The 115,343-nt window shown below is 45.3% G+C and carries 105 protein-coding genes (2 of these 105 cut by a window edge); 57 read left to right on the forward strand and 48 right to left on the reverse strand.

Features of this window, described 5'->3' with window-relative positions:
- A protein-coding gene (locus AAA942_RS11225) for a M14 family metallopeptidase (RefSeq protein ID WP_338220364.1) crosses the window boundary here: on the reverse strand, positions 1-1,704 show its 5' portion. It extends 849 nt beyond the left edge of the window; 1,704 of the gene's 2,553 nt are visible here — the first part of the coding sequence; the start codon lies at positions 1,702-1,704; its stop codon lies off the left edge, out of view.
- 92 nt (positions 1,705-1,796) lie between these two features.
- Here AAA942_RS11225 and AAA942_RS20325 point away from each other — a divergent pair, with 92 nt between their 5' ends.
- Genes AAA942_RS20325 through AAA942_RS11240 form a run of 4 tightly spaced genes read left to right on the forward strand, consistent with a single transcriptional unit; the run spans position 1,797 to position 2,985 of the window.
- Positions 1,797-2,057, forward strand: coding sequence for a PLDc N-terminal domain-containing protein (locus AAA942_RS20325; RefSeq protein WP_445083338.1), 261 nt, complete (start codon positions 1,797-1,799; stop codon positions 2,055-2,057).
- A gap of 2 nt (positions 2,058-2,059) precedes the next feature.
- Positions 2,060-2,287 carry a PLD nuclease N-terminal domain-containing protein gene (locus tag AAA942_RS11230; RefSeq protein WP_338220365.1) on the forward strand — a complete coding sequence of 76 codons (228 nt, stop codon included), beginning with the start codon at positions 2,060-2,062 and terminating at the stop codon, positions 2,285-2,287.
- A 3-nt stretch (positions 2,288-2,290) separates the two neighbouring features.
- Positions 2,291-2,458, forward strand: coding sequence for a PLDc N-terminal domain-containing protein (locus AAA942_RS11235; protein WP_338220366.1), 168 nt, complete (start codon positions 2,291-2,293; stop codon positions 2,456-2,458).
- Between the two features lie 8 nt (positions 2,459-2,466).
- Positions 2,467-2,985, forward strand: coding sequence for a DUF1648 domain-containing protein (locus AAA942_RS11240; RefSeq protein ID WP_338220367.1), 519 nt, complete (start codon positions 2,467-2,469; stop codon positions 2,983-2,985).
- A 48-nt stretch (positions 2,986-3,033) separates the two neighbouring features.
- Here AAA942_RS11240 and AAA942_RS11245 read toward each other — a convergent pair whose 3' ends face one another.
- Complete coding sequence (locus tag AAA942_RS11245) at positions 3,034-3,924, reverse strand: TIGR01777 family oxidoreductase (RefSeq protein WP_338220368.1); 891 nt, start codon at positions 3,922-3,924, stop codon at positions 3,034-3,036.
- A 164-nt stretch (positions 3,925-4,088) separates the two neighbouring features.
- Between AAA942_RS11245 and AAA942_RS11250 the strand changes: the two genes are divergently transcribed.
- Positions 4,089-5,291: a chloride channel protein gene (locus AAA942_RS11250; protein WP_338220369.1), complete on the forward strand. Its 1,203-nt coding sequence runs from the start codon at positions 4,089-4,091 to the stop codon at positions 5,289-5,291.
- On the opposite strand, the gene AAA942_RS11255 is transcribed toward AAA942_RS11250, so the two are convergent.
- The 4 genes from AAA942_RS11255 to AAA942_RS11270 are packed head-to-tail and all read right to left on the reverse strand — an operon-like array spanning position 5,288 to position 10,430.
- Complete coding sequence (locus AAA942_RS11255) at positions 5,288-6,097, reverse strand: ion transporter (protein ID WP_338220370.1); 810 nt, start codon at positions 6,095-6,097, stop codon at positions 5,288-5,290. The genes AAA942_RS11250 and AAA942_RS11255 overlap by 4 nt on opposite strands.
- Before the next feature lie 23 nt (positions 6,098-6,120).
- A complete protein-coding gene (locus AAA942_RS11260; protein WP_338220371.1) occupies positions 6,121-8,592 on the reverse strand; it encodes a bifunctional UDP-N-acetylmuramoyl-tripeptide:D-alanyl-D-alanine ligase/alanine racemase in 2,472 nt (823 codons plus the stop codon).
- The gene (locus AAA942_RS11265; protein ID WP_338220372.1) at positions 8,593-9,678 is read right to left on the reverse strand and encodes a lysylphosphatidylglycerol synthase transmembrane domain-containing protein; all 1,086 of its coding nucleotides are present in this window, start codon (positions 9,676-9,678) and stop codon (positions 8,593-8,595) included.
- A gap of 2 nt (positions 9,679-9,680) precedes the next feature.
- Positions 9,681-10,430 carry a segregation and condensation protein A gene (locus tag AAA942_RS11270; protein WP_338220373.1) on the reverse strand — a complete coding sequence of 250 codons (750 nt, stop codon included), beginning with the start codon at positions 10,428-10,430 and terminating at the stop codon, positions 9,681-9,683.
- A gap of 180 nt (positions 10,431-10,610) precedes the next feature.
- Between AAA942_RS11270 and dxs the strand changes: the two genes are divergently transcribed.
- Positions 10,611-12,521, forward strand: a complete 1,911-nt coding sequence (gene dxs, locus AAA942_RS11275) for a 1-deoxy-D-xylulose-5-phosphate synthase (protein ID WP_338220374.1) — start codon at positions 10,611-10,613, stop codon at positions 12,519-12,521.
- Positions 12,522-12,533: 12 nt separating this feature from the next.
- Positions 12,534-13,289 (forward strand): alpha/beta fold hydrolase, encoded by a 756-nt coding sequence (locus tag AAA942_RS11280; protein WP_338220375.1) that lies wholly within the window; start codon positions 12,534-12,536, stop codon positions 13,287-13,289.
- Here the strand turns inward: AAA942_RS11280 and AAA942_RS11285 are convergent.
- The 5 genes from AAA942_RS11285 to AAA942_RS11300 all read right to left on the reverse strand — a co-directional run bounded on the left by AAA942_RS11285 (position 13,284) and on the right by AAA942_RS11300 (position 16,200).
- Positions 13,284-13,565, reverse strand: coding sequence for a DUF2442 domain-containing protein (locus tag AAA942_RS11285; RefSeq protein WP_338220376.1), 282 nt, complete (start codon positions 13,563-13,565; stop codon positions 13,284-13,286). The two genes, AAA942_RS11280 and AAA942_RS11285, sit on opposite strands and share 6 nt — an antisense overlap.
- 160 nt (positions 13,566-13,725) lie before the next feature.
- Entirely contained in the window at positions 13,726-13,866 is a 141-nt protein-coding gene (locus tag AAA942_RS20330) for a DUF4160 domain-containing protein (protein WP_445083339.1), read from the reverse strand.
- A 42-nt stretch (positions 13,867-13,908) separates the two neighbouring features.
- Positions 13,909-14,391, reverse strand: a complete 483-nt coding sequence (locus tag AAA942_RS11290; protein WP_338220377.1) for a GAF domain-containing protein — start codon at positions 14,389-14,391, stop codon at positions 13,909-13,911.
- On the reverse strand, positions 14,384-15,403 hold the full coding sequence (gene ribD, locus AAA942_RS11295; protein ID WP_338220378.1) for a bifunctional diaminohydroxyphosphoribosylaminopyrimidine deaminase/5-amino-6-(5-phosphoribosylamino)uracil reductase RibD: 1,020 nt from the start codon (positions 15,401-15,403) through the stop codon (positions 14,384-14,386). The genes AAA942_RS11290 and ribD overlap by 8 nt, the downstream gene beginning before the upstream one ends.
- Before the next feature lie 2 nt (positions 15,404-15,405).
- The gene (locus AAA942_RS11300) at positions 15,406-16,200 is read right to left on the reverse strand and encodes a DUF4382 domain-containing protein (RefSeq protein ID WP_338220379.1); all 795 of its coding nucleotides are present in this window, start codon (positions 16,198-16,200) and stop codon (positions 15,406-15,408) included.
- Between the two features lie 122 nt (positions 16,201-16,322).
- Here AAA942_RS11300 and dgt point away from each other — a divergent pair, with 122 nt between their 5' ends.
- Positions 16,323-17,666, forward strand: coding sequence for a dGTP triphosphohydrolase (dgt, locus tag AAA942_RS11305; RefSeq protein ID WP_338220380.1), 1,344 nt, complete (start codon positions 16,323-16,325; stop codon positions 17,664-17,666).
- 6 nt (positions 17,667-17,672) lie between these two features.
- On the opposite strand, the gene hflX is transcribed toward dgt, so the two are convergent.
- Entirely contained in the window at positions 17,673-18,935 is a 1,263-nt protein-coding gene (gene hflX, locus AAA942_RS11310; protein WP_338220381.1) for a GTPase HflX, read from the reverse strand.
- 184 nt (positions 18,936-19,119) lie between these two features.
- Here hflX and rfbC point away from each other — a divergent pair, with 184 nt between their 5' ends.
- The 8 genes from rfbC (at position 19,120) to purU (ending at position 26,352) form a co-directional block, all read left to right on the forward strand.
- Entirely contained in the window at positions 19,120-19,677 is a 558-nt protein-coding gene (rfbC, locus tag AAA942_RS11315) for a dTDP-4-dehydrorhamnose 3,5-epimerase (protein ID WP_338220382.1), read from the forward strand.
- Complete coding sequence (locus AAA942_RS11320) at positions 19,674-20,423, forward strand: tyrosine-protein phosphatase (RefSeq protein WP_338220383.1); 750 nt, start codon at positions 19,674-19,676, stop codon at positions 20,421-20,423. The genes rfbC and AAA942_RS11320 overlap by 4 nt, the downstream gene beginning before the upstream one ends.
- A 7-nt stretch (positions 20,424-20,430) precedes the next feature.
- A complete protein-coding gene (locus tag AAA942_RS11325) occupies positions 20,431-21,396 on the forward strand; it encodes an NAD-dependent epimerase/dehydratase family protein (protein ID WP_338220384.1) in 966 nt (321 codons plus the stop codon).
- A 153-nt stretch (positions 21,397-21,549) separates the two neighbouring features.
- The gene (locus tag AAA942_RS11330; protein ID WP_338220385.1) at positions 21,550-22,965 is read left to right on the forward strand and encodes a tetratricopeptide repeat protein; all 1,416 of its coding nucleotides are present in this window, start codon (positions 21,550-21,552) and stop codon (positions 22,963-22,965) included.
- Positions 22,966-22,982: 17 nt separating this feature from the next.
- Positions 22,983-23,753, forward strand: a complete 771-nt coding sequence (locus AAA942_RS11335; RefSeq protein WP_338220386.1) for a phosphosulfolactate synthase — start codon at positions 22,983-22,985, stop codon at positions 23,751-23,753.
- Positions 23,754-23,805: 52 nt separating this feature from the next.
- Entirely contained in the window at positions 23,806-24,741 is a 936-nt protein-coding gene (locus tag AAA942_RS11340; RefSeq protein WP_338220387.1) for a DUF368 domain-containing protein, read from the forward strand.
- Positions 24,738-25,475, forward strand: coding sequence for a shikimate dehydrogenase family protein (locus AAA942_RS11345; RefSeq protein WP_338220388.1), 738 nt, complete (start codon positions 24,738-24,740; stop codon positions 25,473-25,475). The genes AAA942_RS11340 and AAA942_RS11345 overlap by 4 nt, the downstream gene beginning before the upstream one ends.
- A 22-nt stretch (positions 25,476-25,497) precedes the next feature.
- Entirely contained in the window at positions 25,498-26,352 is an 855-nt protein-coding gene (gene purU / locus AAA942_RS11350; protein ID WP_338220389.1) for a formyltetrahydrofolate deformylase, read from the forward strand.
- On the opposite strand, the gene alr is transcribed toward purU, so the two are convergent.
- Complete coding sequence (gene alr, locus AAA942_RS11355; protein WP_338220390.1) at positions 26,349-27,503, reverse strand: alanine racemase; 1,155 nt, start codon at positions 27,501-27,503, stop codon at positions 26,349-26,351. The genes purU and alr overlap by 4 nt on opposite strands.
- An 87-nt stretch (positions 27,504-27,590) precedes the next feature.
- On the opposite strand from alr, the gene AAA942_RS11360 reads away from it, so the two are divergent.
- Positions 27,591-28,169, forward strand: coding sequence for a DNA-3-methyladenine glycosylase I (locus AAA942_RS11360; protein ID WP_338220391.1), 579 nt, complete (start codon positions 27,591-27,593; stop codon positions 28,167-28,169).
- Positions 28,170-28,190: 21 nt separating this feature from the next.
- On the opposite strand, the gene AAA942_RS11365 is transcribed toward AAA942_RS11360, so the two are convergent.
- The 4 genes from AAA942_RS11365 to AAA942_RS11380 all read right to left on the reverse strand — a co-directional run bounded on the left by AAA942_RS11365 (position 28,191) and on the right by AAA942_RS11380 (position 33,031).
- Complete coding sequence (locus AAA942_RS11365; RefSeq protein ID WP_338220392.1) at positions 28,191-28,760, reverse strand: hypothetical protein; 570 nt, start codon at positions 28,758-28,760, stop codon at positions 28,191-28,193.
- 185 nt (positions 28,761-28,945) lie between these two features.
- A complete protein-coding gene (locus AAA942_RS11370) occupies positions 28,946-30,472 on the reverse strand; it encodes a sodium:proton antiporter (RefSeq protein ID WP_338220393.1) in 1,527 nt (508 codons plus the stop codon).
- 183 nt (positions 30,473-30,655) lie between these two features.
- Positions 30,656-31,882: a Glu/Leu/Phe/Val dehydrogenase dimerization domain-containing protein gene (locus AAA942_RS11375; RefSeq protein ID WP_338220394.1), complete on the reverse strand. Its 1,227-nt coding sequence runs from the start codon at positions 31,880-31,882 to the stop codon at positions 30,656-30,658.
- A gap of 75 nt (positions 31,883-31,957) precedes the next feature.
- Entirely contained in the window at positions 31,958-33,031 is a 1,074-nt protein-coding gene (locus tag AAA942_RS11380) for an anhydro-N-acetylmuramic acid kinase (protein WP_338220395.1), read from the reverse strand.
- 98 nt (positions 33,032-33,129) lie between these two features.
- On the opposite strand from AAA942_RS11380, the gene AAA942_RS11385 reads away from it, so the two are divergent.
- The 11 genes from AAA942_RS11385 to AAA942_RS11435 all read left to right on the forward strand — a co-directional run bounded on the left by AAA942_RS11385 (position 33,130) and on the right by AAA942_RS11435 (position 43,050).
- A complete protein-coding gene (locus tag AAA942_RS11385; RefSeq protein WP_338220396.1) occupies positions 33,130-33,846 on the forward strand; it encodes a type III pantothenate kinase in 717 nt (238 codons plus the stop codon).
- Positions 33,836-35,119, forward strand: coding sequence for a hypothetical protein (locus tag AAA942_RS11390; protein ID WP_338220397.1), 1,284 nt, complete (start codon positions 33,836-33,838; stop codon positions 35,117-35,119). The genes AAA942_RS11385 and AAA942_RS11390 overlap by 11 nt, the downstream gene beginning before the upstream one ends.
- Positions 35,120-35,190: 71 nt before the next feature.
- Positions 35,191-36,492, forward strand: a complete 1,302-nt coding sequence (locus AAA942_RS11395; protein WP_338220398.1) for a tetratricopeptide repeat protein — start codon at positions 35,191-35,193, stop codon at positions 36,490-36,492.
- An 86-nt stretch (positions 36,493-36,578) separates the two neighbouring features.
- Complete coding sequence (lptC, locus tag AAA942_RS11400) at positions 36,579-37,127, forward strand: LPS export ABC transporter periplasmic protein LptC (protein WP_338220399.1); 549 nt, start codon at positions 36,579-36,581, stop codon at positions 37,125-37,127.
- The gene (locus AAA942_RS11405; RefSeq protein ID WP_338220400.1) at positions 37,124-37,333 is read left to right on the forward strand and encodes a hypothetical protein; all 210 of its coding nucleotides are present in this window, start codon (positions 37,124-37,126) and stop codon (positions 37,331-37,333) included. Before lptC ends, AAA942_RS11405 begins: the two co-directional genes overlap by 4 nt.
- A 2-nt stretch (positions 37,334-37,335) precedes the next feature.
- On the forward strand, positions 37,336-38,619 hold the full coding sequence (locus AAA942_RS11410; RefSeq protein WP_338220401.1) for a hemolysin family protein: 1,284 nt from the start codon (positions 37,336-37,338) through the stop codon (positions 38,617-38,619).
- A gap of 85 nt (positions 38,620-38,704) precedes the next feature.
- Positions 38,705-40,813 (forward strand): peptidylprolyl isomerase, encoded by a 2,109-nt coding sequence (locus tag AAA942_RS11415; RefSeq protein ID WP_338220402.1) that lies wholly within the window; start codon positions 38,705-38,707, stop codon positions 40,811-40,813.
- 76 nt (positions 40,814-40,889) lie between these two features.
- Positions 40,890-41,159: a DUF493 domain-containing protein gene (locus tag AAA942_RS11420; RefSeq protein WP_338220403.1), complete on the forward strand. Its 270-nt coding sequence runs from the start codon at positions 40,890-40,892 to the stop codon at positions 41,157-41,159.
- 12 nt (positions 41,160-41,171) lie between these two features.
- The gene (locus tag AAA942_RS11425; protein ID WP_338220404.1) at positions 41,172-41,405 is read left to right on the forward strand and encodes a 4a-hydroxytetrahydrobiopterin dehydratase; all 234 of its coding nucleotides are present in this window, start codon (positions 41,172-41,174) and stop codon (positions 41,403-41,405) included.
- On the forward strand, positions 41,402-42,151 hold the full coding sequence (rsmI, locus tag AAA942_RS11430) for a 16S rRNA (cytidine(1402)-2'-O)-methyltransferase (protein WP_338220405.1): 750 nt from the start codon (positions 41,402-41,404) through the stop codon (positions 42,149-42,151). Before AAA942_RS11425 ends, rsmI begins: the two co-directional genes overlap by 4 nt.
- 89 nt (positions 42,152-42,240) lie before the next feature.
- On the forward strand, positions 42,241-43,050 hold the full coding sequence (locus tag AAA942_RS11435; protein WP_338220406.1) for an inositol monophosphatase family protein: 810 nt from the start codon (positions 42,241-42,243) through the stop codon (positions 43,048-43,050).
- Here AAA942_RS11435 and AAA942_RS11440 read toward each other — a convergent pair.
- Complete coding sequence (locus tag AAA942_RS11440) at positions 43,047-43,955, reverse strand: AEC family transporter (protein WP_338220407.1); 909 nt, start codon at positions 43,953-43,955, stop codon at positions 43,047-43,049. The genes AAA942_RS11435 and AAA942_RS11440 overlap by 4 nt on opposite strands.
- A gap of 106 nt (positions 43,956-44,061) precedes the next feature.
- On the opposite strand from AAA942_RS11440, the gene AAA942_RS11445 reads away from it, so the two are divergent.
- The gene (locus AAA942_RS11445) at positions 44,062-44,289 is read left to right on the forward strand and encodes a hypothetical protein (protein ID WP_338220408.1); all 228 of its coding nucleotides are present in this window, start codon (positions 44,062-44,064) and stop codon (positions 44,287-44,289) included.
- Here AAA942_RS11445 and AAA942_RS11450 read toward each other — a convergent pair.
- On the reverse strand, positions 44,286-44,660 hold the full coding sequence (locus AAA942_RS11450) for a UDP-glucuronosyltransferase (RefSeq protein ID WP_338220409.1): 375 nt from the start codon (positions 44,658-44,660) through the stop codon (positions 44,286-44,288). The genes AAA942_RS11445 and AAA942_RS11450 overlap by 4 nt on opposite strands.
- Positions 44,661-44,919: 259 nt before the next feature.
- Here AAA942_RS11450 and glyA point away from each other — a divergent pair, with 259 nt between their 5' ends.
- Genes glyA through rpiB form a run of 3 tightly spaced genes read left to right on the forward strand, consistent with a single transcriptional unit; the run spans position 44,920 to position 47,500 of the window.
- Positions 44,920-46,188: a serine hydroxymethyltransferase gene (gene glyA / locus AAA942_RS11455; protein ID WP_338220410.1), complete on the forward strand. Its 1,269-nt coding sequence runs from the start codon at positions 44,920-44,922 to the stop codon at positions 46,186-46,188.
- Between the two features lie 15 nt (positions 46,189-46,203).
- Positions 46,204-47,061, forward strand: coding sequence for a twin-arginine translocase subunit TatC (gene tatC / locus AAA942_RS11460; RefSeq protein ID WP_338220411.1), 858 nt, complete (start codon positions 46,204-46,206; stop codon positions 47,059-47,061).
- A 4-nt stretch (positions 47,062-47,065) separates the two neighbouring features.
- Positions 47,066-47,500 (forward strand): ribose 5-phosphate isomerase B, encoded by a 435-nt coding sequence (rpiB, locus tag AAA942_RS11465; protein ID WP_338220412.1) that lies wholly within the window; start codon positions 47,066-47,068, stop codon positions 47,498-47,500.
- Positions 47,501-47,575: 75 nt separating this feature from the next.
- On the opposite strand, the gene AAA942_RS11470 is transcribed toward rpiB, so the two are convergent.
- The 21 genes from AAA942_RS11470 to AAA942_RS11570 all read right to left on the reverse strand — a co-directional run bounded on the left by AAA942_RS11470 (position 47,576) and on the right by AAA942_RS11570 (position 79,853).
- Entirely contained in the window at positions 47,576-49,195 is a 1,620-nt protein-coding gene (locus AAA942_RS11470; protein WP_338220413.1) for a S8 family peptidase, read from the reverse strand.
- 64 nt (positions 49,196-49,259) lie between these two features.
- Positions 49,260-53,096 (reverse strand): eCIS core domain-containing protein, encoded by a 3,837-nt coding sequence (locus AAA942_RS11475; protein ID WP_338220414.1) that lies wholly within the window; start codon positions 53,094-53,096, stop codon positions 49,260-49,262.
- Between the two features lie 9 nt (positions 53,097-53,105).
- The gene (locus AAA942_RS11480; protein WP_338220415.1) at positions 53,106-53,279 is read right to left on the reverse strand and encodes a hypothetical protein; all 174 of its coding nucleotides are present in this window, start codon (positions 53,277-53,279) and stop codon (positions 53,106-53,108) included.
- A gap of 11 nt (positions 53,280-53,290) precedes the next feature.
- The gene (locus AAA942_RS11485; protein WP_338220416.1) at positions 53,291-54,628 is read right to left on the reverse strand and encodes an ATP-binding protein; all 1,338 of its coding nucleotides are present in this window, start codon (positions 54,626-54,628) and stop codon (positions 53,291-53,293) included.
- 4 nt (positions 54,629-54,632) lie between these two features.
- Positions 54,633-56,186 carry a contractile injection system tape measure protein gene (locus AAA942_RS11490; RefSeq protein WP_338220417.1) on the reverse strand — a complete coding sequence of 518 codons (1,554 nt, stop codon included), beginning with the start codon at positions 56,184-56,186 and terminating at the stop codon, positions 54,633-54,635.
- Positions 56,183-59,524 carry a carboxypeptidase-like regulatory domain-containing protein gene (locus tag AAA942_RS11495; RefSeq protein WP_338220418.1) on the reverse strand — a complete coding sequence of 1,114 codons (3,342 nt, stop codon included), beginning with the start codon at positions 59,522-59,524 and terminating at the stop codon, positions 56,183-56,185. The genes AAA942_RS11490 and AAA942_RS11495 overlap by 4 nt, the downstream gene beginning before the upstream one ends.
- Before the next feature lie 12 nt (positions 59,525-59,536).
- Complete coding sequence (locus AAA942_RS11500; protein WP_338220419.1) at positions 59,537-63,763, reverse strand: hypothetical protein; 4,227 nt, start codon at positions 63,761-63,763, stop codon at positions 59,537-59,539.
- A gap of 11 nt (positions 63,764-63,774) precedes the next feature.
- Positions 63,775-67,173, reverse strand: coding sequence for a baseplate J/gp47 family protein (locus AAA942_RS11505; protein WP_338220420.1), 3,399 nt, complete (start codon positions 67,171-67,173; stop codon positions 63,775-63,777).
- Complete coding sequence (locus tag AAA942_RS11510) at positions 67,170-67,583, reverse strand: GPW/gp25 family protein (protein WP_338220421.1); 414 nt, start codon at positions 67,581-67,583, stop codon at positions 67,170-67,172. The genes AAA942_RS11505 and AAA942_RS11510 overlap by 4 nt, the downstream gene beginning before the upstream one ends.
- 71 nt (positions 67,584-67,654) lie before the next feature.
- Positions 67,655-67,933, reverse strand: a complete 279-nt coding sequence (locus AAA942_RS11515; RefSeq protein ID WP_338220422.1) for a PAAR domain-containing protein — start codon at positions 67,931-67,933, stop codon at positions 67,655-67,657.
- A gap of 3 nt (positions 67,934-67,936) precedes the next feature.
- Positions 67,937-69,688 (reverse strand): type VI secretion system tip protein VgrG, encoded by a 1,752-nt coding sequence (gene vgrG / locus AAA942_RS11520; protein WP_338220423.1) that lies wholly within the window; start codon positions 69,686-69,688, stop codon positions 67,937-67,939.
- Between the two features lie 6 nt (positions 69,689-69,694).
- Positions 69,695-70,483 carry a CIS tube protein gene (locus AAA942_RS11525; protein ID WP_338220424.1) on the reverse strand — a complete coding sequence of 263 codons (789 nt, stop codon included), beginning with the start codon at positions 70,481-70,483 and terminating at the stop codon, positions 69,695-69,697.
- A 9-nt stretch (positions 70,484-70,492) separates the two neighbouring features.
- A complete protein-coding gene (locus AAA942_RS11530) occupies positions 70,493-70,648 on the reverse strand; it encodes a DUF5908 family protein (protein ID WP_338220425.1) in 156 nt (51 codons plus the stop codon).
- 2 nt (positions 70,649-70,650) lie between these two features.
- Entirely contained in the window at positions 70,651-71,124 is a 474-nt protein-coding gene (locus AAA942_RS11535) for a phage tail protein (protein ID WP_338220426.1), read from the reverse strand.
- Between the two features lie 3 nt (positions 71,125-71,127).
- The gene (locus AAA942_RS11540) at positions 71,128-71,562 is read right to left on the reverse strand and encodes a phage tail protein (RefSeq protein WP_338220427.1); all 435 of its coding nucleotides are present in this window, start codon (positions 71,560-71,562) and stop codon (positions 71,128-71,130) included.
- A 32-nt stretch (positions 71,563-71,594) separates the two neighbouring features.
- Positions 71,595-73,037, reverse strand: a complete 1,443-nt coding sequence (locus AAA942_RS11545) for a phage tail sheath family protein (RefSeq protein WP_338220428.1) — start codon at positions 73,035-73,037, stop codon at positions 71,595-71,597.
- Between the two features lie 29 nt (positions 73,038-73,066).
- Entirely contained in the window at positions 73,067-74,788 is a 1,722-nt protein-coding gene (locus AAA942_RS11550; RefSeq protein WP_338220429.1) for a phage tail sheath family protein, read from the reverse strand.
- Between the two features lie 14 nt (positions 74,789-74,802).
- Positions 74,803-75,933, reverse strand: coding sequence for a hypothetical protein (locus tag AAA942_RS11555; RefSeq protein ID WP_338220430.1), 1,131 nt, complete (start codon positions 75,931-75,933; stop codon positions 74,803-74,805).
- Positions 75,930-76,538 (reverse strand): DUF4255 domain-containing protein, encoded by a 609-nt coding sequence (locus tag AAA942_RS11560; protein WP_338220431.1) that lies wholly within the window; start codon positions 76,536-76,538, stop codon positions 75,930-75,932. Before AAA942_RS11560 ends, AAA942_RS11555 begins: the two co-directional genes overlap by 4 nt.
- 466 nt (positions 76,539-77,004) lie before the next feature.
- Entirely contained in the window at positions 77,005-78,375 is a 1,371-nt protein-coding gene (locus AAA942_RS11565; protein ID WP_338220432.1) for a hypothetical protein, read from the reverse strand.
- Positions 78,376-78,458: 83 nt separating this feature from the next.
- Positions 78,459-79,853: a hypothetical protein gene (locus AAA942_RS11570; RefSeq protein ID WP_338220433.1), complete on the reverse strand. Its 1,395-nt coding sequence runs from the start codon at positions 79,851-79,853 to the stop codon at positions 78,459-78,461.
- 86 nt (positions 79,854-79,939) lie between these two features.
- Between AAA942_RS11570 and rbfA the strand changes: the two genes are divergently transcribed.
- Entirely contained in the window at positions 79,940-80,317 is a 378-nt protein-coding gene (gene rbfA / locus AAA942_RS11575; protein ID WP_338220434.1) for a 30S ribosome-binding factor RbfA, read from the forward strand.
- Between the two features lie 11 nt (positions 80,318-80,328).
- Complete coding sequence (locus tag AAA942_RS11580) at positions 80,329-81,555, forward strand: FtsX-like permease family protein (RefSeq protein ID WP_338220435.1); 1,227 nt, start codon at positions 80,329-80,331, stop codon at positions 81,553-81,555.
- Position 81,556: 1 nt separating this feature from the next.
- On the opposite strand, the gene AAA942_RS11585 is transcribed toward AAA942_RS11580, so the two are convergent.
- On the reverse strand, positions 81,557-82,747 hold the full coding sequence (locus tag AAA942_RS11585; protein ID WP_338220436.1) for a tetratricopeptide repeat protein: 1,191 nt from the start codon (positions 82,745-82,747) through the stop codon (positions 81,557-81,559).
- A 69-nt stretch (positions 82,748-82,816) separates the two neighbouring features.
- Complete coding sequence (locus tag AAA942_RS11590; RefSeq protein WP_338220437.1) at positions 82,817-86,290, reverse strand: hypothetical protein; 3,474 nt, start codon at positions 86,288-86,290, stop codon at positions 82,817-82,819.
- Between the two features lie 330 nt (positions 86,291-86,620).
- Between AAA942_RS11590 and AAA942_RS11595 the strand changes: the two genes are divergently transcribed.
- The 3 genes from AAA942_RS11595 to AAA942_RS11605 all read left to right on the forward strand — a co-directional run bounded on the left by AAA942_RS11595 (position 86,621) and on the right by AAA942_RS11605 (position 90,284).
- Complete coding sequence (locus tag AAA942_RS11595; protein WP_338220438.1) at positions 86,621-87,214, forward strand: hypothetical protein; 594 nt, start codon at positions 86,621-86,623, stop codon at positions 87,212-87,214.
- Between the two features lie 74 nt (positions 87,215-87,288).
- Positions 87,289-88,437, forward strand: a complete 1,149-nt coding sequence (gene solA, locus AAA942_RS11600) for an N-methyl-L-tryptophan oxidase (protein ID WP_338220439.1) — start codon at positions 87,289-87,291, stop codon at positions 88,435-88,437.
- 59 nt (positions 88,438-88,496) lie between these two features.
- Entirely contained in the window at positions 88,497-90,284 is a 1,788-nt protein-coding gene (locus AAA942_RS11605; RefSeq protein ID WP_338220440.1) for an ABC transporter ATP-binding protein, read from the forward strand.
- Here AAA942_RS11605 and AAA942_RS11610 read toward each other — a convergent pair.
- On the reverse strand, positions 90,281-90,952 hold the full coding sequence (locus tag AAA942_RS11610; RefSeq protein WP_338220441.1) for a methyltransferase domain-containing protein: 672 nt from the start codon (positions 90,950-90,952) through the stop codon (positions 90,281-90,283). The genes AAA942_RS11605 and AAA942_RS11610 overlap by 4 nt on opposite strands.
- A 149-nt stretch (positions 90,953-91,101) precedes the next feature.
- Between AAA942_RS11610 and AAA942_RS11615 the strand changes: the two genes are divergently transcribed.
- Positions 91,102-92,472, forward strand: coding sequence for an exopolysaccharide biosynthesis polyprenyl glycosylphosphotransferase (locus tag AAA942_RS11615; protein WP_338220442.1), 1,371 nt, complete (start codon positions 91,102-91,104; stop codon positions 92,470-92,472).
- On the forward strand, positions 92,456-93,394 hold the full coding sequence (locus AAA942_RS11620) for a class I SAM-dependent methyltransferase (RefSeq protein ID WP_338220443.1): 939 nt from the start codon (positions 92,456-92,458) through the stop codon (positions 93,392-93,394). The genes AAA942_RS11615 and AAA942_RS11620 overlap by 17 nt, the downstream gene beginning before the upstream one ends.
- Here the strand turns inward: AAA942_RS11620 and AAA942_RS11625 are convergent.
- Complete coding sequence (locus AAA942_RS11625; protein WP_338220444.1) at positions 93,384-94,298, reverse strand: universal stress protein; 915 nt, start codon at positions 94,296-94,298, stop codon at positions 93,384-93,386. The genes AAA942_RS11620 and AAA942_RS11625 overlap by 11 nt on opposite strands.
- Before the next feature lie 111 nt (positions 94,299-94,409).
- Here AAA942_RS11625 and AAA942_RS11630 point away from each other — a divergent pair, with 111 nt between their 5' ends.
- From AAA942_RS11630 to crtD, 3 genes are all read left to right on the forward strand, one after another.
- Positions 94,410-94,988 (forward strand): 2'-5' RNA ligase family protein, encoded by a 579-nt coding sequence (locus AAA942_RS11630; protein WP_338220445.1) that lies wholly within the window; start codon positions 94,410-94,412, stop codon positions 94,986-94,988.
- A complete protein-coding gene (locus tag AAA942_RS11635; protein WP_338220446.1) occupies positions 94,978-95,304 on the forward strand; it encodes a DUF202 domain-containing protein in 327 nt (108 codons plus the stop codon). The genes AAA942_RS11630 and AAA942_RS11635 overlap by 11 nt, the downstream gene beginning before the upstream one ends.
- 134 nt (positions 95,305-95,438) lie before the next feature.
- Positions 95,439-96,920 carry a 1-hydroxycarotenoid 3,4-desaturase CrtD gene (gene crtD, locus AAA942_RS11640; RefSeq protein WP_338220447.1) on the forward strand — a complete coding sequence of 494 codons (1,482 nt, stop codon included), beginning with the start codon at positions 95,439-95,441 and terminating at the stop codon, positions 96,918-96,920.
- 13 nt (positions 96,921-96,933) lie between these two features.
- Here crtD and AAA942_RS11645 read toward each other — a convergent pair whose 3' ends face one another.
- The gene (locus tag AAA942_RS11645; protein ID WP_338220448.1) at positions 96,934-97,434 is read right to left on the reverse strand and encodes a regulatory protein RecX; all 501 of its coding nucleotides are present in this window, start codon (positions 97,432-97,434) and stop codon (positions 96,934-96,936) included.
- 68 nt (positions 97,435-97,502) lie between these two features.
- Here AAA942_RS11645 and tpiA point away from each other — a divergent pair, with 68 nt between their 5' ends.
- From tpiA to AAA942_RS11705, 12 genes are all read left to right on the forward strand, one after another.
- The gene (gene tpiA, locus AAA942_RS11650) at positions 97,503-98,264 is read left to right on the forward strand and encodes a triose-phosphate isomerase (RefSeq protein ID WP_338220449.1); all 762 of its coding nucleotides are present in this window, start codon (positions 97,503-97,505) and stop codon (positions 98,262-98,264) included.
- A gap of 80 nt (positions 98,265-98,344) precedes the next feature.
- Positions 98,345-99,175 (forward strand): 50S ribosomal protein L11 methyltransferase, encoded by an 831-nt coding sequence (prmA, locus tag AAA942_RS11655; RefSeq protein WP_338220896.1) that lies wholly within the window; start codon positions 98,345-98,347, stop codon positions 99,173-99,175.
- A 53-nt stretch (positions 99,176-99,228) separates the two neighbouring features.
- Complete coding sequence (locus AAA942_RS11660) at positions 99,229-99,435, forward strand: hypothetical protein (RefSeq protein WP_338220450.1); 207 nt, start codon at positions 99,229-99,231, stop codon at positions 99,433-99,435.
- 90 nt (positions 99,436-99,525) lie between these two features.
- Positions 99,526-101,250: a single-stranded-DNA-specific exonuclease RecJ gene (recJ, locus tag AAA942_RS11665; RefSeq protein ID WP_338220451.1), complete on the forward strand. Its 1,725-nt coding sequence runs from the start codon at positions 99,526-99,528 to the stop codon at positions 101,248-101,250.
- A 1-nt stretch (position 101,251) separates the two neighbouring features.
- Positions 101,252-101,989, forward strand: coding sequence for an LPS export ABC transporter ATP-binding protein (gene lptB / locus AAA942_RS11670; protein WP_338220452.1), 738 nt, complete (start codon positions 101,252-101,254; stop codon positions 101,987-101,989).
- Entirely contained in the window at positions 101,989-103,512 is a 1,524-nt protein-coding gene (locus AAA942_RS11675) for a GH3 auxin-responsive promoter family protein (protein WP_338220453.1), read from the forward strand. The genes lptB and AAA942_RS11675 overlap by 1 nt, the downstream gene beginning before the upstream one ends.
- Positions 103,513-103,668: 156 nt before the next feature.
- Positions 103,669-104,610 carry a lytic transglycosylase domain-containing protein gene (locus AAA942_RS11680; RefSeq protein WP_338220454.1) on the forward strand — a complete coding sequence of 314 codons (942 nt, stop codon included), beginning with the start codon at positions 103,669-103,671 and terminating at the stop codon, positions 104,608-104,610.
- Positions 104,611-104,641: 31 nt separating this feature from the next.
- Positions 104,642-105,913, forward strand: coding sequence for a M24 family metallopeptidase (locus tag AAA942_RS11685; protein WP_338220455.1), 1,272 nt, complete (start codon positions 104,642-104,644; stop codon positions 105,911-105,913).
- 102 nt (positions 105,914-106,015) lie between these two features.
- Positions 106,016-108,853, forward strand: a complete 2,838-nt coding sequence (gene uvrA / locus AAA942_RS11690) for an excinuclease ABC subunit UvrA (protein WP_338220456.1) — start codon at positions 106,016-106,018, stop codon at positions 108,851-108,853.
- Positions 108,854-108,930: 77 nt separating this feature from the next.
- Positions 108,931-109,983, forward strand: coding sequence for a sensor histidine kinase (locus AAA942_RS11695; protein ID WP_338220457.1), 1,053 nt, complete (start codon positions 108,931-108,933; stop codon positions 109,981-109,983).
- Positions 109,984-109,998: 15 nt separating this feature from the next.
- Complete coding sequence (locus AAA942_RS11700) at positions 109,999-110,733, forward strand: LytR/AlgR family response regulator transcription factor (protein WP_338220458.1); 735 nt, start codon at positions 109,999-110,001, stop codon at positions 110,731-110,733.
- 109 nt (positions 110,734-110,842) lie between these two features.
- Entirely contained in the window at positions 110,843-111,598 is a 756-nt protein-coding gene (locus AAA942_RS11705; RefSeq protein ID WP_338220459.1) for a LytR/AlgR family response regulator transcription factor, read from the forward strand.
- Between the two features lie 135 nt (positions 111,599-111,733).
- Here the strand turns inward: AAA942_RS11705 and AAA942_RS11710 are convergent, their stop codons facing one another.
- On the reverse strand, positions 111,734-111,976 hold the full coding sequence (locus AAA942_RS11710) for a hypothetical protein (RefSeq protein WP_338220460.1): 243 nt from the start codon (positions 111,974-111,976) through the stop codon (positions 111,734-111,736).
- Between the two features lie 306 nt (positions 111,977-112,282).
- Between AAA942_RS11710 and AAA942_RS11715 the strand changes: the two genes are divergently transcribed.
- Genes AAA942_RS11715 through AAA942_RS11725 form a run of 3 tightly spaced genes read left to right on the forward strand, consistent with a single transcriptional unit; the run spans position 112,283 to position 114,458 of the window.
- Positions 112,283-112,909 carry a response regulator transcription factor gene (locus tag AAA942_RS11715; RefSeq protein WP_338220461.1) on the forward strand — a complete coding sequence of 209 codons (627 nt, stop codon included), beginning with the start codon at positions 112,283-112,285 and terminating at the stop codon, positions 112,907-112,909.
- Positions 112,910-112,917: 8 nt separating this feature from the next.
- Positions 112,918-113,964 (forward strand): Gfo/Idh/MocA family oxidoreductase, encoded by a 1,047-nt coding sequence (locus AAA942_RS11720; protein ID WP_338220462.1) that lies wholly within the window; start codon positions 112,918-112,920, stop codon positions 113,962-113,964.
- A 56-nt stretch (positions 113,965-114,020) separates the two neighbouring features.
- The gene (locus AAA942_RS11725) at positions 114,021-114,458 is read left to right on the forward strand and encodes an outer membrane insertion C- signal (RefSeq protein ID WP_338220463.1); all 438 of its coding nucleotides are present in this window, start codon (positions 114,021-114,023) and stop codon (positions 114,456-114,458) included.
- Positions 114,459-114,482: 24 nt separating this feature from the next.
- Here the strand turns inward: AAA942_RS11725 and AAA942_RS11730 are convergent, their stop codons facing one another.
- Together AAA942_RS11730 and AAA942_RS11735 are read right to left on the reverse strand one after the other, a co-directional pair.
- Complete coding sequence (locus tag AAA942_RS11730) at positions 114,483-115,136, reverse strand: hypothetical protein (protein ID WP_338220464.1); 654 nt, start codon at positions 115,134-115,136, stop codon at positions 114,483-114,485.
- On the reverse strand, positions 115,133-115,343 hold the 3' portion of the coding sequence (locus AAA942_RS11735; RefSeq protein WP_338220465.1) for an outer membrane beta-barrel protein. 467 nt of this gene lie beyond the right edge of the window; 211 of the gene's 678 nt are visible here — the last part of the coding sequence; its start codon lies off the right edge, out of view — the gene reads right to left on this strand; the stop codon is at positions 115,133-115,135. Before AAA942_RS11735 ends, AAA942_RS11730 begins: the two co-directional genes overlap by 4 nt.

The raw sequence follows: 115,343 nt of genomic DNA on the forward strand, positions 1-115,343 counted from the left end.
ATCGTCCATTCCTGATTCTCCTTTTCCTATCAAAAGCGTGCCTCTACCAAATGTCTTCCCTTCTGCTGTGGAAAACTCGGTATTGGATACCCGAACGAGAAACTTTGCTTTCATTAACTGATAAGCTGCCTTTGGTGCGTAGTAATCGGTCCACTCCATGGCATACTGATACGCTCCCGGCTGACCGATAACCTGTCCTTCCGGAAGAGTAAATGAGTTTTTGTCTACTGGACTGACACTGGCCAGATTCAGAATCTTGCTGTTTAGCGCCATGTAGTCCAGACCGAAAGCCATGGGATAAGTCCAAGCCGAAATGTCATAGAAAAGGCTGTCCTCGAAGGTAGTGCGGGTCTCAAACATGGCCTTGATCAATCGGTATTGGGGTTGATCGGCAGGGACGATGTAGGAGTTTTCTTTCTTAAACTCCTGCCCATTGATGGTCACGTCTTCATTCAGGGAGAAGACTTCAATATCATGCTGAAGGATCAAATCTGCGAGATGGAAACTTCGCGCATCATCTGACTCGGTTCCGAAAATATAGGCCTTGTTGACATCGGCGGTGGTTTCGTTTTTGATCTCGGTGTAGAAATCCTTCATCCACTGATTGAGCTCCACGCGCATTTCTTTGGCGGCCTGGTAAGAAGAAAGATTGGCAGTAAACTGATTTCTGATGGTGAATGGAAAGCTCAGCAGCCCATTGGCACTTTCCTGTAAATGACCTCTTGAGCTAGCCTGCTCAAACAGGATTCCGATGGAGCCCTGTACATCCGGATAGGTAGAGCCTTTTCCGTAGTAGAAATCATCATAGTTCTCCTGATTGTAGTACAACGACCCGATTTGATCCAAGGCTTTGGCGTGGTAGGTTCCGATTTTCTCAGTCAGTTCAAAATTCTTTTTCGGAGTCAATGGATGGACCCGAGATGGAACACCTGGCTGAAAAAAGAAGGTGCTGTTGGTTCCCATTTCGTGGAAATCCAAGTGAATATTGGGAAGCCAGCTTTGGAATACGCGTACCCGATTTCTGGATTCGGGATGTTGCACAGGTAGCCAGTCCCGGTTGAGGTCAAACCAATAGTGATTGGTCCTGCCTCTTGGCCAAGCCTCGTTGTATTCCCGGCCTGCAGGGTCTCCGTTGAGATGATAGGCCTTATGAGAATTGACCCAAGAGGCAAATCGGTTTAATCCGTCGGGGTTGATGGCCGGATCGAGAAGGAGGACGATGTTTTCCAGTTCGGAGGCGATTTCATTCGCTGCTGCAAAATGATATGCCGCCAATAGTGAGGCATTGGCCCCTGAGGGCTCATTTCCATGGACAGAATATCCCATAAACATGACCACAGGCATATTCTGTATGTCTATCGAGCTTCCGGGTTCTCGAAGCTTTGCCCTTTCGGCTTTGATTTGGTCCAGTTTGGTCAGATTAGAAGGTGAAGAAATAGTCAGGAGTGTCTGCGGTCGTTTTTCGTAAGAGCGACCGGTTTCCTCAAAGATCACCCGATCTGAGGCTTCAGCCACAGCTTTCATGTAGATGACCAGCTGATCATGGGTGACGTGCCATTCCCCTACTTCGTAGCCTAAAACCTGCTTGGGCGTCGGGATGGCGGGATTGTAAGTGTATCCTTTGGGAAGGTAATAACTCAGATCCTGAGCGAATGTGAGCGATGCAATCAGAGCTAAAAGCACCGATAGGGTGAACTTTTTCATGGAGTGAAATTTTATCAATTGACTAAATTCTTAACTAGTTTGATCAAAAAAAGCTATTTTAGACGGGTGGTAAAAATAATAGAACAAACGACATGGATTTGATTGTGCCTTCTCATGGATTGATATTTTGGCAACTTTCTGCTCTAGTTTATCTTGGGTTTTGGGTGTATGCCCTGGTCGACTGTTTGAGAAATGACTTTCGGGGACCCAATCAAAAGTTGATTTGGATTTTGCTGATCCTTTTTGCTCAGATCATCGGGGCATTCCTCTACCTAAGTATGAGTAGAAGTACCAAAGTGAAACGAACATTTAAACCTGATTTTTCAAAAATTTCCAATTCATCAAAAGATTAACCATGGAATTAGCCTTTATACAAAATATGGGAGGATTTTTTTTGATCGGAATTCTCCTGATTTCCCTGATCTACTTTATTCTTTGGGTGTATTGCCTGATTGATGTCATTCGGTCTGATTTTAAAGACCAAAACATGAAATTGATTTGGGTGGTGATCCTTCTTTTTGCCCAAGGCTTTGGCCCGATTGCCTATTTGGTATTGGGTCCGGGAACCAAAAAATTTGCCTAAGCTATGCTAAAAATACTCGGATTTATTGTCTACGCCTTCACCATTTACGATGTGGTGACCAGTCGATTTGCCAATTCAAATGATAAGCTGATTTGGATTTTGATCGTGCTCCTGCTTCCCTTGTTGGGGACCATTGTTTGGTTTGCGATAGGGAGGAATAAGCGGATTTGAGTCAATGCATGGAAAGACCTGTTCTTAAGCTTGAAAAGGGACTCTTGGATTGGATTTTAGAAATCCTCAATCTGTGTGTTTTGGGGTTTCTGTTGATTTACCCCCTGACTTATTTTGCGGAAATTCCGGATACGATTCCCATTCATTTCAATCAAGAGGGGAAACCTGACGGATTTGGCCCAAAAAATAGCATTTGGATCCAGCCCGTAATGGGAATTTTCCTCTATTTGCTTTTGGGTCTTTTCAGAAGTATCCCTCATGTGCTGAATATCCCCGTAGAAATCACTCCTGAAAATGCGGAAGTCCAGTATCGACTAGTCACAAGAATGTTAAGTTGGCTAAGTTTGTTGATCCTATTAATCTTTTCGACCCTGGTATACAAAGTGGTTCAATCTAGTTTTGACAACACAATGACACTAGGCTATTTCTTTTCACCCCTATTTATTGGAGGTATTTTAAGCATTCTGGGAGGCTATATTTTTCTTGCTTATAAGAATAAAAAAGGCAAAGCTCAAATTCCTAAATAAGACGCTGGCCTGAGCCTTAATGCCATGACCTTTTTGAAAATGGGATTTTTACCGGTGAAAAATATCCCTCAAAGCCGCTGAAAGCTCGAAGAACTCAAACTGGAATCCAGCTTTTTGGATTTTCTGAGAAGAAACCCTATTTCCTCCCAAGACCATCGCGGCCATTTCTCCCAAAACCAATTTGAGTGCAAAACCCGGCACCCCGATTCCCAAATAGGGCTTCCCTTTGGCAGAAGCCGCCTCTTGCGTCAGTTGCTGATTGGTTGCCGGATTGGGTCCGACAGCATTGTATACTCCTTGTAGGGTGGTTTTTTCCAAGGCAAAAACAAACATCCTCGCCAAATCCTCAATATGAATCCAACTCATCCACTGATCTCCTGAGCCCAAGGGGGCAGCTACCGGAGGCTTGAGCATTTCACCCAATGCGCCGCCGTCTGCATCAAGTACAATCCCGATTCTAAGAAGCACGGTCCGCAGGTGTAAGGCTTCCATTTTTTTGGCTTCATTTTCCCAGGCAATCACCACTTGGGCCAGGAAGTCATCTCCCGCGGGACTGTTTTCATCTACTAATTTTGTTCCGGTATTGAATCCATAATAGCCCACTGCCGAGGCAGAAATAAAGGTGCTTGGTTTGTTGACAGCCTTTTCAATTGCAGAATAAAGCAGTTTTGTGCTTTGGGTTCTGGATTCTAGAATCAGCTTTTTGCGCTCCGGAGTCCAGCGCTTTTCAGCGACACCTGCACCAGCTAAATGAATCACGGCATCTGCCCATTCCAGGGCTTCCGGATCAATTTTTCCTTTTTCCACATCCCACAAAAAATTCTTTTGCCCTTGGGCAGACCGACTCAGCCAAGCCACTTGATAGCCCTTCTTTTCCAGAAGCCGGGTGATTTGCTGACCGACTAGGCCTGAACCTCCAGTGATGAGAATGTGATCCATACTTGATTTTTTTATTTAACCCAAAATCCAAGGATTGGTTGAAATGTACGGATTTGCAACACTTTCCCGATCAGTTTTGAGCGATTAATAATTGTTATTTAATTCCAAATCTCTGAGTCGATTCTTTTCTTTGTTCTTCTCTAGTTACAATCTGCTTCTTGATTTTGGTTCGATATCTACTCCAATGGTTGGGATTTGGTTTGCTTGTGGGCATTTTGTCCGGTTCAGCTTCGGCCATTTTTTTGGTTTTGCTGGATTGGGCCACTGAAACCCGTGAAGCAAACCTATGGCTTTTGGCTCTTTTGCCTCTGGCTGGATTCGGTATCGGGTATGTTTATTACCATTATGGGGCCAATTCTGTGCAGGGAAATAATCTTCTTTTGGAGGAGCTCTATCAAACCAAAAATCCGATTCCACTCCGAATGACTCCTTTGGTTCTTTTTGGGACTGTTTTTACTCATTTGTTTGGTGGCTCGGCCGGACGGGAAGGGACTTCAGTGCAAATGGGTGGATCCTTGGCCGATCAAATCCAAAAGTGGATTCCATTGGATGCCGAGGATAGGAGAATACTTTTGATTTGTGGAGTGGCAGGAGGTTTTGCGTCCGTATTTGGTACTCCATGGGCTGGTGCTATTTTCTCTTTGGAGTGGATGCTTTCCGGCAGATTCAGGCCGCGATCCATTTTTCCTGCAGTGTGGTCGGCTTGGGTGGCCCACTTCATTTGTGAGTGGGCTTGGGGAGTAGGCCATATTTCGTATTCCATTCCCGAGATAGCTCCGCATACGCTAATCAATCTTTCGTGGATTCTTGTTGCCGGGATCGCCTTTGGGCTTACCGGAAGACTTTTCGCAGAAACGGGGCATTGGATTGGAGCGGCGTTCAATAAGGCCATTTCCTATCCTCCTCTCCGTCCTTTGGTGGGTGGAGTATTGGTGGCAGGCTTGGTATATTTGACTGATGCCTATACCTATATCGGTTTGGGGGTTCCGAGAATTTTAGAAGCATTTGAGACGCCTTTGCCCTGGTATGATTTTTTGGCAAAAATCGGTTTGACCGGCCTGACCTTGGGCTCGGGATTTAAAGGAGGGGAAGTTACTCCCTTGTTTTTCACAGGAGCTACTTTAGGGAATGCCCTTTCTGTCTGGATTCCGCTTCCTTTGGCCTTATTGGCGGGATGTGGCTTTGTGGGAGTCTTTTCCGGAGCTACTAATACCCCAATGGCCTGTACGGTGATGGGCATGGAGCTATTTGGATATGAAGCGGGTATTTTTCTGGGATTGGCTTGTCTGATGGCCTATTTGTGCAGTGGAAAAGGGGGTATTTATTCCGCTCAGGATTTCAGCAAAAAATACTCCCGGAGGATTTAGATTTTCTTTTCCCCGCAGATTCGGCAATAATTATCCTCTGGCTCCAAGGCGTCAAACCCACAGTGTGTACAGGTTTTAAGCTTTTCGTAGTGGCTTTTTCTTTTTCTGCTGGCCATCTCTGAGGTGACAATTCCTGTGGGCACGGCAATAATGGCATAGCCCAGCAACATAATCAAGGAGGCGGCAAACTGGCCCAGAGGAGTAGAAGGCGTAATATCCCCAAACCCAACTGTGGTCAAAGTCACGATGGCCCAATACATGGAAACAGGTATGCTGGTAAATCCATGCTCGGGTCCTTCGATGACAAACATCAAAGTCCCCATAATCAGGACAATGGTCAGCACCGAAAAAAGAAACATCTGGATTTTTGCAGCACTTGCCCGTAGAGCATCCCCGATAAAATCGGCCTCCGCCAGATATCTTCCCAATTTCAAAACCCGGACTATCCTCAATAAGCGAAGCGCCCGTACTACCGACAACAGTTGAGTATTGGCCACAAAAAAGCTGAGGTAAACGGGCAAAATGGCCATCAAATCCACTAAGCCATAAAAGCTCGTGACATATTTGAAAGTCTTGCTCGTCAGCCATACCCGAAGTGCATACTCAATGGTGAAAAGGAATGTAAAGGCCAATTCCAGGACATAAAATAACTCCCCGTATTTGTCGTGTAGTGAACCAACGGAATCCAAAATAGCGACTGTAACCGATCCGAAAATCAGTAATAAAAGCACAATGTCGAAGAGTTTGGATGCCCGGTCATCTGAATCAAAGACGATGTGGGCGAGGCGTTTTTTGTTCAGATACATGAGGGAATTTAGGAAAAAAGATGCTAATCCAAATAGTAAACCCGCTTTACCCTTGAGCTGATATTGGTCAGTAATTCATAAGGAATTGTTCCGATCCGATCAGCCAAATCCCGCAAAGGGATTCCTTCTCCATAGATGATGGCCTGCTCCCCTTCTCTTACTTCAGGGATTTGGGAAATATCCACCATGGTCATATCCATGCACACATTTCCGATCACAGGAGCCTTTTCGCCTTTGATTAATACATAGCCTTTGCCCATGGAGAATCTCCTGTCAAATCCATCTGCATAGCCGATGGCAAGGGTAGCGATGGTGCCTCCATTTGGAAGTTGACCCCTTCTTGAATAACCCACGGTAGAACCCGGAGCAAGCGTTTTAATCTGGGAGATGGTTGTTTTTAGTGTACTGACTGCCTTCAGCTCATGATGGTGCTTTCCGGTGACTTCTACCCCATACAGCCCGATTCCCAGTCTGACCATGTCCATTTGATACTCCGGAAAGCGAATAATCCCGGCAGAATTGAGTGCATGAATCAGTGGTCGATAGGTCAAAATGGATTCAATCTCTTTTTTCATCTTCATAAACTGCTCGAGCTGATCTATGGAAAAGACATGGTGTGCTTCCTCATCCGCTCCGACCAAATGGGTATATAAGCTTGCTATCCGCAGTTCGGGATAGGTACCGATCAGTGTCTTTAGTTCCTGGAGATGCTGGATTTCAAATCCCAATCGATGCATCCCTGTATCCAGGTCCAAATGAATAGGAATCTGGATATTGTGGTTGGAGGCATAAATTCCCAATTTTTTGAAAAAACTGGGGCTGAATACCACGGGCTCCAGCTGATACTCCCGTAGCAGGTCAAAGGACTCTTCCACCGGATTCAAAACCATGATGGGTAGGCGGATACCCTGATTTCTCAGGGTCACGCCCTCATCGGTAAATGCTACCGCAAGGTAATCTGCACCCAGAGTCTGCAGATGATTGGCGATTTCTGTAGCCCCCCCACCATAAGCAAAGGCCTTGACCATGACCATAACTCGGGTTCCTGGCTTTAGCTGTCTTTTGTAGAAATTGAAATTGTGAGTCAGGGCGTTGAGGTTGATTTCCAAAGTTGTCCCATGAATCCGCTGCTGCAGGCGATTGACTATTCTCTCCAAAGCAAAATCCCGTGCGCCGGTTACCAATATCAGGTCATTTTGAAAAGAGGTAAGTGGTAGGGATTCGATCAGTTCTTCAGTACTTTGAAATAATTCGGATTGCTGAGGAAAGAGGTCAGTGAGTCTTTTTATTTCCTGCCCCACCGCCAAAATCCTGTCTATTCGATAAGAGCGGACGAGATCAGTGACTTCTGCATAGATTTTTTCGGGTGAGCCTTGCTGGAGAAGATCGGAAAGAATCAGCACTTTTTGCCTCTTAGGTCGCTGCTGACTCATAAACTCCAAGGCTACTTTGAGCCCTGCCAGATCATTGTTGTACGTATCATCGATCAGAAGGCAATCGTTGATTCCGGGCTTCAGGGTGAGCCTCATATCCACTTGGCGCAGTTGATCCAACCCCTGCTGAATCGATTTGGGGTCTTCTCCTAATGTCAGAGCCGCCACCAAGGCATGAGTGGCATTTTCCAAGGAAGCCTGATCCGAAAAAGGGACCTGGAAGGTATAGGTACTCAGATCTTTTTTTACGAAGACTACACGGGTTCGATGGTCTCCTTTTTTGTATGAAATTCTAAAATCAGCGTCTTTTTCCTGAGACCAGGAGATCAATTTGGAAGGGTCCACGTCTTTTTCGATCTGCATACTCAGAAGCTCTTGGTCCCGGCAGTAGATCAAAAACTTGGAACTCTGAAAGAGGATAAGCTTTTCCCGGATTTTTTCCTTAAGGTTGGAAAATCCCTCTTCATGAGCACTCCCTATATTGGTGAAAATGCCCAAATCCGGACGAATGATTTTCTCCAAAGTGGCCATCTCTCCGACTTTGGATATTCCGGCTTCCAATAGGGCTACTTGGTGGTAAGGATGAATACCGAAAACAGACAAAGGAACCCCCACTTGGGAATTGTAGCTTTTTGGGCTTTTGGCCACGCTGAATTGTTGGCTAAGGAGTTGGCCAAGCCATTCTTTGGTGATGGTTTTTCCATTACTTCCCGTTATGCTCAGCACCGGAGCCGTAAAAAGGGAGCGCTGAAAGGCTGCTAATTGCTGAAGTGCGACTTTGGTATCTTTTACCTGAAGGAAGACTGCATGGGAAAGCATCTCTTCCGAGGGCTCAAAGTCCTCATGAACAAGGAAGTATCTCACTCCCTGCTGGATAAGCGAGGGAATATAATCTGCTCCGTCTGCTTTGGCTCCTCTGAGGGCAATGAAAATTGTATTAGAAGGCTGGAGGATTTGTCTGGAGTCAATGCTGATTTGGCTAAGCGCTGACCCATCTGAGACTCCCAGTAGCTTCCCTCCGGTGATTTTTAGAACTACTTCTGCTTTCAGAGCTTGGATCATCTATTCCTCCTCCTCTTCTTCTTGTTCTTGGACTTTGTTTTTCTTTTTGAAAAAGACTTGTCGTACCCACCTTGGAAGGAAAATGGCTCCCAAAATCAAATATGGGTAATAGGACAAAAGCCTCCATAAGATGCTGGTTACAAAAGTGTAACCCCCCAAAAACTGACTGAAAAACTGACCGAAGAAAAACTCTGCCGTACCGCTGCTGCCCGGTGTCGGAGAAATCATCATGACGATCCACATAATCACCTGCCTCGCAAATACGATCACATGATCCATCAGGTCCAATTCGACAAAAGCTCCAATCAGGGCATTGAGCATCAGATATCGTGAGGACCAGATAAAGATTGTAATCCCTATGATTGGCAGCCAGTATTTATAGGTTTTGCCGGCAAGTTGGCGGGAAGCTTCAATGATCTGATTTCCATACTCCTGAGCATCGTGTTTCCATTTACGGAGAAATTTGATCGAGAAAATCTTGATCAAAACCCACTTAAATACCCGAGGCTTATAAAAAAGGGCAGCGGCCATAATCAGACTGTATCCCGCATAAAGCCCATAGCTCAGCCAGAAAATCGCCTGCAGGCTATCCCCGAGCTGGGTCTCCAGAAGTTTGCTTTCGGGAAAGATATTTCCCTGTGCCAAATACAGGATAATGGGGGCACCGATCACGAAAAACAGGTTGTCCAATATTGCCGTCACCATGACGTAGGCGATAGCTTTTCCCATTTTGATCCCTTCTTTGTTCAGGATAAAAATGGCTACGGCTGTACCACCTACTACCGAAGGAGTGACGGCCGAGGCGAATTCCCAGAGGATGATTACATAGATTGCCCGAGTCCAGGTAAGATGACGGTCAGTGATCTCGCGGATTCGGTACACATAGCCTAAATCCCGAAAAAAGATGACCAGGATGGCCAAGAGGATGTATGGTAAGGAAGCATCAAAAACCGACTTTAGATTGGAAGCGTTGACGCTGGGGTCCATGTAAAACATGGCAAAAACAATCCCAAGTCCGATCAGAACTGGCACCCAAACCTTGTTGGGATTGAGAGTTTGAAAGATTTTTTTGTTGTCCAGCTTCATAATCAGGCTGCAGCGACAGGCTCAGTCTTTTCCACCCAAAAATTATTGTACCCTTCCCCGATGATAATCGTGACCTGGGAAAGCTGAAGAAGCTCAAGAATGGCCAGAAAGGTGTAAATCACAAAAATCTTTTCAGGTTTATACTCAATAAAATCCGTAAAAGGGACTTGTTTTTTAAAGCTGGTTTTTTCCAAAACGAAATTTTTTTGCTGTTCGATGGTGTAGGGATACTGAATGACCGTATGCTTGGTTTCCTCAGTTCTCGTAGCCATCTTGGCCATGCATTTTTGAAATACTTTGAGCAATTTGTAGAGATCCACATGCTGCATTTCCGCATCGACATCCTCTACTTTGCTGAGCGATTGAAGTTCTTTTAAGAGATTCCCTCTTTTTTCTTTGGCCATCCACTCCGATTCCATGTCAGAAAGATCGGCTACTACAGACTTGTACTTTTTATATTCCAAAAGGTTCCTGACCAGTTCCTCTCGGGGGTCGATTTCCTCTCCATGTTCGTTGAGGTCTGGCCGAGGCAGGAGCATCCTGGATTTGATTTTCATCAAGGTAGCTGCAAAGAGGATAAACTCACTGGCCACTTCGATTTCCATTTTTTCAAGATGATGAATGTATTCCAGAAAGTCATTGGTAATCTTCGAGATAGGAATATCATAAATATCCAATTCGTCCCGCTCAATGAAAAAAAGCATGAGGTCGAAGGGGCCTTCGAATAAGGGTAATTTGATCTCGAAACTCACCGGTTATTTAAATATTTGGGTTAATTTTGCCTCCTTGTAGCCAAAGATATTCAATTCAAATAAAATAATTGGAGCTCAGCGGAATAATGCTGTCTGGATAAAATCGAGCCCCTGGCATTACCTTTGAAACAAACTCTTTGTCTTGCAAGTTGTTTCACTCTAAAAGAAACTCACCCGACCATGTCAATATCACCTGGACCCATTCTTTCACAAATCAACTCCCCAGCGGACTTAAAGAAATTTTCGAAAGACAATCTGGTTCAAATTTGCGATGAACTTCGTCAGTTTATTATCGACAATGTATCTGTATATGGAGGTCATTTCGGGGCCAGTTTAGGTGTGGTGGAACTGACTGTGGCATTGCACTATGTGTTGAATACGCCAGAAGATCAGCTGGTGTGGGACGTAGGTCATCAGGCCTATGGTCATAAAATCCTCACCGGAAGAAGGGATCAATTTCATACCAATAGAGTTTATGGAGGCTTATCCGGCTTTCCAAAAAGAAAGGAAAGCGAATTTGACACGTTTGGAGTGGGGCACTCAAGTACCTCCATTTCGGCAGCTTTGGGAATGGCAGTAGCTTCCAAATACAAGCAATCCAACATCCAACATGTAGCAGTCATCGGTGATGGCTCTATGACAGGAGGAATGGCCTTTGAGGCGATGAACCATGCCGGTGTGAGTGACACCAACCTTTTGATTATTCTCAATGACAACTGCATGTCCATCGACCCCAATGTCGGTGCGCTCAAAGATTATTTGACAGATATCACTACTTCTCATACCTATAATAAGGTGAAGGATGAAGTATGGAAAATGCTGGGTAAGCTGAGTAAGTTTGGCAGCAGTGCCCAAGAAGTGATTTCTAAAGTCGAAGGAGCAGTCAAATCTGCCGTACTTAAGCAGAGCAATCTTTTTGAATCCCTCAACCTCCGTTACTTTGGTCCTGTAGATGGACACGATGTGGATCACTTGGTGGAAATTTTAAGAGACCTTAAAGATATTCCAGGCCCAAAGATTCTTCACTGTGTGACGGTGAAAGGCAAAGGCTATGAACCGGCCGAAAAGGGAAATAAAACGACTTGGCATGCTCCAGGGACCTTTGACAAGGTGACCGGAGAGATCTTCAAAAAGGTGCCTAGTTCACCTCAAGCTCCAAAATACCAAGATGTTTTTGGTCATACGATCGTGGAATTAGCCGAAAAGGACTCCCGGATTATGGGTGTAACTCCTGCCATGCCTTCGGGCTCTTCCCTCAACATTATGATGAAGGCAATGCCTGACCGTGCATTTGATGTGGGGATTGCAGAGCAGCATGCAGTAACCTTTTCTGCAGGATTGGCTACGCAGGGTTTAGTGCCATTCTGTAATATCTATTCGTCTTTTATGCAGCGGGCCTATGATCAGGTCATCCATGATGTCTGCTTGCAAAACCTTCCGGTAGTATTCTGTCTTGACAGAGCGGGATTTGCCGGAGCAGATGGACCTACTCACCATGGGGCCTATGATATCGCCTATTTCCGTTGTGTTCCCAATTTGGTGGTTTCGGCCCCAATGAATGAGGAAGAATTGAGAAACTTGATGTACACAGCGACTCAGTTTGGGGGTCCTTTCTCTATACGTTATCCTCGAGGCAACGGAGTCATGCCTGAGTGGAAAACTCCAATGCGCGAAATCCCTGTGGGTCAAGGCCGAATTGTGAAGGAAGGAGAAGACGTGGCAATCCTGTCCATTGGGCACATTGGCAATTATGCTGTGGACGCCTGTCAGACTTTGACTAAAGAAGGGTTGAGCCCTGCGCATTATGATATGCGCTTTGTTAAGCCACTGGATGAAGAGATGCTTCATGAAGTTTTTGGTAGATTCAAGAAGGTAATTACCGTTGAAGACGGAGCCCTGATGGGAGGTTTTGGATCTGCCGTGCTGGAATGGATGATGGACCATGGATACTATGCGCAAGTGAAGCGTCTGGGTATTCCTGATGCTGTCATTGAGCACGGAGAGCAGATTGAGCTTCACCGGGAGTGTGGTTTTGATCCTGAAGGAATTGCTGATGCCGTCCGCAGTTTGGCAGCAGTACAGATTGCCTAATCTAAAATCCTAATGATTAATTTTTTTGAAAAAGGACAGGGTAAACCGGTCGTCCTGATACATGGTTTTTGCGAAACCGGAAAAATGTGGCTTCCATTTGCGGAAGTCCTCTCATCCGATTTTCGGGTGTTTTGCCCTGATTTGCCAGGCTTTGGAGAGTCTCCGATAGCTAGTGACCGAATTACGTTGGAAGAGGTAGCAGTGCAGTTGGAGGAATGGATGGAGGATAATCAAATCCATAACCCTATTGTTATTGGACACTCCTTGGGAGGTTATGTCGCCTTAGCTTTGCTCGAACTGATGGGAAATAAAATCAAAGCTCTGGGATTATTTCACTCCACGGCTTTTGCCGACGATGAGGAGAAAAAGGAGATGAGAAACCGCACGGTCACATTTCTCAAAAAGAACGGAGTGGAAAAATTTGTCACTTCCTTTGTCCCACCCCTTTTTCCGGAAAACAGAAGAGAAGAACTCGCCTCTGAAATCCAAGCTGCAATCGAAGATGCCAAGCGATCCAGTCTGAATGGGTTATTGGCTTACACCCGTGCGATGCGGGATCGAAAGGACCGATTGGACGTCGTAAAAAACTTTTCAGGCCCCAAATTATTGATCGCAGGGACAGAAGACGGAGCGGTAAAAATTGAAGCAAGCAGAAAACTAAAAGAGGCTTTTACCCAGTATGTCGAACTGGAAGGAGTAGGCCATATGGGGATGATTGAAGCAAAGGAAAAGACTCTGAAAGTGGTCAGATCCTTTATAATTTCATAGAATCACTCCTGAATAGAGGTCTTCGATTGGAAAAATCATTTCATAATCATTCCAGATCAAATTTCCATCCTTAATCTTAAATAATTTGAAATAGTCTTGCTTGAGACATTTTCTGATTTCGGGATGAGATGAATTACTAAGAAACTTTTTAAAATCAACCTTATTGGTTTTCCCATCACTAAATTTTATTTCCAATACATAATCAGCAATCCATGTGGCCAGAATTACCTCGATAATGGGATTGTCTTCCTGATATTTATCAACCTGAATTATCACTTTAGTTTTGAATTTATTTTTTCAAACTCGACCCTCTTATGGTATATAAAATAGTCTACCCACTTTTCAACGATTTTTAACCCAAACTTATTCAAAAATTCCTGGAAATGTTTTAAATCATTGTTTTTCAAGGGCCTTTTTCCGAAAACCGAACTAATAGTTATTTTTCAATTTGCCCTTCTATAATCTCGAACTCAGCTTTGGATTCAAATTCTCCTTTTTTAGCATGGACATGAATGGGTTCATGTTCATTAGAGTAAAAGAAAAGTATAATTCCGAAGTATTCGAAAATCTTTGGCATATATGTAATTATATACCAATAAGTTAAGAATTTGTCTCCTGCTTACAAGCTCTTTCCCAAAATCACCATCAATTCTTCCATGTACTTTTGGTCGATCTCGTCAAAGTCTGCCAGTTGATCGCTGTCCACATCCAATACCATTGCTACTTCTTGTTCTTTGAATACGGGAACCACTATTTCTGATTTGGATGCAGAACTGCAGGCAATATGCCCAGGGAAGGCATCCACATCCGGGACCAGTTGGGTTTTCTTTTCTTTCCAGGCTGTTCCGCAAACCCCTTTTCCAAAATTAATTCGGGTACAGGCAATCGGCCCCTGGAAGGGTCCGAGTACGAGCTGCTCATTTTTCACCAAATAAAAACCTACCCAAAAGAAACCAAATGCCTCTCTGAGTGCTGCTGCGATATTGGCCAGATTGGCATAAAGATCAGGCTCACCGGTGATCAATGCTTCAATCTGCGGAATTAGGGATTCGTATTTCTCAGCTTTGGTAGCTGCTTTAGGAAGAAATAGGGATTCAGCCATGGTAATAGATATCAAGTCGGTCTGTGCCGATGAAAAGGGTTTCTGATGAATTTTGGTTCAATTGGGGAGCAGGAATTCCCTCTTCAAATTGGGTAGAAGAGGTAAATACTCTGCATTCATCCCAGAGCTCGGATTGAATGAACTGATTCAGGACTTGACTTCCTCCTTCGACAATCAAGCTTTGAATTTTTCGATGATTTAAAGATTCCAAAATGCTCTTTGGAGTGATTTTTTCCATTTGGATCCACTCCAGATTTTCCTCTTTTTTTTCCAAAACCGTGTTGAAAATCAAGGTTGGGATAGTCCGGTCTAATAGGTTAAGGTCAGAAGATAGCTCCAATTGAGAGTCAATAACGATTCGGACGGGATTTTTGCCCACCCAATCCCGTACATTCAGGGAGGGATTATCATAGCGGGCCGTATTTTTCCCTACCAGAATCGCATCTTCTTCGGCTCTCCATTGATGGACGAGTTGTCTACTTTGAGAATTGCTGATCCACTTGGAATCGAAGTTGGGTCGGGCTACAAAACCGTCATGAGTCTGTGCCCATTTAAGCATCACATAGGGACGGTTTTTCTCGATTTGGGTGAAAAATCGCCGGTTTTGCCATCGGGCCTCTTTTTCCAAAACTCCTGTTTCGACTTCGACTCCTGCATTTTTTAGGATTTCAATTCCTTTGCCACCCACTAAAGGATTGCTGTCTTTGGCAGCGATGATTACTTTTTTCACCCTTTTTTCCACCAAAAGATTGGCACAGGGTGGGGTTTTTCCCCAATGGGCACAAGGTTCCAAAGTGACATAGACCGTACTTTCGGGAAGCAAATCCGGATTTTCTACAGCCTGAATGGCGTTTACTTCGGCATGAGGTCCTCCATACTGCTGATGCCAGCCCTCTCCGATGATTCGACCTTCATGGACAATCACGCAACCTACCTTTGGATTGGGGCTAACTCTCCCCATTCCGTTTTCAGCCAATTCCAAAGCCCGCCGCATGTAGTCTTCTTTTTGCATGCCTATCTCTTGCTGAGTGTGACCCGATCTGCTGTGGTTCGCTGCCCCTCTGTCACTTGTACATTCAATAGAGTGTCGGCCACATAGGCTTCATCCTTAGGATCGATAAATAGTGTATAGGTGCCAGGTTCCAAACGGAATACATATGTTCCACTTGCATTCATATGCGTGCTCAGGGAGTCGCTATCCCGTATGGCATAGATCGCAGGCTGGAGGGTAGTTGGGGAAATGCTGCCTTGGACAGTTCCCAAGCCTATTCCTGAGTAAATATCCAAAGTGGGTTGAAAAGAAAATGCCAAGGGGTCTGTTTGGGTCGTTTTGATGGATTTTTCCAAGTCAAAATCAATAATCACATCGTAGGATATGCCAGGTTCCAGTCGGATCGATAGGTCTCCTGAGAAATCGGTTTGACCATTGGGAAGTCTAAGCGGATATCCCCTTTCTCCCTGATAAAGGAAGTTATTTTCCCCAAGCCTCAAGGTGGCTTTAGTGATATTTCCTATTTGAAACTCCCTTCGGGAAATAGGAAGAATATCACCACCCACCAACAGAGAAACATTGACCTGCTTATTGCCGGGTTCGTATGGAAGAAACATGGATTCTACCTGCCCTTCTCTGCCCGATGGGACAAATTCAATCTCCACTCCCCGCAGTTCTACCACGACCGAATCCCATTGGGCAGGTGCATCCACCAAAAAGATATTGACCAATGCTTTTGGACTTTCGTCTGGGCTTGTGCAACTAAAACCCAGAAGGAGACTGAAAAAAAAGCTGAGAATATTATTGAAGTACTTCACGGAGTAAAGTTAGTCTAATTGATTCATTCCCGAATAGTTTTTGGAGTATGGTCCTTCAAAAGCTCAGTCAATTATCCTTGAAATTGGCTTTTTTTGGATTGGTGTTTCTATTTTTGAGCATGATGAAATGGGAAAGACTTTTGGCAAAAGGGCGATTTGGAGACAGTCCTTTGAAAATCAATACCAATGCCGGCCGGAGTGAATTTGAAATCGACTATGACCGGATTATTTTTTCCGCCCCATTCCGCAATCTTCAGGATAAAACCCAGGTTTTTCCTCTTCCTGATCAGGCTTTTGTCCATACGCGATTGACCCATAGTCTGGAGGTGTCCAGTGTGGGGAGGTCCCTTGGGAAAGGTTCCGGAGAGATCCTGATCAATAAATTTCCAAATCTTCAATCCCTGGGTATTGACTCTTCTGATATAGGAGCCATAGTAGCAGCTGCGGCATTGACTCACGATATAGGAAATCCGCCCTTTGGTCATGCAGGAGAAGAGGCCATTTCGGATTTCTTTCGCCTCCATCCCGAAGGAAAATGCTGGGAGAGGCATGTCCGAATAGATCAATGGGCAGACTTGATCAATTTTGAAGGAAATGCCCAAGGTTTCCGAATGCTGGTATCAAAGGAGTCAGGGTTGAAACTGACCTATGCCACCCTGGCGGCCTTTACCAAATACCCAAGGCCAAGCTTGATAGCCCAACGGGATATCGCCCGAAAAAGTCAAAAGAAGTATGGCTTTTTCATCAATCAGCTGGTTGATTTTGAGCAGATGACCGATGTGTTGGGAATAGAAAAGCTGAGCAGCGATTCTTGGGTGCGGCATCCCTTGGCCTTTTTGGTGGAGGCAGCAGATGATATCTGCTACAGCATTATCGACCTGGAGGATGGGTGCACGATGGGCTTGGTGGATTTTGAAGAAACTGTAGACCTGCTAAAGCCTATCCTAGGAGATCTTTTTGATCCGGAAAAGCTCAAGGATCGCTCAATAAGCCAGAATTTGGGGGCTTTACGGGCATTAGCTATCGGGAAATTGATTCAGGAAACGGTGGAGGTGTTTGCTCAATATGAGGAAAACATGCGCAAAGGCACCTTTGACAAGGCCCTTACAGATATGATTCCCTCGGCCAAGGCTTTGGGTGAAATATCACGAGTATCTGTTCAGAAAATCTACCGATCCAAAGTAGTTCTGGAAAAAGAAGCGGCAGGATTTCAGGTTTTGGAGGGATTGCTTTCGGTATTTTCCAGAGCACTGTATCACCACTTCTACCAGCCGGAAGCCTTCTCCGGTCAAGACAAAAGCATCCTGAGACTCCTTCCGGAGGATTTTCCGATGAAAGGCTGGGGCGCAGAGGTGAATCCTTATCCGCTGCTGAGATCTTTAGTGGATTTCGTGGCAGGAATGACAGATAAGTACGCCCTAAATCTCTTTCGAAGAGTGAATGGCATTTCTATTCCCGGATTTTAAGGAATTCTATTCTTCAGATTTCCCTTTCCAATCTACTACCTCATCTTCCAGATAGTGAGGGTAGATTTTCCTGTGTTGTTTTTTCACCTCTGCGATCAAAGCATCCCTGAATCCATCCACGTTTTCTCCTGTGCCAGCTGCCATAAAAACAGGCTTGATTCCGTTTTTCTTTTCATAAGCATCTGAAAGGGCTTTGAAATCCAGATAACGGGTTTCCTGAAGCTCATGCTCGCTGATATGCATGGATTCCTCTTCGGTGGGCATCTGCTGGACTTGGTCAATTTTATTGAATACCAGCAGGACAGGTTTATCTCCGGCTTTGATTTCTCTCAAAGTCTGAGAAACGACGGCAATATGATCTTCAAAAGCATGATGGGATATGTCCACCACATGAACCAGTAGATCTGCTTCCCTGATTTCATCCAGAGTAGATTTAAATGATTCTATCAGATGAGTGGGGAGCTTGCGGATAAATCCGACGGTGTCTGAGAGGAGAAACGGGACATTATCCAGGACGACTTTCCTTACCGTGGAATCCACCGTGGCAAAAAGCTTGTTTTCTGCGAGGATGTCTGTTTTGGTGATTAGATTCATCAGGGTAGATTTCCCCACGTTGGTATATCCTACCAGGGCTACCCTGACAACACCTTTCCTTCCCTTTCTTTGGGTCACTCCCTGCTTTTCGATTTCACGAAGCTTTTCTTTGAGCAGGGTAATTTTGTTTCGGATGTCCCGCTTATCCGTTTCGATTTCTTTTTCACCGGCACCGCCCCGGGTACCTGTTCCCCCCCTTTGCCGCTCCAAGTGAGTCCACATTCGGGTCAATCTGGGGAGTAAATACTGGAATCGAGCCAGTTCTACCTGAGTTTTGGCCTGAGCGGTCTGGGCTCTTTTCAAGAAAATATCCAAAATAAGCAGAGAACGGTCATAGATTTTAACCTTGAGCTCATTCTCCAAATTTCTCATTTGAGAAGGTGAAAGGTCATCATCAAAAATGACCATGTCTACCCCAAAATGCTCCACATAGGCTTGGATTTCCTCCAGCTTTCCTTTCCCTACGAAAGTCCGGATGTCCGGTTTTTCCATTCTTTGAGTAAATCGATAGAGCGTCTTCACACCCAGAGTTTCAGCCAAAAAGGCCAATTCCTCGAGATGCTCTTCGATTTCCTGGTCACTTTGCTGCTGTCGGATCAGGGTCACCAAAACAGCAGTTTCTACCTTGGGTGCGGTATCGTAGAGGTTTTTTATTTTTCTGGAAAGTTTACTCATGGTATGATATTCGGGGGAAAGCGCTTGCCTTATCCGGCAATTGGCCTGCCTTAGAGGATTTTAAAACTCAACCTTTTTGGTGGAATCTTAGTGCAAATTTGGGGATATTTCCCCACAATAGTTAGGATACTCTCTGGTAGAGTGGTTATTTTGCCCTCCAATAAACCGAAGAAAATATATCCTCATGGCGGAGTTGCGAAAGATACCCAATCTGGATGGCCTGGTGGAAATTTTTCCGCGAGTCTTTCATGATGACCGAGGATATTTCTTGGAGTCATTTCGGGAAGATTGGCTTACCAATTTGGGAATAGAAGAGAGGTGGGTGCAGGACAATCAGTCATTTTCTCAGAAAGGAACGGTCAGAGGACTGCATTTTCAGCATGAGCCTCATGCTCAAGCCAAGCTCGTTCGGGTAGTAAGCGGCAAGGTGCTGGATGTAGTGGTAGATTTGAGGAAAGACTCACCGACTTTCGGGAAGTATTTTTCCACTGTTTTGGATTCAGAGCGATTCAATCTTTTTTATGTTCCCAAGGGATTTGCTCATGGGTTTGCTGTTTTGGAGGATGCTGTATTTGTCTACAAATGTTCTAATTACTACAATCGCGAATCCGAAGGGGGGATTTTGTGGAATGATCCTGCCTTGGCTATAGATTGGGGAGTAAGTGATCCGATTATCTCAGAAAAAGATAAACTTTGGCCTAGCATTCAGGAATTTAAAGAACAAACAGGAGGACTCTCATGAGCTGGTTGGATTTTCTAAAAAGAAAGCAGGAAGTAATTGAGGATTTGGATTTGAGCTGGCTGGGTTCAGACATGCATTCCCATTTGATCCCTGGCATAGATGATGGCTCCAAGTCCATGGAGGAATCTCTGGACTTGCTGAGGTCTCTGGAAGGATATGGACTGAAGAAGGTGATAACCACACCCCATATCATGTCCGAATACTACCGGAATACTCCCGAAATAATCCGGCTGGGACTGGAAGATTTGAAAAAAGCCGCAAAGCAGGCAGGGATCGCACTTGAGATTGATGCAGCCGCGGAGTATTATATGGACGAGATTTTTTTGGATAAAGTCAAAGCAGGAGAAGAGTTGCTCACCTTTGGGGATAAGTATATTTTGGTGGAAACAGGCTTTATCAATAAGCCTCAAATGCTTCTGGATATCATTTTTAATCTCGAAATGGCAGGATATCAGCCAGTACTTGCTCATCCAGAGAGATATCAGTATCTGATTGCTGACAAGAAACTTCAGGAAGAACTAATTGACAGAAAATTGATTTTTCAGGTTAACCTTCTTTCACTTACCGGGTTTTATTCCAAGCAGGTAAAGGACTTTGGAGAAATGCTGATTGAGCGTGGGGTAGTTTCTTTTTTAGGGACGGATTGCCACAACTCCCGCTATGTCGAGATGCTTGGAACTTTGCCGAAGAACCAAAAAGTGTATCAGAAAATCAAAAAAATGGAATGGCTGAATTCCAGGCTTTGATCTTTTTATGAATATCCTAATCACTGGTATTACAGGCCTTTACGGCAGTCTTTTAGCCCAAGAATTTTCCAAATTGGGCAATATTCACGGGCTCAAAAGGAAAGATTCTAAGCTGGATTTGTTGAAGCCCTTGGATTTTGAAGTCCATTGGCATGAGGGGGATATCCGGGATATGGAGTCGATGCTCTCAGCAGTCAAAGGGATGGACTTGGTGGTTCACGCGGCAGGAATGGTGTCCTTTCACCCCGGAGAAAAAGAAGCACTATATGCGATCAACACCCAAGGCACTGCAAATGTGGTCAATGCAATGCTCACAGAAGGTATCGAAAAGCTCCTCTATGTGAGCTCTGTGGCCGCAATAGGTCGATCACAAGAATTGAATCTGGTTGACGAAAATTTCAAATGGATAGAGTCACCACTCAACACAGATTATGCGATCTCAAAATATTGGGGTGAGTTGGAAGTGTGGAGAGGACAGCAGGAAGGACTCCAGGTTTTGGTAATCAATCCGAGCATTTTGATAGGGAAAGTAGCCCATCACCGGAGCAGCACCGCCATCTTGGACTATGTCATCGATGGGAATAAATTTTATCCAAAAGGAGACCTGAACTATATTGATGTAAGGGATGCCGCCCTTTTGGCAAGGCAACTTGTAGAAAAGGAGGCTTGGGGAGAGCGATTTATTCTAAACAAAGAAAGTATTCCCTATCAGGATTTTTTCGGCAAAGTAGCAGATGTATTATCTCTTAAGGCGCCGTTTATTCCCATTTCTAAAAAATGGGTAGGATTAGCCTCATTTATCAATCGGATTTTGAAGGCCCTTGGCTTAAGCAAAAGTCCTCTCAATAGTCAAACGGTACGGATTGCCCAACAAAAGACCTTTTATAGCAATCGAAAAGTTCAAGCCCTACTCGGCTACCGATACCATTCTCTAGAGGATAGTATCCGATGGGCCACAGGAGAGGAGAAATAAACTTATTTGGCCAAAGTGCTGTTCACCTGAACCGTAGCGAAATGCCTGATTGGATTTGGATTAAAAAATTTATTCTTACCAACAAATTTTAACCCCGGGACATTTTTCGTTACTCGATTAATTGGTATCTTATGAAAACCTTAACCTATTCGAATGACTGGAGATCATGATCACGACTGGGAAGAAGATAAAAAGCTCGTCGAGCGCTTTGAAAACTCCCTGAAATCCAACCTGGACCTCTATTTCGAAGAAGAAGAACTGGAAGACATCATCCGCTTTTACTTTGATCAGCAGAAATTCCTGAAAGCCCTCAGAGCCTCGGAATATGCCTTGGAAAAATTCCCCTTTTCGGTAGAAATTCGTCTACTTCAGGCCCAGTGTCTGATCTTCAATGACGAGCTGGATGAGGGACTTTCCATCTTGGAAAACCTCAATAACCTCTCTCCCAACAACGAAGAAATCCTTCTTGCCTTGGCCAATGCCAATATTTTGGCAGGAAACCCGCAAGAAGGCATTGATTTGCTGGAAAACTTCCTGCCTTTGGCTGAAGACAAAGCGGAGGTGTATTATTCTCTGGGGAATTTATATCGTGCCAAAGGAGACAATACCAAAGCCAGCGAGTATTTCAAAGAGGCCGTCAAAAATCGTATCAATCACGAAGATGCGCTTTTCCAATTGGCCATGATTACTGAGGAAGAAGGCTCTTTTGACGAGATTCTGGAGTTTTATCAGGAGTTTATCGATCAGGATCCCTACTCAGCAGGAGCTTGGTATAATCTTGGCGTGGTCTATAACCGTCTGGGAAGATTCGAAGAGGCGATCAGCGCCTACGAATATGCTCTCTTGATTGATGATTCCTTTGCCTCCGCCTATTTCAACATGGGTAATTCGCTGATGAATACCCAACAGTATGAAGCGGCTTTGGAAGCGTATCAGAATACAATCAATTGCGAAGGAGCCAATGCTGAAAATTGCTGCTACATGGGAGCGGCCTACGAGAAACTGGGAAAAATAGACGAGGCGTTCAAGTATTTCAAAAAGTCTGCAAAACTGGACGAAGAATACGACGACGCGTGGTTTGGTTTGGGGATGTGCATGCTCAAAAAGGAAAAGTATTTTGAAGCCATTCATTATTTCAAAAAAGCCCTCAATCTCAATAAAGACAATCCCAATTACTGGGTAGGACTGGCTGATGCTGAGTTCAATTTGGGCAATCTTCAGGCAAGTTCAGAAGCTTATGAAGAGGCTATCAATCTGGAGCCTGGAATCATGGAGACCTATGTCAACCTCTCGGTGATTTATTTTGAGCAAAATCGATTTGAGGAAGCAATTGATGTGGTCAAAGAGGGAATTGACGAAACCCCGGAAGAAGCAGAACTCCACTATCGCATGGTGGTTTACCTGATAAAAATGGGCAAATACAAAGAAGCGTTTTCATATTTGGAAAATGCCTTAACTTTGGACTTTGATAGGCACACCATCTTGTATGACCTTATGCCCGAACTTAAGCAACAAAAGGCTATCTACAAGATCATTGCCCAGTATAGGGACGATCATCCCTCTCTCTAAATATTAAAACCTGGCGAATGAATTACGAATTGAAGAACATCCCTGTACGGACGGATAAGCCACGTACTACGGGATTTACTATGGCTATGGACAAGGGATTGAGCCTCAGAGAGACAGAGGACTTTGTCGATAGCTGTTCCGATTATGTGGACATTGTCAAACTTGGATGGGCGACCTCCTATGTGACCAAAAATCTGGCTGAAAAAATTGCTGTTTACAAGTCCGCAGGTATTCCTGTTTACTTCGGGGGGACACTTTTTGAAGCGTTTATTGTCCGAGGTCAATTTGACGATTACAGAAAAGTTTTGGACAAATACGGATTGGAATTTGCCGAAGTCTCTGACGGGTCGGTATCTCTCAATCACGATAAAAAGTGTGAATTTATCTCTACCCTAGCTCAGCAGGTTACTGTCCTTTCTGAAGTGGGGTCCAAGGATGCCGCCAAAATCATCCCTCCCTACAAGTGGATCGAACAAATGCAAACCGAACTGAATGCAGGTGCTTGGAAAGTAATCGGAGAAGCACGTGAAGGAGGAAATGTTGGTCTTTTCCGTGATTCAGGAGAAGTACGTCAAGGTCTGGTGGAAGAAATTCTTACCCAGGTGCCGGAAGAAAAGATCATCTGGGAAGCACCTCAAAAATCTCAGCAAGTTTGGTTTATCAAGCTTTTGGGTGCTAACGTCAACTTGGGAAATATCAGCCCTTCTGAAGTGATTCCGCTCGAAACGATCCGATTGGGTCTTCGTGGAGATACTTTTGATCACTTTCTGGGAGAAATCAAGCTCTAAATCATTTAACTTCAAATAGGCTGATCGGATTGTCGGTCAGCCTTTCTTTTTTATGAACAGCATCAAAAAATACGGGCTAAACTATCTCAAAGGGATGGCCATGGGAGCAGCAGACATTGTTCCCGGGGTCTCCGGAGGCTCTATTGCCCTGATTGCAGGAATATATCCCCGCCTTTTGGATAGTATTAATTCCTTCAATCTGGCCAATCTCCGTCTGCTCAAGGATTTGGAAGTCAAAAAATTCTACAAGGCTGTAAATGGGACTTTTCTCCTCAGTTTGCTATTGGGAATATTGACAAGCGTGTTTTTGCTTTCCCGCCTCATTACTTACCTGATGGAAGAGCACCCCATTCCCCTGTGGTCTTTTTTCTGCGGATTGATTTTGGTCAGTGCCTTTTTGATTCTGAAAAATATCCAAAGATGGCATCTAGGTGTGATTCTCGCTTTGATTCTAGGAACCGCACTGGCTTGGTGGGTGACTAATCTTCCTCCCACTACCACCCCTGATGCCTATTGGTTTACATTTCTGGCCGGGGCCATTGCCATCTGTGCCATGATTCTACCCGGGATCAGCGGGAGTTTTATCCTTTTGATTTTGGGAAAATACGAGACGATTCTAAAAGCCGTCTCCGAAAGGGACCTGCTCACTTTGGCAATTTTTGCTTCAGGATGTGTGGTTGGGATTTTATCCTTCAGTCGGGTGATTTCTTACCTGCTGAAAAAATATTATTCTGTGACCATTGGCTTACTTTCCGGATTTATGCTGGGGTCAGTTAATGAGCTTTGGCCCTGGAAAATTGTCACTTCCTGGAGAACCTCCTCGAGCGGAGAGCAAAAGCCTTTTTTGACAGAAAATATTCTTCCCACAGAATATCTGGAGAAAGTAGGCGAGCAGCCACTCATTCTTTCCGCTGTTCTAGCTTTCCTCGGAGGAATAGGAATAGTATTGCTGATCGAATGGCTGGCTTCCAAATTGCAAAAAGCATGAGAAAATTCGGGCTGATAGGCTATCCCTTGGGGCACTCTTTTTCCAAGAAATACTTCACCGCGAAGTTTGAACGGGAGAAAATTGCCGATTGTCAATTTGACCTTTACGAAATCCCTCAAATCGGAGATTTTCCGAAGGTAGTACAGCAAAATCCTGAACTGGAAGGGATGGCAGTGACCATTCCTCACAAAGAGCAGGTCATGGCTTACCTTGATGAATTGGACCCGGCATGTCAGGCCATCGGTGCGGTTAATTGCATTCAAATCAGGAAAGGGAAGAAGAAGGGATTTAATACGGATTATATCGGATTTAAGCATTCCCTTCAAGCCTGGTTGGGAGATCAGATTCCTTCAGCGTTGGTTTTGGGTACAGGCGGTGCCTCCAAAGCCGTGAAAAAGGCCTTGGAAGACTTGGGGGTTAATTTTCTCTCTGTTTCCCGAAGTGAAAGCCAAGGTGTAGTTACCTATGAACAGCTTCAATTACAGCCTCAACTGCTTTCTGACTTTCCCCTTCTGATCAATACTACCCCTTTGGGTACTTTTCCCAAGGTAGAAGGAATTCCCGATTTGCAATTGGATCAGTTGACCGCTTCCAATCTGGTTTATGATTTGGTTTACAATCCTCCGGTCACCCGATTGATGAAGGAATGCTTGGACAGTGGAGGGAAAGCCAAAAACGGGCAGGATATGCTGGAACTCCAAGCTGAGGCAGCCTGGAAAATATGGAATTCTTAAGCAGAACAAACTTTCGACAGCTATGAAAAAGGCCATACTTATCATTCAGTGCCCGGACCAAAAGGGAATTGTGGCTGAAGTTTCCCGTTTTCTTTTTACCTATCAGGGCAATATTCTGGAAGTAGACCAGCATGTGGATGAGGAGATGGGGAGATTTTTCATGAGAGCTTCTTGGGAATTGGATTCATTTGCGCTCAGAGAGGATGAGATCAGTCCCCGGTTTGCAGAGGAGGTGGCAAGAAGGTTTGGAATGGAGTTTTCCCTGCATTTCAATTTTCCCAAACCCAGGATGGCCATTTTTGTGAGTAAACTATCCCATTGCCTTTTTGATATCCTGGGAAGGCATCATTCGGGACAGTTGGAGGTGGATATCCCTTTGGTGATTTCTAATCATGCCGATTTGGGAGATGTAGTCAGGGCTTTCGGGATTCCTTTTCACCACATTCCAGTCACAGCCCAAAACAAATCAGATGCTGAAAACCGTCAGCTTGAGCTATTGGAAAAGCATCAAGTGGACTTTGTAGTCTTAGCCAGATACATGCAGATTCTATCCGGAGACTTTATCCGAAGCTTTCCCAATCGGATTATCAATATTCACCATTCTTTCCTACCCGCCTTTGTGGGTGCAAGACCCTATCATGCAGCCTATGAGCGCGGAGTGAAAATCATCGGGGCCACTGCCCACTATGTCACAGAGGAGCTGGACGCAGGACCGATTATCGAGCAGGAAGTAGCCCGGGTACGGCATCACAATACAGTTTCTGAATTGGTGCAAATCGGTCAGGATGTTGAAAAAGTGACGCTTTCCAAGGCGATCAATTACCACCTTGACAGAAAGGTTTTGCCTTTCCGAAACAAGACCATCATTTTTTACTAATCCACAACTTTTCGTGGGATTTCTGAAGGGAGCCGACTGAGCATTTCATAATTGACCAAGTGGGAGGTCTCTGCAAACGAGGCGACTGTGATTTCATTTTCCCCTTGATTTCCGATCAAAATCACTTCCTCCCCTGGAGTATATTCATTTAAGTGGGAGATGTCCACAGCGATCGCATTCATGTTGACCGTCCCGATCACCGGACAAAATTGCCCCTGAATCAGCACCTGTCCCTGATTGCTAAGATTTCTGCCGTATCCATGGGAATAGCCTATGGGGACTATGGCCAAGTTCAAATCTCGGGGAGCGCAAAAGCTCAGGCCATAGCCTACAAACTCACCTTTTGCCACTTTCTTGAAACTCATGATTTCTGACTTCCAAGTCAAAAGGCGCCTCAGGGGGTTTTGATTTTCTTTTTCCAAGGTATGCTTCAGTAAGGAAAAAGTCTCCTGAGTCGGCCAGAATCCATAACTGGCAATGCCGATGCGGACCATATCCGCGTGAGTTTCCGGGAAAAGCAAGGTGGCTGCCGAACAGGCCGTGTGGGTTCTCTCGAAGTAAATTTCTTCTCTCTCCAGGCTATTTTTGAATTCCCTGAATCTTATAATCTGCCCTCGCACCCGCTCGTGATTGACGGAGCTTTCTGCTCCTGCATAGTGGGTACAGATGCCCTTTAGCGCTAGATGGACTTCGTTTTCTTTCAGAATTCGAATCAGTTGGGGTAAATCAGAATTCTCGAAGCCGGTTCGGTGAAAGCCCGTTTCCACTTCCACGTGGATTTTGGCAGGCCTCCCCACCATTTTTGCTGCCTGAATTGCCAGCTCTAGACGACAGAAATCAAAAACATAGAACTGGATATCCTGTACAATCAATTCCGGTAACTCCTCAGGGTATAGCATACCCATGATCATGATTTCGGATTCCTGTTTTTTTGCAGAATTTACTTTTCTAGCCTCATCTGAGCTGAACGTGCTAAAATGCCGGATTCCTGCATTTTCGGCTATTTCTACCATTTGGGTAATTCCGTGACCGTAGGCATTCCCCTTGACCACGGCTGAGATTTGGGTAGTAGGAGGAATCCGAGTCCTTAGGAATTCTATATTTTGAGCGTAAGCCCCGGCACTTACTTCAAGTCGGGAGGTATGATGCATTTTTCCTTTGTATAGGTAAAGCGCAAAAAATAAGGTGCTAAAAAAGGAATTCCCAATTCTTGCCTACTTTTATCCAAATCCTTTTCTATGCCTTCTTCTGAAATCATTCGTTGCCCATGGTGTCTGGGTTTTCCGGAATACATCCACTACCACGATACGGAATGGGGAGTGCCTGTGTATGACGACCGGGTTCAATTCGAGTTTTTGGTTTTGGAATCGGCCCAAGCTGGATTGAGCTGGGCTACCATATTGAAGAAAAGAGAAGGCTATCGAAGGGCATTCGCCGATTTTGATTATCGGATTGTTGCTGATTTTCCGGATAGCTATGTGGAGGAACTGCTTCAAGACAGTGGAATCATCCGTAATCGGCTGAAAATTTTGGCTACGATCAACAATGCACGGAGATTTCTAGAAGTCCAATCCGAATTCGGGACTTTTTCCAAGTACATTTGGAGTTTTGTAGGGGGCAAGCCCATTCAAAATTCACTCAAGCGAGGAGTCCCCTATCCAGTGACTTCTCCCGAATCAGATGCTTTGGCCAAAGACCTGAAAAAAAGAGGGTTTAAATTTCTGGGGTCCACGACCATTTATGCCCACATGCAAGCGACAGGCCTAATCAATGATCACCTGACAGATTGTTTTCGACATCAGGAGCTTAGCTTGTAAATGACTGAAATCAGACCGGATTTACTTTACGGTCAGATTGATTTCATCAAAATATATTTTGCCCAAGGTGAGAGTGGGTACATTTAGACTTACCTCGATCCGTTCTGCATCCTTCGGAAAGTTATCCAAAGTTGCCTTTACCAAAACCCAATCAAAATCGCCTTGCATATCCAATGCGGTAGATTCTCCACTGATTTGATTAATCTGAGGAAATGTCCTTACCATAATATATACCCTTCCCCCTGCGGTGAGGTCTTGGACATTTTCTCCTTTGATAAAGGCTACCAGTTCTACAGTACTTCCCGGTTCAGGCATTGGCCCAGTATAGTTTTGTGACCAAGCGGCGGCAGAAGCCTTTTCCCGGACTGGGTTTTCAACGAACAGGGAACGGTTTCCACTTACAAATACCTCCCGGCTTACTCCCATTTGGATTCCGTCAGGATTGGAAGGTTTCCATGGATCTACCGAGTCGGGGAACTGTGATAAATTGGGATTAAGCATCAATTGAGTTCCACGGGGAAGAAAATCCTCTTCTTGACAGGAAAATAAGATAGCGAGCAGAAACAATATGGAGAGTGTCGGTTTTTTCATTTTGGCAGAAAAATGGGGAAGTCAACTTGTTTGAAGTTACTAATTTGTTAAGACAACCTTGCAGAAAATTTCAAAATCTTTGAAAAAAATATTTTCCATTTTAGAAAATGAGTTTGAGCTTAAATAAAAAAGCCTTCTCAAGAGATTTTAATTCTTGAGAAGGCTCATTGGAGTAAATGGAATAATTAAGCAAATGCAATAAACACCAGCCAAACCAAGAATAGAATCGGCAGCAAAATAGGAATGGAGAATCGGATAATGTAGCCGAAGAAGGATGGCATTTTGATTCCGTTTTGTTCAGCAATGGATTTGACCATGAAGTTGGGCCCGTTTCCGATATAAGTCATAGCCCCAAAGAAGACTGAGGCGATCGAAATTGCCAGCAACTGGAATGTGGTGTCGGAATCATTCATCGTGTTGGCTGCAAATTCCCTTACCTGAGCAATGTTACTAATCTCGGAACCCTCGGAAGCCATAGCCGCTGCCAGGAAGTTGAGGTAGGTGGGCGCATTGTCCAAAACTGCGGAAAGCGTACCTGTACCCCAATACAGGGTATTCGGCGTAATCAAAACAGCTCCTTCGGGAGACTTGGCAAAATTGCCCACCAGTTCCAAGGCAGGCATCATCGTCCCAAATATTCCGATGAAGATAAAAGCTACCTCACGAATAGGTTCAAAGTTGAACTCATTGCCTTTGAGTGCCCGCTGATCAGCAAACTTATAGGAGAAGAAAGCCACAGAGAGCATGATGATTTCTCTTAAGAATGAGAATTTTTGACCGTCATAGACAATTGCAGGCACGCCTTCGATCACATTGGGATCTAGAAATACTGCACAAATGACCACGAGCAACCAACCGAAATTTTTGGTGCCTACCATGGAGAATTTGTTGGAATAGGCCACTTCCTCGGCATATTCTTCGTCCGCAGCTTGGCCAAATTTCTTGTCAACAAAATAGAAAATCAAAGCCAAAAGGGCCAGAGCCATGGCCCAGGCAGGCCAGTTGTGTTCAATGGTCCAGAAGAATGGAACGCCTTTCAAGAAACCCAGGAAAAGAGGCGGATCTCCGATTGGAGTCAGTGAACCACCCACGTTGCTGACCATCAAAATGAAGAATACAATATGATAGGCTTGGATATTTGCTTTGTTGAGTCGGATAAACGGTCGGATCAAAAGCATGGATGCTCCGGTGGTACCTATCAGATTGGAAATCACCGCGCCGATTAGTAGTAGGGCTACATTGGCTGTTGGGGTGGATTTTTTGTCAATCTCAATCAAAATTCCTCCTGATGCTACATAAAGCGAAGCCAAAAGGGCGATAAACTGTACATACTCTGCGAGTGCATGTACGGGACCGTGGACATTGTCAAGTACAAAGAGATAGTATAGGACTACCAAAATGGCGAAACCAACTGCGATTTTGGGATAATTATGATGCCAAAAGTGCTCATAAAACAAAGGCCCTGTCGCAATCATTAGCAGCAAAGTCACAAAAGGAATCACCAACCAAGCAGGAGCAGAATGATGAGCTTCTCCGTGGCCCTCCTCTGCGTGGATTTGCGCAGCATCCCCGGAATGAGTGTCTGTATCTGCATTAGCTTGAATCAATTCAACAGAATCAACCATTCCATTGGCTAAAGTCTCACTGGCTTCTACCAAACCAAAAAATAATATTCCGAAAAGAAGAGCAAAACTTATTAAATATTTCTTCATTGGGTCGATTGACTAGGCTGGGGTTCTCTATTTCGATAAATTATCTAATTTTTTAAAACTTTTTTATCAAAAAGAGCAACTGCTAAACTACAATTTTTGAGGGTAATTGTCCAAACTTCAAGATATACCCCCGAATGATTTCACCAAAAGATAATGCATCCGGGGGATAGGGGTAATCAGTTTTTACACGAGTTGTGCCAAGGCTATTTCAAAGGATTTTTGAGCGATTTTTGTTTTGGCCTGACTTTTTTCGAAAGTTTTGGTTAGTGCTTTTCTGATGGTTTCGGATACATCGGAGAAAATGGCCTGATCGGTGACTTCTGCTTTGTCACTCATGAGGTAGGCAAATACCCTTGCCATTCCACAATTGGCGATAAAGTCAGGAATTACAGCTACTCGATCATCGGTCCATAGGCCAGTCGGTCCGAAGAAGATCTCAGGATCTGCAAATGGCACATTTGCACCACAGGAAATTACTTCCAGTCCTGCGTCGACCATGCGTGCTGCTTGTTCCTGGGTGATCAGTCTCGAGGCAGCTGCAGGGATAAAGATCTCACTTTTCAGATCCCAGATTTTGGCATTAATTTCCTCAAAAGGAATCAGGGAATCATGGGTAAGTTTGTTACCAATTCGGGCAAGAAAGAGCTCGCGTATTTCATCAAGAGAAAATCCTTCCTCCCGAATCAATCCTCCATCCCGATCGATTATGCCTACAATTTTTACTCCTTCTACTGCCAAGAAGCAAGCTGCTGCAGCACCGACGTTTCCCCAGCCCTGAATGACTGCTCGCTTTCCCTCTATTTCTCCCCCCCATATTTTATAATAGTGTCTTACTGCTTCTGAGACTCCATATCCGGTAATCATGTCGGCAACGGTATATTTTTTGGGGCCATTGGGAGTAAACTTGGGATCTTCCAGCACCTTGGAGACTCCTTGTCGGAGTTGACCGATTTTGCGGATTTTCTGAGGTTCATTGGCATGAAAATGCCCATTTACGATCCCTTCCTGTGGATGCCAAAGGCCATAGGACTCCGTGATGGGAATGACTTCGTGGATTTCGTCTACATTGAGATCGCCTCCGGTACCGTAGTAATTTTTGAGCAAAGGCATGACTGCCTTGTACCATCGCTCGAGAACACCTGATTTTCTTGGGTCGGCTGGATCAAAGTTGATTCCTGACTTGGCTCCTCCTATGGCAGGTCCTGAAACTGTAAACTTCACCTCCATGGTTTTGGCAAGAGATTCGACTTCTCGCTTGTCCAGACCTTTTCGCATGCGTGTACCTCCGCCTGCCGCCCCTCCTCTGAGGGAGTTGATGACTACCCAGCCTTCTGCTTCGGTTTCGCTATCGCTCCATTCGAAGACAATTTCCGGCTGTTTATTCTCAAATTTTTTGAGCAGATCCTGCATCTTTCTATTGGGTTTATATTCGGGCCCAAAAATAGAAAAATAAAAACGTCTGCTTCAATGCTTTGGGATGACTGGTCAGGAGTAAATCACCCCTCCGGTAGAGTCTTTTTCTGCTCCGGTGACCGAAGAGAGGGTATTGGTCTCTCCCAGAATTCTCAACAATCCCAAAAATCCGAAAATCAATGCTTCCTTAAATTCAATCAATTCTTTACCGGAAATATATTTTTCCCAAGAGCCTTTCAGGTAATGATTCAGTCTCTCCTCAAAAAAGGAATGGTATGCACCTCCTCCTGTAATCAGGATCAGGGGTCTCTCTTTGGATTTGTTTTCCATAATCACCCTGGCAATCTGAAAAGCGTAATGCTCGGTAAGTGTACGAAGGGTGTCCTTTGGTGAGAGGCCGGATTTTTCAAGAAGAGTTAAAAAAACATGTTCCATATCTTCTCTGCCAAGGGACTTCGCTCCTTTAAGTTGATAATAGTCCAGCGCATTGAGTTCATTAAATAAAGGAAGGTTCAATTCCCCTTTTCTGGCCCATTCTCCTCCCCTGTCAAAAGGTTTTCCCAGCTTTTGGGCTTCGGCATTCAGCAGAAGATTGAAGGGACTGATGTCAAAAGCGACTCTTTTTCCTTCTTTTTCAAAAGAGATATTGGATATCCCTCCCAGATTGAGGCAAAAATCTACCTGAGGGAATAGCAGCTGATCTCCAATAGGCACCAAGGGTGCCCCCTGACCACCCAGCTGAATATCCCGCATTCGGAAATCATTGACTACCTGCTCTCCGGAGGCTTCGCGCAAGGCCCATCCGTTACCAATCTGCAGGCTGAGCCCATGCTGGGGCTGATGAAAGACGGTATGCCCATGGGAGGCGACTGCCAGTGGTTTGAGCTGAAATTCATCGCAAAAATCCCGGACCTGTTCACCCATCCATCTGCCAAATTCCACATCCAAAAGTGCCAAATCCAAAGCTGAAAGAAGGTGAGCTCGGGAAAGCTGTTCTCCCAAGGCTTTTGGAAAGGGAAAAGTTTTGGCCTCTTCGATATCAAACTGCCAAGACTGCTCTTTCTTGAAATGAACAAATGCCACATCCAATCCGTCACCGGAGGTTCCTGACATTAGGCCGATCATGGAATGGTTGCTTTGGGACATGGGGCATCGGGTTAAAGATTGTTAAGTAATCGGGTGTATCAAAGATAATTGGAGGAATGGAAAAGGCCCGTTCTTATTTCTGTCTATTTTCGCCGCTGATGAGCAATCTCGTAGTAGATATCGGCAATACCCGTATCAAATCGGCGGTATTTGAAGGGAAAGAACTCTTCGAGGAACATACTTTCTCCTCGCTGGATTTGGCTGTGGAAAAATGGGCTGAAATCTCTTTCTCTAAAGCATTGGTCAGTTCTGTCAAGTTCGCCGAAGAAGAGCTAAAAGAAAAGCTTCATTTTTCCTTCCATTTTCTGAGTTCTCAAACTCCCTTACCCATTTCCAATGGGTATGCTACTCCACAGACTTTAGGCTTGGATCGTATTGCAGCTGCTGTGGGAGCTTGGTCCCTTGCTGGAAAAGGGCCCGTGGTCGCTGTAGACCTAGGTACCTGTGTGACCTATGATGTGGTGGATGAAAATGGAAGATTCCTAGGCGGGGTGATAAGTCCCGGCTTGGAGATGCGGGCCAAAGCCATGAATTCCTTTACTGCCCGGCTTCCCTTGGTGGAGCTGAAAACCAAGCCGGAATCATTTGTAGGCGATACCACTACAGCCTGTATGCAGTCGGGAGTTTGGTATGGTCTGGAGTACGAGCTATTGGGTCATCTCGAAGCCTTTCGTCTTAAATTTCCTGAAATTCGGGCATTTATCTGCGGGGGAGACGCTCATTCTTTTGTTTCATTGGCAAAAGACCACATATTTGTAGTCCCAAATTTGGTCCTCCACGGATTGAATTGCATTCTAAACCACAATGTTGAGTAAAATAGGGTTGAAATCTCTAGGGCTGTTGTGCGCCCTTTTTGTCATCTTTTCGGGCCATGCCCAAAACAGTTCCTCTGTGTACACTGCAGTGGGTATCGGTGAATTTAACTACTCCGGTCTCACTCATAATCAGGCCATGGGCGGTCTGGGGATCAGTTATGGTACGGGATGGCATGCCAATGTGGTCAATCCGGCGCTTTCCACCAGCAATACCATTTTTAACTTTCAGGTGGCATTCAATTACGACCGTTCCAATGTGGCCAATGGAGAGGAATCTACTCTCGTGGATGGAGGAGGATTATCTTATATCGCAGTGTCTTTGCCCTTTAAGCCCGGAAAATTTACCTCCGGGATTGGTCTCAGCCAGGTGACCAGTGTGAATTATAATCTTCAGGTATCGAGCCAGGTGGACAATTCTGATTTGACTGCCAATAATTTCTTGACGGGAGATGGAGGTATTTCTGAGGCTTATTTAAGTTTTGGCTATTTATTGGCAAAAAATCTTAGCATCGGTTTTCACGGATCCTACCTTTTCGGATCCACCATCAGAAACAATCAACTGTTAGTTTTTAATGAAAATAATTCGGAGGTAGGCAACCCATCAGAATATTATGAAAGATTAACAGTTTCCGATGTGGGCTTCAAAGTGGGTGCCCATTACCAGTTAAAGGTGGCAGATCAAAGAAATCTACACTTTGGTGCCATTTATCAGAGATTAGGTAACGTTAGTGGAACCGGTTTTGCAAAATTGGCAGGAATTGGCCAAGCTAGCGACCCGGATTCAGATGGAGACCTCATCGCCAATGATGTAAAGGGAAGTATTTATATCCCAGAACTTTATGGATTTGGCGTTTCCTACGAAAAAATGAACAAATTCGCCATCGGCTTGGAAGGTCAATATCAGGACTTTTCAGAATTTAGAAACTTTTTCGGAGATCCTCTGAATCTTCAAGCAACCCAAAAAGTGGGGCTTGGTTTTCAGTTTATTCCCGATTACCTGAACTTTGACAATATCTTCAACCGGGCCACTTACCGCTTCGGATTGGAGTATCAGCGTACCCCTTACGTGCTTAATCAGACTGAGGTCACAGATATTGGCATCAACTTTGGAACTTCGATTCCTGTGAATCAACTATCCCTGATCAACTTTGCTTTCAAGGCGGGAAGAAGGGGGACTTTGGAAAACGGACTAATTAGAGAGACGTATGTCAACTTTACATTAGGCCTCTCTCTAAACGATAATAGCTGGTTCTACAAGCGGGTATTTGAATAAAAAAAAGTGAATTTAAACCAAAACAGGAAAAACCAGATTATTAAATAGCAACCGATTAAAACCTTACAGATATGAAACTTAAATCAACCTTTCTTGCCCTAGGAGCAGTGCTGTTGGCTGGCTATGTACAGGCTCAGGACGGCTGGAACTGGCCTGCTGATCCTGCTCAGGAGGCCAAGGCGCGTGAACTGAACGCTGCCTACACCGACTACATGAAATCTGATCAATTCATTGAGGCGACCAAGCCATTGAATTGGCTTTTGGTTAATGTGCCTAACCTTAATGAATCACTATACATCAACGGTGTCAATATCTATAAAGGAGCAGCCGACAAGACTGAAGATGCAGCACAAAAGCTGGTCTATCAGGACAGTGTAATGGCTATTTATGACAAAAGAGAAGAGCTTTTCGACAATGCCCCCAAGTGGATCGAAAACAAGGCGTATTTCGGCTATCAGTTCTTCAAAAATGATAAAGAAAGAGTAGGTGGTGTTATTGAGGATTTCGAAAGAGCAATAGAACTTAATGGTAATATCAATCACCAACTAGTTGCAGCATATTTCAACTTAATCTATTTAAATAATGCTTACAACAAAGCCTACACCGGAGAGCAGGTATTGGCTAAGTATGATATGGCGAGCGAATTGCTCAATAAGTCGGAGGCAGAAGGTAAGGATGTGACCAGCTCAAGAAGCTTGCTCGAGCAGGTATTGATCAACATGGAGCTGATCAACTGCGATTTTATTGAGAATACCATGGGTCCTAAGTTGGCTGCTGATCCTACCAACCTGGAAATTGCTGACCAGATTTTCAAATATTCTGTGCAGTACAAGTGTTTCTCTTCCAGCTCTTTCCTGGCTGCTTTGGAATTGAAAGACTCTACCAATCCAACATTCGCGACTTCTCAAGTAAGAGCGATGCGTTATATGGCAGCGGGTGACTTTGAAAAAGCTCAGCCTGTTTTGGAAAAGGCATTGACCCTAGCCGAGACAGACAAGCAAAAAGGAGAAATTCAGATGGAATTGGCTAAAGTGCACACTCAAGCTGGTAGAAAGTCTGCTGCAAGAACCGCTGCAAGAGACGCTGCGGCTTTGGATCCGGAGTTGAATGCTTCTGCTTACTCTTTGATCGGTGACTTGTACATGTCTTCATTCAATGACTGTCGTGGAGGTGAAAGCCGTGCGAAGGATTACTCTATCTTTATCGCTGCCCATGCGGCCTATCAGCGAGCAGGTAACTCTTCCGGAATGTCTCAAGCTAGATCCCGATTCCCATCCAAGGAGGAATTATTTACCGAAGGCCTACAGCCAGGAGGTTCCATCAGCACCGGATGCTGGGTAGGGGAGACAGTGACTTTGGCTACAAGAGATTAATCTTTATAAAAATCTGAAGGTAGGGCAGTCGAAAGGCTGCCCTTTTTCTTTTAATAAGGAATTCTAAGAAAACCTATCTTTGCCCTATGAATTCGAGTTTTCGCCTGTTTGGGATTGGAGTTTGTATCGTTTTTGGCTTGTTTTCCTGCGGTCAGGAAGTCAATCTAGATGCACTTCAAGTCTATGATGGCCCGATCAATGAAGCCAAGGATGTGCTTTTGATTCACAGTGATTCGGCCGTATTACGATCTGAAATTGAAGCTCCTCTGCAGCTGGAGTTTAAAAACGGAAATCTGGAATTTCCCCAAGGAATTGACATCAAGTTCTACACCGTGGAAGGTGTGCTGGAAACGACCATGCGTGCTGACAGGGGGTATTTTGACAAGCAATCCAATCTCTATCGAGGCGAAGGCAATGTGCAGATCCAGAATCTGATCAAGGACCAAAAGCTGCAGACTGAGGAGATCTTTTGGAATCAGGCGGAGAAAAAAATCTACACGGACAAATTTGTAACCATACAGGAGCGGCAGACCCTTTTCAACGGGACAGGCATGGAGGCTGACGACAGCTTTTCCAACTATCAGTTGAAACAAGTAAGGGACAGCCGTACCCTATTACCGGGAGAAGGAATATGAAACTTGGAGATGTATTGATTTTGTCTTTGGCACTGGCTCTGATTATCATCGGGATTCACCAGGCACTGACCGTGGGAATTACGGGGTCTTATGCTATTTTTATGATGGCTGTGGGGCTTTTGTTTTGGTTTCAGCTTAGAAAAAACAGCAATCCCGTAGATTCCAAGCCTGATTCCCGACTGGAAAAAAAGAAAAAGAAACGCTGAGTATGGAAATTTCCTATTTGATCTATGTATTGATTACCCTTCTTTTTTCGGCGTTTTTTTCCGGAATGGAGATGGCTTTCATCTCGTCCAATAAGCTGCAGATCGAGCTTCAGAGCAAGCAGGGAATATTTTCAGGACAAATCCTGGGCCGCTTTGTCAACAATCCCGGCCAATTTATCGGAACCACCTTGATAGGAAATACCATCATGCTAGTCCTGTATGGTATTTTTATGGCTTTTCTTCTCGAGCCTCCCATTCGCGCTTTACTTCCGCCTTTTTTTAACAACGAGGGTTCTGTGTTGATCATTCAGACTTTGCTTTCCACGTTGGTGGTTCTATTTACGGGGGAATTTCTTCCCAAAAGCCTTTTCATGCTGAATCCCAACAGCATGCTGCGCCTTTTTGCCATTCCATTTTGGGGGATTTACTTAGCCATGTATCCCTTGGTTTGGGCGATTGTACAGATGTCCCGATTTTTCATTACTAAAATCCTGAGGCTGGAATACAACGAGGAAAAGCCCGTTTTTACCGTTACCGACTTAAATTCCTTTATCAAGGAGCATTTTCGTCAGTCCCAAAGTGCTCCGGGAAAAGTGGAGATCGACACGAAGATTTTTGATAATGCGATCGATTTCAAAACTATTCGTATCCGTGAGTGCATGATTCCCCGGACAGATATCGTAGCTGTGGAGGTGGAAGACAGCATTCAGGACTTGAAAAAGGTGTTTGAAGAAAGCGGTCATTCCAAAGTGATCGTTTACCGGGAGACAATCGACGAGGTGATCGGCTATTGCCATCAGCTAGAGCTATTCAAAAAGCCCAAGACCATTGAGGAAATCCTGACTCCGATCATCATCACTCCGGAATCAGGCTTGGCCAACGAGTTGCTGATTCAGTTTATTCAGGAAAGAAAAAGCTTGGCCCTGGTTGTGGATGAATTTGGGGGCACAAGCGGGATCGTTTCCATGGAAGATATTATTGAGGAGATCTTCGGGGAAATCGATGATGAATACGATCAGGATGACTTGGTGGAGCAAAAGATCAACGAGCATGAGTTTTTGCTCAGTGCCCGGCATGAGATAGACTATCTGAATGAAAAATACGGATGGAAACTGCCTTATGGGGACTTTGAGACCCTTTCGGGATTGATTCTTTCTCTTACCGAAAACCTGCCCAACAAAGGAGAAAGTGTGACGATAGGCCGATATACCTTCACCGTCATGTCCAAACAAGCTCACCGAATAGATACGGTCAGGCTGAAAATCAGTGATTCTGACATTTTTTGAGTCTGGACTTTGTTGGGATGGGATTTTGAATTTCGAGGGTAATGCTATTATTTTGCGACACTTCTAAAAAGCGTAGTACAAAATAATGGCGTTAATTAAGCAAATAAGACAGCGGACAGGTCTCGCAATCGGTGTGATCGCCGGCGGGTTGATTTTATTTCTCCTGGGTGGAGATTTATTAAGTCCCAATTCTACCCTGCTCAGCAGCAATCAGAATATTGTCGGAGAAATAGCGGGTGAAGATATCACGCTTGAGGAATACTCTCAGAAAATCGAGGAGTTCAAATTCTCCTTTCAGCAAAGAACAGGGCGTGCCCCGGTAGAGGCTGAAATGGTTTCCGTGAGAGAGCAGGCTTGGCAGGCAATGATCGTGGAGCGGGTTTTCGACGAAGAATATGAAAAGCTAGGCTTGACTGTATCTGATGCAGAACTTGTGGATATGGTGCAGGGCAAAAACATCGTGCCTGAACTCCGTGCCCAGTTGGTGAACCCTCAGACCGGTCAATTCGACAAAAATCAGTTGATTTCCTTCCTTCAGTCTTTGGAGACTGCGGATCCTGCACAGCAAGCCTTTTGGGCACAACAAGAGCAGCTCTTCGCACAGTCAAGGAAGCGGGTGAAATACGACAATCTCCTTGCTACCTCTGAGTATGCAACTACAGCTGAAGCAAAAATGGAATACAAAGCAGCCAATTCCATTGCCGATGCCTCTATTCTTTACATTCCTTACTATGTGATTCCCGATGGCGAAGTGACCATCTCAGACAGCGAGCTTACTGCTTATCTGAACAAGAACAAGGAGAAGTTCCAGGTAGGGAACTCAGCGAATATTGAATATGTATCTTTCAGCATTCTGCCTAGCGGCCAGGATTCTGCTGAGGTGATTTCCAACATTACTCAGTTGACTGAAGAATTGAAAGCTTCTACAGAAGACTCTGCTTTCGTGAGCAGATTCTCTGAAGTGCAGTTCCCTTTCCAAACCTACAGACCCGGTGATCAGCTACCGGCTAGCCTGACCAGCAATGTAGGTGAAATTCAAAAAGGTGAAACTTACGGACCATTCATCACTGCCAATTCTACCTACGTGACCTACAAGGTGACTGACCAGTATTCCGGTACACCTAGAATGAGAGCTTCTCATATCCTATTCAGCACTGAGGGAATGGACGATGCCGGCAAAGCTTCCGTAAAAGATCAAGCTCAAAGTGTGTTGGAAGAGATCAAAGGCGGACTTGCCTTTGCTGTAGCCGCAAGACAATATGGTCAGGACGGAACAGCCCAAAACGGTGGTGATCTCGGTTGGTTTGCCAAAGAAGACTTCGTGGAGCCTTTTGCCAATGCAACCTATGCAGCTCGTGCTACTGGTCTTTTGCCAAGCCTGGTGGAGACTGAATATGGCTACCACATCATTGAAGTCACTGAAATGCCTCAGTCTGATTATACCAAACTTGCTGTTCTGGAACTTGAATTGGTCGCTTCTGATGCCACCAGAGATGAGGCTTACAGAAATGCGGATACGTTTGCTGCGCAAAGCGGAAACAGAAATCAGTTTACCGAAAATGCAACAGACAACAATTACAGAATCATCCAAGCTAACAACGTGGATGCCAACGCAAGAAACCTGAACAACCTGACCAATGCACGTTCAGTAATCATGTGGGCTTTTGGAGATGCATCTATTGGAGAGGTTTCCCCGGTATTTGAGTTGGACAATAGCTATGTGGTTGCATCATTGGTAGCAAAGAAAGAAGAAGGAGATGCCAAATTGGAGGATGTACGCGAGCAAGTGAAGCAGCAGGTGATGAATGAGAAAAAAGCAGCGATGATCAAGGAGAAGATTTCTGGCAAGGCCACTTTGGAAGAAATGAAAGCGGTCTTTGAAGATGCATCTTTGAATAACCTTCCTGATTTGAGATTGAGCACTTCTGTAATTCCTGGCGTAGGTTTTGCCCCTAAGGCAATCGGTGCTTTGTTCTCTCTGAAAGAATCAGGACAGATCACTCAGTCTGTACAGGAAGATATCGGAGTAGTAGTAGCCCGGATGAATACCTTGACTCTTGCCGGAGAAATCGGAGACTACACGGGTTATCAAACTCAGCTCACCCAAAACGCTTCCCAGCGAATGTCCTACCAAATCATGATGGCCCTGCAGGATTTGGCAGATGTAAAAGATTACCGCTACAAATTCTTTTAATTAGCTACAAAGGAACCCATGTTGAAAAACATGGGTTTTTTGTTTGATTTGTGAATCGTGTAGAAGTATTGATCTGATGAAAGAAAGAAAGTTTGACAAAGCCTCTTTTAAGGAAAAATTGGAGGCAGTGGGCCAATTTCCCATGTTGTATATGTTTAAGTTTATTGTGCCCTCAGGTAAAGAAGGGGAAGTAGGCGCTCTTTTCCCGACCCATGAAGTAAGCTTGAAGCCCAGCTCTGGGGGGAAGTACATCAGTACTACCGTACAGATGATGGTCGAAAGTGCCGACCGGGTCATCGAGATTTACGAGCAAGCTTCAGCTATTGAAGGCGTCATTTCACTATAAAAAAGAAGAATTATGTGGAGCGAAGAAAATAACCGATTGAAAAAGACATTCACCTTTGCTGATTTTCAGGAAGCTTTTGCCTTTATGACCCGTGTGGCATTTCTGGCAGAATCTCATCAGCACCATCCCAATTGGAGCAATGTCTACAACAAGGTGATCATAGAACTGACCACACACGATGCGGGCAATGTAGTCACAGAAAAAGACCATAAATTGGCTCAAGCCATCGATCAGCTCTCTTCATGAGTGATACTCCCTCAGTCAGCCTTTACCTAGTCCCTACCCCTATCGGGAATCTAAAGGACATTACCCTCAGGGCTTTGGAGGTTTTACGATCGGTGGATACCATCTTGGCAGAGGATACCCGCACTTCCGGCATTTTGCTCAAGCATCTAGAGATTTCTCGTCCTTTGCAGAGCTATCACATTTTCAATGAGCATAAGGCTGTTGAAAAATTGGTAGAGCGCATGCGAAAGGGAGAAGTATTTGCCTTGGTCAGCGATGCAGGAACTCCCGCCATTTCTGATCCGGGGTTTTTATTGGTCAGAGAAGTACTGGCCAATGAGCTTGAGGTACAGTGTCTGCCTGGGCCCACAGCCTTTGTTCCTGCTTTGGTAAACAGTGGACTGCCAAACGATCGTTTTGTCTTTGAGGGATTTCTTCCACATAAAAAAGGCCGAAAAACCCGCATTGACTCCTTGCTTCAGGAGACCCGCACCATGATATTCTATGAGTCTCCCCATCGCTTGATGAAGACTCTCGAGCAACTTGCGGAGGCTTTTGGTGAGGATCGTCAGGCCGCAGTATCTAGAGAGTTGACCAAGCTGCATGAGGAAAATGTAAGGGGAACCCTCTCTGAGCTCATTTCCTACTACGAAAGCCACCCTCTGAAAGGAGAATTGGTTCTTCTCGTCGCCGGAAAGCCGGAGAAGAAAGAAACCCGGGAGGAAAAGCAAGAGCGAAAGCAAGCTCGTTGGAAATCAGAAGATTGAAAAACTTGAGCGAAAATTAACGTTCAATCTTCAAACCTTTTCCTATTTTCGGGATTAGTCAAGTCAAAAACCAAATACACCCCCCCATCATGCTTACTAAAGAAACCCTTGCCCAACTTTTGGAGGAAACCCAACAGATTGCAAAAGAAGTGGGTTCCTTTATCCGAAAGGAAAGGCAGCATTTTGACGTCGATAAAGTAGAACATAAAGGCTTTAATGATCTCGTTTCCTACGTAGACAAGGAAGCCGAGCGAATGATCGTGGAGCGCTTGTCAGCGATACTTCCCGAAGCAGGCTTTATTACTGAAGAGGGAACGAATGTCACCCGAGGAGAAAAGTACAATTGGGTGATCGACCCCTTGGATGGGACAACCAATTTTATCCATGGTATCCCTGTCTTTTCAGTAAGTATTGCTCTCATGGAGGATAAGGAGGTAATCATGGGCGTGGTCTATGAGGTCAACCGACACGAATGCTTTTATGCGCTCAAAGGCTCCGGGGCATTTTGCAATGACACCCGAATTCATGTCAGCAAAGCCTCCAACTTGGCCGATTCTTTGATTTCCACTGGTTTTCCCTATTATAATTTTGAGCTGATTGACCGATATCTGAACTCCATGAAGTCTCTGATGCAGAAGACGCATGGGTTGAGAAGGCTAGGCTCGGCTGCCGTGGACCTTTGTTATGTAGCTACAGGTCGCACCGAGGGATTTTTTGAGTACAATCTCAACTCCTATGATGTGGCCGCAGGGGTAATCATCGTGCAGGAAGCAGGAGGAAAAGTGACTGATTTTGCAGGAGGCGAAGATTACATTTTTGGGAGAAATATTGTGGCCAGCAACGGGGCTATTCACGCTGAGTTTCTTGGTGTTTTGGATGAATTTTGGGGAAAAGGCTAACCCAAAACCAAATACCAAACAGCCAAAGTGATCGCTGAAATTGGCATTCCCAATCCGGAAAGAAGCGTGGCCAGCTTGGGTTGAAGTCCAAATTGGATGGCGATAATCGATCCTGTAATCATAGGAGCCATGCCGCTTTCCAACACAGTGACTTTGTACTCCAACGATTGGCTGTCCATCCAGTTGGCGTAGATCAAAGCGATCAGCGCCGGAGCCAAAATCAGCCGATAGCCCATGCCATACCAGAAAAACCGGGAAGTGATGGCCTGCATGTCGAGGGAAAACCTCAAGCCTATGACCAAAAGAGCCATAGGAGGCATCGTTTTTCCTATAAAATCTAAAAATAGGAGTAGAAACTCAGGAGTTGGGATTTCCAAAACGCTCATGGCTAAAGTTCCCACCAAAAATCCAAAAGGAGGGAATTTGATAATCCGAAGCGGTACTTTGGCTAGACTTTCATGATGATTGCCATACAGTGAGCCTACCAAAATGGAAATGGAAGAAACCAGCAAAAAGGAACCTCCCTGATCAATCAGCAAGGCGATGGGAAGGCCTTCTTTTCCATATAGCCCTTCAATCACCGGAAATCCTAAAAAAGAAGTATTGGCCAACCCTGCCACGATGATCAGACATCCGGTTACATTTCTACCCCAATTCAGCTTTTTGCCCAGAAAGCCAAAAATCCCCCAAGAAAGTAGGAAAGTAAACCAAGCTGCAGAAATCGGCAGGAGGAGATTCCAGGAAGGGTTGATTTTGGGAATGTACAATAAAGCCAAAGCGGGGAGTACGATGTAGATGAGGTAGGTCTGTACCCAATTCGCAGCTTTTTCGGCTGAAAAGCGTGGGACCTTTTGAAGAATCAGGCCCAAAAACAAACAGGCAAATGCTACTACTGCTCCAGTCATTGCCAAAGATTCTAAAAATTATTTTCGGTTAACATTAATTTAATTTGGTTTTGTTGTATCCCTTTGAAAATCAGCTTAGTTTTGTTTCGAAATAAGCTGTTTTTCTATGACTAAACTTATACCGATTTTTATCAATGGGCAAAAATGGATTCAACTTTCTCAGCTATCGAGGGATGAAATCCGAGCCTTGCGTGCTTGGTTGCCTATGGATTCTTTGAAGAAAATCATTTTTCAGGGAATCGAGCTGAGTGATTGTTTGGATTTTGATACCTACGAATATTGGTTTAGAACCAAAGAAGTATCTGAGCAAAAGCAGGCACTTTTGGACTTTTAATCCAATCCGAAGTTTTTTCTTTTTTCGGCGAAATACCGTTTCATTTCGGGATAGAAGATACTTTCTGCCTCCGGTATTCCATCCAAAACCAGCTGCATGCCGGATTCCTCTTGTTCGGGGTGTAGCTGCATTCCTTCCACTAAATAGACAGCATCATCAAAAGTCAAAGGCTCGAAGCTCGATGAAGGAATAAGCAGGTATTCACTTCCATAAAAATCCACTGCTTCGTAGGTGATTTTTCCTTGACCTTGATGAGCATAAATGCTGATTTGTTCTCCCCAAGTACTTTCAGGAAAGCTGATTCGGATCAAAAGTACGGAAGTGGTTTCCTCAGAAAAGTAAGTTTCAGGCTGGAACTTAAAGTCAAACATCCCCAAAAATACGAATTTGAGGAAGATACCCTGGCTATTTTGGCCAGATCTACGAATTTCGACACGTTCTTTTCTCAGGAAGAAAGGAAAAGATTTTGACTTGGATTTCCTTTTGAAATTCCCCTGATTTTTACCGGATTGAAGTCCCTGTCCACATTGGATAATAGGGACTTTCGGGCTATTTTTGGGACTTGTTAAAGAAAAGGCAGCAATAGAAAAATAATAGCGGCCAAATAATTTGCTTTCAACCCCCCCGATTATGAAAAGAGATTCGTTGGTTTTCAATCTGATTGAACAGGAAGAAAACAGACAAAAGAGAGGAATTGAGCTGATCGCCTCCGAAAATTTCACCTCCAAGCAGGTCATGGAAGCCGCAGGCAGTGTGTTGACCAATAAGTATGCAGAAGGACTTCCTGGCAAGCGATACTATGGCGGATGCGAAGTGGTGGACGAAATCGAACAGATTGCCATCGATCGGGCTAAGCAATTATTTGGTGCCACTTGGGCCAATGTACAGCCCCACTCCGGGGCTCAGGCTAATGCTGCCGTGTTTTTAGCTTGTCTGAAGGCAGGGGATCCGATTCTCGGTTTTGACTTGGCACATGGTGGACACCTCACTCATGGTTCTCCGGTCAATTTTTCCGGCAAATTGTATGAGCCGCATTTCTACGGAGTGGAGGAGAAGACAGGAATGATCGATTACGACAAGGTAGAAGAAAAGGCCCTTGCGGTAAAACCCAAAATGATCATCTGCGGGGCTTCGGCTTATTCCAGAGATTGGGATTATGAGCGTCTGAGAGAGATTGCAGATGAAGTGGGTGCCCTTCTTTTGGCAGATATTTCCCATCCATCCGGGCTGATTGCAAGAGGTTTGCTTAATGATCCGCTTGATCACTGTCATATCGTCACCACCACTACCCACAAGACGCTGAGAGGTCCACGGGGAGGTTTGATTCTGATGAGAGAGGACTTTGACAACCCTTGGGGATTGACCACTCCAAAAGGTGAAATCAGAAAGATGTCTTCTCTACTGGACATGGGCGTCTTCCCGGGGACTCAAGGTGGGCCTTTGGAGCACATCATTGCAGCAAAAGCGGTGGCTTTCGAAGAGGCGCTTTCCGATGAGTACATGCACTATGTCCTTCAAGTAAAGAAAAATGCATCCGTCATGGCCGATGAGTTCGTATCTAGAGGCTATCAAATCATCTCCGGAGGAACGGACAATCACCTAATGCTGATCGACCTGAGAAACAAGAACCTGACCGGCAAACTCGCCGAGGAGACCTTGGGCAAAGTGGACATTACTATCAATAAAAATATGGTGCCCTTTGATACCAAATCACCATTTGTGACTTCAGGGATGCGAGTGGGAACTGCTGCAGTGACTACCCGAGGTCTGAAGGAACAAGACATGATCAAGATCGTGGATTTGATCGACAGAGCTTTGCAGCATCATGCGGATGAAGCAGCCTTAGCCAAAATCAAATCCGAAGTCAACGACTGGATGGTTCAGTTTCCCCTGTATTAATTATTCTCCCCCAAAGTGGCATTAGATCAATATCAAGAGGAAGAAGAAGGAATGTCGTTTTTGGACCATTTGGAGGCCTTGCGTTGGCATCTCCTTCGGTCTGTGGCGGCTATTCTGATCTTTACTGTTTTGGCTTTTTTGGCCAAAAGCATCGTTTTTGGGCAGATTATTTTGGGTCCGTCCAAAATCGATTTCTTCACTTACCGCTTTCTCTGTCAGATTGGAAATTCCTTGGGAATTACCGCGCTTTGTATCGATGAACTTCCTTTTACGATTCAAAGCCGTCAGATGACTGGGCAGTTTTCCATGCACATGACGTCCAGTTTTGTGGTGGGATTTATTGCCGCATTTCCCTACGTTTTCTGGGAAGTATGGAGATTTATCAGTCCAGGACTGTATGATCAGGAAAAGAATGCAGCTAGGGGAGCAGTATTCTTCGTCAGCCTTCTCTTTTTGCTTGGCGCGGCCTTTGGCTATTATGTCCTTTCTCCGCTTTCGATCAACTTCCTCTCCAACTATCAGCTGGATCCGAGCATCACCAATGAGTTTGACATTACATCCTATGTCACTACTTTGACTATGCTGGTATTGGCTTCTGCCATAATGTTCCAGTTGCCCGTAGTGGTTTATTTCCTTTCCATGTCGGGATTGGTTACTTCCAAGATGCTCAAAGCCTATCGGAGGCATTCCATTGTCGTGATTTTGGTGGTGTCGGCCATCATTACTCCTCCGGATGTAATCAGTCAGCTGCTGATTGCCATGCCGATTTTGGTGCTGTATGAAATCGGAATCAGCATAGCCAAGAGACTGGAGAAGAAAAGAGCCCTGAAAGAGGCAGAATATCAAAGAAACCGAGGATCTGAAGACGAATAAAAAGATGAAAAAGATAGCTATTGGCGGAGATCACGCCGGATATGAATACAAGGGTAAGTTGGTAGAGAAGCTGGAGGCCTTAGGTTACGAAGTCAAGGATTTTGGTCCTTTTTCTTCTGCATCTGTTGACTACCCGGATTATGTCCATCCGCTTTGCACGGCTATCGAAAACGGAGAGTTTGACCAAGGAATAGTCATCTGTGGAAGTGGAAATGGAGTGGCGATTACCGCCAATAAGCATCAAGGCATCCGTGCAGCCCTTTGCTGGAATGAAGACCTAGCCGCTTTGGCCCGACAGCACAATAATGCCAATGTATTGGCTATTCCGGCAAGATTCATTTCTTATGAATTGGCTGAAAAACTGGCGGAGATATTCTTATCCACTGATTTTGAAGGAGGAAGACACCAAAATCGGGTCAATAAAATTGCCTGTACCTGATCCTAAAAGTTACCTTTAAAAAAGCCCCCGTTTTTCAAAACTGAACAACAAGGGCTTTTTGCTTTTTATCTCAACTCATTTGCTAAGCTCAGCTGCTCTAATCAGTGCATTATAGAGATTGGCAATTTTTCCGGTTTTGGAGATTTCAGCCAGCTTTTTCTCGTCTCCATCTGCCCCACCAACTGTCACAGGGATGTCGAGATTCAAGCCCGATTCTAAAATAACCTGCTTGACCTGTGCCGCGGTAAGGTTCGGGAAATAGGATCGAATAAGTGCGGCTATACCTGCTACAGCAGGAGCGGCCATGGAAGTACCGCCTTGATATTCATATTCGTCATTGGGCATGGTGGAGTAAATGGCTGCTCCTGGAGCAAAAATATCCACATTGACTTTTCCGTAGTTGGAGAAAGAAGCAACCATATCCGAATCAAAAGAAGAGGTCAAGGCACCCACAGAAAGGTAGTTTTCAACGATCTCCGGACTGTTTTTCATTTGATGGTCATTTGGATAGTTGGGATTGGAAGGGTTATCCAAATCATTTCCATCATTTCCGGCTGCATGGACGAAGAGCACATCTTTCTCTGCTGCATATTTCAATGCATCATATACCCATTCCGAATTGGGTGAAAAGGATTTTCCAAAGCTGGCATTGATCACTTTTGCCCCATTGTCTGCAGCATATCGTATGGCTCGCGCAATGTCCTTATCGTATTCATCTCCATCGGGTACAGCACGGATAGCCATGATTTGGACATTTTTGGCTACTCCGTCTACGCCAAGCTTGTTGCCGCGCTGGGCAGCGATGATTCCGGCCACATGCGTTCCGTGGCTTTCCTTGTCGTCACGGATGTTTGGATTTCCATTGCCATAGTCGATGTCATTTACATCATAGGGATTGTCACCGACCGTCGTTCTACCGTCAAAATCCACATTTAGATTGTAGTCCAATTGGGCAGAATAGTATTCGATACCTTCATTCAGATTGCTCAGGACAGCAGGTATATCCTCTCCCATACCAAAAACTTGCTTCAGAACGCCCACTTGCTGCTCTTCTTGAGGACTTTTCGGTTCGAAGGATTCTAAGTCTGCCAGGGAATAGTTTTCTTTTCCCAAGCCTTTCACCATATTTTGATGGGCCATGCTGACAAACTGCTCAATTTGCTTCAATTGAGGCAGGGTACCTTTGGCTTCAGGAAGTCTTTTTTCCAATTCAGCTTTCGCTTCCTTTTGGAGGGCTTCATCTCCGATTTTTAGCCGAAGGATTCTTGCAAATTCCAGTTGCTCGTGATAGGACTCACCCAAAAAATTAAATCCATGGATGTCGTCAATGTAGCCGTTTCCGTCGTTGTCGATCCCATCTCCGGCTTTTTCTCCCGGATTGGTCCAGAGGACATTTTTGATATCCTCGTGATCCAGATCTATTCCTGAGTCAATGACAGCCACTACCACAGTTTGGCCTTTTTTCTTTTTGAGAAGCTCTGAATAGGCGCGGTCCACACTCATTCCGGGAACGGTATCCCTAACCAAATCCAAGTGTCCCCAACGTTGGGATTCCACTTCGGATAGTTCGGTGATTCTTGGAGAAGTATTTTGGGTGGAAATCGGAGGAGCAGAAAGAAAAGAGGAGCTGCTGCAACCCATGACCAACAAGCCTGCACTTAGGCCTGTCAGCAGTTTTATGGAAGATTTAATCATGGACTAAAGGTAACGATATTGCAGAAAAAGGAAGGGATAAATCGGTGTTAAAAGATTTGAAAAATTAAGTTTCGTAAGCATCCCGATCGATATCGTTGAGTATAGTTGTTCCCTTTGGAATCAAAGGAGAAGTTTCTTCTTTTCCAGTTTTGGAATAAACAGCTGGAGTAATGATCTCAGCTTCACAAACCAGTTTGGTAGGAACCTGTGCTTCTGCAACTTTTATTTTATCCTCCGTCGAGGAAGAAGAGGTTATTTTAATCTTGGGTTTCTTTCGTTTATAAATTACCTCCACGAAATAATTGACCAAAGCTCCTGCAGCAGTTGCCTTTTTCACTCTTTTTTCCGCGATGCGCTCATGGTCTCCATTCGCCCTTCGGTTTAGTGGAGTCAGATTTTCCCATTCCTTTCCAGTCCCTCCCAATTTCTCGTTGAGAAGATGACCTTTTACATAATAGGAACCACTGCCCCTTTTTCTTTGATTGATGGTTTGGTAATTGGTCCCTTCACTGACAGAAGGCGAGGAACCCAGCCCTGCATTGGGAGTACCCAATTTTTCCACTTTCATCCAAGTGCCGTATTCTCCTTTCAGGGTTCCGAATTTTGGGGTTACGACGGTGGCTGAAGAAGCATCAAAGATGGTTTTCAAGGTCAAAGTCAACTCATCCATCAGCTTTCCTATGGCTTTTGCTTTTGCCCTTTCTTCGTCTTTGATCGCATTTTCGTCTGTCGCCGTAATCGGTTTATTGTACTCTGCCTCAATTTTGGCCACGACCCCTTCTGCCTTAGCTTTTGTGGCTGCATCGATCTGAAGATTATCAAGCCAGTCCCGAAGTGGGCTTGCCGGGTCTGGATTAAGCATAAGTTGGGGCTTCCCGTCTTTTTCTTTAAAGAAAAGCCGATGCTTGGATTTGTCCTTGGCTTCAAAACGTTTTTCCAGACCCAAGACCTGTTTGACCCAACCTAATGCGGAACTAGCAGCTTTTTTACCCAGATTTAAAAGAGCTCCGCCAGCCGCCAAAGCCTTATCAATCAACCAGTCGATGGCTCCGTTGATTTTTTCCCGCAGGGCTCCTATCATCTCAGCGATTTTGGTTCCCAAACCTCTTAATCCCACCTGATTGGCCAGGAAGCCAATTGCCACCGGAATAGCTCTTGCCAAGGCTGATTCCAAGAAATTGGCAGCTACTGCAATGGACCCCTTGGCGATATTGGCCACCCCAGCCACGAAAGAATTGACGATTTCCAGCATCTCCCGGAGCTTTTCGATGAAGCTCTGAACAGCTCGGTAAAAAGCGATAAAGCTGTTGATCACGGCCATGATGCCCGTGGGATCCAGCATGGCCAGAAGCTTTCCGACCACCTGCTCCACAATCCGGGTCATGATCCAGCCCTGAATTTGTTCCAAGACCAAATTCCAAAGATTGCTCAGCTGCTCCTGCACATACTCCCAAATAGCGATCGGTCCCCGCTCCCAGACATCCTTGATAAAGGTCCAGATGCCGGAAAGCTGATCTATGGCTCCGCGGATTTGTGCTACCCGCTCTTCCCCGATTTTTAGTGCCAGCCTTTCCCATACATTATCGATGGTCAAGCCGAGTGTATCCAAAACAAAGCCCAAAATGGACTGGAAGCTCAGGTCTGCGGGAGGAGTAATTCCTGCAGAGGCCAATTCCCCAAAAAGCCAATCTCTCAATCCTCCCAAAAGATGGGTGACGATATTGTTGAAAAACTGCACAAAGCCCTGTTTGACAGCTGCAAGTAGATTTTTGAGAAAGCCAATCGGATCCCTTTTGATGTCTTCAAAAGCACTTTGGGCATTGGCGATGATCTGCTGAACCGTTTCTATCGGGAAGTTCATCACCACCAAAAGGACCTCTACTACGATCTGTACAATGGTGACTACAAAGGAAATCAGGCGTTGGATTGGAGCTGCCAAAGTTTGAACAATGCGCACAAACGCATCCAAAGGATGGAAGACATCCTGAATAGTAAAGCTATTCCAGAGCGTAAGGAAAAGCCCGGTGATGTATTCCCAGCTGAAGTTCAGGCTGGCTACAGCAGCATCCACCTTGGCCGTCATTCGGGCAATGGCTCCGGTTTGTTGCATCTGCTGAAACTGTTCCTCTCCACCGGGCAACAGGCCCATAAAGCCCCGGATTAGATTCTCGGTAGATCTTGGGACCTCCTCTCCGGTAAAGGGATCTTTGCCCAATATCACTGTGACCAAATGATATCCCTGTTGCTCTCGGGCATAGGCTGACAATTGGGCCAGAAGGGCGTTTTTGATAAACTCAAGAACCTTCAGGGCCACATTGGCAGCAAAGGTGAATACTCTAGTGGTGAAAGGCTCAAAAATAGCGATGGTCCTTCGGAAGGCGGCCAGAGGGTCTCTTAGATCCTCCAAAGAAAAAGCATTCCAAGCCTGGTCAAACAGGTTTTTGATTTCCTCAAAGCTGAAATTTAAAGCGGCCAGTTCAGCGTCAATCCAATCTGCGGTTTCCTGAAGGGTTCCTTCCGCTTTCATCCGCTCCAGTTCCTGCTCTTTTCCGATCAGAAGGAGAAATGCTTCAATTTTCTCCGCCGTCGTGGAGGAAACTTCCTGTCCAGTGAGGGGGTCTTTGCCCAAAAGCTTGACCAATAAAGGATAACCGGGGAAGGCATCCGCGAGTGCTTTGAGACCGGCCATTAGGGCTTCTTTGACAAGCTCAAAAATCTTGTCCTTCACCCTGCCGGCAAAGGTGACCACGTCCCTATAGAGCTGACCAAAGGTCCTGTCCAAGACGGCCATGTTTTCATCCCAACCTGAGAAAAGACTGGCCTCATCCCAAGCCTGCTCCAGAGTCCGTTCCAGTCGTGCAGTAGTGAGATTGAGGGCTTGCATTTCCGCTTCTACCCAAGCCATGGCGGATTGAGTGATTCCCAACTCCACCAGCTTATTGAAAAGTAAGGTGCCAAAGACAGGAATCAGGCCTAGAAGACCCCCAAGCAGGTTGGTTGCATTTCTTTCTACATTTCTTCCTGCTAAAGGATCGTAGCCGATAATCACGCAAAGCAGGGTATACCCCGGGATATAGCTGGCAAATCGGGAAAGCCCTTCCCTCACTGCATAGGGTAGTCGCTGCACTTGGGGTTTGGTGGAGCTGACTTCAGGTTTCGGGCTTCTTTGTACTGCCGCTCCCTGTTGCACGGTGTGGGTAAGCTCATGCGCCAAAAGGTGCTTGCCTTTTGGTGTATCCGGCTGGTATTTTCCTTCATTGAAAAAGATATCTCCTCCATGTGTAAAGGCCTGTGCCCCCAAGGCTTCACTCATTTGAGCCGCTTTAGGACCTGTGTGGATTTTCACTCCGGAAAAATCTGCTCCGATTTTTGCCCCCATTTCCTTCCGGACCCCGGAAGGGAGAGGACTTCCGCCTGTCGTAGTTTGGATTTGAGCGCCCAATGAAGGAGATACTTCCCGTGGGCCAGCATCTATCTCCTTTAATTGTACCTCCTCTTCCTCTTCGGCCTGCATTTGCACCTCCTCCTCTTCTTCGGATTGAAGAGCAATTCTCGATATTCCTTCAACAATGGGAGACATTTGGATTTCCTCTTCTTCCTCAGTCTGCATTTGGACTTCCTCCTCCTCTTCGGGTTGGAGAGAGATCCTCGAAATTCCTTGGAAAAGGGGGCGCATCTGGATATCTTCCTCTTCCTCTTGCTGGCGCTGGATTTCTGAAGAATACGAAGCCATCAAAGGAGGTGAATCGGCTGTGGGCATCATCATCACCCGGTCAGCGACTGATTCCGCTTCCTTTTCAAACTTGTCGTTAGGTTTACCGACTTTCAGGGCAGGCTGAATCCGGGCTCCTACGTGTAGAGCCGGAGAAGGAGGAAAGAGTTTTTCAGCTACTGCGCCCATATTTCTTGTTTAAAGCGGATTCATCAGCTTTCCGGGCTCGGAAGTCTTCATCTCCGATTTTTCTTTATCCACTGGAGTCATCACTTCTTTTTCCTTTTTGGATAGAATTTCTTCTTTTTCCTCTATCACCTGAGGAATCATTTCCTCCTCAGGCTCAGGCTTTTTTCGGACCTTTTTTCTCATACACAATGGATTTAGATGGTTCTACCCGCTTTTTGATATTCCCTTCGGATCCCTTCCCGGAGATCCTCCAGCCGAACGATCCTTTCTTTGGTTTCCAGTGCCATCAAAAGACTGTGCCTGACTGCATTCAGGATGCTTCCTCCCGTGAGGTCATACTTTTTGGCGATTTCATATAGGTCAATTTCTGGGTCCAAGGTCGCTTTTCTAGGGAAGGCCTTTTTCCACAGCTCTTGACGCTGCTCAAATCCCGGAACGGGGAAGTAGATCACGGACTGGAATCTGCGCATAAAAGCTTCGTCCAGATTGGTCTTGAGATTGGTAGCCAAAATGACCAAGCCGGCAAAGTCCTCAATCCGCTGAAGCAAATAGGAGACTTCCTGATTGGCATAGCGATCATGGGAGTCATTTACGGCGGTTCGTTTGCCGAACAGGGCATCTGCTTCGTCGAAAAATAGAATCCAGTCTTTGCGCTCTGCTCTCTCAAATACCCGGGCCAGATTTTTCTCTGTCTCTCCGATGTACTTGGAGATCATCAGAGAAAGGTCGATTCGATAGACATCCAAACCCATCTTTTTGCCCAAAAGAGCTGCGGTCAATGTCTTTCCCGTGCCGGGAGGGCCATGAAATAGCGCCTTGAATCCCGGTTTGAGGATTCGGTTCATTTCCCATTCCTCCAAGAGATAATCCCTGTGTTTTAGCCAGCTTTCGAGTTCCTTGAGCTGTAGGAGGATGTCCTCTTCCAATACCAAATCCTCCCAATCCATGGAGGTTTTCAGTTGCTGGGCTGGAAAATCGGGACCAAAAGTCGGCTTTTGTGGCTTTCCAGTGGTGATCAGCTCGAGAATCTCGGGGGAAAGGGTAAGGACTCCATTGAGGAAGGACTCTTCAGGGTCTGTACCGGAGATTCGGATAATCCCTTCTCTAAACAGCACACCCTGAGGATCAAAAAGGCTTTGGTAAAAGAAGCGCTTTTCCAGATTTTTCCCTGAAAGTATAAACAGGACCATTTCTCCGGTGGGCAAAATGCCGTGTCCCGTTTTTCCTTTCCTGACTCCAAATTCCGTGTAGATCTGCTGGGTGTGTTGATTTCTGGCGGTAAACATATCCAAGAGCTGTGGCCGGATGTGCGGCACTGCTGCCAAAATGATCAAAAACCGCTCGGCTCGACCCAATTCGTAATTCTGGATCAGAGTGGAATAATCGGACTCAATTCTGCTCAGGTCAGGGGCAGGCAAGTCCAAAAGATCTTCTGGCCCCGATTCCGGGCGGGAATTGATAGCGGAGCGGGTCTTCAGGATCTCATGAAGCCAGTCCAGCTCTAGCTGTATAGCTTTTGCGTTTTGTTTCATAAGCTTACCATTGAGTGAAAAGGGTTTGGCTCATCCAAGGAAGCTTGATGATGCTGATTGTCCATGGCAGGCGGTCTACAAGCAGGTCAATGGAATTGCGCTCTACCTGCAGTTGAAATCCTTGATCCACTTCCCGGACCATTCCTGTGCGAAAGAAAAATCCCTGAGCCATGCTTTTTCCTGAGGTGCTTTTCAGCACGGTCCAGTTTTTGGCCATGGAGTCCAGCAGGTTGAGGATTTCTTCCTGTTCCATTTTAGTAAGGTTCAACTCCAGAGGGATGGGCTGATCCAAAGGGACACCGCAAAGAATTTTATTCAAAACCAGATCTCCTTCTTCCAACCCTGTAGTGCTTCCGAGTAGGGCTTGGGTGAGCAATACCGCCCGATGCTGATGGTCCTCTTGGGTAAATTTCCGGTTTTTGGTCAGCCCCAACCCTTCGAATAAGAAAGGGAAATAAGGCGCGGCCAAAACCAATCCGGCATTGCGGATCTGATAATTTTCCTCCAATGTCGGGCTTGAGTGCGCAAGACGTATTTTTTCCTCAGGGCTTGATATTCTGTCTTTTCCCGTGAGTAGGCTTTGTTTGCTTGATTTCGGGTTTTCCTGTTTTTCAATCGCTTTGAAAAACTTGGCTTTGGCTTGTATTATGTCCTGATTTTCCGGAGCATCTGTCCTCTCTTTTTTCCCAACAAAGACTTCCCTGGCCAAAGCCCAAATCCTTTCTCCTGACTTGGTCCAAGACCTTCTCACCTCAGGAATCTTGACAAAAAGCAAAAGGAAATCGGCCAAGGCCGTAGGGGAATTTGGAACTTCTGGCTTGGGAGAAAATACTTGCTCATCCAGCCACTTTCCCCAGAGACCTGATTCAGTCCGAGGCACAAAGGCCTGCTCAATGGCTTTTTGGAAAAAAGTATGAACTAGCAGATTTTTTCTAAGCAAGGAGATCTTTTCAGATTCTCGAAGAAACCTGAGGATCCGAATCAATCGCTTTTCTGATTCAGGGAAAAGGAAAGAAAGCAGGTCTTGGGAGGCTTTTGGTCCCAGATGGTAATGCAATCGCAAGCTTTGCTTGAGGTCCAAAGGCTTGGATAAGAGCCATTTTTGGAGTGGAATTGGGCTATCTTTTTGGATTTGAAAAATAAGGGTGCCTATGCTTTTCCGCTCGGAAAGGCTCACCCACCAAGGATATTGACCTGTTTGGATTAGGTGGATCAGTTGATCAAAGTCTCCGACTGGGAGAAGCTTTTTTCCACCCAATCCGGTAGAGGATGGGCTATCTTTTGGGCTAAGGCCTATTTTTTCGATTAGCTGATTCCTTATCAGTTGTTTCAGTCGGTCTTGTGGCGGATTTCTACTGATAATCCCTAAATCCAATTCCAGCCTTTCCAATCGGATGGATCTATGCCCGGGGATCAGTTCATCAAAAACCTCCTCCAAGACAGGTAAAATGAATGATTGAAATCGCTCACCCCATTGAGGCAAATCTTTCCTGGCCTGCTCTTCATCGGAGTAGGTCAGTTCGAGAGTTTGCCGGTGGATGAGGTGCCTATTGCTCATCTGCGGATAATTTTGTTGATCATCGAGGTTTTGTTATCCGAAGAAGCGATGCTGATATCCTTGAGCTCAGCAATGGATTTGAGGGAGTCATTTTTCAGTGTAGGCAGCTCTTCTTCTTTGATCAAGAAAGTCGGATTATCGGCCAGGATAACTTCGATCATTTTGTCTTTGGACATTTCATCAATGACTGTTAGGTTTCGGCTTACTGCCAAATCACGGATTACCGAAGGGGGCAAGGTATTAAAGTCGACTGCCACTCCACTGGCCTCTACCCGCTCAAATCGGGTGAGGGGAATATTCACATTTTCTTGGGAGCAGATGAATTCCTCCATGGTCAAGTATCCCTCAGCTTGGACAAGAATCGTCTGTCCAGGAGAAGGAAGGGAAAGTTCGAAGGTTCCCTTATCGGAGGTATTTATACCGATCTGGGTGTTTTTGACTGAGACGAATGCACCCCGAATGGCTTCGCCGGTTCTCAGATCGGTGACAGTTCCTTTGATCTGGGTGGTTTTGCATTCATTTTCCTGTGGGCCACAGTTTTTGGCTTGATAGTCTAAGAGTCTTTGATTCAGGATTTGAGAATCATCTTCCATCGCAGGGAGTCCCAGACAGCTTAGAAGCTTTTGTTTAGACTCGACTCCTTCGAGTACCCCTTGGGTCATTTCTATAAGGGTAAACCCTTTGGTCTCCCGAAGGCTGGCAAGCAGAGCTTGAATGGCCTGCTCTTCGTTCAGATTATCTAGGAATATTTGTCTTCCTCTAAGCGCTTCAGCAATATATTTTTCATCTCTACCCCAGCAGGCCAATATTTCCGCACTATAGCACCCGCTGGCTTCTCCACGAATCTGGACAGTGACTCTTCCCCGGTCGGATTTTTTACTTTCCTTGTCCAGAAGCATGTATTCAAAATGATCAAAACCCGTGAAGTTTTCGGGTGGGGTGTAGACAAAAGCAATATCAGATTTGGCCTGCTCTACTTGCCCACCATTTTTGGTGACAGGATCAAGCAAGGTAGCCGTAAAGGCTCGATCTTGGGGCAAATCATTGAGAGTGACCTCTATCAGGATTTTTCGGTTGACTAGAGTTATGGCATAATCCGGTCTGGCAAATGGAGGCAATAGTCCCCAGTCAAAATCCGCACAGGCGTCCATGCAGGCGCAGTCGCAGGATTTACCTTTCAGGCTAAAGTCTCCGATCACCCGGTCAGATTTGCTGTGGTAGAGCAAGAAAAATGTACCTCCCCGATAGGCGCCTGCCTCATGAGTCAGACCGGGGTTAGCTTTGAGGAAATGAGCAAATTGATTCGAATTGGCCATGAATTTCACCCGATGCAGGTAGCTCAGGTACAGTCTTTTGAGTTTGGTGAAAAACACCAAATCCAACAGCCGATAGAATACCGGAGATGCCCGTTGGAGGATACCATTGTAAAGCGTCAGCAGGGCATCGGGACTGTTGGGGGGGAGTTTAAGTCTGTCTATTAGTTTATTTTGGACCAGAAGGAAATCCAGCAAACCCTGAAGCATGCGCTTGTAAGCAGCCTGAAATGCGGGCCAATCCAAATCGGCAAGGCAGGTGGGCAGCAGTTCCAGCCATTCATCGAGCCACTCTATGGGCTTCATCTCATCTACATTCACTTTGGCCCGGCTCAGATTCTCCTGAAAAGCTTCTTTTCTCACCCGCTGTACAAAATCCGCAATTTCCTTTAAGTCAAGCAGGGTGCCTTGCAGAATCAGCCGATGATGAATATATTCTTCCTGCAAATCATGCCAATGGCAACGATTATCTGTGGCTAGTTCAGCCTTGTCAATATGCAGGGCTTCTACTCCGATATCCAAATTAAACTCACGGATAAGTTTGGCGATGGCCTTCTTTGCGTCCTCAATGGGCTTATCCAAATGTCCCTCAATTCGCAAAAAGGGGTAGGTTTCCAAATCATAGGCTAAAGGGCTTTCGATAAAGCTTCCATCCTTTTTCGGAGTGTCCGGTTGATTGTCATATCCTAAGATTTCAGCCCTTTTTGAAGAGCTCAGGTTTCTTTCTTGAGGATCTGGCCAAGACTGCTCCAGGCTAAACCAGCTTCCGGATTTTCCTTTGGATTTGATCGCATAATAGTAGGGAAGACTTCGCTCGCCCAGTTTTCCGTATTTTTCTCGGCTTGGTGTGATTTTGACCGGAAACTTCTCCGGTTGACTTTTGAGAAGGAGTTGCAACTCGAAAGTTTCGATCATCAGGACCAGTCGGCGATAGCGCTGAACAGTGGTTTCCTTCAGAATTCGCTGATCATTGAAAATGGGAGGCTGAATCCAACCATGCCGAAATCGATAAAACTCCTCGGCAGTTTCATTTACCTGGATAGCCTTTCCTAGCATCAGATGGAGTGGGAAAAAAGAGGGGTCTGTGGGACAGGAGTACCAAAGAGATTCCCCAGCCTGAATGAATTCCTCCCAAGCCAGGCACAGCTCTTTGAAGAAATCATAGAGGTATTGAATGCCTGAGATTTCCTTGGGGTCAGCCTGAAGGGCTTTCATCAAAGCTTGGATTTTATCCTGGATTTCTCCTCCGGAAAAGGGGTTTTTGAAGCCGAAGCTTTTCTCAAGGATAGGCTCGTAGACTTTGTATCCCTTGGCAATGGCTTCCCAAAAATCCTTGTTGATTACCTTCTTGATGGTCTCTTGGTAGTGCTTGATGAAAGCTCCTGGCTCAAGGGATTCGTCCCCATCTGGACGGAATCGGGGCTTGGGAAAGGGAAAAAGAGATAGTCCCGGATCAAGGGATAGGTCATGCTCCACGTTTTGGGAGTATTTCAGGATTTTAATCAAATCTGTCTGAGATACCACCAGCCTGCGAAGGGTAAAGATTCGGTCTATTCCTTTATCATCACAGGCATTTCCCAGGCAGGATTTGAGGTTCCTATCAAATATTTCCAAGAATAACAGGACAAACTTGTTGTTTAGGAAGTTTGCCGGAGAATTCAGTTTTTTTACCGAAGGATCATCGGCAGGCTGTTCGCTGAGCAACTCGAAGAGCTCAACCTTTTCTTCGGTGAGGGGCTTGTAACTGACTCCTTCGGGTAGGGAATAAGGACGATAGTGGGTAGCGTCAAATTGTTTACCAATCTGGATCAAAAATCCCTCAGAAGTTACCCCAAGCCCTTTGGATATACTCAGTCCATTGGAAAGGGGACGGACTTTCAATCCACAGGCTATGCCCATACCGATGAATTTGGATCGGGTGAGCCTGTTTTGTTGGTCTAGGTAGGCTCCCAGCTGATTCAACTGGTCGCTGGTGAGGACTTGGCTTCCTTCAAAAATGGGATAGTTGTTGATGAGCTGACTCATGATCGTGCAGGTTTAAAATTCGCCCAGGGATGAGAAATTGAGAATGATCGACTGGTCCAGGTTGTCATCGACTTCGCAGTCATGAAGTGTACCGGAGGGATAGACATTGCGGACCTTTTCGAGGATTTCGATCAGATTCCCAAGGGCCTGAGAGAGTTGCTTGGGATGTGATGCTTGTTTCAGGTTTTCAAGAAGCCATGTCTTCCAGGCTTTCTCGAGTTGTTCCATGTGCTTGGGATGGATCCAGCAGATCGTCAAAAACACATGGGCCGGTGCTTCCAATTTGAATTTGTTTTCCAGAAATTTTCTTAAATCCCGGTTGGTAAATCTGCCCGCCCAAAACGGCAATATCACATGGGCCATGCAGGTGTAAGGGTCATCCAGGGTGCATTGGCATTCTTCCTGGAAATGGGGGTCCAAAAGTCGGTCTTCCAAGGTCTCGGTGACGGGACTGCCTCCTTCGGAAAAGGTAAATTTTCCATTGTGTTTGGGACGGAGAAGAATGTGTTCGAAAAGGTGTGTGCCTTCATGGCTGAAAAACTGTCCCAAAAAGAATTCTCGGAGTTTTTCTACAGCTTTGAGTTCTTGACCTCCTTGGACTAGGGCCTTTGCCCCGTCCATTTCCAAAACTTCAAACTGCCGGGACAGGCTGATATAACCACCTTGCCAGTTGGTTTTAGGCTCCATAGGGGTCACCACCCGGGTATTTGTTCCGTCAAAGCTTACAGAAAATACAGGAAGGTCCTTGAGGTAGGTTTTTCCGCCTTCTGAATAAATCAGCTTGAGTTCTGAAAAATACCCGATTACCTCACTTAAATCGCCGGATAGGATGATTTCGTGGGATTCTAGGGATACACTTTGGACTAAAACCTCCTGCTCAAAAAGGATGGAATCTCCTTTTTTTGGCAAGGGAGAGCCTTGCAGAATTATTTTTGAGCCCAATGCTTCTGCTTGATTGAGCTCAAATGCTTCAGGGGGATTTCCTTGAGCTAGGAGCCATGCCTCTCCCCAGTTCCCATCCTTCAGGGCCTGAGCAAGGAGCTGATTGAAGTCTGTGGCTGTACTTTCTGCCAAAAGGCCACCTCTCAGCGGGTCTACCACCTGAATGCGGTAAGGGGTTTTCGCATCGGAAGGAAGTTGATAGCCCGACGGTCTCGATGCTGCCGCGACCAGCTGCCATAGGTGATTTTCAAAACTTTCTTCAGCTAAAATTTCAAGGCGTGCTGCATCGGTTTCACCCGGAACTTCCTCATTGATTTTTCCAAACAGGATTTCCTCCCCTTTTCCAAAAGGAGAATCAAACAATTGAAACTCCACTTCATAACTTGGAACTCCAGACCCTAAGGAAGTGCTGATCGTATAGCTGACCCAGTTTTTCAATCCTAAGCTCAGATTTTTCCTGTTGGCCCGAGGATTTTCCAAAAACTCTCCGAGAAGGATTTCATGGACTTGGCCCAGCAATGTATCCGCGTCTCCTCCCTCAGCATCACTCATTAAGTCTTGCCTGAGGCTTGCTCCTAGTGTGACTCCCTGATGCTGGAGCAAAACCTGAATGGATCCCGGATCTCCGGACAAGGTGTAGTTCTCTCTAAGTGCCCCGATGAGAAGAACTTTTTCCAAAGCTTCTGAGGCTTCATTTTTGGAAGAAAAGTCTGCCAAAAGTTTGAATATCGGCTGATCGCTATCGTCCAGGACCTGAACAGACCAGATTCCCTCATTTTCTTCCAACAAAAAATGAGAGCTGAAAAACAGCCAATCTGGGTTTTTCTTTCGGATTCCGTACAGGGCAGCTACCCGGTCTTCCAGACCTGCCAAGTTTTTCTGATGGTAGAATTCATCCGAAATCGAATAGTCGAATCCCAGCCCACGTCCTGAACTGATTTCGGGATAGGTTTGGATTAGTTGTGATTTGTCATCGATCAGCCTCTCCTGAGCCTTGAGAGGGTGGATTCGTTCTGCCAGGAGGGCATAGTCGGTAAGAGACTCGGCAAATCTTCCCAGCAAATGATTAAGAAACTTGTTTCTCCTCTTCAGGAAAGTTTCCCTGCTTTCAGTAATCTCCCCGAGGAGCTCCTTCAAGTCACTCAGGTTTTTCCATAGATCAGCAGAGTCGGGAACCTTGGTGCCTAGTCTACCATCGGATTGGACAATCACATCGGATAAGCTCTGGAAAAAGTAGGTCCGGTCCACCAGTCGATTGCCAAATTGATCCTTTTCATTTTCGTGGGAAAAGAGGTGCTTCAAATTGGCAAGTTGGGAAAGATAGTTGGCGAGGTATTGCTCAAAAACCATCAAATACGCTTTGAGCTGTTTTACCTGATGGGGCTGTGGACGCCCCTCTCCCTGAGGGAGCATGCCTTCTTCTCCAAGCCCGTAGACAAGGGGGAAGTCATTCTGAATGGAGAAATAATTTTCCAAATCCCGATGTTCTCCACTCAGCGGAAGGAAGTTTTTTACAAGTCCGGACTTCTTCTGAGGCCGTTTGCCGGTTTGGATATCTTCGAGGAGGTCCTCCACCTTTTCTCTATTGGCAATGAAGGGTAGGTTTTCTTTGAAAAAAGTCAGTTTGCTCAGGGGTACATTCAGTCGGGGAATGTAGTTTTTCTCCATAGCCAGCCTGAGGCACCATCTTACACTCATTGAGGGGATTGTTTCTTTGGGATCATCTTGAGGTAGATTGGCAATTTGAATGCTCTTTACGGCTTCGACTCCCGGAATGTCCATAATCAAATGGATCAAATCAGACACATGCAGCTGAGACCTTCTTTCGGCCAAGGCAAGCTCTTCATCATCAATAAAGCCATGTTTTAACAAGGGGCCTTCGAAGATTTTTTCAGTAGGAGTCCCTGCTGCATTTTCCCAATCACCCAAAAAAACCTGATCATCCTCCCGAATCAGGGAACTCGAAAAGTTAGGGGAAAGACTAATCTCACAAGCCCCGTCCTGAGCCAATCGAGCGCCTAATACTTCGTAGGTACCTGCATTGTTTCCACTTCCGATGATACTCAGTTGGTCACCGGGTTTTGGGAAATCTTCCTCGGGAAGATCGATAAAGACCTTGGCCGGATTCTGTTGGATTCGGAGGATAGGAAGTCTCTCTTCTTTTCCCCGGTCGATCATTTCCTCCAGACTGTAAAAATTCACCTGAGGTGAAAGAAAGCCCCCGATTGCTGAGAAAATAAGCGCCTCTGTAAGCTCTACATTGGCTTCAGGGCTGAGTTCTATGTCTGCACAGACCAATATTTCCTCCACTTTCAAGGCCTGAAACTCCACAAAGTCTTCGCAGAGGTTGCGATTGGCATGCAGTGTTTGCTTGACCTCGGCAAGAATTTCTCTGATTTTATCGGTCTTTAGCCGGTATTGAACCAAGGCTCCATCCTCATCTTGGTAGACCAGTTGATTGATTTGATTGCTGAGGGGAGTAAGTCCATCCAAAGGCTGAGGTCCGATATTGGTAAGGATCGAGCCCTCTAGTTTTATATTTTTTGAGGGTTGAATTTTAGCGATCAGATCGATTCCGGAAGGCAGGTTTTGAAATTGGATATCAATAGACTGAATGGCTTTTTTGATGGCTTGAGAATCGGTCCAGTCGATGTTTTGATCCCAGCGCGGAAATTCGATCTGTATGTCCATAACCGTCCCTTTCAAATCAGGATGCTCTGTAATCTCGATTTCCATACTGAGCTGGTTTTCATTGAGATCACCCAAAACCGGCACCGTATCAAACTCCAAAAGGACATCGTAAAGAATCCCCATTTTCAAGGCTTTTTCGGAAGATGGGAATGGCTTGTAGGCTAATTTTTTGGCCTTTCGATCCGGATAGACCGGGATTTCATTGCTTTCTCTAAGGGTAATCCATGCATTTTTTACTCCGGCTTTGGGACAGATTGAATCAGGGTCCTCATCTACCACTTCCACATCCATAAGGAGCTTTCTGTAATCAGTCAGGGTAAGCGCTTTGGAAGGAAGTATTTGTGAAGGCTGAAAAAACTGTCCGGACAGCGATCCACTGGGGTCTGCCAACAAATTCTGAATCGGAAACTGAGTCCTGAAGCTGAGATCAGTGATGGCATAACAAAGGATCTCCAAGATGGTCACCCCCGGGTCATGTGCATTGTAGTCGGTCCATATATTTCCCGAAAGCCGCTGAATATAAGCTATGGCTTCCTTGCGCAGCAGCTCGTAGTTCGATGCCGGGCTGGGAAAGTTGTTTTTGGATATGGTGACAGGTTCTTGCATAGACTTGATGATCAATATTTTTCCTCCATATCACTGCTCTCTGAGGAAAGGATGTCTGCTTTTTCAGGCACGACATTGTCCTCACATTTACAGTCGTCTGTTTCCAGAATTTCAATTAGATGATCTCCGTAGTTTCCAAGTGTACCCACAGACCCAAGTAGGGATACGCCTCTGCTTCCTCGGCCTTCTTCTACCCGTGTGCGTGAGATGAGCTGCCCATTGATTGGATTTTTGATCAGATGGTAGAGTTCAAAGCAGGAAAGGAAATCCACGTAGGGAAGCTTTTCTATGAAATGCAGAATGACCGAACTGTGGATCTCTCCCTCAAACTGGAACTGCTCGGTAGGTCCAAAAGCCCAAGGAGAAAGAAAGGCCTTCAGATCATCCTCCAGCTTTTTGGTGTGAATGGACTGATCTACTGCTGGCAGGAAACGGACCTTGGTTTTGATTTGAAGCTCTTCATAGACGGGGTTTATCACATGAAGAAGTACTCCTGGAGAGCATTTTTTTAGCAGCATTTCTTTGATTTTGCTGAGCAGGGAGACGCTGGCTTTGGGTCTGAGTGGGTCCAGGGCGTTTTGGTTTTGGACATTGGCGATGATCACCAAAGTCACGTGGCGAGGGGCCAAGGCGCGGTATTCTTGTAGATTTCCCTCGTAGTAGGTATGATTGAGGGCTTTGACTTGATAGACTTCAGGAAATTCTTCCAGAACCAGATGCTCGTAGTCCCATTTGGTGATGGATCGCTGCTTATGTCTGAGCCGTTCGGATACCCGGGTGTAGAAATTCTCTTCCGCCTCAGCCATTTTTCCTCCAAAGGAGCCGAAGGGCTGATTGATCTTGCTGATTTGATTTTGGCTGAGAACCAATTTGCTGATTGTTCCGGCAGGTAAGGCTTCAGCCAGACGGTTCGGGTCATTTTGTTTGCTGTCAAAAGTGACCTCAATAGCTTGAGCTAAAATTCCGGTCAACTTGGGAAGGGCTTCGGCGTTTTCGGCTACAGAAGCTTTGAGCCAAGTGTGGCCATCAGGCATAATAGTATGAGAAGAATCCGCGGCCTTGGGTAAAGTGAATTGAACCAGCCCAGTCTGAATCATTCCCCGTGTTTGGTCAAGGGCCAAATCCAACTTATCCACAGATTTCCAGATATTTCCGCTCAAGTAGCTCCAAGACACAATTGGTACTGGCTTTTCGGGATTACCGCTACCATCAAGGATATGGAAAAGCAATTGGATGCTTTGTCCTGGGAGATGGTTTTTCAGGCCAATCATCAGTTCTCCCTGAGCGGTAAATTGAGGAATTAGGGGAGGATTTTTCTCCTGAAAAAGCGCTTCTCCAAAAGGTCCGATATGAAAAAAATGGCTCCATTTGCCTGATTCCGTAGTAAAAGTGTCTTCAGCCGTATAAGTCAGACTAACTGATTTCAGCTCGGGGGTATAGGGCTCTTTGGGTAAAGGAAGATCAGGATTATCCAGTTTTTTGAGCACTTCTCCGGCAAAAAGAATAGGATAGTCCTTGTGCCCAAAGTCCGGAGTGATAAGCGACAGGCGTAGGAAGCCTCTTTTTTTATCAGGACTCCAGGTTTCTATCTCCTCCAATTCCGGATCCGAACCCAAAAGCTGAAGCATCTCCCCATCTAGGGTCAGGGTGGTTTCCGATATAGGCGGTGCAGTATCAGAAGGACCAAAAAGGGATAGAAAATAGGAGGCATTTTTGGGGTGCTTGATCCAAGCCCTATCCTTCAGAAGGGTGGGTTCTACCCTGAATTTCAGGTTGGTTCTACTGTCTTTTTCAAGATAACCTTTGTAATGGTCTTGGAAACCATTCCCCGTGCTAGGCAGTCCTGCCCATTCGGCAGTTATGGAAAGGGAATTTAGATCTTTGGAAAATACCTCCCGGCTCCCCACATAAAAATGGGAACCTTGCGTGGGGCGAAATCCAAAAGGATGAATATTTTTTCCAACAGGCAAAACTGTCTGGTCATTTTGGAGGATGAGGTTTTGAACCCCAGACACGTCAACTCCGAGCTTCAAGGATCTCAGCTTGGCATCCTGTAGCATAGGATAGGCGTAACTCTGCGCTGTAGGGGCCAACTCTACTTTCACTACCGGCTGTGTGGTGGAGAACTTCTGAAGAAGAACCTCTCGATCGTACCCGACTATGGCTTCCTGCTCGGGGTTCAAGGAGAAATTGAGAATCAGTTCAATTCCATCTGATCCCCGATTAATGATTTGATGGGTCTGCTTTTGGAAAGAGTAAATCAAGTCATGGTACTTGTCCTCGCCCATGCCCCTTACGTCTTTGACATCCTCCAGATCTCGAAAAACTTTGCCCAAAAGGCTATCTCTGTAAGCCAGGATATTTTTGGCTGTGATTTCCCCTATGTCATATCCCGAAAAAGGGCGGTGGGTACCTATCTCCGGGTCATCGTGGATCGGTCCGGCCTGAGGCTCAATTCCCGCGATATCCTGCCATTTTTTTGCAGAATTGATAAATTTCAGGGCATCGGTTTTGGCCTGTTCCTGAGATTTTTCACCTCCTGTATTTGCCTCTATCCAGTCTTTTTCCCCGCTTAGCCAAAACCGAAAACTGGAATTCAAATTCAGTTTATTCAGGTTTTCAAGTAGCTGTTCGTCTGGAAAAAAAAGAAGGCTCAGGCTGATTTTTCTTTCTCCCTCTGCCAAAAACAGAACCGGTGAGGAAACAGCAAAACCTAAGATGGCGGATAACCTGTCCGACTCAGGATAAAGCGTTTTAGGAATACCAAATGTACTCCAGCCTCCCTCTGATTGAATGATCTCGGCACCATTTCCATCTTCGGAATTGGCAATAGGTGAGGCATAGAATCTTGAAAACTCATCCTTGAACAGGGCTTTCAGGTCCGCCACCTCAGCTTTGTTGACCGCCTGATCGGAAAGCGTGCGAAAAGAAACAGGCAATCCAAGACCATCTTTCCCAGCTTTGAATGAGGTGAGTGAAGGGATCAAGTACTCTCCCACATGCTTGGCAAGCTGGATAATAAGATAGGCTTGATCGGGTTCTGCAGGTTTTTCCCGGATTCTCAACACATCCCTGTAGAAAAAGTCCAAATGTCTTTTTGTAAGTGTATTGAGGTCCTTTTGGAGCAGGGTGTAGTTCTGTAGGAAGGCAAGGAAAAGGGCAAAATGAGGAGCGGTCAGTTGCTCAGGTTGGATATCCTGTGTGAAAAAGTTCTTCCAGTCCTTGCCCGTATCTCCTGCCGATTCGATGAGTTTTAGCTGAAAAGCAAGTTTGCTGGCAAATTGCTTTAATTCATCCAAGCTTCGCTCATCCACTGCCACATAATCGGGCAGCAGGCTCTCCAGCAGGCGATTGGCCTGATGAGTTCCCGGATGGGGGACATGGACGCTATGACAGGAATCGCTGCTCATTGGGTGATATCCGTGGCTTCGATGAATAGGTAAGGATAGACTAGATTTCTTCGGTTGTTTGTAGCGAGAATTAAGTACTCGATAAGCACCTCAATTCTTCCCTCTTGGTAGTCTGGACGCATGTCCACCTGAATCACGCGAATTCGGGGTTCGTGAAAGAGAATCGCGCGTTTGATCCGATTGGTGATCAGGGTAGCGGTGGTGACGTTAAGGGATTCAAAAAGCAAGTCCTCCATATTGGCGCCATACTCAGGGCGCAATACCCGCTCTCCAATGGAGGTATTGAGGAGAATGATGAGACTTTGGCGAATGTCCTCTTCATTTTCCGCCAAATTGACTTGGGCCACTTCCTGCTGAAAGCTAACGGGCCAGGCCCAGCCTCTTCCCAAATAGGTGTTTTTCTCTTTCATTTTTTTCTTGTTCAGAGGATACCAGATATAGCTTCGGTCATTCCCCAGCTTCCATTTTTAAATAATTCCTGCTATCCGATCATGACAGTTGGCGCTCCTACAGCAACCGAAGCTCCGCAAACGCAGGAATCCCCTGCTCTCAGGGCAGGCTTCCCACCGATCATCACGGTGCTACTTCCCAATAGGAAGGCACTGACCGTGGGCTGATGACTGTTGGGAGGCAGGCTGCAGACGTGGTTGTCCCCCATCACGGCTGCAGGCATACCTCCGATAAGCACGGTCGGTACTCCGGGACCAATGACAGTGCCGCCATGATTACTTGTGTCTCCGACTCTTGCTGCGTTTGGCATATTTCAATTGATCTGTACTAATGAACCTTTCACTGTAGTCTGTCCCGAGGAAGAAAACTCGGCCCCCGCCCCTCCCTTGGCGGTGAGCTGGGCAGATGATTCGATGTCTATATTGATTCCTTCGATTTTTACGTCCCCGGTAGCTTTAATTTTGACATCAGCAGAGGATTCCATGGTAATACCCTCGCTGTCAAGAATGACTTTGTTTCCGCTCTCGTCTTCCAAGGAAATGCGCCCATCTTCATCGTTCATTTCCACGATTCTTCCGCCCGGAGTTTCTATTCGGATGGATTTGGTCTCATCATCAAAGTGTAGTTTGAGTTCGGTTTTGCTGGTATATCCTTTTTTGAAATTGTCATCCGTGACTTCAATGGGACTGGCATTGGCCGAGCTAAAAAGCGAACCTAAAATGATGGGTTGGCGTGGGTCTTCATTGATAAAGCCAACGATCACCTCATCTCCGATCTCAGGATAAAAAACAGCCCCTCGGACTCCTTCGCCACCGGCATCCAGAGAAGCCAATCTGGCCCAAGTTCCTTCAGAAGAGGAGTCGATCATAGGGAGGAGAACTTTTACCCGGTTTTCTCCATCTGGATCTTCCAATCCTGTCACTTTTCCTATATGCAAGCCCTTCATGGCAGGAACTAGTCCGGATGCGGGCACATCCACGATATCATCAAAAACTGAGGAGATGAACCGATGGTCGAGACCCAATCCGAGGGTGGTAAACCACTTTTGGCTCGGCGAAACTTCGTGGTAAACCGAGCTCACGAAAGCTTTTCCGTTGAATCGGGATCCAAAACCACTAAGCTCCACCATGTCTCCTGGCTTGATCGTATTGTCCCCAAGTATTTTTAGCTGGCCTTTGATTTTTGAAAGACGGCTTTTCAGCATGTTGGCATCGGCCCAGTTTTGGAGTTCTTCTCCGGAGAATGCACCTCCATGAAGCAAAGTGAAATCCTCTAATCCAATCACCTCGGCGAGGTCCTGCCCGGAAAGATCACCTTGAAAATCAATGCCTGGATCAGGGGATTCCAGCTCCAAAAGTTCTTGATTTGCCATATCCCAGCCCATACTTTTACTTGAGGCATACTGGGTTCGTGCATCCATTTCTGCTTCTATTTCCACCACATTGGTACCAAATTCCAGTTCGAGCTTGGCATCGGCCGTTACTTCGGCGCTTTTCATTTTCACGGTGCCGTTTTCCACGAGGATTAGCTTGCTGTTAAGCTCTGCACGGGTCAGCATGAAGTCCCAATCCGAGCAGTAGAATTGGACCATTTCTTTGTGGGTAGTTGATGTGGCATCCACATCACTGCCAAGACCGTATCCTGATATTAAATCTTCAATGATTTCGGAATCTTTGGAATCAAAGAAGTACTTGTTTTTTCGGCCTATGGTCATTTTCACTGCCGGATCTCTCAGTTCCAAAATCAGCTTGGATGCACCTCCTCTTGCCTCAATTCCATGCCGGATAATTATTCCCTCGAAAATGACTTCTTCGTCATTGTTGTACCCGGCTTTGATGGTGATTTTTTTCCCCGGAATAAAAAAATCTCCACTGCTGACCTCAAAGTCTCTGGATGCTACATCTCCGTCAAAAAGCACGACTCTGGCTGCAGGCAGTTTATTTACCGCTTGTGTCACGGCAATCATGGCCACACCGATTTCAGGGGGTATTTCTGTTCCCTCAGATAGAATCTTAAAGGTGGCAAGATTCGGATTGGTACGTGCTGATACGGGTACTATGGGCATTGTAGGTTATTTGGCTAGTGGGGGAAAGATGAGTTCCTGTCCTTCATGGAGCAGGCGGAAATTGTTGATTTTATTGATTCTGGCGATTTCCAGATAAAAGGAGGAATCACCATAAATCCTGTGGCACATCAGAGGAAGGGTATCGCCCGATTTGACTGTACGGAGATGAGTGAGGTCTGGAGACGTTCGGCCTGTTTCCGCTGCTTGTTCACTTCGGGAGATGGATTGTTTGAATTTGGCAGTGACGGTAGCCCGGATAGGAAGCCCGGCATTGTTGAAGAGTTTGTAGTTGATTGTGGCACTTTCGAGTACCCCTCTGAATTGGAAGGCCCCCCAGTTGATTTGCAAATAGTTGGGCTGATGGGTAGTGGGTTGGATTTTTTGGGTAATGTCCAAAAATCGGGTAATCGCCCGATCCACATGCTTGTCTTCTTTGATGATCTCTATTGCAGAGACTTTTTCTCCACCGATTTTGTCCCGGTCCGGGGCAAGGTCACCCAAATAGGAAAGGTCCAAATTGGCGGGGGAGTCCTTGGAAGGTGGGGAAGCGCTGCTGGCATCAAAAAGAAATTCGAATTGGACGTCTTCGGATTGGTTGGATTTAAACTGGTTTTGTCGGCCATCTGCGAGACCTTCTTCCGCTACCCACTTGTTTTTCACTTCCTGACTGTAGGTCGTGGGATTATACATGACCACGTAATGGGCCGTGGAGGTTTCGTAGTTGTCATCCGAAAAAGCAGTGATTTTCAGCTTTTCGAGACCTCCCATCGGAGTAAAGATGTCCTTTAGTGCCATAGTCGCTGATTATCTTTCGTTTTTCTCTTTGATCAATTTGGCGAGTTCTTCCAGTCCCTGCATTAGCGCATTGGTGCTTGGACTTGGCTTTTGATTGCCTGTGGGTCTTTCGTTTTGCGTATCCACAGTGGTTCGGATGATAAGCTCTTTGATTTCGATAGGCATGGTTAGATGGGGCTTAGGTCGGAAGGTTCTATTCTTCGGAAATACTGATAGGCAAACTCCATCGATTCAATCATGAGACCGCTGTCCATGGCATTGAGCCCTTCGATGTCCCACTTCACTGGCCAGGCATTGAAAAAGTTCCAAGCCTGTAGAGGAAGATGATCCTCGTTGAGCAAAATCACCGTGATGTCCTGTGGCTCAAAGCTGAAATTCTCCACTGCATTTTTAAACCACTTGGCGGCGGGAGAACCACTCATCATCCCCCTTTTCATTGCCAGATTAGGGTAACTCACCGGATTGGGCATACGGTGCTTGAAGCGGTTTTCTCCCCCTTCCGCATACTCTTCCACCCCGATTTCAGCGCTTATTCCGCTTACCTCCTGAAATCCCACATCGGGAATTCCGGGGTATTTGAGAGCTAGCCCTTCAAATCGTACAAGGAAGTGAAAGCCTGTGGGAGGATAGAAAAAAGCCATGGCTTAAGTAGTCTCTATGCTTAGTCCCTCGTGACAAAGCTCGATCGTCTCGATGGCCACTTCGTTTCCGGTTGAGTTGAGCGTAGGACCTTCTACCTTGCAAGGCCAAGCCTCTTTCACCTTCCATACCATGATGGGTTCGTGCTCTTCATTGAGCAAGCTGATCGTGAGGTCCCTTCGGTCGATTTTGTTTTTCTTGACGGTGTTTAGCCATTGGAAAAATTCATTGTCCGCTGCAAAAACTCCCCTCTTGAGGGAAATATTGCTGTATTGGGGAATTCCTGGCATTTTGGTTACATGATATTCAAGGGAATTGCCCTCCCGGTAATCGATGGTTTGCAATTCTATGGAAAGGCCGGAGACCTCGGTAAATCCAATACGGGTACCGCCCCATTCTACCTGAAAATGAAAGACGGAAACAGGATATGCTACTGCCATAATAATTTAGGTTAAAGTGTTTGCTGTTTTGATTAGGCTTCTTGAAGCTTATGAGAGAATTTGAGGATGATAAATTCGGCAGGTCTTACTGCTGCCAGGCCAATTTCTACGTTCATCCGGCCTTCCAGAATGTCCTGTGCGGTCATGGTCACACCCAAACCGACTTTGACAAAAAAGGCATCTTCCGGTTTTGCCCCAGCCAAAGCTCCATCTCTCCAGAGTTTGGCAAGAAAGTTTTCGATCATGGTTTTCACCCGGAGCCAAGTATTGGCGTCATTTGGCTCAAAGACCACGAATTCGGTGGCTTTTTTGACCGATTCTTCAATGAAGATGAAGAGACGCCTTACAGGTACGTACCTCCATTCGTTGTCATTTCCGGCTAGTGTTCTAGCTCCCCAAATCAATGTGCCTTTACCCGTAAAAGTCCGGATGGCGTTTATCGATTTTCCTGAGGAAGCGTCCACGTTTAGAGAGGCCTGCTGCTCGTTGGTGATTTTCACTGCAGGGCCTACCACTCCTCGGATGTCCTCATTGGCTGGAGCTTTCCAAACTCCTCTTTGGCTATCTACTCTGGCATAGACACCTGCTACTGCCGGAGAGGGAGGAAGATCTACTTTGAGCTTGTTGATTTCCGCGAAAATGGCCCGATGAAGGCTAGGGTCTGTTGCTTCAAGAGAAGCAAGAGTTACTCCATTCAGGGTGTTTGAAATTACCGGGTTGGAAGTACCCAAACCCTTGTACTCATGGGTTTGGACAAGATTGATCGCAGAAGGATTGAATCCATAAGAATAGGAAGTCTTAAGATTGGGATAGTAGGCTGCTCCGTATTTTAGATTTCCGGAGCCTATTCCATTATTTCGGAAATTCACCCCGTCCTGGAAAGGATTTGTGGTGTTTTCCTTGACATCCATAATCACAAAGCGATCTTGAAGTTTGTCACATTGAGCCAAGGCATCGGTATAAACAGGCTGAAACGAGGCCATAGTCATGTAATCCGGGAAAACGATCAGGGTAGGTTCATCCACTTTTTCAAGCATAGCCAATCCATGTCTCAGGCTTCCCGCCACAGCGGGGCCATCGCTGCTTGGAAGGCTAGAATATGTATTGACTGAAACGATGTAGCAAGGCCCACCCCCATTGTCAAAATAATGGCGAAGGCTGTGGTACATCTTGAATGGGGAAGGCGCCCCTGAAAGAGAAGCCGTGATTTTTCGGGTTTGAAGGGTGGCCGGCTGTCCATCTAGTCCGGTGTAGGTATCCTGAATACTGACGGACACTCCTTCCAGATTAGGACCTCCGAAGATGGCCTCATACTCCAGCATGGAAGTGATCCGGGTAGGTACACGAAGCGCTCCACCATCGGCTTTTTGTGTGTGGCCAATAAATGCCGGGATCGCCGTCTCCACTGCCGCAATGGAGGCTGGCAGGGTAGAGATTTCCTGAATATAAACACCCGGTGTTGTGAAATTTGACATGGGTTCTGTGGGTTATAGTGAAGTTGAGATTAGGATTCCTGAAGCTTGTGAGAAAACTTCAGGATGATGAACTCTGCAGGCCTTACAGCGGCAAGACCTATTTCTACATTCATTCTGCCTTCGAGAATGTCCAGGGCTGTCATGGTTTTACCGAGGCCAACGTTTACAAAAAATGCCTGTTCGGGTTTTGCTCCGGCTAAGGCTCCCTCCCTCCATATGCTGGAAAGGAAGTTTTCGCACATGGTCTTCACCCTAAGCCAAGTATTGGCATCGTTGGGCTCAAAGACCACGAATTCTGTGGCTTTTTTGATGGATTCCTCCACAAACAGGTAAAGCCTTCTTACCGGGATGTATCTCCACTCGTTGTCATTACCTGCGAGAGTTCGAGCTCCCCAGACCAGATTGCCCCTGCCTTGAAAAAAGCGAATGACATTGATGGATTTTCCTGAGGTGGCATCTACATTCAAAAGACCCTGCTCTTCACTACTTACTGCCAAGGCAGGTCTGCTAATGGATCGGATTTCTTCATTGGCAGGGGCCTTCCATACCCCACGCTGACTGTCTACCCGAGCAAAGACTCCAGCCATAGATGCTGAAGGATAAAGGTCGACCAATCGGGATTTGAGATCGGCCATGATGGCGTTGTATAGAGCTTTATCCGGCGCCACCCAAGTGAGGGTGCCTGAGCCTGATACTGTAGCACCACCTCCTGCATTGTCTGTATAGACTAGGGTTAAATCACCTCCTGCCTCGCCTTCGATTTTGGCGGTGACGGTGATCAGATTGGAGCCTCCTTCTCTAGTGGCTCCGTAGCGTGCTTTGGGAGGAGTATTGATGGCGGTAGTCAGGCTGCCAGCTGTGGTGATGTTGCTCGTATCCTTGTTGAATTCACTTCCTTCCAGATAAGTATCGCCACCTATCTCAAAGCTGTCTCCGTCTATCACATCGAAATCTGTAATTCGAATGGTCCCGGTAGCAAATTTTTGACCTGCTCCGATCTCGGCGAGAGTCAATCCGTGAAAAGGACCCAGACCCGGGCCGGTCCTGTTGTCAATGATCGTCAGCTCATTTTCTTTGAAATTCCTGTAAAGGATAGTTCTCAGTGAAGGAAAATAGGCAGCACCATAGCTTAGATTTGAGCTTCCCACTTCGGCCCGGAACTGATTGCCGTTTTCGGCAACGGAAATTCCCGTATCCAGCAGGGCATCAAAAATTGCAAATCGGTCTTGAAGCTTGGCACAGTGAGCCAGCATCTGATCATGCAGGGATTTTCTGTCAGTAGCTCCCAAAATCACCGATTCAGGGACCAAAAGGAGCGTGGGTTCATCCTCTTCCTCGAGAGCCCGGATTCCTGAGATAAGCTCGTTGACATCAATTGAATTGGAGTCGGGATCAGTGTCATAAGTTCCCGTCGAAACTATCCAGCATGGTCCTCCTCCGTTGTTGAAGTACATGTAGACCTGATAGGTCATCAAGTAGGGAGAGGGATTGCTAAGCGCAGGGATGGAAAAAGTACCATCGGCATTGATCGTGATTTCATATTTTTCGGAAAATGCATCTCCAAAGATTTCCTGAAATTCAAGGTAAGATGAAATCCGGTTTGGCTTGTTGGTAGGAATGGGAATTCCGTTTTTTTCAGCCTTGGCTGTGTAGCCAACAAAGGCTGGAATAGCTGTAGCCACCGGAACCACTGAGGCAGGAAGGGTGGAGATTTCTTTGATATACACTCCGGGAGTTTTGAATTCTGCCATGGGGAAAGAAAGGTTTAGATAAAGACGAAAATTTCACTGAAAGCCTCTCCTCCGTTGATTTTGGCAATTCCATTTCGGAGAGGATTGGGGAGATTGGCATACAATACCCGATTTCCCGGAGTCCTTCGGAGCTCCAGATTCAGTTTTGGGCTTTCGAAGAAGGGAATCGGTACCTGAGACTTGAATATGACTGTCTCTGCATTATTAATTTTGATATCAGGATGGGGTGCTCCTCCTTCCTGCTGAAAGGTGTATATCCCATAGGGCGTGCCCTGAGGGTTTCCTCGGTCTCTGATAGACAGTTGATTGGTTCCTAGGTTGAGTTTTTTGTTTTGGTTGACGATGATGTAAGTCCATCGGGTGGATTTTCTTTTCAGTCGTATGGCGTAATAGTCAATAGTTCCATAGAGTCTTGCCGGACTGCTCACATAGCTGATTTCTATAATTCCAAGTGCGGTATTTCCGATGGCGTCGCCGGAGAAAAAATAAGTCTTGGAAAATAGTGTCTCCGTATCCGCCTGATTTCTCAGTTCCAGGGAGTAAATCCCGTCTTCCTTCCCTTTGAAGTCTACTCTTAGAGAAAAAATCTCCAAATCATCCGGAGACAAGGATAAGTCCAGAGGTAGAGGATTGCCTGCACTGTCTTTTCCTGATGAGACCTGATTTCCAGATTCATCCCGCACCCGGAATATGACAGAAGTGGGAGATGAGGATAATTTTACCTGTTCGAGCAGGGTTTTTGGGCGGAGCCCGTCGAGGATCTGATATTCTAGGTTTTCCAGTGAAGCCGGATTGGCTGAGGAATTGGCAGGATTATTTTTGAAATGGAAAAAAGAGCCTGTTTTGAAGTCCTTTTGAGGGGTATTCCAGTCTGTAATCGTGTGGAGAAATCCCGAATTGGAACTGTTGATGAAAAAGCGGAATTTGCAGGGTACCTGAAGGCGGATTTCCGGATCAGAAAGATTTTCCTCTGCCCGATACAATACAATTAGTCCTTTTGGAATCGATCGTGTGAGCATCCGACCGCTTTTCAGGAGATTTTGGGTCGAAGTATCGGGGCTAAGACCGAGGGTTTGTGCGACTCCATCCGCGAAAAAATCATGGAGAAGCTGTACTTCAAAAAGCCGTGAGTAGAGGATATTCATAGCTTGTGTCTGGATTCGAGGTAGATTTTTTCGATCGGATCTCCGCTTTGCTGGATTGCATTTTCTTGGACACGGATAGTTCTCACTTTGTACAGTACGCTGGGGAGATATTTAGCCCCTACTACCGACCAAAAGTTGTACAGTTGCTCAAAGGAGTAGCTGTAAAGCTCTACGAATATTTTCTTCAATTCCCCGTCAAAACCGGCCAAACTTGGGCTGTTTTCTTGAGTAAACACACTTTTGCTCTGGAAGAAAGCCACTGCATAGCTCAGCTGCTTGAGCCCTTCCACATAGTCATCGGAGGAGTTGTTGGGAAGACGGTTTTGAAAATTGGCCGTAATCAAAACGTATAGATTCAATTGGATATCCGGATTGCGCTTTTCCACTTTGCCCACTGCATTGATGAATCGGTTTTGCTGGTCTTTGCTTGTCCGCTCTTCTTCAATATTGATCAAAGACAAGCCCAAGGATTGGTCAGGTATGGCAATCCCCTGTTCATTGGTCACACTGGATAGGACCACCCGATTGGTGATCGGATCGCCGACTTTGAGCTTGATGAAGGTATTAAGCTCCTGGGTCAAAAATTCCAAGGCTGAATGAATCATTGGTAAAAATTTGGTGCTGGAAAAACTCAAAAAAGCTAGCGAGATCAATAGCCAATTAACAGGAAAAAAAATCTTGTTTTTTACTGTGTTCTTAAAAAATAAAAAATTGTAAAATGCTTTAAATCAATTAATTGACCTTCCGATGTAAATGTTCTTTTGACATTTATTGATTTAAGAAAAAGACAAAAAAATCTTGTCAAACTTCAATAAATGATCTTTTTCCCCTTTTACTTAATTTTTCTTGTTAATTAAGTTAATTGATAGTCTTCCGAAATTAAGGGGATTAACGTCAGCTTTTTTCGAAGTAGGATTTAATCTGTTTTTTTCAGGTCCTACTTCCCTTTTGTAAGCAATTTTCCTGCGGGTTATGAATTAATAGGGTCCGAATCGTCTCTCTTTCCCCATAGAATTCATCTTGGATGGAGTTCCAAAGCTGAAGTTTAAGAAGTCTGAATTCTTTTGGAACTCAGACGAGTCGCTTCTCAATCCAAGCGTCAAATCGGACCAGTTCAAAATCGGTTGGATCCCAAAAATAGCTGCCTCTTGCCTGGACTAGATTGGTCATTTCTTCATTGCCGATTATCTGAATTGCTGAGTCTTCCACGTTTTTTCTCTGGATTTTGGAAAAAAGCTTGAATCCCCCCTCAATTCTGGGATTGATTTTTCCAGTCCATCTGGATATCAGCTTCCGCAGGTTTTCTATCTTATAATCCAGCCAGTCCAGGTCATTTTGATCAAAAAGAATCATCAATTCCAGCATTTTGGATCCCAAGTAAAAATTTGGGGAATACTTGAGTTGAGGCTGGCAATCGTGAATGAGCTTCAGGGCTGATTTGAAAGAATTCATTCGGAAATGCAGACAGGCCTCCCAATATTTCCACTTGGAGTTTAGCTCTGGATTAAACTTACTTAGGGATTTCTTCAAAAGAGCCTGGGCCTCTTCCAGTCTACCTAGATAATAGAGCGCCAACCATTGGTACTGAATGTGTTCCAGTCTGTTTTCGGAGCTTAAAAACCGGGAGGAATCCATCGACTTGTAATGCTGGATGACTTCTTTGAATTTGCCGGTGTGGATAAGGATTTGCTGCTGGATGAGCGTGAGTTCTTGATTGATTTCCTCGGAGGTCTTATTCTTTTCAAAGAGTTCAGCGGATTCTTTTTGCAAGTCCTCAGCTTTATCTAGGTCTTTGTTTGAAAGTGCCTTGCGGATCATGGATAGGTATTCCCATTGTTTTTGCTCAGTAGTCAGGTGTCTGAGGACCAGTCCCAATTCCACATTTTGGCAGGATATGGGCGTGGATTGTTCCAAATGCCGGTTTACCAATATCTGAAGATGACTTTTTACAATCAGTTCCAGTTGGGGCAAGTCTTTGGAATGGATTACTCCCTCCACTCCAAATCTCCTTGCAGTATCAAAAACACATAGAATTAGGTCAGGAAGATCAGCTTCGACAGCGGTTTTTAGGCTTTTTTCGAGGGTTTTCGAACCGGCTTTTTCCAAGCCCCGAGATAGTAAATGCTGGCTTTGAAGAAGGAGACTGGTGCATGTGATTCTATCTTGGACCTCTCCGTTAATTTTCAAACTTGACCCCAAGCAGGGGATCATTTCATAAATATCTTCTTTTACTCGTTTTTTTAGCTGAACAAAAGCAGATTTGGATTCTGTAGAATATAACCTACGACAATAGACTTTGTCCTCCTGGTTTGGGAAATGAATATATTCCTTGAGCAATTGGTATTTTTTCGACTGGGTAGAGTTTTTGACCGCACTGAGCTTGAGCAGTTTGGTCTTTTCTGATGGATCCAATGCATCAATCAAATCAAAAATAGAATTCATAAAAAACAGGTTAAGTTAAAATCCAAGAAGGAGGAAAAGAATCTCCTTGGAATTTACAACTGAAAACCCTGAAAGTCAAAAATTTAAAGCTTGGCTTTTTCGAACACCCCAGGTGATGTCTCCGAATAAAGGGCCATCAATGCCGGAAATTCGGACAAAAGTCTCTTGAATTCTCCCTCTGAATCAAAAATCAATTCTGGCTTTTGAAGGAAGACTTTGCTGTAGAGCCTGGATTTTCCCTCCAAATCTTTCTCTTTTCCTATGTAGGTCTGTGAGAGATGATAGTTTAAAAATGGACCTCCGAGCTGATTATCCAGGTAAAGATCCATTTCTGGACCCAAAACCATGATTTTTTTATTTTGAGTTGAATGATCTGGATTACTGGAAACAAAATAGGCTTCATTGCTTTGAGCCTGGCTTTTCCAAAAGAAAAGTCCGCCCAAGGGTAAACCAAAGACCAATGCCATAAAAGCGATTCCTCCGATCCAGCTCCTTTTGACATAAAGAAAAAACTGGGTAATGAGATATGTGAATCCAGGCAGAAAGATCAAAAGCTCAAATCCCGCCTGCTTTTTGACAAAAAAGAAAACCAATGCTCCAAAAAGCATCCAGGTAATTATAATCTGTCTTTGCTTTTGCTGATTGATTGTGGAACCCCGCTGGAAGGTCCCCATGAAATACCCAAAAAGGGCAAGCAAGATGGGAAAGGCTCCCAAAATCAACCAACTGTAAATGGACTGGTAAGAAAATCCATCATAAGTAAAAACCAAAGGAAGAATCTCCAAGGTATCCTGAAGGCTGTCATTCCAGAAGTAAAACACTAAAATGAGCAGAATAGGTAGAAAAAACCCAACTATAGCCAAGATCAACTGCCGAAACGAAAAACCGGAAATCAATAATCCGGTAAAGATCATGTAGGGCAAAATCAACCCGAAATTCAAATGAAAACCTGTAGCGATACCCCCATAGATCCCAATCAATAGGGTGGACTCGGAAGTTTCTTTTTGTAATACAGTCTGTGAAAAGAGCTGGCTGAGAGCCAAAATCAAAAAAGTACTCCCAAGCAAAGCCGGAGAAAGGGTGAGCATATCAAAGGAAAAGTGAAACAAAGCCGCCATAATTATTGCCGGCAAATAAGTGTTTTCATCAAACACCCGGTAGCGGATCAAGGTAAAATTCCAGTAGGTCAGCTGAATGAGAATCAATACTCTTCCCAGAATCGCATAGGCCAGGGGACTTCTTCCAAAAAGAAAGTCCATTGCCAAAAAAAAGGCAGCGGAGAGAGGTCCAGTATCATCTACCACGTCTTTATAGAGGAAAAAGCCCTCTCCCAGACGCTCACCCAAAACCATCCATTGGAGGAGGGGTTCTGTAATCGGGAAAGGAAACAAAATCAGATAGACGACAGAAAACACCAATAGATACAGGGCTACCCCAATGAGGCGAAATGGATCGTTGACTTTAAAAAATCTAAGCAAGGTATTGGGTTGAGTTGGATTGGGTTTTGCCCCGAAATTAAAGCATGCCCAAGTATTTCGCTAAATTTGTACCATAAATACTTCTGATGGAAAGCCAAAGACAAAAAAAATACGCCAAATTGATCCAAAAGGAATTGGGAGAGATTTTTCAAAAAGAAGCAAGGCACCTAATCGGGCGCACTATGGTGACTGTGACGAGAGTCGAGGTGAGTCCTGACTTGGGCTTTGCCAAGGTCAACCTGAGTTTTTTGCTAGCTGATAAAAATCAAGCCTTCGATTTGATCAATGATCACAAAAAAGAAATCAGGCATCATTTGGGTAAGAGAATCGGAAAATCCGTAAGAATCATCCCAGAACTGGCCTTTTTCCCAGACGATTCTGCCAGCTATGCCCAGCATATGGACAAAATCATCTCAGGACTCAATATTCCTCCTGCACCTGAGGAGGATGAAGAAGAAGATTAATCCCAAGCACCTTGAACACCAGCAGCTTTATTGCTCTCCGGTACTTTCGCAGCAAAAAGAAGCGGAACTTTATCACTGTCCTATCCATCATTTCCATGATCGGGGTGGCTGTGGGAACGATTGCTTTGGTGGTAGTCATGTCGGTGTTCAATGGATTGGAGGATTTGATTCGGAGTCTTTTTGCCAGTTTTGATGCAGAGCTGAAAATCGAGCCTGCCCGGGGCAAAAGCTTTTTGGCAGAGGAAGATTGGTTGGAAAGCATTCAAAATCTGGAAGGAGTAGCAGTGCTAACCGAAGTGATCGAAGACAATGCCCTTGTCGAATACAATCAAAATCAGCTGGTAGCCAGACTGAAGGGAGTTTCCCCGAATTTCCTCGAGCAGGGAAGGTTTTCCAATGGCTACTTTTGGGGTGATACCACTTTGGGTACGGATCTTAGACCAGCCGCCATTTTGGGAAGAGGAGTCGGATTTTTTCTTTCTGTCAATCTGGAGGCTCCTAATTCGATTCTGAAAGTCTACTATCCCAAGGCGCCCCGCTCAGCCGCGAGTATTGACCCTTCCCAATTGTACAACTCTGCCGTATTGGATCCCAAGGCCTTTTTCAGTATTGAGCAGCGTTTTGATGACGAATATGTCATTGCGCCTTTGAATTTTGTCCGGGATTTGCTCAACTATGGGCAAAAGAGAACCTCCTTGGAGATCAAGGTGGCTGAGGGCTATTCCGTCGCCGCTGTTCAAAAAGCGCTTAAGCTCCATCTCGGACCTGATTTTTTGGTCAAGAATACCGATGAGCAGCATGCCACGCTGATCCGTACGGTTAAGCTCGAGAAGCTTTTTGTCTTTCTCACCCTTTCCTTTGTTTTAGCCATTGCTTCCTTTAATATTTTCTTTTCTCTGAGCATGCTTGCCATAGAGAAGAAAAAAGATATAGCGGTGCTTCAGGCTATGGGTGCCTCCGAGAAGCTGATTAAGCGAATTTTCCTCAAACAAGGAGCCTTGATAGCATTAAGCGGGGCTTTATTGGGGTTGGTTTTGGGAATAGGTCTGGTTTGGGCTCAGCAGGAGTTTGGCCTGGTTAGTTTGGGAATTTCATCTGCGGTGGTAGATGCCTATCCGGTGCGGATAGTGGGTACAGATTTGGTGTGGATAGGGCTTACGGTGATTGGCATTACCCTTTTGGCCTCCTGGAGACCGGCTATCTTGGCTTCGAGAGTAAGACCTGCCCAACAGCTCTAGCTTACTGACAGACTTTTTTGATGGCATCCAAAGCAGGCGCTAAGTCCCCATTTGCTGCAATCTTCCATTCCTGACAAGCTTCTTTCGTTTTTCCCAATCTGTGGAGGGCTATTCCTTTGTGGTAGTGGAGATTTGGGTCCTCAGGGTCTAGGCTGCTCGCAAGTGTAAAGTCTGCCAAGGCTTCCTCGGCCTTTCCATTTTGGTATCGTGCCTGACCTCGGGCAAGAAAGTAGCTTGGATTTTGAGGTTCTAGGGCGATGGCTGCCGAGTAGTCTTCCTCAGCCTGGTCGAATTTCTTCAGGTTTTTGTAGGTCCAGGCTCGATAGAAATAGGATTCAGGGTCTTCTGCATTCATTTTTATGGATTCTGAAAAATCCGATAATGCCCCTTCCATATCCTGATGGTTCATCCGGTAGAATCCCCGCTGCTTGTAGGTTTGGTAGTTTGCCGACCCGTTGGTGATCAGTTCGTTAAGCTCTTCGATGAGGACTGAATCCCCTCCGTTTTGGGTTGCGGCGAGACCTTGTCTGGCTATTTTGTGGTTGGGATCAAGGTCCAAGGCCTTTTGATAGGAATCGATGGCTGCCATATTTTCTCCAAGACGGGATAGAGCCCTTCCCTGCTCAGCATAGTAATCCGCCTTCCTGGGGTTTTCTTCTATTGCCAAATCGAGGTAGCTCAATGCCAATTCGTAGTTTTTGAGCTCGATGGCACAAAGCCCCATATGAAAATAAGCCAAATCAGGAGTAAAAGATTGGGCAGTAGTGACCTCAGACACTCCTTGATCTCCCGGGGCGATTTTGAACAAAATCCGGTTGGTCTCCCCGGTGGGATTTAGCAAAAAGTCCTCAAAATCATCAAGAGCTTCGTTATATTGCTTGAGCTGGTAGCGTACGCGTCCTCTGGCGAAATAGGCCTCTGCGTTTTCGGGCTCCAGAATCAAAAGACTGCTGTAGTCAGTCAGCGCCGCTTCCCAATTCCCACCATATTCTTCGGCCTGAGCCTTGAACCAAAAGGCTTGGGAATCATTGGGATTGGTCCTTAGCCATTCGGCAAAGGCTTTGGAGGCCTTTTCCCATTCTTCGTTTTCGAAGGCAAAAATGCCCACATCCAAAGGAGAGGGCTGCTGGGCGATAGCCTGAAATGAAAAAAAGGAACCAAGCAGAATCAGGATAGGAATTGCGGACTTCATTGAAGGAACTTTGCGACTAAACTAATTTTCCGGAGGTCATGGCCCTAGCGATTCATCAAATAATTCAGCTTAAGTTTTGGGTTTCCCCTTCAAAAGCCCTGAGATCCCTTGGTTGAACATGGAGTACAAAGTGCCCAAAATGCCCAATCCTCCGGTGAGATAGGCGTAAGCTTCATTGAAAAATGCACGGTCAAAGATTCCTACCATAGCAATACAGATCAAAACAAAACTGATGGCCGCGGTGCGGACCACCAATACATTTCCGTTTTTCTTTTCGTAGTCTTCGAAAAGCTGAATCTCCTCCTTGCTGGTGTTGGAAAGAATGAACTGCCTGAAAACTGGACTGAATAAGCGCCATTCCCTCCATCCTCCTTCCTGCTTGGATTCAGGGTTATCTTTGATGATGCCCTTTTGAGCTAAGTCCATCAGCGTGTTTTCCGCTGCAGGATTAAAGAAGCCTGCCTCGGCATAATAGAAGCAGACCAACTTCTCCTCTAGGCTCAATTCTGACCAAATATTTGCATAAAAAGCTTTTTTCAGCTTTACCTGGGTTAGACTCTCCTCCTCAGAATAAATGCCAAAGGAATAGGGGTCATGAATTTCCTCCACACCAAAATTGAAATCCGAGAAGGCTTCTGAGAAAATCGTCTTTTCACGGTCTGACTGCAAAGAAGCATAGAGCTGCTTCCACAAGGTGCCAGAGTAAATGGTGACTGAGCCTTCCATTTTCTTGATTTTCCCCAGGATTTTTGCCAATCCCATCAAGTCATCCAGGCAGTGGACATGAAGAAAAAGAAAAGATTCTTTGTTTCCGATTTCTTCCATTTTGGGTAAAGTCTCAAACTGGAGGTCAAACTTCTTTGTATGCGAATTGTAGACCGTATCTGAAATCTGATCTGTATTGATACAGCAGATGTAGTTGAAAGGGCCAGTATGTAGGGGTTTTTGGGAAAAATGTGGATTGAAATCGAAAAAAATGGAGTCTTGAATCCAGCGGATAGTGGTAAAAGTAAGAATCAGAAGTATTCCAAAGAAGAAAAAAGGGATCCAATTGCTGGTAAGGCGGAAAGGCTGACCTTCCCATGCTGCTTTCACCAGCCCTTGGTCGGGAGCGATGAAGTTTTGGATTTTGGGGTCAAAAGGATCAGTCAGGGCCACCATCATGCTTCGGCGTGCTTTTTCATAGATTTCAAATCCTCCTCCATGGTTGACGGGATTGGATCGAGATTGATTGTTCCAGATAATTTGCTCAAATTTTTGGGTTTTGGATTGAATGAGATATCCGGGAAAGAACCCGATCATGAAAAACCAGACCAACAGATACAAGGAGAGTTGATTTTGAGAACCGATTTTTTCGAATTTCAAAAAATCATATTTGATCGTTTTGAATCCAAGGATCGAGAAGACCAAGCCATAAATAGCAAGGATTCCCATGGCTCGGCCGCTTTCCGGGTTGATCCAATAGGAAAAAATCAAGAGGGTAATTCCCAGCAGGAAAATGGCAGTCATTTCTCTGGGAATGGCCTTTTTCCGGACATTTTCCAGCTTTGCCATGAGCAGGTTGGCAAAGGATATCTGTAGGGTAGAGAAGATAAGAAGGAAAAGTGTCTGGAGATGATTGAGATCATTGACTACAAGGATTCCCTGAATGACCAGAAATTGCCCAAAATAAAAAATCATCAGGAAAAACAGTTTTCCTTGCCGGTTTTTAGTGGGAACTAGCCAGTCAAAAAGGAAGGACTTAAACCCTTGCCGATTTTCATTTTTTCGGACTGCCTGCTGAAGTAGCAGTGTACCGAGCAGAAACAGAAAATAACCCAAAATGAAGAGGATGCCTTCCAGAGATGTAAGCGCGGAAAAGACATGGTAAAGGTTGGTGTTGACCATGAAAATGCTCCAAAGGGAGTGATCAAAGTTTTCATTTTCCACTCTGCTAAGCAAGGCAGTGTAATGGTGGCCATTCAGGTAAATGGGGCTTTCCAATTGTATAGTTTGGGAGATTTCCTGGTTGTTGAGCATCAGGCTCTGGATTTCCCTCCATTTATCCTGACTGACTGACTCCTCCAAATTGGAAATTGAGGATTCTACTTTTTCGGTTTTATACAAAAGGGAACCGTCATCTTTGACCAGTAAAATCCGAAAATCTTCTCGCAGTACTTCACTAAGCCCTGGGGTATAGGTGATCGCCTTGACCAAGCCATTATCAATTTGATGAGAAATCACTGACTCCAGGTCTCCGCTTCCCCGGCTGTAATGAGAGCTGATGAATCGGGAGGAATCTCCCCCAGTGTTGAAGTAATTCACATATGCCCGATCTTTGAGGTCGATAAAAGATAATCCTTCATCAAATTTTACCTGAAGTGCCGGAGTTTCGCTATTGCCTACGAAAAGTATATTCCGGACGAAGCCATTTTTGGAATCAATAAGGATATATTCATTCACTTGGTTGGGAGTCAGAGGGTTTTCTCCATTCCATTTTTCTAGAAGCGAGTCAAAGTGAGTGATTTTTTTGCCAAATTCCTGTACTGCTTGCTGTATTTCCCGATGAAGGGTATCAACCGGGACGATGCGGTTTTTAGTAAATGAAAGAGAAAAGCCGATCACCACTGCCAAAGCCATCAGGGATATACCCACTTGGATAATTCGGGATTGAGAGAGCTTGTCGCCTTTGCCCAGATTGACCAGGGTGAGGATAGGCAAGGAAGCAATGAGGACTACCAGAGTAAAAAGCAGGATACTGAGCAGATTATAATTAATTCTCAGTCCTACTTTTTGAAAATAGGCATCGTCATAAATCCCCACAAAATATAGCTGGAGAGGGTCGAGATTGATGCTTTGGCTATATGCCCGATAGACGCTCTGATTGTAATTGATATTTTGGATAGAAATTCCGGATTTGTAGCTGACCAAGGAGTCAGACTTGGAACCGGACTTAGGATCAAAAATCTGGGAGCCTTCTTCTTCTTTGGGATAGAGTATAGTTCCTTTGGCATCGGTAAGAAAAAATTGCTGAAAGGTGTAATCATTTTTCTCCAGCTTTCGGAAAAGCTCCCGGATAGGTACATCCAAATCGATAAGTAAGACATTCTGTCCATTTTCAGGATTTCCAGAGATAAAGCTTTTGGAGGTGACGGCCTTATTAAAGGTGGCTAAAAGCTCTTTCCGGATTTGAATGGGCCGATTCCGTATCCTTACGTTTGTTTTTTGAATTTCCAAAGTTTCTGCTGGCAAATTCGACTTTTCGACAAACCGAAGAGAAAGGATTTCAGGCTCAAAGCCCGACAAATAGGCCTGCACATCCCGGGCATTTTGACCCAAATCTCCTTCAAGCTCACCAAAGGCTTTTCTCAGAATGTAGGTGTCCACACGAACCAGATAGTCTGCCAAAGCTGCGGGAATATCCATACTCAGTGAGGCAATACTCCGGATATGTTGCTGCTCCAGTTCCTCCCTGTTGTTGGTGGATTGAACAAAAAGCAAAACTCCCAACACTGCGACCAAAGGCAGCAAAAAGAGCCAGATTTTAAAAGTTTTTAGTTTCATCTGATGATCGGGTTTTATATTAAATCCAGCTTAGAAAAAGCTTCAATAAGCTGTCCAATCTCCGGCAAACAGTACCTGCCCAAGCCCATCCTAAACTTCTGCTTCTATCCCTTCAATGGGCAATTGCTTGTGGAAAAGTCTAAGAAATTTACTATAAATCATTGGAAATCAATATTATTCTTGAAATGTTGTTTTTGCCATAAGAGAGAAAGCCAAGTTTTTGGGTGATTTTATTTCCCAAATGGGTTAAACTTGAAAAAAAATGCTTTTGGGTTCAAAAAGGCACGTTTATTGAAAACCGAATTGAAAACCACCTGAAAAAGTATCTGAATGAAGAAATTTGCACTGATTCTACCCCTTCTTTTTGGCGTTTTCTTTTGCACCCTTGCTCAAGAAGGAAGCGCCCCTGAAAATTCCCTCAACTCCGGCACCATCGAAAGTCAGTTTGAATACATCTATAGGGTTTCCAATAATTTCCAGGAATATGAAGTGGTAAAAAAGGCAAATCTGGAAAAGCTCAAATCCAATATCCTGGATTCGCTTAAAACCATGAGAGTGCAAGTTGGGGATTTGAAGAACGCCCAAATCGCCAAAGCTGACAGTATTCGGACTATCACCCAATCGCTCAATCAAGCTTTGGAAGAAAAGGAGGCTGCCATCGAAGCCAAGGAGAGCTTCTCTTTTTTAGGAATGAATATTCAAAAGACGGTTTATTCTTCCATGATGTGGACTTTAGTGACTGTGCTGGCCGGTTTTCTTGCCTTTTTCTCTTTGCAATATTTCCGCAGCTTCAGCAAGATCAAAAAAGCCAAAAAAGATCTGGAGGAGGTGCAGGAGGAGTTTGACCAGCATCGCAAAAATACCCTGGAGCGCGAACGAAAGCTCAAGAGAGAGCTTATCGATGCCCAGATGGGAAAAAGTTGACATACCGCCGGATTTGATTCCGGCTTTTTTTTGATTGTCTGGAGTGCCTACCTTGTAGAAAATTGATTCCCGGCATGGAAAAACAGGAAATCTATGATGTAGCAGTGATAGGACTTGGTGCAGTCGGAAGCTCGGCAATCTATCATCTCAGTCTCTCCAATAAGCGGGTTCTCGGATTGGATCGGTTTACTCCCCCTCATACCCTGGGCTCAAGTCATGGAGAGACTAGAATCACCCGATTGGCCGTGGGAGAAGGAGAGGATTATGTAGCTTTGGCCAAGCGCTCCCATGAGCTGTGGAGAGAATTGGAAGCTAAGAGCGGGGTCCGGATTTTTTCCCAGACTGGAGGAATTCTTATTGATTCGGGTGAAAAACCCTGGGCCAAGCATGGCTCGGAGGGCTTCTGGGATCGGACCGTTCGATTTGCCAGAAATAATCAGATCTCCCATTCTATCCCTGATCTTGGGGAGGTGAGAGATCGGTTTCCTGCCTTTCAGATTCCTGACTCAGGACGAGTGTATTGGGAAAAAGAAGCTGGCTACCTCAGACCAGAATTGGCAATTGAGACCCAACTTCGATTAGCCAAAGGACAAGGAGCTCACTTGGCTTTTAACTCTCCGGTTTTGGCGATAGAAAAAGAGGGCAATCATTTTAGCCTAAGAACTCCTGATCGAATCTTTTTTGCTGAAAAACTCCTTATTTCCTCTGGAGGCTGGATAAAGGACTTATTACCTGAAAAGTCAAAAATCCGGTTTAAAATCTGCCGTCAAGTCCTGCATTGGATTGAAATTGATCCAAGCTTCTCTTGGAAAGATTCTCCTGTATGGATGTGGGGTTTTGGTCCTGATTCGGAGGATTTTATCTATGGATTTCCTTCTTTGGATGGACATTCGGTCAAGATGGCCACCGAATCTTTTTTGGAAGTTGATCACCCGGATCTTATCCAAAGATCGGCCAGTCCTGAGGAGCAGAAAGAGTTTTGGGAGCAAAAGGTGGAAGGAAGAATTTCCGGTCTCAGGCCAAATTTTATCCAGTCTGAAGTGTGTTTTTATACAGTCACTGAGGATGCGCGGTTTGTGATTGAGCCTTGGAAGGGGGACTTGTCGGCACTTTTGGTTTCGGCCTGTTCGGGTCATGGTTTTAAGCATTCTGCGGCCATGGGGGAGTCACTGGCTCATCGTCTGCTTAAGGATTTGTCCAAAAGGAATGAGCTGGATCAGTGATTTTTTTGTCATTTCTGTTTGCAAAGCCCTACTTTTGCCCATTGATCACCAAATAAAAAATGGCAAAACAAAGAGGAACTGCTCTGGAGCCTGAGGAGAAGCGGAAGTTGAACAAGCAGAATCTAAGCAAGCTGGGAGGGATATTCAGGTTTTTGATGCCTTATCGATGGGCATTTTTTGGAGGATTGATTTTTTTGCTTTTTTCATCGCTTACACTTCTTACTTTTCCCTATGTAGCCGGCAAGCTGATTGATACAGCACAAGGCAGTGAGTGGATTGTCACGGATGTGAATTCCATCGCCTTTATATTGATAGCCATCCTGGCGGTGCAGAGTGTGTTTTCTTTTTTCCGGGTATGGCTTTTTGCCTTGGTGTCTGAGCGCTCAATGAGGGATATCCGACAGGCACTCTATTCCAGATTGGTGAGGCTTCCGATGACTTTCTTTGATCGCAGACGGACAGGAGAGCTGATCAGTAGGATTACGGCTGATGTAAGTCAGCTTCAGGATACCTTTTCCACGACTTTGGCAGAGCTGTTTCGTCAGGTAATTACCCTTGTGGCTGGTGTGGGCTTTCTCTTGGTCAATACCCCCAAACTGACACTCTTTATGTTGGGGACTTTTCCTGTATTGGTAGTGATAGCCATGGTTTTTGGGAGGTTTATCCGCAGGCTTTCCAAAAAGACACAGGATGAACTGGCCGGCGCCAATGTGATCGTGGAGGAGACCCTTCAGTCAATCAGTACGGTCAAGTCCTTTGTGGGTGAAGCCTATGAGTCTGAGCGATATGGCAAAGGACTCAATCGAGTGGTGAAAGTAGCTTTGACTACCGCCAAATACCGGGGAGCATTTATTTCCTTTATCATTTTTGCGCTTTTTGGAGGCATTGTTGGGGTGATGTGGTATGGAGCTAGCCTGGTTGCATCGGGAGAGATGAGTGTGGGAGAGCTGGTTTCCTTTGTGCTTTACACCACATTCATTGGTGGGTCAATCGCGGGACTGGGAGATATCTATTCCCAACTGCAGAAAGCTATCGGTAGCTCCGAGCGGGTATTGGAGATTCTAGGGGAAGAGGCCGAGGCAGAAGGAGGAAGCAAGGCCGTCCAATTCGAAGGTAAAATTGAATTTGATCAGGTGGGATTCAGATATCCTACACGCCCTGAGATTCAGGTATTGAAGTCCATCTCCTTTTTGGTAAATCCGGGTGAGAAAGTCGCACTTGCTGGACACTCTGGGGCGGGCAAGTCCACCATCATCCAGTTGCTACTTCGTTTTTATTCCTGCGAGGGTGGCGAGATTCGGGTCGATGATCGAAATGTGGAGGATTGGGATTTGAAAGCCTTGCGAAGCAAAGTCGGCATTGTCCTTCAGGAAGTTTTGCTCTTTGGAGGCTCAATTCGGGAAAATATCGCCTATGCCAAGCCGGATGCTTCAGAGGAGGAACTGATTGCTGCCGCCAAAAAAGCCAATGCCTGGCAGTTCATTTCCCAGTTTCCGGAAGGCTTGGATACCCTAGTCGGAGAGCGGGGAGTGAAGCTTTCGGGAGGGCAAAGACAGCGAGTGGCCATTGCCCGGGCGATTTTGAAAGATCCTGCCATTTTGATTTTGGATGAAGCTACTTCCTCTTTGGATGCAGAGTCTGAAGCTTTGGTCCAAGAGGCCTTAGATAAGCTGATGAAAGGTCGAACGACCATTATCATAGCGCATCGCTTGGCTACGATTAGACAAGTCGATCGAATCTACGTACTCAGTGAAGGCCGAATCGTGGAGCAAGGAAGCCATCAGGAATTGATTCAGGAAAAAGAAGGCTTTTATGCCAACTTAGTCCGGCTTCAGTTTGCCGATTAGCGGAGATTGTGAGCAGTCAATGATTTGGTCAATCCTCCTACTTTTTCTTTGAGGATTTTTCCACCCGGGAACAGTTCTCTCATTTCCTTCTCGTTTAGCAGCCTGATTTCCTTAATGTATTGCTCGGCTTGGCTTGGTTCCCATCTTTTCAGTCTGCTGATGGGGGTCTTCGTCAGCAAGAAGAAAAGCAGTCTGTTTGGTAGGTATTGGGCAAAAGGCACGGCATAGTGCGCCTCAATCGGAAAATATTTATTGGGAGTCTGTATGAAAAATTTTTTTCCTACCCGCTGAATTTCCTTGGCCATTTTTTCTTGGTTTTCGAAGGTGTACAAGTGTTCGATGACCGAGTTGGAAAAGACCAAGTCAAAGCTTCCATCCTCAAATTCCGGCATGTGTGTGGCGTCTCCAATGACAGATGAAATGTGAGGATGCTTGGGATTTTCTTGATGGAGGTTTAAAAGAGTAATAGAAAGGTTGGGAATTTGGGGAATCTGGCTGTGTTTCCAGAAATAGTCTGTCCCTCCCACATCGAGAATCCGAATTGGCTTTTCCAAGCGGAAGTTTCTGAAAAAAAGCTTTTCAAATTTTGCCAGTCTTTGCTTTCTGAATTTAGCGCCAAGTGATTTGGGATGGTCTGAGGAGGCAAAAAGATGTCGGATAAATTGCATGGCTAGCCGAAAGGCGTGAAGAATTGACAAATAATCCCAAAAGTAAGCATGCTTGATAATTTCTTTCTTAATTTTAGGTCGCAAAACCAAAAATGGCATAGAATTTTACTGGTTTTGCAAATAAGCCCAATTAGGAATCACCAATTTTTATGAAGAGAAGATTCGATATTTATTTTCCCTGGTTATTTACGCTGGCCGATTTTTTAGTAGTTCTTTTCACCCTATGGATTGCAGATTTTCTCCTGGAAAAGCTTGGCATCCTGAGTCAAATTGACTTTTTGGCATACCTGCCTTTGGCAGGAGCTTGGATGTTGATTTCGGTTTTGAGAAAAGACTACAAAATCGGCAGAACAGAAGAATACGACCATACACTAAAAAATCTGGGGGTTACCCTTTTCTGGTTTTTGGCAGTGATGGCGATTCTCTGGACTCCAATAGAATCAGAAGACGACAGATGGCTTCAGATTCTGGGTTTTGGAAGTTTGCTACTCCTTTTCATGGGTTCCTTCAGGGTAGGCATCCACATGGTTCTGAGAGTCTATCGGATTCAGGGTAAAAATTACCGAAATGCAATCATAGTAGGCAAGGGAGGTACCAGTCCAAGACTGGCAGATGTGTTTAAAATCAGAAAAGATTTTGGAATCAATTTTCTGGGGTATTTTGATGATTTGGCAGATTGTAATCAAACTAGGGGAGGGATTTCGACCTTCTTTGAGCAGGCTCCCCGGCTGGATTTGGATTTGATTTATATCCATGAACACTTAGAGCCTAGTTTGGTAAAGAAGGTAATCGACTTTGCTGATGAAAATTACATCAAGGTGAAGATGATCCCGGGTGGAAGCTTGCAGCTAGAGAAGAATCTCTCTTTCTCCAGATATGGAGACTTTTTTGTCATCAATGTCAATGATATCCCGCTCGACCATCCGATCAACAGTTTGGCTAAGCGTGCATTTGACCTGATGTTTGCCAGCTTGGTGACCCTATTTATACTCTCTTGGCTGATTCCGCTGGTTGGAATTCTGATCAAACTGGAATCCAGAGGGCCAATTTTTTTCATCCAGAAAAGAAATGGCGTGAACAATAGGGTATTCAACTGTCTGAAGTTTAGGTCCATGACGCCCAATGACTACGCAGACACTCAGCAAGCTACCAAAAATGACCCCAGAGTCACTCGAATCGGGGCTTTCCTCAGAAATACTTCTCTGGACGAAATGCCACAATTCCTCAATGTGCTCAGTGGAGATATGTCGATCGTAGGGCCAAGACCACATACGATTCCAATGAATGAGACCTTCAAAACCCAAATAGAACGTTACAATTCACGTCATAAAATCCGTCCGGGAATTACCGGTCTTGCTCAAGTAAGAGGATACCGGGGTGAGATCGAAAATTCCCATCAAATCCGCTCCCGAGTACGTCTGGATTACTTTTATATCAACAATTGGTCTTTCCTTTTGGACATGGAAATTATGGTCAAGACCGTTTATGAACTGATTTTCAACCGTGAAAACGCCTACTGATCAGAGCACAGCGGGTTGTAAATTTTGCGGTAGCCAGCATCAAAAAGAATTCATCGCCCAGGAGCGAATGTTTCGACTTCCTAGGTCTTTTGTTTATCAGGAATGCCTTTCCTGTGGCTCTCTGCAGATAAAAGAGCCACCGGCAGATTTGGATCAGTTTTACCCTGAGAAATATTATTCTTTTTCCAGTCTTCAAACTTCCCCTGTCTGGAAGAAAATCCTAAAAAAAATCAGGATCAACCTCTTTTTGAAAGCTGGATTTTTCGCTCCTTCCTATGGCTATTGGTTGGGTAAGGTCCATCGAAGCTTTGACCAGAAGATTGCTGATATTGGCTGTGGAAATGGTCAATTGCTTTATGAACTTCATGCTTCCGGCTATACCAATCTTTTGGGATTTGATCCTTTTATTCAAGAGGATAGAAATCCAGCAAAAGGAATTCTACTGTTTAAGAAAAGTTTTGAGCAGGCTGAGGGGAAATTTGACCTGATTATGATGCATCATTCCTTTGAGCATTTGGAGAATCCTGAGGAAATCCTGAAAGTCTGCCATGAGAAATTGAATGAGGGTGGTCAGCTGCTTATTCGATGTCCGGTGGCCGATGCTCAGGTTTGGAAGGAAAAGCGGGAATTTTGGGTTCAATTGGATGCGCCAAGGCATTTGATTATCCCTTCTGTTTCGGGTTTGGGCATTCTGGCCAAAGAAATCGGCTTTATTCTGGAGGAAGTGGAGTTTGACTCTGAAGCTTTTCAATTTTGGGGTACTGAGGCCTATGAACAGAACATGCCGTTGAATGCTGAGCAAATCCTTGCAGGGTATTCTTCCAAAGCAAAAAAAGAAATGAAACAAATAGCCCTCCGGTACAATCGGGAGGGCAAAGGGGATCAGGCTTGTTTTTATTTTTCTAAGCCTGCTAAATCTTAAATAGGGCATCAAAAAAGCCCATCGTTTCTCCCTTTTTCTTGAAGATCAACATAGGGAGATATTTGTTGTTGTGAATGACTTTTTCAGCTGTGCTACCCAGCAAAATTGCCGCAGAGGATGTACGTCCCCTTGAACCCAAAAGAATCAAGTCCGCATCTATTGACTTGGCAAATTCGGAGATCTGTGCCCCGATGTTTTTTCCATCATTCAAAATGATCTGGCATTCAGAATTCGGGTTCTGGTGTTTGGAAATGAATTTTCGGTAGTCATTTTTGGCATTCTCTTTCATGATTTCTGCAAATTCTTCAAAAGTTTTCCCGGTTTTGGAATATCCCACCGGTACATCAAATATGTGAAGAGGGATCAGTTCTGCTTCCAGGTCTTTGGCTATTCTTTCCCCAAACTCATAAATCATGTGATTGTGCGAAGAAAAGTCCGTCAGCAGGATGATTTTCTTTGGAAACTTTACCGGACGTTTTTCCTGTAGCAGCAAAATGGAACAAGGGGCCTTTTTTGCCACACCATCCGCCAAGACACCATTTCCGGCCAGCTCTTCCTTACGCCCCATGATGATAAGATCCACGTCCTTGAGTTTTGCCCAGCGAAGAAAGGTATCCAATGGGTGGCTTCCTTCTTCAACAAAAATTTCCGTTTCGACAGAAGTCGGGAAATTTAGCTCTTTTAGTTTCAGCGCTATCATGGCTTCTATCGACTCATCAGTAGGAGCAATCAGATCGGGATATTGATTGAGGATTTCCTGGGGGATTTCCAGATTTTTTGAGACGTGGATAAAGTAGCATTTTTCAATACCCAAGAATTCTACCAGGGCTCCAATTTTCTTAATCAGGATGTCATCCATTTCGGAAAGGTCGAGTCCGACCATGACCTTAGAAAAGTACTTCATAGTAATTTGGGTTAATTGCCTTAAGTTAAAAGATTGATTGGGGAAATTGAACAGTTTTTTTGAATTAGGCTTGTTTCTGGTATTTCAGGTAACTTAGCAGGGATGAAAATCATGCAAAAGTATTTTCTTGCCCTTGTGCCTCCCGCTGAAATCCTAGAAAAAGCTGAATCCATCAAGCAGGAGATCAGGGGGAAGTTCAATGTAAAATATGCGCTAAAGTCCCCTGCTCACATCACGCTAAAGATGCCTTTCTCTTACAATGAAGCCAAGGAAGCAGTCCTTTGTGAACAGCTTAGCGTGTTTGCTTCAAGATTTAAGCCTTTCAAAGTAGAACTGGGAAAGATAAATACTTTTGGAAAAAGAGTGATTTTTTTGGGAGTGGAGCCTTCAGCCCCGCTACTTCTGCTTCAGTCAGCTTTGAAGTCATTTTGTAAGAAAGAACTCAACCTTGTAGACGAATTGAGTGATCGGAATTACCATCCGCACATGACCTTGGCTTTCAAAGATCTCAAAGCGACAAAATTTGATGACGTATTGGGGTTAGCAAAATCAAAAGAATTTGATGCTGAATTTATCGCCAAGGGTTTCTATTTGCTAAAAAGAGCCGATGGAAAATGGAAAATACATCGGGAAATTCCCTTTTCTTCGGGTGGCCTGATGGATACTCTGCCGGGAAATCGTGAAATTTAGACAGACAGTTACTACATTAATTTTGAATAAGGACCTCATTCTTCGGGAAAATTTGGCTATCCAAAGGACGGTTTTGGCTAATCAGACTACTTTTTTGGCTTTTTTGAGGACATCTATGTATTTTTTGGTGGCAGGTTTAAGTATTCGAAATCTGCTTGAAATGGAAAATGGTCTGGCCTATCAAATCCTTTTTTACAGTATTTCCGGGGTTATTTTTATCTACGGGCTGATCAACTACCTAAGGCAAAGAAAAAAAATCGAAGCCAGCAAGAAGCACGTGGGTGATTACCAATTGGATTACCTAAACAAGGACTGATTTCAATATCCTCGGGTGTTAATTATTGGCAAAAAGTTGATCGAAAGGGCCGTTTTTTTAAACATTATTTCAAAATTGGATTTTTAAATTACTACGAAGACTTTATTACGCACTAAATACATCCAACCCCTTACATGCCTTCTAAAGCACTTATTGTTGGCTCGGGAATAGCCGGTATAGCCTCTTCCATCCGATTGGCTTCCAAGGGCTATCAGGTCGAGGTCTTCGAAGCCAATTCCTATCCGGGAGGGAAACTCTCCGAGATCCAACTCCAAGGCTATCGCTTCGATGCAGGCCCCTCTCTTTTCACTCTTCCTGAGCAAGTGGAGGAGCTGTTCCAATTGGCGGGAAAAGACCCCAAGCAGTACTTTGAATACCTAAAGCTGGATGTAGCCTGTCATTATTTTTGGGAGGATGGAAAGCAAATCAAAGCTTGGTCTGACCTGAACCGATTTGCTGAGGAGGTAGAGACTCGTCTGGGAGAGCCCGGTGCTCATGTCCGGCAGGCTTTACAGCGTTCGGCTTACATCTATGATCATTTGGCTCCGTTGTTTATGCATCGTTCCTTGCACAAACTCGGAACCTGGACGGGACCTCAGGCGCTCAAATCATACCTGAGAATGGGAAAGTTGGGTATATTCTCGACGATGAATAAGGCCAACGAGGAGCTTTTTTCCAGTCCCAAAATGGTGCAGCTCTTCAATCGCTACGCTACCTACAATGGTTCGGACCCTTATCAGACCCCGGCAACGCTGAATATTATTCCTCACTTGGAGTTCAATATCGGAGCTTTTTTTCCTAAAAAAGGAATGCATGACATCACCCTTAGTCTGTTTAAGTTGGCTCAGAGCATGGGAGTCGAGTTTCATTTCAACTCTCCGGTGGAAGAAATCCTGGTCGAAAATGGGAAATCCACGGGCATTCAAGTGAATCAGCAAAAGATCCCGGCGGATCTGGTGGTCAACAATATGGACATGGTCAATGCCTACAAGACCATTCTGAAAAAGCAAAAGCAGCCTAAAAAGCTCCTGGAACAGCCCAAATCCAGCTCGGCTTTGATTTTCTACTGGGGGATCAAAAAAGTCTTTCCTCAGCTCGATCTGCACAACATCCTCTTTTCGGAAGATTACAAGCGGGAGTTTGAGCATATTTTCAAATTGGGAAGTATCTACGAAGATCCGACGGTCTATATCAATATCACCTCAGTCTATAAACCGGACGATGCACCTCCGGGATGCATGAACTGGTTTACCATGATCAATGTACCCAATAATCAAGGTCAGGATTGGGATCAACTCATTGCTGAAGCCCGAAAGTCCATCATTCAAAAAATCAATCGAATCCTGAAAACGGACTTGGAGTCCCTGATAGAAGTAGAGGAAATCCTTGAGCCCCGTACCATCGAGCTCAAAACTTCCTCCGCCAACGGGGCCTTGTATGGAAACAGCTCCAATAATCGCTTAGCGGCTTTTCTCCGCCACGCGAATTATTCATCGGATATCAAGAACCTGTATTTCTGCGGAGGGAGTGTGCACCCCGGAGGAGGGATTCCTCTTTCCTTGCTTTCGGCAAAAATTATGAGCGAGATGATCCCGACAGCTGACAGTAAGCAATAGTCGGAATTTCCGCCTACTGCAAACTGCCCACTGCTTCCTGAACCAAATCCTGCTCAAAACCCCGGCTCATCAGGTATTGGATGACTTTGAAGCGCTTTTTGAAGGGATCTTTTTCCTGAGTTGATTCCCATTTCTTCTCCGCTTGGGTCAAAAGGGCATCGTGGTATTCCTCAGGATCGATTTCTTCCAATCCGGCACGGATGGAAGCCTGGCTGATTTTTCGCATTCTCAATTCCTGCTGAATCCGGTTCTTCCCCCACTTTTTCAGGCGGAATTTTCCCCGGGCAAAAGAACTGGCAAATCGCTCTTCGTCCAAATATTTTTCTTGAGTCAAAAAATCGAGCAAGTCCTCAATGTCTTTTTCCGGTATTCCTTTTTCGAAAAGTTTTCTCTTTACATCCCAGGCACAGCGCTCCTGATAAGCACAGAAATTTTGGATTTTTTCTTTGGCTTCTTGGACTGACCAATAATTTTTTGGGGTCTGATAGTCGTTATTTTTTCCCCAGCTGGACATTTTTGGTAATTTTGGTTGAAAATACTCCTGCTTACTCTTTTTTCAAACCAAATAAATTTTAGCCTACCATGAGAAAGAAAATCGTTGCCGGCAATTGGAAAATGAACTTGACCTACGATGAGGGTCAAAAACTCACCTCCGAGATTGTCAATATGTATAAAGATGAATCCATCAAGGATGTCATCGCTGTACTCAATCCCCCATTTCCCCACCTTTTACCTGTAAAAAAATTGATCGGGGATACTTCAGGAATCCTTTTGGGAGCCCAAAACTGTTCAGACAAGGAATCAGGAGCCTTCACCGGGGAGGTTTCGGCAAAAATACTGGCCTCTTTCGGAGCAAGCTATGTCATTTTGGGCCACTCAGAGCGGAGAGAATACTTCAAGGAATCCAATGACTTGCTCACTGCCAAAGTGAAGCAGGCTTTGGCCAATGGACTGACGCCGATTTTCTGCTGTGGAGAATCCTTGGAAATCCGAATGGCAGGTACCCACGAAGCTAATGTTAAATTTCAGTTGACCGAAAGTCTTTTTGACCTTTCTCCGGAGGATTTTTCAAAAGTAGTCATCGCCTATGAGCCCATTTGGGCTATTGGTACCGGAAAAACAGCCACTGCAGATCAGGCTCAGGAAATGCATTTGGCCCTGAGAAGACATATTGCCAGCAAATACGGGAAAGACATCGCCAATGCTACCTCGATCCTTTATGGAGGTAGTGCCAATCCGGGAAATGCCAAGGAGCTCTTTTCCAAGCCGGATGTGGACGGTGGACTGATCGGTGGAGCTTCCCTCAAGTCCAGAGACTTTATCGAAATCATCAAGTCATTCTAATCCATTCCCTCGGGAAAAATTAAAATTAGGTCTGTGTTCCCGCAGACTTTTTCTTTGTGTCCGCATTCAATCACATCACTATGGAATACTTGGAGTTTAAAATCAAATGCCTGGAAGAATTCAGGGAAATTCTGATCGCAGAGCTATCTGAGATCGGTTTTGACTCCTTTTTGGAAACAGAAGATGGGATTGATGCCTATATTCCTGAGGATGGCTTCGACAGGCAATCCTTCAATGCCCTGATAGATAGGTATCGGGACGCTGCCCAAATTCAGCTCACCGAGGGCAAAATGCCTAAAGTCAACTGGAATGAGGAGTGGGAGAAAAACTACGATCCCATTGCGGTGGGAGACTTAGTGTATGTGCGGGCATCTTTTCACCCCTCCCAGACTGGCTATCAGCATGAGATTGTGATCAATCCCAAAATGTCTTTTGGTACGGGTCATCATGCGACCACATTTCAGATGCTCAGGCATCAGGGGGAGCTGGACCATAAGGGCAAGCGAGTCTTGGATGTAGGCTCCGGAACGGGCATTTTGGCCATCATGGCCCATCTTCTTGGAGCGAGTGAAGTTCAGGCCTTTGATATCGATGACTGGTGCGTGGACAATGGAAATGAAAACTTTGACCTTAATGGAATGCAGACCCGAATGGGGCTAGGCACGATCCGACAAGTAAATCCCCTGGGTCCCTTTGATATCGTCTTGGCCAATATCAACAAAAACGTGCTTTTGGATGAAATGGAAATCTACGCGGCACTCCTCAAGCCGGCAGGTTATCTCCTGCTAAGTGGATTTTACGCTGAGGATGTGGAGGATTTGGTGGATTTGGGGAAAAAGCTCGGGCTTAATTGGGTCAAAACTTCTACCCGGGAAAACTGGGCTGCACTTATTCTCAGGAAAAGTAGCTAAGCTTTCTTTGCAAAGGCCGGTGGATTTCCGGGTTTTCAGACAATCGAATTGCTATGAACGAACTTCTGATTTATTCCATATTGTTTCTTATCGTGATCGCTCATGCGGTAGCGGCTTTCCGGATGTATCGGGAGGTAAATGCAGATACGGGTTTGAGTTTTCATGAAAAAAACAACTGGAAGCTCAAGGCATTGATTTCTCCCTTGCTTTTTCTGTCATACTATCGTCAGGATAAAAGGCGACGAAATCGGGGAGAATAGAAACTTTTTGGTTCGAATGTTCGCTTATACCCTATCTTCCCTCTGTAGTTTTTGAGGGGCTCATCTCAATTACTTTTGTAATTTTATCTCATGGAGTACGTCTGGAAACAAAAACCCAAAGCCTCTCAGTCAGCCATCGAAAAGCTCGGAAAAGAGATCAATGTGAATCCTATTCTAGCCAACATGCTGATAAACAGAGGTGTGGAGACATTTGATCAGGCTAAGGATTACTTTCGTCCCAATCTCAGTCAGCTCCACTCTCCCTTTCTCATGCAGGATATGGACAAGGCCGTGGACCGAATTCATCAGGCGATCCAAAGTGAAGAGAAAATTTTGGTTTACGGGGATTATGACGTAGACGGCACTACAGCTGTGGCTTTGATGTATAGTTTTTTGAAAGGGATCTATACCGAAGTAGACTTTTACATCCCGGATCGATATAAAGAAGGCTATGGGATTTCGGAAAAGGGCGTCCGGTTCGCAGCAGAAAATGGGTTTACTCTCGTGATTGCCTTGGATTGCGGAATCAAAGCCATCGACAAGGTGGCCCTAGCTTCCGAATTGGGGGTGGATTTTATCATATGCGATCACCATACACCCGGCGAAACACTTCCTGCAGCCATTGCTGTTTTAGATTCCAAAAGAGAAGACTGTGCCTACCCGTACAAGGAGCTAAGTGGCTGTGGAGTAGGTTTCAAATTGATTCAGGCTTATGCCAAATCCCATGGGATAGAAGAGTCTAGACTATACCCCTATTTGGATTTGGTAGCGGTGAGTATCGCAGCGGATATCGTTCCGATTACCGGAGAAAACCGGATTTTGGCCTTTTTTGGATTGGATCGAATCAATAACAATCCAAGACCTGGATTGAAGGCGCTGATCATTCAGGCCAAGGTGGAAAAGGAAATCCAAATTTCGGATATCGTTTTCAAAATCGGGCCTAGAATCAACGCTTCGGGAAGATTGGAGCATGCGCAGGCTTCGGTGGAGCTTTTGATTTCTTCCAATCTGGACGAAGCCATCGAGCGGGCCAAGTTGGTCGATGAGGTGAATGCTACCCGGAGAAATTTTGATGAAAATATCACCAAAGAAGCCTTTGAAATGCTTGCTGAGCGGGAGCTTCAGGCGGAGTGGAATTCTACCGTGCTGTTCAAAGAAGACTGGCACAAAGGGGTCATCGGGATCGTAGCCAGCCGATGTATTGAAAAGTACTATCGTCCCACCATCATTCTGACCGAGTCGAATAATAAAGCTACCGGAAGTGCACGTTCGGTAGTGGATTTTGATATTTACGAAGCCATCGCAGAATGCGCCGACCTTTTGGATCAGTTTGGAGGGCATAAATATGCCGCCGGATTGACGCTGAGTGTGGATAAAGTTCCGGCTTTCCAGGCCAAGTTTGAGCAAGTAGTAAAAAGCCGAATTGAAGAAATTCATCTCAAGCCTGTCATCGAAGTGGATGATGAGCTGATTTTGGATCAGATCAATTACCGGTTTTACAATATATTAAAGCAGATGGCGCCTTTTGGCCCCGGCAATACCGAGCCGGTCTTCCGAATCAGCAATGTGTACGCAGAAGATGTCACCGTGCTGAAAGACAAGCACTTGAGATTTAAAATCGTGCAGGACGGGCAGTTGACCACTCCGGTCTGCTTGGGGTTTGGGATGGCCGACCGGGCCAAAGATCCGGATCTGACTACGGTGAATATGCTTCGGGGAAGGATGCGTTTTGATATTTTGGCAGAAATCCGGGAAAACTTCTTCAGGGACAAAAGCAGTTTGCAACTTTACATTAAGGACATCAAATTCGATTGATATGAAGCTTCGTGCTGAACACCTCGTGAAAATATACAAAGGCCGTCGTGTGGTCAACGACATCTCAGTCGAAGTTGAACAAGGAGAGATCGTGGGACTTCTAGGTCCAAATGGAGCCGGGAAAACCACCTCCTTTTATATGATCGTAGGTCTGATCCAGCCCAACGAAGGGAAGATTTTTTTGGAAAAGGAAGAGATAACTTCCTTGCCCATGTATAAGCGAGCCAAGCTTGGGATCGGATATCTGGCTCAGGAGGCTTCTGTATTCAGAAAGCTCTCCGTAGAAGAAAATATTCTAGCCGTACTGGAAATGACCAAAATGCCCAAAGCTGAGCAAAAGGAAAAAGTGGAGATGCTTTTGGAGGAGTTTAGCCTTACCCATGTCCGGAAAAATCTGGGTATGGTCCTCTCCGGAGGAGAAAGGAGAAGAACCGAAATCGCTAGGGCTTTGGCCGTAGATCCCAAGTTCGTGCTCTTGGATGAGCCTTTTGCTGGGGTGGATCCGATCGCGGTAGAAGAAATCCAGACCATAGTAGCCAAGCTTAAGACCAAGAATATTGGCATTTTGATCACCGATCACAATGTCAACGAGACACTCTCCATCACCGACCGGGCCTACCTGATGTTTGAAGGCAGGCTGCTAAAAGCCGGGACAGCCGAAGAGCTCGCTGCTGATGAGCAGGTGCGAAAAGTCTACCTTGGAAGCCAGTTTGAGCTCAAGCGTAAAATTTTTAACTGATGGAGGTCCTCAATACATTCATGACTTGGCTTTTCAAAAGCCGATTGGGACAAATAGACTATTTCAAAAATAATCCTCATGAGGTCCAAAAGGCTACTTTTTGGGAATTGATCGAGGCCGGAGCCAGGACAGAATTCGGAAGAAAATATGGGTTTGATAAAATTAAATCCTACGTAGACTTTTCCAGCCAAATCCCGCTTTTTGACTACGAAAGCTTCAAGCCATTCATCGAAAAGACGATGAAAGGCCAGCAAAATGTAATCTGGAATACCGACATCGAATGGTTTGCCAAGTCCTCAGGCACGACCTCTTCCCGAAGCAAATACATTCCCATTTCCGAAGAGAGTCTGGAGGAGTGCCACTACAAAGGGGGCAAGGACATGGTCTCCCTCTACATCAGTAATTACCCGGACACCAAACTTTTTACCGGAAAAAGTCTCTCGATTGGGGGTACTTTGGAAAAAAACCCGCTGAATCCGGAAGGTACCGCACGTGCCGGTGACGTGTCCGCTGTCATCATGCAAAACCTTCCCATTTGGGCGCAATTTGCCCGCACTCCTTCTTTGGAGGTAGCTCTGATGAGTGAATGGGAGGCCAAAATTGAAAAAATGGCGAGGGAGACAATGAATGAAAATGTTACCTCCATCGCCGGTGTGCCGACTTGGACCATCGTCTTGCTTCAGCGTATTCTTGAATTGAAAAAGGCAAAGCATATTTTGGAAGTGTGGCCAAATTTGGAGGTCTTTTTCCATGGCGCAGTGGCTTTTGGGCCCTATCGTGCGCTTTTTAAAGAGCTCATTCCCTCCAGCAAAATGCGCTACATGGAGACGTACAATGCCTCTGAGGGTTTTTTTGGAGTCCAGGATCAGCCAGATTCCGATGAGTTGCTTCTGCTTTTGGACTATGGGATTTTCTACGAATTTATCCCCATGGAGGAGTGGGATAATGAGAATCCAAAGACTAGTCAACTCAGTGAGGTTGAAGTAGGGAAAAACTATGCGATGGTCATTTCCACCAACGGTGGTCTATGGCGGTACAAAATCGGGGATACAGTCAAATTCACCTCCACTAGCCCCTATCGCTTCCGCATTTCGGGCCGCACCAAGCACTTTATCAATGCTTTTGGAGAAGAAGTCATTGTGGAAAATGCCGAAAACGCCATTCAATTCGCTTGCGAAAAAACGGGCTCCACTATTACCAATTTTACCGCAGCCCCGGTCTATTTTGAAGGAAATGGTTCCAAAGGAGCCCATGAATGGGTAGTTGAATTTCAAAAAGCTCCGGAGAATCTCGAAGAGTTTTCCGAGATCTTAGACCGGCGTCTACGCGAGATCAATTCCGATTATGACGCCAAGCGGCATAAGAATTTGGCTTTGAATCAGCTTATCCTTCATCAAGCCTCACCCGGACTTTTTGAAGCATGGTTGGGCAAAAAAGGAAAGTTGGGAGGACAGTATAAAGTGCCAAGGCTTTCCAACTCCAGAGAGTATTTGGATGAGATTTTGGAAATGATGAAAGGATAAAGGCCTGACGATAGAATAAGGATTGATTTATGTCTTTTTAATGAAGGTAATTTTAAAGCAGTATAAAGACAGCCTAATCAAGCCACTTGCATAAAGTTTTTGGGTATATTTTCGGAAGAGAATTACCTTGGTCATCTGACCCTTCCCAATATCTTCATGTCCCGTTTTCATCTTATTTCTTTATACACTTTTTGTGTTGTAGCTGTTTTTCTGGCTGCAATGGCCTATTGGTCCAAAACACCCGAAGTTCCTTCTTTAGAATCCTCTTTTCAGGAGCAACCACTTGTGCTTTATCCCTCTTCGGGTAGTCGGGATTCCATTCGTTTATTCGATTTGCCCAAAGAACTCAGCTTTGCCGGGGAGAAAGTTCCCCTTGAGGAGCCGGATGTACTGGAAAGACTGGAGCGGGAGATTTATGTGAATGCTTATTGGGAATCGAATATGATCCTACTGATGAAGCGATCCGGGAAGTATTTTCCCCAAATCGAAGCCATTTTGGAAAAGGCAGGCATTCCCGATGACTTCAAGTACTTGGCCTTGGCAGAAAGTGGGCTCATGAATGTGGTCTCTCCCGCCGGGGCAAGAGGATTTTGGCAGTTTATGGAAAGTACAGCCAAAGAGTATGGGCTGGAAGTGACGGGTGATGTGGACGAGCGCTACCATTTCGAAAAATCCACCCAAGCCGCTACCCAATACCTGAAAAAAGCCCATGCGAAATTTGGAGACTGGACGGCAGTGGCGGCAAGCTACAACATGGGCCAAAGTGGATTTTCCCGGAGACAAGAGGAGCAGCTTCATTCCAGCTACTATGACCTCTACCTCAATGAGGAGACAAGTCGGTACCTTTTCCGGATTTTGGCATTTAAAGTGATTTTTGAGAATCCTGGCGAATTTGGTTTTCACCTGAAGGAAAAGGATTATTACCGAAACCCTGACTTGAAAACAGTCCGTGTGGATGAAGATATCAAAGACTTGGCTTCTTGGGCCAAAAGTCAGGGAAGCTCTTACAAACAACTCAAACTATATAACCCTTGGTTAAGAGATCGCAACCTGAATGTCCGAAAGGGCCGAGCCTATGACATTCAGCTCCCGAAATGATCTAGCCACTCTTTATTCCACCAATCCAATCATGAAAAGAAGAAACTTTATGCAAATCACCGCTTTGGGAGCTGGTACCTCCCTATTCACTGGCACTTCAGCTTGGGCTGGGAGTACTCTTTCGACTGAGTCCCAATTGGAAAAATTGACCTCCCGGGTAGAAGATATTCAGCCTATTTCCCTGGAAGAAAGGAAAAGTCGAATCGCCAAAGCCCAAAACTTGATGGAGCAAAACGGAATGGCGGCCATTGTTTTGGACTCGGGTACTTCCATGAATTACTTCACCGGGATGACTTGGGGCCAAAGTGAACGACCCATGGTCGTAGTGATTCCTGCCAGGGGAGAGGTGAGCTACATCTGTCCTAAGTTTGAGCAGGACCGACTCGAGGAGCGGATCAAAATCGGTTCGTCGGTGTATCCTTGGGAAGAAGACGAAAGTCCTTATGAGCAGATCAAGAAAGCCATTTTAGACTCTGGAGCGCGCTCGGGCAAGATAGGCATCGAAGAGCGGGTCAGATTTTTTATTGCGGATGGGCTCAGGCAGGTAGCAGGAGGATTTGATTTGGTCAGTGCAGATCCGGTCACTATTCCTTGCCGGATTATCAAGTCTCCGGCGGAGATTGCCCTTATGCAGCGGGCCACAGAAATCACCATTGAAGCCATGAAATTGGGCTTTTCCGCGCTGAAAGAGGGAGTAAGTCCTTCTGCATTTTCATCTGCTGTGGCTCAAGCTCATCAGAAAATGGGAGGAAGGCATGCCTTTGCCCTGGCCAATTTTGCTGAGGCCTCGGCTTTTCCTCATGGCACGACCAAGCCTCAGGTCTTGAAGGCAGGGGATGTGGTCTTGGTGGATTGTGGCTGCACGGTAGAGGGATACAATTCGGACATCAGCCGAACGCTTGTCTTTGGGGCAGAGCCCACTTCCAGACAGCTGGAAATCTGGAATCTGGAAAAAGAAGCCCAAATGGCAGGGTATAAAGCTGCACAAATCGGGGCACCACTCGAAGCGGTGGATGCTGCTGCAAGAAAGGTGATTACCGATGCGGGCTTTGGTCCGGATTATAAACTTCCCGGATTGCCTCATCGGACTGGACATGGGATTGGCATGGATGGGCACGAATGGGGAAATGCTGTCCGAGGCAATAAAACTATCCTGGAGCCCGGCATGTGTTTCAGCATCGAGCCAAACATTTCCATTGTAGGGGAGTTTGGAGTAAGACACGAGGATTGTGTGTATATGACCGAAAATGGCCCGGTATGGTTCTCACAGCCCAGCCCTTCCATAGATCAGCCATTTGCCTGAAATGTGCCTCCATGGCAGTATTCCATCTGGGAATAGTTGAATTTGGACCGGTCTTCCGCTCAAAAAATCATAACTTCGCCGTTTGAAATTTTCCTTATTCCAATGAGTAAATCCCCTGCTGGTACCGAGGAGTTTATTGAAATTTTCGGAGCCAGAGAACATAATCTCAAAAATCTGGACATTCGCATACCCCGCAACAAGCTGGTTGTGGTGACTGGGCTATCCGGTAGCGGCAAAAGCTCCCTAGCTTTTGACACCATCTATGCCGAAGGGCAAAGAAGGTACATGGAAAGCTTTTCTGCCTATGCGCGCTCATTTTTGGGGGGATTGGAGCGCCCGGATGTGGATAAGATCAATGGTTTGTCTCCGGTGATTGCCATCGAGCAAAAGACCACTTCCAAAAATCCCCGATCCACAGTGGGGACAGTTACTGAGATTTACGATTTCATGCGCTTGCTTTTTGCGAGAGCGGGAGAGGCGTATTCTTATCTCACGGGGAAAAAGATGATCCGACAGACCGAAGATCAGATCATTGAGCAGCTTTTCTCCAAGTTTCAGGGGAAAAAACTGTATATCCTCGCCCCAGTGGTCAAAGGCCGAAAAGGACACTATCGGGAGCTTTTCGAGCAGATCCGAAAAATGGGCTTTTCCAAAGTCAGAGTGGACGGAGTCGTCATGGATTTGATCCCAAAGATGCAGCTCGATCGATACAAAATACACGATATCGAGATCGTCATCGACCGGATTGTGGCTGATGAGTCGGACCGGTTTCGAATCACCCAATCGCTCAAGTCCGCTCTACAGCATGGCAAAGGAGTGATCATGATCCGTGAAGAAAACGGAGAAATCCATCATTTCTCCAAATATCTGATGGATCCCGAGACGGGATTGTCCTATGACGAACCGGCTCCAAATACCTTTTCATTCAACTCCCCTTACGGAGCCTGCCCTACCTGCAATGGGCTTGGAATTACAGAAGAAATCACCCGGGAGAGTATCATCCCCGATCCCAATCTGAGCATCACCCGAGGAGGTATTGCTCCTTTGGGAGAGTATAGGGATATCTGGATATTTAAAAAGATCGAGGCCATCCTGAAGCATTACAAATGCTCCATGAGCACCCCCATTAAAAACCTTCCGGAAAAGGTCGTGGAGATTTTGCTTTACGGGGACAAAGTCGAAGTAGCGGTAGACTCGGTAAAATATCCCGGGACCAAGTGGCATACCACATTCGAGGGGATTGTCAATTTCCTCCAGAAATACCAAGAAGGAAGTTCGGATAAAATCCAGGATTGGGTATCCGAATTTACTATTACCCAAACTTGTCCTGACTGTGAAGGATACCGACTGAAAAAAGAAGCACTGCACTTCAAAATCGATGAAAAGCATATCGGACAGCTGGCGATGATGGATATCGGTGGCTTATCCGAATGGTTTATAAACTTGGAGAGCCGAATGACCGAAAAGCAGCAAATCATCGGAGCTGAGGTCTTGAAAGAAATTCGAAAAAGAATCGGATTCCTGATGGATATTGGGCTGGATTACCTTTCGCTCAATCGCCCGCTGAAGACCCTGTCCGGGGGAGAGGCCCAGCGTATTCGATTGGCTACTCAGATCGGGACTCAGTTGGTCGGAGTGCTTTACATTTTGGATGAACCCAGTATTGGCCTCCATCAGCGGGACAATGTCAAGCTGATCAAAGCCCTTCAAAGCCTGAGAGACTTGGGAAATTCTGTCCTGGTGGTAGAGCATGACAAGGACATGATGCTGGAATCAGACTTTGTCCTGGATATGGGCCCGGGGGCGGGAAGGCACGGAGGCCATGTGGTGGCTGCAGGACATCCAGGTGATATTTTTAATAACGGCTCAGTGACTTCCCGATATCTCAGCGGAAAGCTGGGAATGGAAGTTCCCAAGAAAAGGAGGCCGGGGAAAGGACAGCATCTGATTCTGAAAGGTGCCAGCGGAAACAATCTGAAAAAAGTGGATTTGGAGCTTCCTTTGGGAACGCTGATTCTCATCACAGGGGTATCCGGAAGTGGGAAAAGTACCCTGATTCATGAGACCTTATATCCTATTCTGAACCGGCAGTTTTACAACTCCAAAAAGGAGCCCATGCCTTATCAGAGCATAGAAGGATTGGAGCATTTGGATAAAGTAATCGAGGTGGATCAAAGCCCAATCGGGCGGACTCCCCGATCCAATCCTGCCACGTACACCGGGGTATTTTCGGATATCCGAACGCTCTTCACTGAGCTTCCCGAAGCAAAAATCCGAGGCTACAAACCGGGAAGATTCTCTTTCAATGTGAAAGGAGGGCGATGCGAGGACTGCGAGGGTGCGGGAATGAAGCTGATCGAAATGGACTTTCTCCCGGATGTGCATATCCCTTGCGAAACCTGCAAAGGAAAGCGATACAACCGAGAGACTTTAGAGGTGAGGTTTAAAGGAAAATCCATCTCGGATGTACTGGATATGACTGTGGAGCAAGCAGTAGAGTTCTTTGCGAATCAGCCCAAGATCCTCCGAAAGATCAGGACGCTCAATGATGTCGGGCTAGGCTATATCACCTTGGGTCAGCATGCCACTACACTATCGGGGGGAGAAGCTCAGCGGGTCAAGTTAGCTACAGAGCTTTCCAAGAAGGATACCGGGAAGACATTTTACATTCTCGATGAACCTACAACAGGCCTGCACTTTCAGGACATAGATTTACTGATGGGCGTATTGCAAAAGCTAGTGGAAAAGGGAAATACAGTCCTCGTGATCGAACACAATCTGGATGTGATCAAAATGGCCGACTATGTGGTCGATTTGGGTCCTGAAGGAGGCAATGCCGGAGGATCTATCGTGGTCAGCGGGACACCTGAGAAGGTAGCTGCTCATCCACAGAGTCATACCGGGAAATTTCTTGCCATGGAGCTCAATCGCTCAAATTGACGCCCAAATCAACCCACTCGCCCTTTTATCAAATTAAGATATGGGGAATTTTTGGGTGACCTATATTTGACCTTACTATGAACAGAGTCAGGCTGTACTGGATTTTGCAGATCATCGGTTGGGGAAGCTTCGCCTTTGTCAACATATTTTTTGCATCGCTTTCTCAGGGGATTTCCTCAGTTCAGCTTTGGGCATTTGTTTCCCTTGCCTGTTTTTACCTACTGTCTACTCATGCCCTAAGGCATGTGGTGAAAACATACGAGTGGTTCAAGCTGGGAATTTTCCGGCTTTTGGTCCAGACTTTATTGGCCTTACTTTCATTGGCGGTAGTCAATGTGCTGGCGCAAATTCTGATCAACATTGCCTTTGGAACCCTGAATCCCGGTGAGGATTTTCGGGCTTTGGTGATTGTGGTCAACCTTTTTGTCAGCTTTCTCTATTACTCCTTTTGGTTTCTGCTTTACTTCCTATTTCACTTTTTGGACAATTACAACAACAGCCTGAAGTACGAGGCCAAAATCAATGAAATCCGGCTCAATCACCTGAAAAGCCAGCTCAACCCCCATTTTATATTCAATGCGTTGAACTCGGTGAGGGCTTTGGTGGACGAAGACCCTGAAAAAGCAAAGACAGCCATAACTCGTATTTCCAACATGCTCCGGTTTTCTCTAATGATGGACAAAAAGCAGGTGATTGACTTTGGGGATGAGTTGGAGACAGTCAAAGATTACCTGGCTTTGGAGTCTATCCGATTTGAGGAGAGGCTGGAAGTGGTCTACCTGATCGAAGATGAGGCCTATTCTTACAAGATTCCCCCCATGATGCTGCAGACTATTGTGGAGAACGCTATCAAGCATGGGATTTCTAATTTGGTCAAAGGGGGCTTGATCGAGATCAAATGCAGGGAAGGTCTCCAGGACGAATTGTATATTCAAGTGAAAAACAGCGGGTATCTGACCAACCAAAAGTCAAAAGAAAAGAAAAAAGAAGGGGGACATGGATTGGAAAATACCAAGCAGCGGCTGAAACTCCTCTACGGGGATAGGGCCAGTTTCCGGATCTTCAACTCGGGAAACCAATTTGTCATAACCGAAATCAAAATTCCGAAACAAAGAGTTACTTTAGAATAACGAAAGCCTATAATAATGAGAGCAATTGTAATTGATGACGAAAGATTGGCCAGAAAAGAGCTGATCACTTTGCTGAACCAACTTGAAACCGTGGAGGTAGTGGGCGAAGCAGTGAATGTGGATGATGCCAAAGAGAAAATCGAACAGCTTCAGCCTGATGTCATTTTTCTGGATATCCAAATGCCTGAAAAAACCGGGTTTGACCTTTTGGAGGAGCTCGATCACGTACCCCATGTCATATTCACCACTGCTTACGATGAATATGCCTTGAAGGCCTTTCAGGTTAATGCCTTGGACTATCTACTGAAGCCGATCGAGCCCAAGCGATTGGAGGAAGCGATCAATCGACTGATCGGTAAAATCGAAGGGGCAGCCAAAAATCAGGAAAACGGAGGTTTTCAAAACAATAAAAAACTTACCCTTGATGATCAGGTTTTTGTCAAAGACGGAGACCGATGCTGGTTCGTGAGACTATCGAATGTGCGACTTTTTGAATCAGACGGAAACTACATCAAAGTCTATTTCGACAATTTCAAGCCGATGATTCACAAATCCCTCAATGCTCTGGATGACAGACTGGACGAGAAGTCATTCTTTAGAGCAAGCCGTAAGCACATTATCAATCTGGGATGGGTAGAGGCAATCGAACCTTGGTTTAATGGGGGCTTGGTAGTGACTCTTCGAGGAGGAGACCGGATCGAAGTCAGCCGAAGACAGGCTGCTAGATTCAAAGAAATGATGAGTCTTTGATTTCATAGGCAGAAAAAAGCATTTGATTTTCAAAAGAAAATTTGGACCTTAGTTTCACTAAAGGTTAGAACCTTTATTTCACACATCAAAGCACTATCGCTATTGCCCTATGAAAGACGAAAGAATACTGATCGTAGAAGATGAAATCAGCATTGCAGAAAACATTCAGGAAATATTAGAACTCCTAGGCTATGTCAATATTGATATCGCCAATTCTGCCAATCAGTGTATCAAGATCATCAAGAAATATCGTCCTGATCTCATTTTCATGGACATCAAGCTCAAGGGCGACAAGGACGGGATCGAATTGGGAGAAATTGTCAAGCAGATGGTCGATGCTCCTTTGGTCTTTGTGACTTCTTACAGTGACCCAACGATTATCGAAAGGGCCAAGCGAATTGCTCCGGCTGGATTTATTGTAAAGCCCTTCAACACCAATGACATTCACGCGATTGTAGAAATCGTCCTGTACAATAAGCGGACAAAGCCTGCACCGGAAGCAGCCGTGGTCAAGGTCGGCAATGAAAGTCCGTTTTTGGTGGATGATGCGGTTTTTATCAAAGCCGACAATGCCTTCGAGCGGGTGCAATACGAAGACTTGTATTACGTGGAGGCCAATGGAAACATGGTTACCATCTTTACTAAAAACAGGGACTACAGCATCCGAAAGTCCATGAAGGAAATCGAGGAGATTCTTCCTTCTCACCTTTTCCTAAGGGTACAAAAGTCTTTCATAGTACAATTGGGACAGATCGAAAGCTTCAATACCAAGGACATCAATCTCAAAAACGGAGCGGTGGTCCAAGTAGGAAGGCAATATTACAACAGCTTCCTTGCCAAATTGAATACCATTACTGAAAGTTAAATATCAATAATAGATGCGGAGCAAGAGGCTAGGGTTTTATTCCTGCTTTGCTTCAAACAAAAAAAAGAGACAGGTAAAACCCGACTCTTTTTTGTAACCAAACAATCAACCAAATTAACCCTTACGAGTCACTCTTTATCCCACCTCGGGCGCCGTATGCGCGGGGGCAGGATGAGTTTTATAAATGTCTACCTGAAGAAGTTCAGGACCTGGAGTAGCTATGGTTCCGATTTGTGGAGTAGTTGGTTTAGTGATTTCAAATCGGGCAGTTTGCTGTGCTAGTTGAGCTTCAGCTTTTGCTTTGAGAACAATGGTAATTGCCATGGCAAAACCCAGAGCCGCACAAACGTTTTTTTGGGAAAAGATTGAAGTATTCATGGCAGTAAATAAGTTGGTTTGTTTTCGTATGTGGGTTAATGCCAAAAGCAGACCCAAAATAAAAAGGGGCCAAAACAGCTGATTTAGACGGTTTTGCAAAAAATATCTGTACGCTTCCGTACACTCAAACCCCGATGACGGACAGAAAAAATGGATAAGCGGACAGATGCAATCCAGACAATACCCGCCAAAATAAGAACCTTTTTACCCGCTATTGGGAATTCCCTTTGTAAAATGAAAATTCAATCTTATTTTTAAGAAGTTCTTAGTGAATTGTCAACCAAAAATCACCCTTACCTTTTTCCAATGATTCGGATTGCATTAGCCGATGATCATAAACTATTTGCCAAAGCCCTCGAGGGCTTGATCGAAGAGCATGAAGGCTTTTTGGTAGAAGAACTATTTCCTAATGGGAAGGAGCTTCTCGAATATCTGGTAGACAACCCTGTGGACATCGTACTCACTGACCTCAACATGCCCGTGGTAAATGGTTTTGAGGTGTTGAAGTATTGCAAAAAGCATTTTCCTGAGATTAAAGTAATCGTGCTTTCTATGTACGATGATGAAAAAATCTTCAAAGAGGCGGTTGCCTTAGGTGCAGACGCATTTATTCTCAAAGATGCTGACCCAGATGAGTTGATTTTTTCCATCACAGAAGTGCACGAAGGAAGGTATATCAAGAATTTTGACCGGGTAATTCAGCAGTCCAAGCAAGGGCCGTTTTTTGACGGGTTTAGGGAAAAATACCGCCTGTCCCGACGGGAAACACAAATCCTGAAAATGATCACCGATGGAATGATTAATAAAGACATGGCCGAGTCCCTTAATCTCAGCATTCAAACCATCGAGACTCATCGCAAAAACATCAATCAAAAACTTCAGGTCAATTCTCTGGTCGATTTGCTCAATAAGGCCAAGGAAATGAACCTGTGACTTTTCCCATGAATCCTCCTATTCGAACCGCTTTAGTCGGCTACGGCTCCGTAGCTGAAAAAATGCATGCTCCGCTTATCGATGTCTGTCCTGATTTGGACTTGGTGGCCGTCGTAGAGCGCAGCACAAACAAATGCGAGAAAAAATATCCGAAGGTCAAGACTTTCCGAAGTCTTGATGAGCTTCTGCTTGCAGATGCTGCTGATTTGATTTGCATCACCACGCCCAATGAATTCCACTTTCCGATGGCTAAGCAATGCCTCCTCGCAGGAAAGCATGTGGTGGTCGATAAGCCGGTGACCGTTCACTCATGGGAAGCTGAAGAGTTGCAGAAAATAGCTTCAGAAAAAGGGCTTACCTGCAGTGTTTTCCACAATCGCCGATACGACGGAGACTTCCGAACTCTTCAAAAACTGGTAGCTGAGGGGACTTTGGGAAGACTGGTCTATGTGGAGTCTCATTTTGACCGATTCCGGCCTCAGGTTTCCGAAAACTGGCGGGAAAAAGACGTCCCCGGCAATGGCATCACCTATGATCTGGGGGTTCACCTTATCGATCAGCTAGTTCTCCTTTTCGGAGTGCCGGAGAGTATTTTTGCAGATATCCAAAAACAGCGTACTAACGCCGTTTCGGATGATTACTTCGACATTTCCCTCTTTTACCCGGGCTTCAAGGCAAGAGTGACTGCGGGAGTCTTGGTCAATGTAGCCACGCCGAAATTTTTGCTTTTGGGAGAAAAAGGAAGCTATCAGAAGTTTTTCCTGGATGTACAGGAGCAGGCTTTCAAGGATGGAAAAAGACCCGAAGGGGATAATTGGGGAGTGGAACCGGAAGAGTGTTGGGGCAAGCTCTATCTTGAAAATGAAGCGCGCCCGCTTCCAACTGAAAAAGGGGACTACCGCATTTTTTATCAAAATGTAGCCGATGCAATTCTGAAAGGTGAAAAGCTTCTAGTGACTGTGAACCAGACGATTGTAGTCCTGAAACTGATAGAAGCAGCCTTTATTTCCTCCAAGGAAGGCAGAAAAATCCATCGGGAAGAAGGAGCTTGGTAAGCAAAATTGGCTTGGACTTTGCCAAGAGGAGATTCCAAACCAATCTGTTATTTACCATGAAAAAGCTGCTCATGCTATCCCTATTTCTTTTGGGACTGGTTAAGCTTTCCTCGGCACAAGTCAGTGTGGGGATCAATCTTCAAAATACCCGCAACTTCATCACTGTAGGCACCAATCCGGACAAAACCCTCTTTTTTGACGGTAGGTTGGGTCTGGGAAGAGAGTTGGGACTGGAATTGGTCGGGGCCTATAATTTTGTCCAAAAAAGTGAGGTAAACGCTTATTTTGGACTTGGCCTCGGACTCTTTGATCATTACCATCCTCGAAAGGATCGCTACTACGATGAGACTTATTTTGCGATTCCGGTAGGCGCGCTGATCAAGCCCTTCAGCAATAAAAACTTTGGGTTTCTGATAGAGGTTGCCCCCATTTTTTATAACGAATATGGAAATTACCTAAGAGGTGGGATAGGGTTTAAGTATACGATTAGATAATCAAAGAAGTCATTTCCTCTTGATTTAGAAGAAGAAGGTAGCTCCAATCTGAAATGATGAGAAAAGCCCATTGTCCAATCTTTTAGTAGTTGTGGATTGTCCAATTGCAGCAGCACTTTGTTTATTTAGGCGATAGTCTACTATGGAGCTTTGAAGATGAATGCCAAACCGATTGCTCAAAAGATATTGTAATCCCAAGCTGGCCCCTACCTCCAATCCCTTGTTCTTAGAAAGAATAGTACGATTGGATGAGCCATCTTCAATATCTCCAATATCTCCCCAAAAACCTCCAACTCTTAAATCAGCAAAGAAGGATAGCTTGTCCCCGGCTGGAATATATTTTCTTGAAAATAGTCCGATTCCATATTCAAAAGAATTGAATTTGACTGGAGAATTCCCCGTAAATTCTCCTTTTCCCCAGTCCATTCCGAAGCTTGGGGTCAAGCCTATGGCCAAATTGTCTTGGATGAAATACCCCAGTCCTGGCTTCAGGGAAAACCCCTTTTTCTGATAGGAGCTATTAAAAGTCCCAATTGCGAGATCACTGGTTTTGTCTTCCTGCCGATCCATGGAAATTCCCACTTGTCCATCTACCATCCAAGAGCCTCTCTGCATCTGTCCTTTGGCGCTGAGTGCTATTACCAAAACAAAGAAAATTGCCAATACCGATTTTTTCATTTCTTTGGAAGAAAAAAGTTAACTCCCAGACCAATCACCGAGGAATCAAAGCCCAGACTAAAACTACTGGATTCTTGGTCCACTGAGTTCTGTTGAAACTCTTGTTTAGAGGAACTAGATGAAAAGTTTAATGGAGATATGGAAAGGTTGATTCCAAGCCATTTCTTGGGAAAATAGGACAGACCAGCCGTTGCATCAAATATTACT

Source organism: Algoriphagus sp. oki45 (assembly GCF_036245605.1).
Classification (GTDB): domain Bacteria; phylum Bacteroidota; class Bacteroidia; order Cytophagales; family Cyclobacteriaceae; genus Algoriphagus.

Coding starts and splice junctions, on each gene's coding strand:
- tpiA (WP_338220449.1), top strand. CDS start 97,503: ATGAGAAAGAAAATCGTTGCCGGCAATTGGAAAATGAACTTGACCTAC.
- alr (WP_338220390.1), bottom strand. CDS start 27,503: ATGCATCATACCTCCCGACTTGAAGTAAGTGCCGGGGCTTACGCTCAA.
- AAA942_RS11345 (WP_338220388.1), top strand. CDS start 24,738: ATGAGAAAATTCGGGCTGATAGGCTATCCCTTGGGGCACTCTTTTTCC.
- AAA942_RS11420 (WP_338220403.1), top strand. CDS start 40,890: ATGAAAGAAAGAAAGTTTGACAAAGCCTCTTTTAAGGAAAAATTGGAG.
- AAA942_RS11525 (WP_338220424.1), bottom strand. CDS start 70,483: ATGGCACTAAAGGACATCTTTACTCCGATGGGAGGTCTCGAAAAGCTG.
- AAA942_RS11395 (WP_338220398.1), top strand. CDS start 35,191: ATGAAACTTAAATCAACCTTTCTTGCCCTAGGAGCAGTGCTGTTGGCT.
- AAA942_RS11715 (WP_338220461.1), top strand. CDS start 112,283: ATGATTCGGATTGCATTAGCCGATGATCATAAACTATTTGCCAAAGCC.
- ribD (WP_338220378.1), bottom strand. CDS start 15,403: ATGCAAAAAGAAGACTACATGCGGCGGGCTTTGGAATTGGCTGAAAAC.
- AAA942_RS11230 (WP_338220365.1), top strand. CDS start 2,060: ATGGAATTAGCCTTTATACAAAATATGGGAGGATTTTTTTTGATCGGA.
- glyA (WP_338220410.1), top strand. CDS start 44,920: ATGAAAAGAGATTCGTTGGTTTTCAATCTGATTGAACAGGAAGAAAAC.
- AAA942_RS11480 (WP_338220415.1), bottom strand. CDS start 53,279: ATGAGAAAAAAGGTCCGAAAAAAGCCTGAGCCTGAGGAGGAAATGATT.
- AAA942_RS11425 (WP_338220404.1), top strand. CDS start 41,172: ATGTGGAGCGAAGAAAATAACCGATTGAAAAAGACATTCACCTTTGCT.
- AAA942_RS11235 (WP_338220366.1), top strand. CDS start 2,291: ATGCTAAAAATACTCGGATTTATTGTCTACGCCTTCACCATTTACGAT.
- AAA942_RS11385 (WP_338220396.1), top strand. CDS start 33,130: ATGAGCAATCTCGTAGTAGATATCGGCAATACCCGTATCAAATCGGCG.
- AAA942_RS11660 (WP_338220450.1), top strand. CDS start 99,229: ATGAACGAACTTCTGATTTATTCCATATTGTTTCTTATCGTGATCGCT.
- AAA942_RS11415 (WP_338220402.1), top strand. CDS start 38,705: ATGGCGTTAATTAAGCAAATAAGACAGCGGACAGGTCTCGCAATCGGT.
- AAA942_RS20325 (WP_445083338.1), top strand. CDS start 1,797: ATGGATTTGATTGTGCCTTCTCATGGATTGATATTTTGGCAACTTTCT.
- AAA942_RS11340 (WP_338220387.1), top strand. CDS start 23,806: ATGAACAGCATCAAAAAATACGGGCTAAACTATCTCAAAGGGATGGCC.
- dxs (WP_338220374.1), top strand. CDS start 10,611: ATGTCAATATCACCTGGACCCATTCTTTCACAAATCAACTCCCCAGCG.
- AAA942_RS11645 (WP_338220448.1), bottom strand. CDS start 97,434: ATGTCCAGCTGGGGAAAAAATAACGACTATCAGACCCCAAAAAATTAT.
- AAA942_RS11335 (WP_338220386.1), top strand. CDS start 22,983: ATGAATTACGAATTGAAGAACATCCCTGTACGGACGGATAAGCCACGT.
- AAA942_RS11710 (WP_338220460.1), bottom strand. CDS start 111,976: ATGAATACTTCAATCTTTTCCCAAAAAAACGTTTGTGCGGCTCTGGGT.
- AAA942_RS11510 (WP_338220421.1), bottom strand. CDS start 67,583: ATGAAAGAGAAAAACACCTATTTGGGAAGAGGCTGGGCCTGGCCCGTT.
- AAA942_RS11595 (WP_338220438.1), top strand. CDS start 86,621: ATGAAGAAATTTGCACTGATTCTACCCCTTCTTTTTGGCGTTTTCTTT.
- AAA942_RS11290 (WP_338220377.1), bottom strand. CDS start 14,391: ATGGCTGAATCCCTATTTCTTCCTAAAGCAGCTACCAAAGCTGAGAAA.
- AAA942_RS11360 (WP_338220391.1), top strand. CDS start 27,591: ATGCCTTCTTCTGAAATCATTCGTTGCCCATGGTGTCTGGGTTTTCCG.
- AAA942_RS11685 (WP_338220455.1), top strand. CDS start 104,642: ATGAAAAGAAGAAACTTTATGCAAATCACCGCTTTGGGAGCTGGTACC.
- AAA942_RS11505 (WP_338220420.1), bottom strand. CDS start 67,173: ATGAGCAGCGATTCCTGTCATAGCGTCCATGTCCCCCATCCGGGAACT.
- rfbC (WP_338220382.1), top strand. CDS start 19,120: ATGGCGGAGTTGCGAAAGATACCCAATCTGGATGGCCTGGTGGAAATT.
- recJ (WP_338220451.1), top strand. CDS start 99,526: ATGGAGTACGTCTGGAAACAAAAACCCAAAGCCTCTCAGTCAGCCATC.
- AAA942_RS11475 (WP_338220414.1), bottom strand. CDS start 53,096: ATGGGCGCAGTAGCTGAAAAACTCTTTCCTCCTTCTCCGGCTCTACAC.
- AAA942_RS11265 (WP_338220372.1), bottom strand. CDS start 9,678: ATGAAGCTGGACAACAAAAAAATCTTTCAAACTCTCAATCCCAACAAG.
- uvrA (WP_338220456.1), top strand. CDS start 106,016: ATGAGTAAATCCCCTGCTGGTACCGAGGAGTTTATTGAAATTTTCGGA.
- AAA942_RS11550 (WP_338220429.1), bottom strand. CDS start 74,788: ATGGCAGAATTCAAAACTCCCGGAGTGTATATCAAAGAAATCTCCACC.
- AAA942_RS11500 (WP_338220419.1), bottom strand. CDS start 63,763: ATGCAAGAACCTGTCACCATATCCAAAAACAACTTTCCCAGCCCGGCA.
- vgrG (WP_338220423.1), bottom strand. CDS start 69,688: ATGCCCATAGTACCCGTATCAGCACGTACCAATCCGAATCTTGCCACC.
- AAA942_RS11610 (WP_338220441.1), bottom strand. CDS start 90,952: ATGCAATTTATCCGACATCTTTTTGCCTCCTCAGACCATCCCAAATCA.
- AAA942_RS11700 (WP_338220458.1), top strand. CDS start 109,999: ATGAGAGCAATTGTAATTGATGACGAAAGATTGGCCAGAAAAGAGCTG.
- rsmI (WP_338220405.1), top strand. CDS start 41,402: ATGAGTGATACTCCCTCAGTCAGCCTTTACCTAGTCCCTACCCCTATC.
- AAA942_RS11280 (WP_338220375.1), top strand. CDS start 12,534: ATGATTAATTTTTTTGAAAAAGGACAGGGTAAACCGGTCGTCCTGATA.
- AAA942_RS11730 (WP_338220464.1), bottom strand. CDS start 115,136: ATGAAAAAATCGGTATTGGCAATTTTCTTTGTTTTGGTAATAGCACTC.
- lptB (WP_338220452.1), top strand. CDS start 101,252: ATGAAGCTTCGTGCTGAACACCTCGTGAAAATATACAAAGGCCGTCGT.
- AAA942_RS11560 (WP_338220431.1), bottom strand. CDS start 76,538: ATGATTCATTCAGCCTTGGAATTTTTGACCCAGGAGCTTAATACCTTC.
- AAA942_RS11260 (WP_338220371.1), bottom strand. CDS start 8,592: ATGATCCAAGCTCTGAAAGCAGAAGTAGTTCTAAAAATCACCGGAGGG.
- crtD (WP_338220447.1), top strand. CDS start 95,439: ATGCCTTCTAAAGCACTTATTGTTGGCTCGGGAATAGCCGGTATAGCC.
- AAA942_RS11435 (WP_338220406.1), top strand. CDS start 42,241: ATGCTTACTAAAGAAACCCTTGCCCAACTTTTGGAGGAAACCCAACAG.
- AAA942_RS11485 (WP_338220416.1), bottom strand. CDS start 54,628: ATGAAACAAAACGCAAAAGCTATACAGCTAGAGCTGGACTGGCTTCAT.
- prmA (WP_338220896.1), top strand. CDS start 98,345: ATGGAATACTTGGAGTTTAAAATCAAATGCCTGGAAGAATTCAGGGAA.
- AAA942_RS11245 (WP_338220368.1), bottom strand. CDS start 3,924: ATGGATCACATTCTCATCACTGGAGGTTCAGGCCTAGTCGGTCAGCAA.
- AAA942_RS11410 (WP_338220401.1), top strand. CDS start 37,336: ATGGAAATTTCCTATTTGATCTATGTATTGATTACCCTTCTTTTTTCG.
- AAA942_RS11540 (WP_338220427.1), bottom strand. CDS start 71,562: ATGGCAGTAGCATATCCTGTTTCCGTCTTTCATTTTCAGGTAGAATGG.
- AAA942_RS11320 (WP_338220383.1), top strand. CDS start 19,674: ATGAGCTGGTTGGATTTTCTAAAAAGAAAGCAGGAAGTAATTGAGGAT.
- purU (WP_338220389.1), top strand. CDS start 25,498: ATGAAAAAGGCCATACTTATCATTCAGTGCCCGGACCAAAAGGGAATT.
- rbfA (WP_338220434.1), top strand. CDS start 79,940: ATGGAAAGCCAAAGACAAAAAAAATACGCCAAATTGATCCAAAAGGAA.
- AAA942_RS11680 (WP_338220454.1), top strand. CDS start 103,669: ATGTCCCGTTTTCATCTTATTTCTTTATACACTTTTTGTGTTGTAGCT.
- AAA942_RS11375 (WP_338220394.1), bottom strand. CDS start 31,882: ATGCAGGATCTGCTCAAAAAATTTGAGAATAAACAGCCGGAAATTGTC.
- AAA942_RS11330 (WP_338220385.1), top strand. CDS start 21,550: ATGACTGGAGATCATGATCACGACTGGGAAGAAGATAAAAAGCTCGTC.
- AAA942_RS11450 (WP_338220409.1), bottom strand. CDS start 44,660: ATGTTTGACTTTAAGTTCCAGCCTGAAACTTACTTTTCTGAGGAAACC.
- AAA942_RS11365 (WP_338220392.1), bottom strand. CDS start 28,760: ATGAAAAAACCGACACTCTCCATATTGTTTCTGCTCGCTATCTTATTT.
- AAA942_RS20330 (WP_445083339.1), bottom strand. CDS start 13,866: ATGCCAAAGATTTTCGAATACTTCGGAATTATACTTTTCTTTTACTCT.
- AAA942_RS11590 (WP_338220437.1), bottom strand. CDS start 86,290: ATGAAACTAAAAACTTTTAAAATCTGGCTCTTTTTGCTGCCTTTGGTC.
- AAA942_RS11705 (WP_338220459.1), top strand. CDS start 110,843: ATGAAAGACGAAAGAATACTGATCGTAGAAGATGAAATCAGCATTGCA.
- AAA942_RS11530 (WP_338220425.1), bottom strand. CDS start 70,648: ATGCCTATCGAAATCAAAGAGCTTATCATCCGAACCACTGTGGATACG.
- AAA942_RS11490 (WP_338220417.1), bottom strand. CDS start 56,186: ATGAGCAATAGGCACCTCATCCACCGGCAAACTCTCGAACTGACCTAC.
- AAA942_RS11390 (WP_338220397.1), top strand. CDS start 33,836: ATGTTGAGTAAAATAGGGTTGAAATCTCTAGGGCTGTTGTGCGCCCTT.
- hflX (WP_338220381.1), bottom strand. CDS start 18,935: ATGAGTAAACTTTCCAGAAAAATAAAAAACCTCTACGATACCGCACCC.
- AAA942_RS11240 (WP_338220367.1), top strand. CDS start 2,467: ATGGAAAGACCTGTTCTTAAGCTTGAAAAGGGACTCTTGGATTGGATT.
- AAA942_RS11380 (WP_338220395.1), bottom strand. CDS start 33,031: ATGTCCCAAAGCAACCATTCCATGATCGGCCTAATGTCAGGAACCTCC.
- AAA942_RS11675 (WP_338220453.1), top strand. CDS start 101,989: ATGGAGGTCCTCAATACATTCATGACTTGGCTTTTCAAAAGCCGATTG.
- AAA942_RS11695 (WP_338220457.1), top strand. CDS start 108,931: ATGAACAGAGTCAGGCTGTACTGGATTTTGCAGATCATCGGTTGGGGA.
- AAA942_RS11325 (WP_338220384.1), top strand. CDS start 20,431: ATGAATATCCTAATCACTGGTATTACAGGCCTTTACGGCAGTCTTTTA.
- solA (WP_338220439.1), top strand. CDS start 87,289: ATGGAAAAACAGGAAATCTATGATGTAGCAGTGATAGGACTTGGTGCA.
- AAA942_RS11370 (WP_338220393.1), bottom strand. CDS start 30,472: ATGAAGAAATATTTAATAAGTTTTGCTCTTCTTTTCGGAATATTATTT.
- AAA942_RS11565 (WP_338220432.1), bottom strand. CDS start 78,375: ATGAATTCTATTTTTGATTTGATTGATGCATTGGATCCATCAGAAAAG.
- AAA942_RS11720 (WP_338220462.1), top strand. CDS start 112,918: ATGAATCCTCCTATTCGAACCGCTTTAGTCGGCTACGGCTCCGTAGCT.
- dgt (WP_338220380.1), top strand. CDS start 16,323: ATGAAATGGGAAAGACTTTTGGCAAAAGGGCGATTTGGAGACAGTCCT.
- AAA942_RS11605 (WP_338220440.1), top strand. CDS start 88,497: ATGGCAAAACAAAGAGGAACTGCTCTGGAGCCTGAGGAGAAGCGGAAG.
- AAA942_RS11470 (WP_338220413.1), bottom strand. CDS start 49,195: ATGATTAAATCTTCCATAAAACTGCTGACAGGCCTAAGTGCAGGCTTG.
- AAA942_RS11625 (WP_338220444.1), bottom strand. CDS start 94,298: ATGAAGTACTTTTCTAAGGTCATGGTCGGACTCGACCTTTCCGAAATG.
- AAA942_RS11585 (WP_338220436.1), bottom strand. CDS start 82,747: ATGAAGTCCGCAATTCCTATCCTGATTCTGCTTGGTTCCTTTTTTTCA.
- rpiB (WP_338220412.1), top strand. CDS start 47,066: ATGAAAAAGATAGCTATTGGCGGAGATCACGCCGGATATGAATACAAG.
- AAA942_RS11535 (WP_338220426.1), bottom strand. CDS start 71,124: ATGGCTTTTTTCTATCCTCCCACAGGCTTTCACTTCCTTGTACGATTT.
- AAA942_RS11615 (WP_338220442.1), top strand. CDS start 91,102: ATGAAGAGAAGATTCGATATTTATTTTCCCTGGTTATTTACGCTGGCC.
- AAA942_RS11725 (WP_338220463.1), top strand. CDS start 114,021: ATGAAAAAGCTGCTCATGCTATCCCTATTTCTTTTGGGACTGGTTAAG.
- AAA942_RS11255 (WP_338220370.1), bottom strand. CDS start 6,097: ATGTATCTGAACAAAAAACGCCTCGCCCACATCGTCTTTGATTCAGAT.
- AAA942_RS11440 (WP_338220407.1), bottom strand. CDS start 43,955: ATGACTGGAGCAGTAGTAGCATTTGCCTGTTTGTTTTTGGGCCTGATT.
- AAA942_RS11515 (WP_338220422.1), bottom strand. CDS start 67,933: ATGCCAAACGCAGCAAGAGTCGGAGACACAAGTAATCATGGCGGCACT.
- AAA942_RS11555 (WP_338220430.1), bottom strand. CDS start 75,933: ATGAATATCCTCTACTCACGGCTTTTTGAAGTACAGCTTCTCCATGAT.
- AAA942_RS11495 (WP_338220418.1), bottom strand. CDS start 59,524: ATGAGTCAGCTCATCAACAACTATCCCATTTTTGAAGGAAGCCAAGTC.
- AAA942_RS11405 (WP_338220400.1), top strand. CDS start 37,124: ATGAAACTTGGAGATGTATTGATTTTGTCTTTGGCACTGGCTCTGATT.
- AAA942_RS11630 (WP_338220445.1), top strand. CDS start 94,410: ATGCAAAAGTATTTTCTTGCCCTTGTGCCTCCCGCTGAAATCCTAGAA.
- AAA942_RS11445 (WP_338220408.1), top strand. CDS start 44,062: ATGACTAAACTTATACCGATTTTTATCAATGGGCAAAAATGGATTCAA.
- AAA942_RS11545 (WP_338220428.1), bottom strand. CDS start 73,037: ATGTCAAATTTCACAACACCGGGTGTTTATATTCAGGAAATCTCTACC.
- lptC (WP_338220399.1), top strand. CDS start 36,579: ATGAATTCGAGTTTTCGCCTGTTTGGGATTGGAGTTTGTATCGTTTTT.